The organism is Nostoc sp. MS1, assembly GCF_019976755.1.
In the GTDB taxonomy this organism is placed as follows: domain Bacteria; phylum Cyanobacteriota; class Cyanobacteriia; order Cyanobacteriales; family Nostocaceae; genus Trichormus.
In genome coordinates, this window is sequence record NZ_AP023441.1 from 4,914,091 (window position 1) to 5,029,433 (window position 115,343).

Annotated in this window: 102 protein-coding genes, 1 tRNA gene and 2 pseudogenes (2 of these 105 only partly in view); 59 read left to right on the forward strand and 46 right to left on the reverse strand. The window is 39.7% G+C overall.

The window, feature by feature from the left end:
• The 3 genes from NSMS1_RS21265 to NSMS1_RS21275 form a co-directional block, all read right to left on the reverse strand.
• Positions 1-125: the 5' portion of a glycoside hydrolase family 2 protein gene (locus NSMS1_RS21265; RefSeq protein WP_224086735.1), read on the reverse strand. It extends 1,738 nt beyond the left edge of the window; only the first 125 of its 1,863 coding nucleotides appear in the window; the start codon lies at positions 123-125; the stop codon falls past the left edge of the window.
• Between the two features lie 420 nt (positions 126-545).
• Positions 546-1,196, reverse strand: coding sequence for a DUF4276 family protein (locus NSMS1_RS21270; RefSeq protein ID WP_224086736.1), 651 nt, complete (start codon positions 1,194-1,196; stop codon positions 546-548).
• On the reverse strand, positions 1,193-2,350 hold the full coding sequence (locus tag NSMS1_RS21275) for an AAA family ATPase (RefSeq protein WP_224086737.1): 1,158 nt from the start codon (positions 2,348-2,350) through the stop codon (positions 1,193-1,195). The genes NSMS1_RS21270 and NSMS1_RS21275 overlap by 4 nt, the downstream gene beginning before the upstream one ends.
• Before the next feature lie 325 nt (positions 2,351-2,675).
• Here NSMS1_RS21275 and NSMS1_RS21280 point away from each other — a divergent pair, with 325 nt between their 5' ends.
• The 3 genes from NSMS1_RS21280 to NSMS1_RS21290 all read left to right on the forward strand — a co-directional run bounded on the left by NSMS1_RS21280 (position 2,676) and on the right by NSMS1_RS21290 (position 6,047).
• A complete protein-coding gene (locus NSMS1_RS21280; RefSeq protein ID WP_224086738.1) occupies positions 2,676-3,446 on the forward strand; it encodes a red chlorophyll catabolite reductase in 771 nt (256 codons plus the stop codon).
• Positions 3,447-3,486: 40 nt separating this feature from the next.
• Positions 3,487-4,527, forward strand: coding sequence for a nitrilase-related carbon-nitrogen hydrolase (locus NSMS1_RS21285; RefSeq protein ID WP_224086739.1), 1,041 nt, complete (start codon positions 3,487-3,489; stop codon positions 4,525-4,527).
• Positions 4,528-4,634: 107 nt separating this feature from the next.
• Positions 4,635-6,047 (forward strand): aldehyde dehydrogenase family protein, encoded by a 1,413-nt coding sequence (locus tag NSMS1_RS21290; RefSeq protein WP_224086740.1) that lies wholly within the window; start codon positions 4,635-4,637, stop codon positions 6,045-6,047.
• A 119-nt stretch (positions 6,048-6,166) separates the two neighbouring features.
• On the opposite strand, the gene NSMS1_RS21295 is transcribed toward NSMS1_RS21290, so the two are convergent.
• Complete coding sequence (locus NSMS1_RS21295) at positions 6,167-7,510, reverse strand: OmpP1/FadL family transporter (RefSeq protein WP_224086741.1); 1,344 nt, start codon at positions 7,508-7,510, stop codon at positions 6,167-6,169.
• Positions 7,511-7,873: 363 nt separating this feature from the next.
• On the opposite strand from NSMS1_RS21295, the gene NSMS1_RS21300 reads away from it, so the two are divergent.
• The gene (locus NSMS1_RS21300) at positions 7,874-8,740 is read left to right on the forward strand and encodes an oxaloacetate decarboxylase (RefSeq protein ID WP_224086742.1); all 867 of its coding nucleotides are present in this window, start codon (positions 7,874-7,876) and stop codon (positions 8,738-8,740) included.
• Positions 8,741-8,839: 99 nt separating this feature from the next.
• On the opposite strand, the gene NSMS1_RS21305 is transcribed toward NSMS1_RS21300, so the two are convergent.
• Complete coding sequence (locus tag NSMS1_RS21305) at positions 8,840-9,307, reverse strand: Hsp20/alpha crystallin family protein (RefSeq protein ID WP_224095298.1); 468 nt, start codon at positions 9,305-9,307, stop codon at positions 8,840-8,842.
• A 209-nt stretch (positions 9,308-9,516) separates the two neighbouring features.
• On the reverse strand, positions 9,517-10,482 hold the full coding sequence (locus NSMS1_RS21310) for a stage II sporulation protein M (RefSeq protein ID WP_224086743.1): 966 nt from the start codon (positions 10,480-10,482) through the stop codon (positions 9,517-9,519).
• A gap of 81 nt (positions 10,483-10,563) precedes the next feature.
• Here NSMS1_RS21310 and NSMS1_RS21315 point away from each other — a divergent pair, with 81 nt between their 5' ends.
• The gene (locus NSMS1_RS21315; protein ID WP_224086744.1) at positions 10,564-11,418 is read left to right on the forward strand and encodes a glycerophosphoryl diester phosphodiesterase membrane domain-containing protein; all 855 of its coding nucleotides are present in this window, start codon (positions 10,564-10,566) and stop codon (positions 11,416-11,418) included.
• A 124-nt stretch (positions 11,419-11,542) separates the two neighbouring features.
• Positions 11,543-12,334, forward strand: coding sequence for an RDD family protein (locus tag NSMS1_RS21320; RefSeq protein ID WP_224086745.1), 792 nt, complete (start codon positions 11,543-11,545; stop codon positions 12,332-12,334).
• Between the two features lie 215 nt (positions 12,335-12,549).
• Here the strand turns inward: NSMS1_RS21320 and NSMS1_RS21325 are convergent, their stop codons facing one another.
• From NSMS1_RS21325 to alaS, 4 genes are all read right to left on the reverse strand, one after another.
• A complete protein-coding gene (locus NSMS1_RS21325) occupies positions 12,550-13,290 on the reverse strand; it encodes a hypothetical protein (RefSeq protein ID WP_224086746.1) in 741 nt (246 codons plus the stop codon).
• A gap of 28 nt (positions 13,291-13,318) precedes the next feature.
• Positions 13,319-13,684 carry a hypothetical protein gene (locus tag NSMS1_RS21330; protein ID WP_224086747.1) on the reverse strand — a complete coding sequence of 122 codons (366 nt, stop codon included), beginning with the start codon at positions 13,682-13,684 and terminating at the stop codon, positions 13,319-13,321.
• 10 nt (positions 13,685-13,694) lie between these two features.
• Entirely contained in the window at positions 13,695-14,807 is a 1,113-nt protein-coding gene (locus NSMS1_RS21335; protein WP_224086748.1) for a hypothetical protein, read from the reverse strand.
• 129 nt (positions 14,808-14,936) lie between these two features.
• Positions 14,937-17,579, reverse strand: a complete 2,643-nt coding sequence (alaS, locus tag NSMS1_RS21340) for an alanine--tRNA ligase (protein WP_224086749.1) — start codon at positions 17,577-17,579, stop codon at positions 14,937-14,939.
• Positions 17,580-18,607: 1,028 nt separating this feature from the next.
• Here alaS and NSMS1_RS21345 point away from each other — a divergent pair.
• Positions 18,608-19,606 (forward strand): GGDEF domain-containing protein, encoded by a 999-nt coding sequence (locus NSMS1_RS21345; protein WP_224086750.1) that lies wholly within the window; start codon positions 18,608-18,610, stop codon positions 19,604-19,606.
• A gap of 74 nt (positions 19,607-19,680) precedes the next feature.
• On the opposite strand, the gene NSMS1_RS21350 is transcribed toward NSMS1_RS21345, so the two are convergent.
• Positions 19,681-19,753, reverse strand: a tRNA-Arg gene (locus NSMS1_RS21350).
• 40 nt (positions 19,754-19,793) lie between these two features.
• Positions 19,794-20,996, reverse strand: a complete 1,203-nt coding sequence (locus NSMS1_RS21355) for a murein hydrolase activator EnvC family protein (protein ID WP_224086751.1) — start codon at positions 20,994-20,996, stop codon at positions 19,794-19,796.
• Positions 20,997-21,262: 266 nt separating this feature from the next.
• Here NSMS1_RS21355 and NSMS1_RS21360 point away from each other — a divergent pair, with 266 nt between their 5' ends.
• The 3 genes from NSMS1_RS21360 (at position 21,263) to NSMS1_RS21370 (ending at position 25,782) form a co-directional block, all read left to right on the forward strand.
• Positions 21,263-22,699, forward strand: a complete 1,437-nt coding sequence (locus NSMS1_RS21360) for an MFS transporter (RefSeq protein ID WP_224086752.1) — start codon at positions 21,263-21,265, stop codon at positions 22,697-22,699.
• A 661-nt stretch (positions 22,700-23,360) separates the two neighbouring features.
• The gene (gene murA / locus NSMS1_RS21365) at positions 23,361-24,740 is read left to right on the forward strand and encodes a UDP-N-acetylglucosamine 1-carboxyvinyltransferase (RefSeq protein WP_224095299.1); all 1,380 of its coding nucleotides are present in this window, start codon (positions 23,361-23,363) and stop codon (positions 24,738-24,740) included.
• 166 nt (positions 24,741-24,906) lie between these two features.
• Positions 24,907-25,782, forward strand: coding sequence for a M48 family metallopeptidase (locus tag NSMS1_RS21370; protein ID WP_224086753.1), 876 nt, complete (start codon positions 24,907-24,909; stop codon positions 25,780-25,782).
• A gap of 118 nt (positions 25,783-25,900) precedes the next feature.
• Here NSMS1_RS21370 and NSMS1_RS21375 read toward each other — a convergent pair whose 3' ends face one another.
• Positions 25,901-26,620, reverse strand: coding sequence for a TVP38/TMEM64 family protein (locus NSMS1_RS21375; protein ID WP_411908641.1), 720 nt, complete (start codon positions 26,618-26,620; stop codon positions 25,901-25,903).
• Positions 26,617-27,345, reverse strand: coding sequence for a TVP38/TMEM64 family protein (locus NSMS1_RS21380; RefSeq protein WP_224086754.1), 729 nt, complete (start codon positions 27,343-27,345; stop codon positions 26,617-26,619). The genes NSMS1_RS21375 and NSMS1_RS21380 overlap by 4 nt, the downstream gene beginning before the upstream one ends.
• Before the next feature lie 345 nt (positions 27,346-27,690).
• Here NSMS1_RS21380 and NSMS1_RS21385 point away from each other — a divergent pair, with 345 nt between their 5' ends.
• On the forward strand, positions 27,691-28,077 hold the full coding sequence (locus NSMS1_RS21385; RefSeq protein ID WP_224086755.1) for a pentapeptide repeat-containing protein: 387 nt from the start codon (positions 27,691-27,693) through the stop codon (positions 28,075-28,077).
• 59 nt (positions 28,078-28,136) lie between these two features.
• On the opposite strand, the gene NSMS1_RS21390 is transcribed toward NSMS1_RS21385, so the two are convergent.
• From NSMS1_RS21390 to NSMS1_RS21400, 3 genes are all read right to left on the reverse strand, one after another.
• Positions 28,137-29,381: an S-layer homology domain-containing protein gene (locus NSMS1_RS21390; RefSeq protein WP_224086756.1), complete on the reverse strand. Its 1,245-nt coding sequence runs from the start codon at positions 29,379-29,381 to the stop codon at positions 28,137-28,139.
• A gap of 511 nt (positions 29,382-29,892) precedes the next feature.
• Positions 29,893-31,422: an energy transducer TonB gene (locus tag NSMS1_RS21395; RefSeq protein ID WP_224086757.1), complete on the reverse strand. Its 1,530-nt coding sequence runs from the start codon at positions 31,420-31,422 to the stop codon at positions 29,893-29,895.
• A gap of 219 nt (positions 31,423-31,641) precedes the next feature.
• Positions 31,642-31,779: a hypothetical protein gene (locus NSMS1_RS21400; RefSeq protein ID WP_224086758.1), complete on the reverse strand. Its 138-nt coding sequence runs from the start codon at positions 31,777-31,779 to the stop codon at positions 31,642-31,644.
• Positions 31,780-31,828: 49 nt separating this feature from the next.
• On the opposite strand from NSMS1_RS21400, the gene NSMS1_RS21405 reads away from it, so the two are divergent.
• Both NSMS1_RS21405 and NSMS1_RS21410 read left to right on the forward strand, forming a co-directional pair.
• Positions 31,829-32,575, forward strand: coding sequence for a transposase (locus NSMS1_RS21405; protein WP_224086759.1), 747 nt, complete (start codon positions 31,829-31,831; stop codon positions 32,573-32,575).
• Complete coding sequence (locus NSMS1_RS21410) at positions 32,532-33,194, forward strand: hypothetical protein (protein ID WP_224086760.1); 663 nt, start codon at positions 32,532-32,534, stop codon at positions 33,192-33,194. Before NSMS1_RS21405 ends, NSMS1_RS21410 begins: the two co-directional genes overlap by 44 nt.
• 61 nt (positions 33,195-33,255) lie before the next feature.
• On the opposite strand, the pseudogene NSMS1_RS21415 reads toward NSMS1_RS21410, so the two are convergent.
• Both NSMS1_RS21415 and NSMS1_RS21420 read right to left on the reverse strand, forming a co-directional pair.
• Positions 33,256-33,928: pseudogene (locus NSMS1_RS21415) on the reverse strand (transposase).
• A gap of 292 nt (positions 33,929-34,220) precedes the next feature.
• The gene (locus NSMS1_RS21420; RefSeq protein WP_224086761.1) at positions 34,221-34,571 is read right to left on the reverse strand and encodes a hypothetical protein; all 351 of its coding nucleotides are present in this window, start codon (positions 34,569-34,571) and stop codon (positions 34,221-34,223) included.
• Between the two features lie 227 nt (positions 34,572-34,798).
• Between NSMS1_RS21420 and NSMS1_RS21425 the strand changes: the two genes are divergently transcribed.
• Positions 34,799-35,455: a glutathione S-transferase family protein gene (locus NSMS1_RS21425; RefSeq protein ID WP_224086762.1), complete on the forward strand. Its 657-nt coding sequence runs from the start codon at positions 34,799-34,801 to the stop codon at positions 35,453-35,455.
• Positions 35,456-35,614: 159 nt separating this feature from the next.
• Here the strand turns inward: NSMS1_RS21425 and NSMS1_RS21430 are convergent, their stop codons facing one another.
• The 3 genes from NSMS1_RS21430 to NSMS1_RS21440 form a co-directional block, all read right to left on the reverse strand.
• Positions 35,615-36,805 carry a transposase gene (locus NSMS1_RS21430; RefSeq protein WP_224085836.1) on the reverse strand — a complete coding sequence of 397 codons (1,191 nt, stop codon included), beginning with the start codon at positions 36,803-36,805 and terminating at the stop codon, positions 35,615-35,617.
• A gap of 120 nt (positions 36,806-36,925) precedes the next feature.
• A complete protein-coding gene (locus NSMS1_RS21435; RefSeq protein WP_224095301.1) occupies positions 36,926-37,360 on the reverse strand; it encodes a type II toxin-antitoxin system VapC family toxin in 435 nt (144 codons plus the stop codon).
• Between the two features lie 7 nt (positions 37,361-37,367).
• Positions 37,368-37,586 (reverse strand): hypothetical protein, encoded by a 219-nt coding sequence (locus NSMS1_RS21440; protein WP_224086763.1) that lies wholly within the window; start codon positions 37,584-37,586, stop codon positions 37,368-37,370.
• A gap of 714 nt (positions 37,587-38,300) precedes the next feature.
• Between NSMS1_RS21440 and NSMS1_RS21445 the strand changes: the two genes are divergently transcribed.
• Positions 38,301-40,397: a TonB-dependent receptor plug domain-containing protein gene (locus NSMS1_RS21445; RefSeq protein ID WP_224086764.1), complete on the forward strand. Its 2,097-nt coding sequence runs from the start codon at positions 38,301-38,303 to the stop codon at positions 40,395-40,397.
• A 201-nt stretch (positions 40,398-40,598) separates the two neighbouring features.
• On the opposite strand, the gene NSMS1_RS21450 is transcribed toward NSMS1_RS21445, so the two are convergent.
• Positions 40,599-41,153 (reverse strand): SRPBCC family protein, encoded by a 555-nt coding sequence (locus NSMS1_RS21450; protein WP_224086765.1) that lies wholly within the window; start codon positions 41,151-41,153, stop codon positions 40,599-40,601.
• Positions 41,154-41,494: 341 nt separating this feature from the next.
• Here NSMS1_RS21450 and NSMS1_RS21455 point away from each other — a divergent pair, with 341 nt between their 5' ends.
• Together NSMS1_RS21455 and NSMS1_RS21460 are read left to right on the forward strand one after the other, a co-directional pair.
• Entirely contained in the window at positions 41,495-42,232 is a 738-nt protein-coding gene (locus NSMS1_RS21455) for a class I SAM-dependent DNA methyltransferase (RefSeq protein ID WP_224086766.1), read from the forward strand.
• A 102-nt stretch (positions 42,233-42,334) separates the two neighbouring features.
• On the forward strand, positions 42,335-42,529 hold the full coding sequence (locus NSMS1_RS21460; protein ID WP_224086767.1) for a hypothetical protein: 195 nt from the start codon (positions 42,335-42,337) through the stop codon (positions 42,527-42,529).
• Positions 42,530-42,620: 91 nt separating this feature from the next.
• On the opposite strand, the gene NSMS1_RS21465 is transcribed toward NSMS1_RS21460, so the two are convergent.
• Positions 42,621-43,475 carry a metallophosphoesterase gene (locus tag NSMS1_RS21465; protein WP_224086768.1) on the reverse strand — a complete coding sequence of 285 codons (855 nt, stop codon included), beginning with the start codon at positions 43,473-43,475 and terminating at the stop codon, positions 42,621-42,623.
• 166 nt (positions 43,476-43,641) lie between these two features.
• Between NSMS1_RS21465 and der the strand changes: the two genes are divergently transcribed.
• A complete protein-coding gene (der, locus tag NSMS1_RS21470) occupies positions 43,642-45,003 on the forward strand; it encodes a ribosome biogenesis GTPase Der (RefSeq protein ID WP_224086769.1) in 1,362 nt (453 codons plus the stop codon).
• A gap of 165 nt (positions 45,004-45,168) precedes the next feature.
• The gene (locus NSMS1_RS21475) at positions 45,169-46,098 is read left to right on the forward strand and encodes an energy-coupling factor transporter transmembrane component T family protein (RefSeq protein WP_224095302.1); all 930 of its coding nucleotides are present in this window, start codon (positions 45,169-45,171) and stop codon (positions 46,096-46,098) included.
• 121 nt (positions 46,099-46,219) lie between these two features.
• Here the strand turns inward: NSMS1_RS21475 and NSMS1_RS21480 are convergent, their stop codons facing one another.
• Positions 46,220-46,534: a hypothetical protein gene (locus NSMS1_RS21480; RefSeq protein WP_224086770.1), complete on the reverse strand. Its 315-nt coding sequence runs from the start codon at positions 46,532-46,534 to the stop codon at positions 46,220-46,222.
• A gap of 251 nt (positions 46,535-46,785) precedes the next feature.
• Between NSMS1_RS21480 and pipX the strand changes: the two genes are divergently transcribed.
• From pipX to proC, 4 genes are all read left to right on the forward strand, one after another.
• Positions 46,786-47,064, forward strand: a complete 279-nt coding sequence (gene pipX, locus NSMS1_RS21485) for a transcriptional coactivator PipX (RefSeq protein ID WP_067771481.1) — start codon at positions 46,786-46,788, stop codon at positions 47,062-47,064.
• Positions 47,064-47,732 (forward strand): YggS family pyridoxal phosphate-dependent enzyme, encoded by a 669-nt coding sequence (locus tag NSMS1_RS21490; protein ID WP_224095303.1) that lies wholly within the window; start codon positions 47,064-47,066, stop codon positions 47,730-47,732. The genes pipX and NSMS1_RS21490 overlap by 1 nt, the downstream gene beginning before the upstream one ends.
• A gap of 370 nt (positions 47,733-48,102) precedes the next feature.
• Positions 48,103-48,699 (forward strand): cell division protein SepF, encoded by a 597-nt coding sequence (locus NSMS1_RS21495; protein ID WP_224086771.1) that lies wholly within the window; start codon positions 48,103-48,105, stop codon positions 48,697-48,699.
• Between the two features lie 97 nt (positions 48,700-48,796).
• Positions 48,797-49,609, forward strand: coding sequence for a pyrroline-5-carboxylate reductase (gene proC / locus NSMS1_RS21500; protein ID WP_224095304.1), 813 nt, complete (start codon positions 48,797-48,799; stop codon positions 49,607-49,609).
• Between the two features lie 371 nt (positions 49,610-49,980).
• Here the strand turns inward: proC and NSMS1_RS21505 are convergent, their stop codons facing one another.
• A complete protein-coding gene (locus NSMS1_RS21505; RefSeq protein ID WP_067771477.1) occupies positions 49,981-50,199 on the reverse strand; it encodes a DUF4327 family protein in 219 nt (72 codons plus the stop codon).
• 712 nt (positions 50,200-50,911) lie between these two features.
• Here NSMS1_RS21505 and NSMS1_RS21510 point away from each other — a divergent pair.
• From NSMS1_RS21510 to NSMS1_RS21580, 15 genes are all read left to right on the forward strand, one after another.
• The gene (locus NSMS1_RS21510) at positions 50,912-51,334 is read left to right on the forward strand and encodes a tetratricopeptide repeat protein (protein WP_224086772.1); all 423 of its coding nucleotides are present in this window, start codon (positions 50,912-50,914) and stop codon (positions 51,332-51,334) included.
• Positions 51,335-51,378: 44 nt separating this feature from the next.
• Entirely contained in the window at positions 51,379-52,368 is a 990-nt protein-coding gene (gene pseB / locus NSMS1_RS21515; protein WP_224086773.1) for a UDP-N-acetylglucosamine 4,6-dehydratase (inverting), read from the forward strand.
• A complete protein-coding gene (gene pseC, locus NSMS1_RS21520) occupies positions 52,365-53,537 on the forward strand; it encodes a UDP-4-amino-4,6-dideoxy-N-acetyl-beta-L-altrosamine transaminase (RefSeq protein ID WP_224086774.1) in 1,173 nt (390 codons plus the stop codon). Before pseB ends, pseC begins: the two co-directional genes overlap by 4 nt.
• Positions 53,528-54,622, forward strand: coding sequence for a phytanoyl-CoA dioxygenase family protein (locus NSMS1_RS21525; RefSeq protein ID WP_224086775.1), 1,095 nt, complete (start codon positions 53,528-53,530; stop codon positions 54,620-54,622). Before pseC ends, NSMS1_RS21525 begins: the two co-directional genes overlap by 10 nt.
• Before the next feature lie 92 nt (positions 54,623-54,714).
• Positions 54,715-55,545, forward strand: a complete 831-nt coding sequence (locus NSMS1_RS21530) for a class I SAM-dependent methyltransferase (RefSeq protein WP_224086776.1) — start codon at positions 54,715-54,717, stop codon at positions 55,543-55,545.
• Positions 55,546-55,568: 23 nt separating this feature from the next.
• The gene (locus tag NSMS1_RS21535) at positions 55,569-56,453 is read left to right on the forward strand and encodes an aldo/keto reductase (RefSeq protein WP_224086777.1); all 885 of its coding nucleotides are present in this window, start codon (positions 55,569-55,571) and stop codon (positions 56,451-56,453) included.
• A gap of 43 nt (positions 56,454-56,496) precedes the next feature.
• Positions 56,497-57,693: an N-acetyl sugar amidotransferase gene (locus tag NSMS1_RS21540; protein ID WP_224086778.1), complete on the forward strand. Its 1,197-nt coding sequence runs from the start codon at positions 56,497-56,499 to the stop codon at positions 57,691-57,693.
• A 35-nt stretch (positions 57,694-57,728) separates the two neighbouring features.
• The gene (hisH, locus tag NSMS1_RS21545; RefSeq protein WP_224086779.1) at positions 57,729-58,346 is read left to right on the forward strand and encodes an imidazole glycerol phosphate synthase subunit HisH; all 618 of its coding nucleotides are present in this window, start codon (positions 57,729-57,731) and stop codon (positions 58,344-58,346) included.
• 4 nt (positions 58,347-58,350) lie between these two features.
• Positions 58,351-59,136 (forward strand): imidazole glycerol phosphate synthase subunit HisF, encoded by a 786-nt coding sequence (gene hisF / locus NSMS1_RS21550; protein ID WP_224086780.1) that lies wholly within the window; start codon positions 58,351-58,353, stop codon positions 59,134-59,136.
• A gap of 11 nt (positions 59,137-59,147) precedes the next feature.
• Entirely contained in the window at positions 59,148-59,717 is a 570-nt protein-coding gene (locus NSMS1_RS21555; protein WP_224086781.1) for a GNAT family N-acetyltransferase, read from the forward strand.
• Positions 59,714-60,490 carry a cytidylyltransferase domain-containing protein gene (locus tag NSMS1_RS21560; protein WP_224086782.1) on the forward strand — a complete coding sequence of 259 codons (777 nt, stop codon included), beginning with the start codon at positions 59,714-59,716 and terminating at the stop codon, positions 60,488-60,490. The genes NSMS1_RS21555 and NSMS1_RS21560 overlap by 4 nt, the downstream gene beginning before the upstream one ends.
• A 2-nt stretch (positions 60,491-60,492) precedes the next feature.
• On the forward strand, positions 60,493-61,782 hold the full coding sequence (locus tag NSMS1_RS21565) for an aminotransferase class III-fold pyridoxal phosphate-dependent enzyme (RefSeq protein WP_224086783.1): 1,290 nt from the start codon (positions 60,493-60,495) through the stop codon (positions 61,780-61,782).
• On the forward strand, positions 61,779-63,308 hold the full coding sequence (pseG, locus tag NSMS1_RS21570; protein WP_224086784.1) for a UDP-2,4-diacetamido-2,4,6-trideoxy-beta-L-altropyranose hydrolase: 1,530 nt from the start codon (positions 61,779-61,781) through the stop codon (positions 63,306-63,308). Before NSMS1_RS21565 ends, pseG begins: the two co-directional genes overlap by 4 nt.
• A complete protein-coding gene (gene pseI, locus NSMS1_RS21575; RefSeq protein WP_224086785.1) occupies positions 63,286-64,338 on the forward strand; it encodes a pseudaminic acid synthase in 1,053 nt (350 codons plus the stop codon). The genes pseG and pseI overlap by 23 nt, the downstream gene beginning before the upstream one ends.
• Before the next feature lie 33 nt (positions 64,339-64,371).
• On the forward strand, positions 64,372-67,041 hold the full coding sequence (locus NSMS1_RS21580; protein WP_224086786.1) for a hypothetical protein: 2,670 nt from the start codon (positions 64,372-64,374) through the stop codon (positions 67,039-67,041).
• A 76-nt stretch (positions 67,042-67,117) separates the two neighbouring features.
• Here the strand turns inward: NSMS1_RS21580 and NSMS1_RS21585 are convergent, their stop codons facing one another.
• From NSMS1_RS21585 to NSMS1_RS21595, 3 genes are all read right to left on the reverse strand, one after another.
• The gene (locus tag NSMS1_RS21585; RefSeq protein WP_224086787.1) at positions 67,118-69,337 is read right to left on the reverse strand and encodes an O-linked N-acetylglucosamine transferase, SPINDLY family protein; all 2,220 of its coding nucleotides are present in this window, start codon (positions 69,335-69,337) and stop codon (positions 67,118-67,120) included.
• 153 nt (positions 69,338-69,490) lie between these two features.
• A complete protein-coding gene (locus NSMS1_RS21590) occupies positions 69,491-70,030 on the reverse strand; it encodes a type IV pilin-like G/H family protein (RefSeq protein ID WP_224086788.1) in 540 nt (179 codons plus the stop codon).
• 337 nt (positions 70,031-70,367) lie between these two features.
• Positions 70,368-71,696, reverse strand: coding sequence for a class I SAM-dependent methyltransferase (locus NSMS1_RS21595; RefSeq protein WP_224086789.1), 1,329 nt, complete (start codon positions 71,694-71,696; stop codon positions 70,368-70,370).
• Between the two features lie 353 nt (positions 71,697-72,049).
• Here NSMS1_RS21595 and NSMS1_RS21600 point away from each other — a divergent pair, with 353 nt between their 5' ends.
• Positions 72,050-73,246: a murein transglycosylase A gene (locus tag NSMS1_RS21600; protein ID WP_224086790.1), complete on the forward strand. Its 1,197-nt coding sequence runs from the start codon at positions 72,050-72,052 to the stop codon at positions 73,244-73,246.
• 109 nt (positions 73,247-73,355) lie between these two features.
• Here the strand turns inward: NSMS1_RS21600 and NSMS1_RS21605 are convergent, their stop codons facing one another.
• Positions 73,356-73,796: a hypothetical protein gene (locus NSMS1_RS21605; RefSeq protein WP_224086791.1), complete on the reverse strand. Its 441-nt coding sequence runs from the start codon at positions 73,794-73,796 to the stop codon at positions 73,356-73,358.
• A gap of 285 nt (positions 73,797-74,081) precedes the next feature.
• Here NSMS1_RS21605 and NSMS1_RS21610 point away from each other — a divergent pair, with 285 nt between their 5' ends.
• The 4 genes from NSMS1_RS21610 (at position 74,082) to NSMS1_RS21625 (ending at position 81,480) form a co-directional block, all read left to right on the forward strand.
• Positions 74,082-74,237 (forward strand): hypothetical protein, encoded by a 156-nt coding sequence (locus NSMS1_RS21610; RefSeq protein WP_317986524.1) that lies wholly within the window; start codon positions 74,082-74,084, stop codon positions 74,235-74,237.
• A gap of 203 nt (positions 74,238-74,440) precedes the next feature.
• Positions 74,441-75,406 (forward strand): TauD/TfdA dioxygenase family protein, encoded by a 966-nt coding sequence (locus tag NSMS1_RS21615; RefSeq protein ID WP_224086792.1) that lies wholly within the window; start codon positions 74,441-74,443, stop codon positions 75,404-75,406.
• 206 nt (positions 75,407-75,612) lie between these two features.
• Positions 75,613-79,056, forward strand: coding sequence for an AAA-like domain-containing protein (locus NSMS1_RS21620; RefSeq protein WP_224086793.1), 3,444 nt, complete (start codon positions 75,613-75,615; stop codon positions 79,054-79,056).
• A gap of 69 nt (positions 79,057-79,125) precedes the next feature.
• Entirely contained in the window at positions 79,126-81,480 is a 2,355-nt protein-coding gene (locus NSMS1_RS21625) for a C1 family peptidase (protein ID WP_224086794.1), read from the forward strand.
• 87 nt (positions 81,481-81,567) lie between these two features.
• On the opposite strand, the gene NSMS1_RS21630 is transcribed toward NSMS1_RS21625, so the two are convergent.
• The gene (locus NSMS1_RS21630) at positions 81,568-82,236 is read right to left on the reverse strand and encodes a class I SAM-dependent methyltransferase (RefSeq protein WP_224086795.1); all 669 of its coding nucleotides are present in this window, start codon (positions 82,234-82,236) and stop codon (positions 81,568-81,570) included.
• A gap of 63 nt (positions 82,237-82,299) precedes the next feature.
• Here NSMS1_RS21630 and NSMS1_RS21635 point away from each other — a divergent pair, with 63 nt between their 5' ends.
• Both NSMS1_RS21635 and NSMS1_RS21640 read left to right on the forward strand, forming a co-directional pair.
• A complete protein-coding gene (locus NSMS1_RS21635) occupies positions 82,300-82,707 on the forward strand; it encodes a hypothetical protein (protein WP_224086796.1) in 408 nt (135 codons plus the stop codon).
• A gap of 95 nt (positions 82,708-82,802) precedes the next feature.
• A complete protein-coding gene (locus tag NSMS1_RS21640; RefSeq protein ID WP_224086797.1) occupies positions 82,803-83,576 on the forward strand; it encodes a hypothetical protein in 774 nt (257 codons plus the stop codon).
• Between the two features lie 85 nt (positions 83,577-83,661).
• On the opposite strand, the gene NSMS1_RS21645 is transcribed toward NSMS1_RS21640, so the two are convergent.
• From NSMS1_RS21645 to NSMS1_RS21675, 7 genes and pseudogenes are all read right to left on the reverse strand, one after another.
• Positions 83,662-84,501 carry a restriction endonuclease gene (locus NSMS1_RS21645; protein WP_224086798.1) on the reverse strand — a complete coding sequence of 280 codons (840 nt, stop codon included), beginning with the start codon at positions 84,499-84,501 and terminating at the stop codon, positions 83,662-83,664.
• A gap of 124 nt (positions 84,502-84,625) precedes the next feature.
• A pseudogene (locus NSMS1_RS21650) lies at positions 84,626-84,847 on the reverse strand (DUF433 domain-containing protein); the annotation flags it as partial.
• A gap of 51 nt (positions 84,848-84,898) precedes the next feature.
• Positions 84,899-86,263, reverse strand: coding sequence for a tRNA (N6-isopentenyl adenosine(37)-C2)-methylthiotransferase MiaB (gene miaB, locus NSMS1_RS21655; RefSeq protein WP_224086799.1), 1,365 nt, complete (start codon positions 86,261-86,263; stop codon positions 84,899-84,901).
• A 145-nt stretch (positions 86,264-86,408) separates the two neighbouring features.
• A complete protein-coding gene (locus tag NSMS1_RS21660; RefSeq protein WP_224086800.1) occupies positions 86,409-86,732 on the reverse strand; it encodes a XisI protein in 324 nt (107 codons plus the stop codon).
• Positions 86,702-87,166, reverse strand: a complete 465-nt coding sequence (locus NSMS1_RS21665; protein WP_224086801.1) for a XisH family protein — start codon at positions 87,164-87,166, stop codon at positions 86,702-86,704. The genes NSMS1_RS21660 and NSMS1_RS21665 overlap by 31 nt, the downstream gene beginning before the upstream one ends.
• A 52-nt stretch (positions 87,167-87,218) precedes the next feature.
• On the reverse strand, positions 87,219-88,631 hold the full coding sequence (locus tag NSMS1_RS21670; protein WP_224086802.1) for a carotenoid oxygenase family protein: 1,413 nt from the start codon (positions 88,629-88,631) through the stop codon (positions 87,219-87,221).
• A gap of 223 nt (positions 88,632-88,854) precedes the next feature.
• Entirely contained in the window at positions 88,855-89,499 is a 645-nt protein-coding gene (locus NSMS1_RS21675) for a Uma2 family endonuclease (protein ID WP_224086803.1), read from the reverse strand.
• An 896-nt stretch (positions 89,500-90,395) separates the two neighbouring features.
• Here NSMS1_RS21675 and NSMS1_RS21680 point away from each other — a divergent pair.
• Positions 90,396-90,845, forward strand: coding sequence for a Fur family transcriptional regulator (locus tag NSMS1_RS21680; protein WP_224086804.1), 450 nt, complete (start codon positions 90,396-90,398; stop codon positions 90,843-90,845).
• Positions 90,846-91,007: 162 nt separating this feature from the next.
• On the opposite strand, the gene NSMS1_RS21685 is transcribed toward NSMS1_RS21680, so the two are convergent.
• Positions 91,008-93,830, reverse strand: a complete 2,823-nt coding sequence (locus NSMS1_RS21685; RefSeq protein ID WP_224086805.1) for a pentapeptide repeat-containing protein — start codon at positions 93,828-93,830, stop codon at positions 91,008-91,010.
• A gap of 193 nt (positions 93,831-94,023) precedes the next feature.
• Between NSMS1_RS21685 and NSMS1_RS21690 the strand changes: the two genes are divergently transcribed.
• The gene (locus NSMS1_RS21690) at positions 94,024-95,793 is read left to right on the forward strand and encodes a DUF3685 domain-containing protein (RefSeq protein ID WP_224086806.1); all 1,770 of its coding nucleotides are present in this window, start codon (positions 94,024-94,026) and stop codon (positions 95,791-95,793) included.
• Between the two features lie 92 nt (positions 95,794-95,885).
• On the opposite strand, the gene NSMS1_RS21695 is transcribed toward NSMS1_RS21690, so the two are convergent.
• Both NSMS1_RS21695 and NSMS1_RS21700 read right to left on the reverse strand, forming a co-directional pair.
• Positions 95,886-96,968, reverse strand: coding sequence for a peptidoglycan-binding domain-containing protein (locus tag NSMS1_RS21695; protein WP_224086807.1), 1,083 nt, complete (start codon positions 96,966-96,968; stop codon positions 95,886-95,888).
• Between the two features lie 92 nt (positions 96,969-97,060).
• Positions 97,061-97,660 carry a molybdenum cofactor guanylyltransferase gene (locus NSMS1_RS21700; protein WP_224086808.1) on the reverse strand — a complete coding sequence of 200 codons (600 nt, stop codon included), beginning with the start codon at positions 97,658-97,660 and terminating at the stop codon, positions 97,061-97,063.
• A 129-nt stretch (positions 97,661-97,789) separates the two neighbouring features.
• Between NSMS1_RS21700 and NSMS1_RS21705 the strand changes: the two genes are divergently transcribed.
• The 5 genes from NSMS1_RS21705 to NSMS1_RS21725 all read left to right on the forward strand — a co-directional run bounded on the left by NSMS1_RS21705 (position 97,790) and on the right by NSMS1_RS21725 (position 103,087).
• On the forward strand, positions 97,790-98,122 hold the full coding sequence (locus NSMS1_RS21705; RefSeq protein WP_224086809.1) for a DUF433 domain-containing protein: 333 nt from the start codon (positions 97,790-97,792) through the stop codon (positions 98,120-98,122).
• A gap of 5 nt (positions 98,123-98,127) precedes the next feature.
• Positions 98,128-98,478, forward strand: coding sequence for a DUF5615 family PIN-like protein (locus NSMS1_RS21710; RefSeq protein ID WP_224086810.1), 351 nt, complete (start codon positions 98,128-98,130; stop codon positions 98,476-98,478).
• A 493-nt stretch (positions 98,479-98,971) separates the two neighbouring features.
• A complete protein-coding gene (locus NSMS1_RS21715) occupies positions 98,972-102,355 on the forward strand; it encodes a caspase family protein (RefSeq protein ID WP_224086811.1) in 3,384 nt (1,127 codons plus the stop codon).
• A gap of 115 nt (positions 102,356-102,470) precedes the next feature.
• Positions 102,471-102,761: a nucleotidyltransferase family protein gene (locus NSMS1_RS21720; protein ID WP_224086812.1), complete on the forward strand. Its 291-nt coding sequence runs from the start codon at positions 102,471-102,473 to the stop codon at positions 102,759-102,761.
• On the forward strand, positions 102,758-103,087 hold the full coding sequence (locus NSMS1_RS21725) for a DUF86 domain-containing protein (RefSeq protein ID WP_224086813.1): 330 nt from the start codon (positions 102,758-102,760) through the stop codon (positions 103,085-103,087). The genes NSMS1_RS21720 and NSMS1_RS21725 overlap by 4 nt, the downstream gene beginning before the upstream one ends.
• A gap of 390 nt (positions 103,088-103,477) precedes the next feature.
• Here NSMS1_RS21725 and NSMS1_RS21730 read toward each other — a convergent pair whose 3' ends face one another.
• The 3 genes from NSMS1_RS21730 to NSMS1_RS21740 form a co-directional block, all read right to left on the reverse strand.
• Complete coding sequence (locus tag NSMS1_RS21730) at positions 103,478-103,861, reverse strand: VOC family protein (protein ID WP_224086814.1); 384 nt, start codon at positions 103,859-103,861, stop codon at positions 103,478-103,480.
• 6 nt (positions 103,862-103,867) lie between these two features.
• Positions 103,868-105,925, reverse strand: a complete 2,058-nt coding sequence (locus tag NSMS1_RS21735) for a thioredoxin domain-containing protein (protein ID WP_224086815.1) — start codon at positions 105,923-105,925, stop codon at positions 103,868-103,870.
• Positions 105,926-106,052: 127 nt separating this feature from the next.
• Positions 106,053-106,208 (reverse strand): hypothetical protein, encoded by a 156-nt coding sequence (locus tag NSMS1_RS21740; protein WP_224086816.1) that lies wholly within the window; start codon positions 106,206-106,208, stop codon positions 106,053-106,055.
• Between NSMS1_RS21740 and NSMS1_RS21745 the strand changes: the two genes are divergently transcribed.
• Positions 106,207-106,431, forward strand: coding sequence for a hypothetical protein (locus NSMS1_RS21745; RefSeq protein WP_224086817.1), 225 nt, complete (start codon positions 106,207-106,209; stop codon positions 106,429-106,431). The two genes, NSMS1_RS21740 and NSMS1_RS21745, sit on opposite strands and share 2 nt — an antisense overlap.
• Positions 106,432-106,624: 193 nt before the next feature.
• Positions 106,625-107,239 carry an ATP-dependent Clp endopeptidase proteolytic subunit ClpP gene (gene clpP, locus NSMS1_RS21750; RefSeq protein ID WP_067772383.1) on the forward strand — a complete coding sequence of 205 codons (615 nt, stop codon included), beginning with the start codon at positions 106,625-106,627 and terminating at the stop codon, positions 107,237-107,239.
• 65 nt (positions 107,240-107,304) lie between these two features.
• Here the strand turns inward: clpP and NSMS1_RS21755 are convergent, their stop codons facing one another.
• Positions 107,305-108,177 (reverse strand): hypothetical protein, encoded by an 873-nt coding sequence (locus tag NSMS1_RS21755; protein WP_224086818.1) that lies wholly within the window; start codon positions 108,175-108,177, stop codon positions 107,305-107,307.
• Between the two features lie 978 nt (positions 108,178-109,155).
• Between NSMS1_RS21755 and NSMS1_RS21760 the strand changes: the two genes are divergently transcribed.
• Genes NSMS1_RS21760 through NSMS1_RS21770 form a run of 3 tightly spaced genes read left to right on the forward strand, consistent with a single transcriptional unit; the run spans position 109,156 to position 112,827 of the window.
• The gene (locus NSMS1_RS21760; RefSeq protein WP_224086819.1) at positions 109,156-111,510 is read left to right on the forward strand and encodes a ribonuclease R family protein; all 2,355 of its coding nucleotides are present in this window, start codon (positions 109,156-109,158) and stop codon (positions 111,508-111,510) included.
• Between the two features lie 17 nt (positions 111,511-111,527).
• Positions 111,528-112,157, forward strand: a complete 630-nt coding sequence (locus NSMS1_RS21765; RefSeq protein WP_224086820.1) for a flavin prenyltransferase UbiX — start codon at positions 111,528-111,530, stop codon at positions 112,155-112,157.
• 4 nt (positions 112,158-112,161) lie between these two features.
• Positions 112,162-112,827 carry a LapA family protein gene (locus tag NSMS1_RS21770; RefSeq protein ID WP_224086821.1) on the forward strand — a complete coding sequence of 222 codons (666 nt, stop codon included), beginning with the start codon at positions 112,162-112,164 and terminating at the stop codon, positions 112,825-112,827.
• A gap of 44 nt (positions 112,828-112,871) precedes the next feature.
• On the opposite strand, the gene NSMS1_RS21775 is transcribed toward NSMS1_RS21770, so the two are convergent.
• Positions 112,872-113,066 carry a hypothetical protein gene (locus NSMS1_RS21775; protein ID WP_067772396.1) on the reverse strand — a complete coding sequence of 65 codons (195 nt, stop codon included), beginning with the start codon at positions 113,064-113,066 and terminating at the stop codon, positions 112,872-112,874.
• 931 nt (positions 113,067-113,997) lie between these two features.
• On the opposite strand from NSMS1_RS21775, the gene NSMS1_RS21780 reads away from it, so the two are divergent.
• Together NSMS1_RS21780 and argB are read left to right on the forward strand one after the other, a co-directional pair.
• Positions 113,998-114,552 carry a shikimate kinase gene (locus tag NSMS1_RS21780; RefSeq protein WP_224086822.1) on the forward strand — a complete coding sequence of 185 codons (555 nt, stop codon included), beginning with the start codon at positions 113,998-114,000 and terminating at the stop codon, positions 114,550-114,552.
• A gap of 144 nt (positions 114,553-114,696) precedes the next feature.
• Positions 114,697-115,343, forward strand: partial view of an acetylglutamate kinase gene (gene argB, locus NSMS1_RS21785; protein WP_224086823.1) — the 5' portion only. 247 nt of this gene lie beyond the right edge of the window; 647 of the gene's 894 nt are visible here — the first part of the coding sequence; the start codon lies at positions 114,697-114,699; its stop codon lies off the right edge, out of view.

Below are 115,343 nucleotides of genomic sequence, written 5' to 3' on the forward strand. Positions count from 1 at the left end.
CTATGCCAAGGCGATCGCACCAATTGCGGGCGTGGATGTATGAATGTTTTCTGCTCAACAGCATCCTCGTCATTACTTTCTACTGATAATGCAACTTCATCATTATCAACCTTGAGTAATTTCATTCAAACCTCTTTCCTATTAAAATCGGCTATTCTTAATTCTTAAAATTAAGAACACATTTAACTAGAATATTTACGCTTATTACAAGCTAATTATTTACATAAATTAATGTAATTTCTGCTTTTTCATGTTTTATTCTTTCTTCATTCTAGCGTTGTTTACCTACGGAAATACAAACTCATCAGTGTGCAACCGTATTTATCCTCTCTATGAGTAGTTAATTGTTTATTGTTTTGAATAATTATAGAAATATATTGATTACTTTGACTTCTACTAAAGGAATATCATTATACAAGTTTCAAATGATAATTACAGTTGTATTGTAGTTTTTGAGTAATATATTAAAGACTAATAAATTAATTTTTGAGAGATAATTACAGTGAGTAATGCCCACTACAGATCCTTAGATACTTAAAAGCAAGTCAGATTGAAATTATGTTTTCCACACGCAACAACCAATGATGAAAATGTTGACATTCCTGGCGTATTTTATCCAACCCGATATCTAGTGCCAGTACTGAACCATGTAGTACTTTGTCGTAGCCATTGCAACAATTACGGATTCTTTTTGATGGCGCTGTTAGTGGATTGTCATTAATATATTCAGGAGAAGGAAAGGCGTTACGTTCGGATTGCAAAATATCAACGACACTTTCATCGAACCATTGAGCAAACGCTTGTGGCTGACTGTACAAAAGCCCTTCAAATTCATGCACCAACAAATTCGGGATAAAATTATTGTGACCAATATCCTTGCCCATCTCTCGTTCTAAATGTTCAGCCTTCTCGAATGGGTCGCTAGTGTTGGGTATGGAATCACTTCCTGGAAAATCATCAGGCAAGGCATACATATCAAACATGGTAGTAACAAACGCAGTTTTATCTTCCAAACACTTCTGATTTAATTGCCGTTTGATTTTGGCATAACTCACAACTCCACCCTTACCGGTGGAACTGGTTTTGACAAGAATCGGATTGAAGTAGATACTTTTGCTTAGAAAATAGTCGTAAAGCAGTTCCCTGACAAAAGTTTCCTCAGTTTGCCCTTCTACAAAAACATTGACCCGCATCATCTGGCAGGTCTCCCGCCCAGGATGTTCTTTTTCCAAAGCTCACCCAAGCTATAATCTTCTAGCCATGCTTCCAACTCGTGCTGATTCAGCCTGTGAAGGTAAGACTTGCCTTCATTGCGGTCTACAACAATTACATCACTGGCTGCAAATTCGTTGAGCAGTTCGACAGATTGAGTAGAAACAATTACCTGCTTAGAGGTAGTACGGATCAAAGAAGCCAGTACTGTGATAGCATAGGGATGAAGACCTAATTCTGGTTCATCAACTAGAATTGTTTCCGGCTGGAGGTCTTCAGGTTGTAGAAAAACCGTGACTAGACAGATAAAACGCAGTGTGCCATCTGAAAGCAAGTGTGCCTTGAAGGGAATATCCTGCCCACGCTCAAACCATTCTAACTCAATCACCTCCTGATTATTTGGAGAAGGACGCAGGTAAAAGTCTCCAAAAAAAGGCGCAACAAGTCGAATAGTTTTAACTATTTTTTGATATGAAGCTGGGTAGGTGTCGCGCAATAGATACAGGAAGGCTGCAAGGTTACGTGCATCAGGACGCAGGTAAGCATTGTCATTGATACCTTGCGGTTGTTTTATGTAAGCGCTGTCACTGGTGTCATGAAAATGATAAACTCGCCACTGCTGCATGGCTGACAAAATATACTCATCAATTTTGGTTCTTGTACCAGTGAAAAGCTTTGTCTCAAAATGACCCCTACCTATTACATCCTTACCACCTCCTTCAGCGTCATCTTTAGGGGGTAAAGACTGAGGAATCATGAAATTACCTACACCCTTCATAAAATTCCCTTTCCACCAGAAAGATTCCTTAGCAAACATCAGCCGATTATCTTGGGTTGGTTCTAGAGTAGCGGAGTAATCATTATTGCCGAAATATAGCTCAAACCGTAATTGTTCAGTTGTTTTTCGTCCAAAATGTAATAAGGCATCAGGGCCGCCTTGACGACTGACAAAAACTTGCAGGTTTTCCTCTAGTAATTGCCCAATCATGCGGAAGAAGCCGATAAAGTTGGATTTTCCCGCACCATTAGCACCAATTAAAATGTTCACTTTTGATAGTTCAAGGTCACAATTGGCTATAGATTTGAAGCCTTTTAAAACTATTCTCGACAGTTGTTTATCATGATTATTTTCTGTCATGAACAGTCTCCCAATATACAAGCTCTTTATCTGCTGGTTTCACTTTATTTGCTAATTGGAGTGAACTTAACGCCTTTTCTGCTAATAGGCTTTAAAAATGAGGTAGTAGCCAAATTATAACTTTAATCTGCATACACTTATACCTCATGCCTTGAGTCGATTTTTCAATCTTCACAACTGATTAAGCCGTAAAATAATTAACCAACAACTAATTCTCTACTTCCAGAGAATTAGATATGAACTCGAACATAAGCAAGATGTAACTGCTGTATATTCAAATTAGGTTTATTTGCATATAACACTATCAAAAGCGGTATTGCAAACGATGGTTCAACAGCAAATTCCTGTAGATAATACAGCCATATTTAAGCAATTATGGGGTATTACCAAAGAACTCCGCCAGAAAATAGACGCGCGTTTTGAACTACAGCCAGATCCTTCTACCAAAGATTTACAAAACTATCAGGCGCAAGTAGGTGCAGCCCACGGTTCACTGAATACTTTTTCTGGTACAGAAATTGATTGGTTAGTGCATTCATGGTTACGCGAACCAAACTCAGGGTTTTGTAATATGCACTTAACTATTTGGTTAGGGTCGCATATTCGCGTTCCCCATTTGGCTTTTGCTTTCGCTACCGTACCACACTTATTCTTCTATATAGATTATATCGCTCGGAGTGATTTATTTACTGACTTAGATTACCTAGACCGCTACTACGAACCAGCAAATGAAAGATATTTAGCATTTGCTAATGATGAACGCTTCCAGCAATATATTAGTAAAACTCTTTACATTCGTCAGGTACAATCTCAGACAAGCCTTTGTTACACCAGCGCAGTCACGGAAGAAACAATTGCCGCGCTAAGTTCAGTCGCTCATGAGATGATAGATCGGTGGTTAGTTTGGGTTGATAAAGCCGAAGCTGTCCCAGAATCAGAACGTGTTGCTTTAGCCGAACGTGATTTAATTATCCGCCGGGCGATCGCCGAACGCGACCCAGATAATAAAGTTGCAGTACGGCTATTTGGCGAACAAATGACAGATAAATTAGTGCGATCGCTTTGGGGAGGAGACAGAATAATTCGTAATTCGTAATTATTTTCTTCCCCACTCTCCACTCCCTACTCCCTCCTCTATGGCAAACCCTGATTATCTCAATTCATTTCGCGCTTTGGCGTTGCAAGTTACTTGTCATGCAGTCAATCATGCAAGCGATCGCCAAGAGGCTGGGTTGATGATGCAAAATACAATTAACCGCTTGGCACAACAAATTGCTGCGAGTATTGCTTTTATTGGGGTTGACTGTCGCTTAATTGTGCTGCCAGAGTATTTTCTGACTGGCTTTCCGATGGGGGAACCTTTGCCAGTTTGGGCTGAGAAAGCTTGTTTGGAAATTAACGGTGCTGAGTATGAGGCTTTGGGTAAAATTGCCCAGAAGCATCAAATTTTTTTAGCTGGGAATGCTTATGAACTCGACCCTAATTTTCCTAATTTGTACTTTCAAACTTGCTTTGTAATTGACCCTTCTGGCACAGTTGTTTTACGATATCGGCGGTTAAATTCTTTGTTTGCGCCTACACCTGGGGATGTTTGGGATAAATATCTTGATTGTTATGGATTGGAGGGGGTTTTTCCTGTAGCTAAAACTGCCATTGGCAACTTAGCAGCTTTGGCATCAGAAGAAATTTTATACCCAGAAGTGGCGCGATGTTTGGCAATGCGAGGGGCAGAAATCTTTCTACATTCGACATCAGAAATTTATAGTAAAAACCTCACCCCCAAAGATGCGGCCAAAATTAGTCGCGCAGTAGAAAATATGGCATACGTGGTTTCTGCTAATACCGCCGGAATCACTAATATTCCTATTCCTATTTCCTCGGCTGATGGCGGTTCTAAAATCATTGACCATCGGGGAATCGTTTTAGCAGAAACAACTACAGGCGAAAGTATGGCAGCCTTTGCCGAAATAGACCTAGCTGCATTAAGACGCGATCGCACTAGACCAGGGTTAAATAATTTACTCTCCCGCCAAAGATTTGAACTCTACGCCCAAAGCTACAGTCAGGCACAATTTTACCCAGCAAATACTATGCTGAATAAAGAAGTAGATCGCAAACACTTTATACAAACACAACAAGCAACTATTGAACGCCTAACGCAGTTAGGGATTATTTGATGGGAGTGGGGAGTCATCAATTCAAAATTCAAAATTCAAAATTAAGAAATACTGCCTTTTGACTGTTGACTATGGACTATGGACTAATGACTAATGACTAATGACTAATGACTAAAAAAATAGAAGTTCGCAATCCACGGACTGGAAAATTTGATTACGTGATTATACCGCCGCCGCCGAGGTTGTTGGCACAGCAATGTAACCGGGCGCGACGGGCGCAGACACGTTGGCTACAGTTGGGTGTGGAAGGGAGAATTGCTGCACTACAGCAATGGAAGCAAGTTATATTATCTCGACGTGAACAACTTACAGACGCTTTGGTTAATGATACAGGCAGATTATCTATATCAGTATTAGAAATTGACTCTTTTCTCAACAGTATTGATCGCTGGTGTGGTTTAGCACCAGAATTACTCCAAGATTCTGCCAAAAATACTGGTATTCCTTTTATCGCTTTACAACAAACATCTGTTCCTTATGCTTTAGTTGGGGTAATTAGTCCGTGGAACTTTCCCCTGCTACTGTCGATGATTGATACAATTCCGGCGTTGCTGGCGGGTTGTGCTGTGGTTGTTAAACCTAGTGAAATTGCACCCCGGTTCGTCGCGCCATTGTTGATTGCATTGAATGAGGTTCCTGACTTGCGCGATATCTTACTCTTTGTTGAGGGAGGCGGGAGAACTGGGGCTAGTTTGATTGATTATGTTGATTTGGTATGTTTTACAGGGAGTGTGGCTACAGGGAGGGAAGTAGCAGAAGCGGCAGCTAGACGGTTTATTCCTGCTTGTTTAGAATTGGGAGGGAAAGATCCGGCGATCGTTTTAGAATCAGCCAATTTAGAATTAGCCACCTCAGCTATTTTGTGGGGTGCGGTCGTCAATAGTGGACAATCGTGTTTATCTATTGAACGAATTTATGTTGCTGAATCAATATTTGAAGACTTCTATCATAAATTAGTAGCCAAAGCCCACCGTCTACAACTAGCTCACCCTACCGTAGAAAGTGGCGAAATCGGCCCCATCATTGCCGAAAGACAAGCTGGTATTATTAACGATCATCTTTTAGATGCAGTAGAAAAGGGAGCTGTTATTCATTGCGGTGGGAAAGTAGAAGATTTAGGCGGAGGTTGGTGGTGTCGTCCCACAGTGCTAACTAATGTGAACCATTCGATGAAAGTTATGAGTGAGGAGACTTTCGGCCCTATTATGCCAGTTATGCCTTTTTCTAGCGTTGAGGAAGCAATACATTTAGCTAATGATTCAATTTATGGCTTGAGTGGGGCTGTGTTTGCTGGTTCGGAAGCTGAAGCCCTAGCCGTTGCCCGGCAATTAAATGTAGGTGCTATTAGTATTAATGATGCGGCTCTGACTGCCATAATGCACGAAGGAGAGAAAAACGCTTTTAATTTCTCCGGGATGGGTGCTTCTCGCATGGGTGCAGCAGCTTTAAAACGGTTCACGCGCAAACAGGCATTTTTGATTAAAACTAGTTCAATCAATGACCCTTGGTGGTTTGAATAAAGGGAGTGGGGAGTAGGGAGTAGGGAGTAGGGAAGTGAACAGTGGACAATGGACAGTGAACAGTGAACAGTGGACGTAACCTGTCAACTGTCAACTGTCAACTGTCAACTGTCAACTGACTAAAACTGCCAATTCGCTTGTATACCGATGATGTCTACTGAACCATCAAACTCACCTCTGAGGGTGTCTCCTGTGGTGTTGGTTTGAATAATTGAACTATTGTCAACGAATATATGCGTGTAGCCAACGTCAATATTAAATGATTTAGAAGGTTTATAAGTTGCACCGATACCGACTAGAGTGCGATCGCCTCCTGGTAATCTTGCGGTGTTAAACTCTTCTTTGATGGGGCTTGGATCAAAAGTCACACCAGTTCGCAGCGTTAAGCGATCATTGAGTGCGTAGTTTACACCCACCCCTACACGGTAGGTATCCTGCCAATTCTCCGGCTGTACGGTATCTGGTTGACTTGGGTTGTCATATTCAACTCGCAGTTCTTTAAAACGACTCCAGTTTGTCCAGGTGACATCGCCAACAACGGAAAGGCGGGGATTAACTTGGTGGTAAACTGCGAGGGATAAGTTATCGGGAAGGTTGACAACAGCTTTGGCTCCTGTGTCTGTAAATGCTCCAGTAGCAGTTAAACGACTAGCGTAGGCGTAGCCCGCCGCAGGCATCGCTGGTACAGTGAAATCAGCGTTACCCCGAATATCTTGTCTAATGGGAGAACGGTAGCTTAAACCAATGCGTGTACTCTTGCTTGGTTCGTACATAATCCCTAAATTATAGCCGACACTCCAATCTGAGCCTGTGACTTTGACAAAACCGTCAGCCTGTTGTGGTCGTAAAGGCAAACCCCGGCTTCCGCCAATTGCACCAAAGTCAATGGCATTAGAGAGGGTAGCTTCAGCATATTGAATATTTAAACCCGCACCAACAGAGAAGTTATCACTCAACTTAGCGGCAATGGTAGGATTAAAATTAATTGTCGTCAGTTTCGATTCTACAGCTTGATAACGTCCCACCCAGTCCCGATCATAGCTTGTAGCTAACCCAAAAGGAACGTTAACTCCTATACCTAATTTTACGCGATCGGAAAGACTCCAAGCGGCGTAGAGATTGGGTACAGCAATATCTATACCTGCATCACCACTATTACCACCAGTCAAGGCTGCACCTGTAGCTACCGTTGAACCTTGGTTTTGAAAATTGATTGTCGGAAAAATGGCAAAAGTTGAGCCTACAAGAGAAGTATCTTCTATCAGAGTTAACCCAGCCGGATTATAAAAGATAGTACTGGCATCATAAGCCGCAGCCGCACTCCCAGCAAAAGCATTACCCATACTTTTAACACTCTGTTCATTCAGAGCAAATCCCCCGGCCTGTGCTACGTTGGCTGTATTGTTTACTCCTAACACCACCAGTATTGGCAATAAAGCCAAATTCACCCGCAACTGTATCATTTTATATTTGAACTTGAAAACGTTTTTAAATATGTTAAGTAAGTAGCGGCAATTAAACAATGTTCAAGAAATATAAAAATCATGAACATTGGTTTGTAGTAAGGGCTTTAGCCCTACAGTTAGAGTTAAAGTCCTTACTACAAACCTGTAATTACTTACGCTGACTTACCTATCAAATTATTAAACAATACGGTATCTTTGCAGTAATTATTTAACAACTCTTTGACTAATAATTTAGTGTTAAATTATTGACAAAAAATCCTAAATATGTTTAATACTAATAACATATATTATGAGAATTTAATTAATTACGAATTACCCCATTGTTGTATTCTCTAACTGTTGTGTAATTTGTATTTTTCTATGTCTTCTAGCCAAAAACTGCGGCAGTTACTTGCAAAACCTGAAATTATTGTGATTCCTGGTGTTTATGATTGCCTAAGTGCAAAATTAGCTGAAAATATAGGTTTTGATGTAGTGGCTACTAGCGGTTTTGGTATTGCTGCATCTACTTTAGGTTTGCCAGATTACGGTTTTCTCACAGCAACGGAAATGTTATATAGTGTGGGGCGTATCGCTCAATCTGTGAGTATGCCTTTAATTGCCGATTTAGATACAGGCTATGGCAATGCTTTAAATGTAACGCGGACTATTAAGGATGCTGTGCAGTTGGGTGTGGCGGGTATATTGCTGGAAGACCAAGAATGGCCGAAGAAATGCGGTCATTTTGAAGGGAAACGAGTTATATCCAAAGCTGAACATGTTCTCAAAATTCGCGCAGCCGTGGAGGCGCGTGGTGAGAGTTGTTTAGTCATTATCGCCCGTACAGATGCCCGTGGCCCACTAGGTTTAGAAGAAGCGATCGCCCGTGGTCATGCTTATATTGAGGCAGGTGCAGATATACTATTCGTAGAAGCGCCGCAATCTGTGGCAGAATTAGAAGCGATCACCGCAGCTTTTCCTAACACACCTCTAGTAGCCAATATTGTGGAAGGTGGCAAAACTCCCCAAATCTCTGCCACAGAGTTGCAAAATTTAGGTTTTAAAATTGTCTTTTTCCCACTTACAGGTTTATTAGCAGTTACCCAAACTCTCACAACTTGCTTAACTCATATCAAAGAACAGGGAACCACAGCTAATTTTACTGATATAGTTAACTTTCAAGATTTTCAAGCCCTTGTGGGTGTTCCCCAATTCCTGCAAATGGAACAAAAGTTTTTGGAGAAGTAGAGTTGATATTGTGGGATGGGCATCTTGCCCGTCCGTTGTATAATTTGGGGCAGGCAAGATGCCTACCCCACAATAATCATGCCTTAACTTGGTAATGCTTTAACCAATATTCACTTTCACCACTTTATTTCTTTCCGACTCTGCTTTGGGCAAAGTAAGACGAAGAATACCGTTTTTGTACTCAGCTTGTACCTTATCGTTTTGAATTAAAGTAGGTAATGGAATTACTCGTTGGAATTTACCATATCTAAACTCGGAACGAGTTATGCCATTTTCTTCAGTCTTGGTTTCAGATTTGCGTTCCCCGCTAATCGAAATTGATTCTGGACTAGCTTCTACATGAATATCATTTGCATCTAAGCCAGGTACTTCCAGACGTACATGAACGGCATCTTCAGATTCTTCGAGTTCAGCCGCCGGGACAAATGTAAATCCCGTTCTTTCACCGCCATCTGTAGGCATTAATCTATCAAATAGGCGGTTCATTTGCCGTTGCAAGGTATCAATTTCGCGGAATGGTTCTAAGCGTTCAATTTCCCGGAATGGTTCCCACCGCATAATTGCCATAATGTCACCTCGAAAATGCACTATTTGCTTATCAGAAGCCATTTAAGCTTTTTGAGGTATATTTTTGGATTGTTCTGAATTAACATTTAAAAAGCTTAATCTTTAGCTTCTTTACTATTAAGATTATATCAATAATAAACACTTGTAGGTTCGGTTTTATGAACAGGTGCGATCGCAATAACCGTACTCCTAAAATATTTACTCTAAATCTATCTTTTAACTGATGATTTTTGCCGATTACAATACATAAATAAAAGCATAAATAGACTAGTACCTAGTAAATACTTAAGAGGTTCAGGAATCCTGGGATTAGGTGAGATAAATCCTTCAATAATCCCTGCAATAACTAACATTGGCACGATACCGAAAACTAACTGTACAGCTTGAGAACCGTAGAGTTTCAAGGCATCACCGCGCCGATATTCACCAGGAAATAAAATGGCTCTTGCTAATAACAACCCAGCCCCACCTGCAAAAAAGATAGCGGGTAATTCTAAAGCACCGTGGGGAAAAACGAACGCCCAAAAAGGATAAGCTAAGTTATTCTGCCCTACTAATGTAGCGATCGCACCTATAAGCAAGCCGTTAAAGACCATGAGATAGACTGTAAATGCCCCGGCTGTGATTCCGCCAGCCACCGCACCAAAGGACACTTTGATATTGTTAATCATAATGCCGCTTGAAGCTAAAGGTTCAATCCCCACGATTGACCCCATCCACAATTGATGCTCATCTCGTACTTTAGTAATTAACCGTTCTGGTACAATTAACGACATAAATGTCGGGTCTTGCCAAGCATACCACCAAGCAATGACTAGCCCTAGAATAAACAAAGTTGTAGCTGTGGCAGTATACGCAAATGTTTGCTGTATCGCGGCTGGTAGCCCCCATCGGTAAAATTCAACTACTGCTTGCCATTCCTGCCTTCTGGAACCTTGGTAAATTTGCGTATAGGCACGACTTGTTAAGGATTGTAAATTATGTATCAAAATATTACCGACTTGCTGCGTCTGGGCGCGTGCTAAATCTGCCGCTACTGAACGATATAAACTCGCTAACTCTCTAATTTCGGAGGCTTTGAGAGACTTGAGCCTCTTGGTTTCTACCTTTCTTAATAAAGCATCTAAACGCTGCCAATTTGCTTCGCGCCGTGCTACCCAACGTTGAATATTCATAAATTTTGGGAATATTAGCAATTAACGTACTTTAAGATAGCCTCAAAATCACACCAGTAATTTCAAGGAAATTTTGCATCTATGGCTGGAAACTTTGGTTCGCCCAATCCTACACAACCTTTAAGTGTAGGCAATGTTGTCAGTGCAGGGCTACGCTTGTACCGTTCTCATCTTAAGGACTACTTTTTATTAGCCTTAAAAGCTTATGTCTGGGTACTTGTGCCGATTTATGGCTGGGCTAAGTTTTATGCCCTCAGTGCGCTAATTTCGCGCCTAGCCTTTGGTGATTTGGTCGATCAGCCTGAGAGCATCTCATCAGGGCAGCGTTTCGTTAACTCTCGATTATGGCAGTTTTTGTTGGTTTTGCTCTTATTATTTCTCATCGGTATTGGCATTGGCTTGGGTGTAATAATTTTTTCTGCCTTACTAGGAGCGTTATCTGCGGTACTTGTTGGGGGAGTAGGACAGCAAGGTAATCCTGCTACTTATCTTGTGTTTATTCTTATCGCTTTTGCACTTGGGATTGTAGCACTCTTAGGGATTTTATGGCTGGTGACACGTTTTTATCTGGTAGATTTACCCTTAGCTGTGGAGGAAGGTATAGAGGCTACTTCTGCTATTAGCCGTAGTTGGGAATTAACTCAAGGTCATGTTTGGCGAATACTGTTAATTACCTTCGTTGGTTTCTTGATTACACTTCCCATTCAAATCGTAGTGCAGATTATCACATCTATTTTACAAGCAATATTTTTACCTTTAATTCGGGATGGTAATACCATATTTGCTTTGCTTTACTTTGTCCTGGTTTTAGGTCTCAGTTTTGGCGCTGGAGCGTTGCTAATACCCTTCTGGCAAAGTATCAAAGCGGTAATTTATTATGATTTACGTAGTCGTCGTGAAGGTTTAGGCTTAAAGTTACGCGATCGCGAAGTTTAGTTATTAGTCATTAGTCATTAGTCAACAGTCAACAGTCAACAGTAATTAATTATTCTCCTCTGCTCCCTCATCTCCCTCATCTCCCCCACTCCCTACTCCCTACTCCCCACTCCCCATTTTGTCTATGCACCTGTTTAACCGAGTCAGATACCGTACACCTGAAAGTGTAGAGTTGGAATTTACCCTTGCGGGGATTGGAAATCGCGCCTGGGCTTTAATGATTGATTATCTGATTTTAGCTGTGACTTGGGTGGTGTTTTTTCTTGCCTGGGTATTTATTTCCGCACAGTTAGTAGATTGGTGGACGCAAACTTTTGGTTCGGCTGTAGGGCTTTGGCTAGTGGCGATCGCATTTATTATTAGCTTTGCGATGTACGCTGGTTACTTTGTCTTTTTTGAGACTTTATGGCAAGGACAAACCCCTGGTAAACGCTCAGTTAAAATTCGTGTAGTCCGAGATGATGGTAGACCAATTGGGATGCAGCAAGCGACTTTACGCGCTCTATTGCGCCCTTTCGATGAGTTTTTGTTCCTCGGCGCTTTTTTAATTATGTTTACTCGTCCAGAAAAGCGCCTTGGTGATTTTGTCGCTGGTACGATTGTGATTCAAGCTGAAACCCCAGCCTCATCTAATTTGAGTATTTCTGAGGCTGCTAAATCACTTCATCAAGAGTTACTGCGAATAACCGATTTATCAATATTATTGCCGGATGACTTTGCTGTGATTCGTGAGTATTTACAACGACGTAGCACAATGACAGCTAAAGCCAGAAGTGCTTTATCTATCAAATTAGCCGAACAAGTTCAAGAAATTCTTCATTTAGAAAAAGTACCAACCACTAGTTCTGATGTCTTTCTAGAGGCTGTTTATCTTGCATATACCCTAGATTCCACAGGTAAGTCAGGAGATGTATAGTATTTTTTATTTATGACAGGATCAGCCTCACAAATAATAGCAATTCAAAATAGCAATTTGTAGAGACGCTGCACGCAACGTCTCTACATCATTATTGGGTGCAATTTCATAGAGAATTGGTATTTGGTATTACTAAATCCAAAGTTTGCGTGACTTTTTTGGGTTGCTCTAGGCTTAACCCAACCTACTTTTATAGTTTGAAAACACGCCTTATTTTAAGTATCACTCTCATACAAAATTTTTAAATGAGCAGGTAAATCTATTTCTTGAAACTGTTCCGCAGGAGTAGTAGGAAGTCCGCTTAATTCCGATAAATCTCTAATTTTTCTAGCTAATATTTCAATTAAACTTCCATTCTGAGTTAATTGAAATAAATCTTCCTTTTCTAAAACAACTATAATTTTATTTGTTCTGGCATGAAAAATTATCTGGCGAAGTCTACAATCACTAACTGCTCTTTGTCTTGTACTATCTCGTTTAGGAAATCCTGATGCCCCATTTAATGTAATAAAAATACCAAGACCTGCACCTCTTAAATTATGCTCCATAATGCTGCATAATCGAGCAAATTGCTTATCTGGTAAAGGTGAATTTGTAGCCTTTGCTTCAATTACTATATCTCTCTTTTCCCGGTCAAGATATAAAGTTTTACACATTACATCCCAGGACAGATCATCTCCACTTACTAATAAATCATATTGAGGCCCTGCGGACTGGAAACTTTTGATAGTTTGGACACCTTTTAGTCCTTTAAATAATAAAAGTACAATCTGTTCCAAGAGTTTGCCTGCATCCTGGGTTTGTTTGCGTGTTGGCTTATCTAATTGTATATATATATTAAGTTCATCTAAATACTTGGAAAGTTGTGCATCTGCTTTATACAAATAAGAAGCTAATTTATTTAATGCTGGATTTCCTGACTCCAAGGACTTCATCGCATTAATAATGGATTCCACAAGATTGTCCTGGCTTTGCATGAATCAATCAAACAAATTCAATTGGTTGTTTAGATATAGCCATAAGATCAAACGATAACTCATCATAAGTTTCCACAACGTTCTCACAATTGGGACAAGTCCAAGGTAGATCAGGAAAGCCTGTACCATAAGGTATTGCATCTATAGGTACATCTGGTTCACAATTATGATATATTAGCAGCTTCATCTCACAGATTCCTTTAGATTCCAGGTCTGCTAAGAGTGCTAGAGCATCAGAGTATTCTATACCTAATTGCACAGCAAGTTGATGCGGCATTACGTTGGTCGATGCCTTCATAAAATACTTGCTCAGTTCCGCTTTTTGATTTTCAGATAAGAAGCCCAAATGACTCTTGTGGATGAAGCTAGTCATGACCTTAGCCTTAAAGTCCAAGTTCTCTCAGCAGAAATTCAAGAACGGACGTACTACCACCATAATACCCTGAATGGCACTTGAGATGCTGAAGAGAATCTTGTGTTGTAGAGTGAGGTTTTAGTCCAAAATAGCAGTGTGCTTTAATAAGACGCTTGAGTTTAACTTTTTTTAACTGGTCTATCTCCATTTCAGCCTGAGATAATTCCTGATCTAGTTGAAACTCATAAGATTTAGTACCCCATTCTTTAATCAAAGTTAATAAAATAGCGTCTTCAGCATCATGAATTTTTTCTGGATCACCTACTAAACCAAGTTTATCTAAAACCGAATTAGCTAATTTCTCTGAAAGAGCTTGTAATCCTTCAACATCAATTTCCTTAACTCCTGCGCTATGAGCATTGATAGCTAGTCCAGATGCTTCTGCTCTAATACGTAAATGTCGCCATTTATATGGGAAATGATTAAGATATTTATCCCACATCTCATGCAAAACAAGCTTATGAAGATTGGGAGAACTCCATTGTGCTTGGCAATGTTGAGCCAATTCGTCAAAAAAACCAGGAATATGATGCCAGAAAGGAAATTGAGAGGGTTCTATCCGTTCACTTGTTGTTGAACTAAAGGTAAATCCATTCCAAGATAAAGCTACATAATCTTGTGCTAACTCAGCAATAACAGACCAGCGAATATAACGCTCATCCGTTTGACCAGCATCTCCCGATCCTCGACGCACATAATCAACAATTCTTCGAGTTCTGATATACCATTTTTTATTAGGTTGAGTCGGTTCTTGAATTGGCCCATACCAACCTTCATTACCAAATTCTTGTAATAAAGATGCAGCAGAATTTAGTTTTGGTGTACCAGTGCAAGCACCTATTTTCAAGCTTAACCATGTTCTCGACTGTTTCACATATGCTAATAATATTTCATCTGAAGTAAGCTTACCTGCTTCAAGTGCATTGACTATATTTAATGCTAATTCACCTTTTTTAGCTCTACTTGCTCCAGATGAAATAAGTTGGAGGGTTTCAACAGTAAACTCATTACTAGATAAAAACTTATCACAAAATTCCCTACCCGGAGAAAACCCTTGATCAACAAAAGCGTTAATACTCATAAACTATTGCTTAAAATATTGTGTCTATGCACTTGAAAGGTCGTTAAAAGAAGAGCATAGCAAAAAGTATATACGCCTAAGCAATTAATAGTAGGGCAGGTAAAATACCCGCCCCTCAAAAAACAAAACTTAAGACAAAGCAGAGTTTAACTCGCTCTGTGCTTGTTCCAAAGCTTCTGATAACTTACTAGCATCGCGTCCCCCAGCTTGGGCGAGGTTTGGTCTACCGCCACCGCCACCGCCGCAGATTTTGGCGATCGCACCAATAAATTTACCCGCCTGTAAGCCTTTCTTGTTGACTTCTGGGCTAAAAGCTGCCACTAAGCTCACTTTGTCAGCTTCGGGAACGGAACCTAGCACCACCGCACCATTACCGATTTTCTGTAATAGGCGTTCGGCTGCACTTTTCAAGGATTCGGGGTCAACGCCTTCTAACTGGGCGACTATAATTTTATGGTCGCCTACAGTTGCGGCTGTTTGCAGTAAGCTGTCGGATTTAGCGATCGCCAGTTGTGATTTCAGATTCTCCAGTTGCTTCTCGGCTGTTCGCAGTTCGTTTTGCAGTGTGGTGATTCTTTCGGGTAGTTCTTCTGGTTTGACTTTAAAGCGATCGCTTAAATCTTTAACTACTTTATCCCTTACATTTAGGTAATCCAACACAGCCGGGCCGGAAACCGCTTCAATGCGTCGCACACCAGATGCAACGCCAGCCTCAGAAATAATCTTGAATACGCCAATTTCCGCCGTATTGCTAACGTGTGTACCACCGCACAGTTCCATCGACACACCAGGGAAATCGATTACCCGCACTTCATCACCATATTTCTCCCCAAACATGGCTACAGCGCCCCTAGCTTTAGCCTCAGCTAAGGGTAATATTTCGATTTTCGCAGAGTGGGCTTCCGCAATCCAGGTGTTAATTTGTTCTTCGACTTGTTGAATTTCCTCTGCTGTCAAAGCGCGGGGACAGTTAAAGTCAAAGCGCAATCTGTCGAAGGAAACCAAAGAACCAGCTTGAGATATTCCCTCATCAACGAATTTCTTCAACGCTGCTTGTAATAGGTGAGTGGCGGTGTGGTTAGCTTGGGCGCGACGACGACAAGAATGATCAATTTGGGCGGTGACATTATCGCCTACCCGCAGAGTTCCCCGTTCGATGCGTCCGAAGTGAACAAAGAAATCCGATTCCTTCTTCACATCTTCCACCCGCACGACAATACCATCGCCGGAGATATAACCGCGATCGCCTATTTGTCCGCCAGATTCAGCATAAAATGGCGTTTTGTCAAGGACAACTTGGACATCTGTTCCCGCTTCGGCTTCTTCTTGGGAAACACCACCTACTAACAAAACTTCCACCTTCGCCGTCGCCGCAGGTTGGCTATAACCTATAAACTCGGTGGCTTGGATGTGTTCGGCGAGTTTGTCGAGGGAACCTTGTACAGTTAAGTCAATGGTTTCGTGGGCTGCTTTGGCGCGTTCCACCTGCTTTTGCATCTCGACATTAAAGCCGTCTTCATCAACAGTTAGGTGATTTTCCTCAGCGATTTCTTGAGTGAGTTCTAGGGGAAAACCAAAAGTATCGTAAAGGGTGAAAGCACTCTCACCACTAATTACAGTTTGCCCTTGCTTCTTCACCTGTTCGATAATTTCCGCTAGGAGTTTTTCACCCCTATCAAGGGTTTTGAGGAAGTTGGCTTCTTCCCGTGCGAGTTCCGCCTTGATTGAGGCTTCCCGTTGGCGGACGTTGGGGTATGCTGACTCGGAAAGAGCGATCGCCGTTTCCGCAACCTGGGTGATAAACTCCCCAGTAATCCCAATCAAGCGTCCATGACGCACCACCCGCCGAATTAATCGCCGCAGCACGTAACCCCGTCCCACATTTGAGGCGCGGATTTCATCAGCAATCATGTGAACTACAGAACGCACATGATCACCGATAACCTTTAGGGAAACTTTGGTATTCTCGTCGCTGCTGTGGTAATCAATCCCAGCAATTTTTGCTGCTGTTTCGATAATCGGGAAAATTAGGTCTGTTTCGTAATTATTCGGCACTTTTTGGAGAATTTGGGTAATTCTCTCCAAGCCCATTCCTGTATCAATGTTTTTGTTTTGCAGTGGTGTCAAATTACCCGACGCATCGCGGTTGTACTGCATGAATACCAAGTTATAGAACTCGATAAACCGGGTATCGTCTTCTAAATCTATATTCTCATCACCCCGTTCTGGGTGAAAATCATAATAAATTTCCGAACAAGGGCCACAGGGGCCAGTGGGGCCAGATACCCAAAAGTTATCATCTGCACCCATGCGCTTGATTCTCGCTTCCGTGACACCAATTTGATCGCGCCAAATAGCGTAAGCTTCATCATCTTCCTCAAAGACGCTGACTACTAAGCGTTCCTTGGGTAAGCCAAAAACTTCGGTGGAGATTTCCCAACCCCAGGCGATCGCTTGTTCTTTAAAATAATCACCAAAGCTGAAGTTACCCAGCATTTCAAAGAACGTTTGGTGGCGTTTGGTGCGTCCGACATTTTCGATATCGTTGGTACGAATACACTTTTGTGAAGTTGTCGCCCGTTTAAATTCTGGTGTGCGCTGCCCCAGGAAGATTGGCTTAAATGGTAGCATCCCCGCGATCGTCAGCAGCACGGTTGGATCTTCTGGCACGAGGGACGCACTTGGTAAAATCTGGTGTCCCCTTTGAGCGTAGAAGTTGAGGAATCGAGAACGAATTTCGTTACCGCTTAGGTGCTGGGGGTTTGAAGACATGGGAGGAAAATAAAAAGTAGTTTAATTTAACCAGGGATTAGGTATTAGGGAGGGGTTTTAAGAACTGGAAATAGTTCGGTTTATATTTAATTCCTAGTTTCCTGTTCTCAGTCCCTAATATTCAATACTGACAAAATATGTCTCAAGAAAGAACTATGCCAAAAATTCAGCCACGTCAAGAGGGAAGTCTATTAAGTGGATTTTCATAAGCAGCTTTATATATTTTTGCATTTTGTTTGCTTTTGCTGCCAGCAGCCTTGGCAAATAAGTTATTTACCGTGTTTATACTAGGTTGCATGTAAAGAATATTTAATTACTGTCTGTATCCAGTTCGTCTTACTGTGCTTGAGGTTAAGTAGCAATTGGCGAGTGAGAAGTTGCTAAAAACGTCAACCAATTAATATTTTCAAATATTGAAAAAGTTTTAAACAATAGTAATTTTCACTTACTTAAATAACAATAATATTTACGTTTAATGTTCCTATCTTCTCCTCAAGTACAATCTAACAGCCAAATAATTTATCAAATTCTTAATAATTACCTATAACAATATTTTATTCATAATAAATACTGAGAAGATGAGTTGGCTTTATATAATTTTTAATCAAAAAAATAGTATTTCTACTAATTTTTTCATTTGTAAAACAATTATAACTATTTATTAAAAATGTATAACCATTATTTCGGCTGATATAAAAACGTAAAATTTATTGTGATTTTACGTGTTTTTTGGCTTGAATACCTTAAAAATACGGTTATTTTGGCAATTTTACCAAAAATTTTAAGTATTTTTACTGTTTGAAAAATACGCAATAAAAAGTGAAACTCAATAAATGTAAGGATTGTTATATATTTGACATCTATCATTGGGGGTATCTTAAGAGTAAATTAAAATTCGTAGGTATATTTATATTCAAAGTTAAGACTGTATCGGTATATATAAAAATCTCCTGTTTTCAGAGAAGATATGTTCACGAATCGGCGAAATATTAGTAATCCCTATTAAAGTAAAGGCGCAAAATAAAGCCATGAACATGAAGATTCTGGTCTTTGGAAGTTATGACTTTCTTACAAAACTTCCCGATCAGATCCATGAGAGAGCTACTGTTGATTTAGTAGCAATTATGGATTTTCACCAAGCAGTAATACAAATTCAAACTGCATCGCCTGATGTCATATTTGTACAGGCGAGTCTCAATGGTAGTGTAGAACTTTGTGGCTGGTTAAAAGAACAAACGCAGTTATCTTGTATACACTGTATTTTGGTGGAAGATCGTCTGCAACAATTAGTACAGCGAAATCAAAACGGCTGGAACTGGGAATTGGAGATGACAACCGCAGCGCTTAATCAAGGTGCAGATGCGTATATTTGGCAAGGGGAAGCAGAAGAGATAGCTACCCATCATCTGATGTTAGGACAATTAACGGTAGGTTTACGTAAAGCCCAAAAGTACCGGGATTTGCTTGAGAAAAACCATATCTTATCAGCGATCGCTCTAGCGGATTCGTTGACAGATTTGAATAATCGCCGTGCCTTAGATTGGGAGCTACCTAGACAAATTACCAAAGCTAGGAATCAACACACTCCCCTGAGCATGGTGATTTTGGATATAGATTATTTCAAAAGAGTCAATGATCAGTATGGACATTTAGTAGGCGATCGCTTGTTGCAATTGTTGTGTACACGTCTGCGTCATAACTTACGTTCTCAAGACACCGCGTTTCGTTACGGGGGTGAGGAGTTTATTGTCCTTTTGGCTCATACCACTGGTGAGGAGGCGCTGATAGTAGGAGAACGCCTCAAGCGGATAGTAGGTGAGCAGCCCTTTGGTATCAATAGTAAGCTGACAATAGATATCACAATCAGCTTAGGTGTTGCTAGTTTGGAAGATGATGATGACGAACAAGGTATGAGCCTGTTACATCGTGCCGATCAATGTTTACTCGCAGCTAAAAAGTCTGGACGGAACCGTGTCATGGGTTGGCATCATTTATCCCCACACTCAACTTTGGAAGCTGTCTCTTAATAGTTATTGGTCATTAGTCTATGGTACTTATGCCATACTAAAATATTAGGGCAACATACGTATATTATAAATAACGAGCGCGGAGGGATTTGAACCCCCGACCCACAGAACCGGAATCTGTTGCTCTATCCACTGAGCTACGCGCCCTCGTCTTGGAAAATTATATCATACCTTAGAACATTTTAGGCTACAGATAATCGGCTGGGTTGACTGGTGTACCGTTGCGTCGTACTTCAAAATGGAGGTGTGGCCCGGTAGATAAGCCAGTGGAACCGACAGCCGCGATCGCCTGTCCTTTTTGTACTGATTGCCCCTCGGATACATACAATTGACTAGTATGGCCGTAAAGTGTAGTGATGCCATTGCCGTGATCAATAATTACAGCTTTACCATAACCCCCATACCAGCCAGCCATAATTACTGTTCCTGAATCCGCAGCCCTAATTGTACTGCCATAACTAGCGGCAAAATCTAACCCAGCATGAAAGCGCCGATAACCCAGAATGGGATGTATCCGCCAACCGAAGGGACTACTTGTCGGTGCATCGCTAGGTAAGGCAAACAAGCCTGTTCCCTTCATGAGAACGTTAGTTCTAATGTTGGCTTTTGTTTGCGCTTCTTCTGTTGCTTTGGCTTCGGCTATCTTTTGCTGAATCAAAGTTTCTAAACTTTTGGAATCCCTTTCTAGCTGATTTTGTGCAGCTTCTAAGGCGAGGCGATCGCTATTTAAACGCTGTATCAATTCTGACTGAGTTTGTGCTTGAGTTTGGTAATCTGCTTTTTGTGCTAGTAGTTGTTCCCGAAGCAAAGCAATTTCGTTCTTTTGTTCTTCTACCTCTGTCTTTTGTTTATAGATTATGTCTGCTTGCGCACTGAGTTTCGCCAAAATCTTCTGATCAGCCTGATAAACTAACTTCAACTGATGACGACGGCTGATAAAATCACTAATATCTCGGCTTTGTAGCAAAACAGCCCATCCTTGACTAACAGGCGATCGCTGAAGATAACGCAACCTTGCTACAGTTGCTACTTGACGTTCTTCGTAAGCCCGTTGTGTAACAGCTAAGTTTGCCTCTAGCTGTTGCAGACGTTGGGAAGCTTGCTGTAAGCGTAATTCACTATCTTTGATTTGGCTATTAGTAGTTTGTAAGTTTTGAGCAATACCAGTAAGACGATTTTGTGCCGCTTTTTGGAGATTCGTCAGGCGATCGCTTTCTTGTACAATATTTTGGTGTTCTTGCTGAATCTGTTGCTTTTGCTGTTTTAGCGTGTCAATTGAAGGCGATATATTAGCGAAGACTGGCATGAGTGTTAGTAAAACACAAAAAACACAGCACAATCCAATACATAATTTTATAAGTCTTGTTTGTCGAAAAATTGGCGCTTTCATGCCGTTATCTTCAGCCAAGGAATTGCAAGCATAAACAGCATTGTTCCCTAAAGTTGGCAGAATCTAACATTGCAGTTGACAGTTGACAGTTGTTACTCTCCCCCATCTCCCTCTACTCCCTCATCTCCCCACCCATAATATATAGCTAGGGGATGCCTGTAATTATTTCCTTGGGGTCATGCTCAGACACCACAGTATAAGTAAAAATACGACTTATGCTTGGGAAAATATGGCTGCTTGTAATAGGCTGAGTCACTTATACAATTATGGATTATGTATCTATTGAGACTGCAACTCCTCTGACTTCGGAAATTCTCCCCATTACTCCACCAGAAGCAACACTTACCCTCACCACTAAACCAAGTCTTCGCATTCCCAAGGATGTAATACGCACAAGTTTAAAAGCATCAACTATAGATTCTGTATTCGCCACAGTCTATTCTTTGGGTACAAGTGGCATTTTGCTGAGTAATTTCTTAATAGAGTTAGATGCTAACCCAGTAGTATTTGGGATGTTATCTTCTATCCCTATGCTGGTGAATTTGATTCAGCCTTTGGGTGCTTACTTATCTGAGCGTACCACCAGCCGTTTTCAATATTCTATGTGGATTTTTGGCACTGCTCGGTTCTTGTGGCTGATTTTATTTATTGGAGTGATTTTATTCAACTGGGGGAGCTTCAGTTCTCAACAGTTAAAAATATTGACATTATCAATTTTATTACTCACCAATTTATTGGGAGGTTTAGGAAGCCCATCTTGGTTAAGCTGGTTAGCTATGATTGTACCTCGGCGTTTACGCGGTAGGTATTTCGGATTGCGTAATAGCGCAGCTAGTTTAACTAATTTGATTTGTGTACCCTTAGCTGGCTTGCTTGTCTCTCACTGGTACGGTGGAACTATCCAAGGTTTTGGAATTGTACTTTTAATCAGTATTTTATTTGGGTTTTTGAGTTTGGGGTGTCAATACTTCAAAGTGGATGTAAATCCTCAATTGCAAAATGCGATCAGCTACGCTGGGCGGAACGCCATCGCTCAACCCCCGCAAACAACTAAAGTTAGTCATATAGCCGAACCAACTACCACAAGCGAAATTACTCCACCACAAAATGAGTCACCCAGCATTTGGAAAAACTCTAACTTTTTAATGTTTCTGTTTTATTTCGGTTGCTGGATGTTAGCTGTCAACATTAGCTCCCCCTTCTTTAATCTTTACATGCTAGACACCCTCAACCTAGATGTAAGTTGGGTAACGCTTTACGGTAGCCTCCAAGCTGGAGCAAATTTGCTCATGTTAATTTTGTGGGGTAAGTTAGCAGATAAAATAGGCAATCAACGTATTTTAATTATTATCGGCATTTTAGTAGCACTAACACCATTACTCTGGTTAGGAATTGGTGCTGATACTTGGGGCGTTTGGATATGGTTTCCTTTACTACATCTTCTGCTCGGTGGACTATGGGCAGCAGTAGATTTATGTAATAACAATATCCAGTTAAGTATTGCCCCAATTAAAAACCAGTCAATTTATTTTGCGATCGCCTCTGCTGTAGCTGGAGCCAGTGGCGCTTTAGGCACAACCATAGGCAGTATTATTGCTCAATTTCCTCAATACGGAGGTTTATTCGCCGTCTTCATCCTATCTACAGGCTTACGCTTAGTTGCCCTAGTTCCGTTGTTCTTTGTCCAAGAACCAGGAAAATAGGGAGTAGCTTTCAAGGGTAGGGAATTAAAAATCAGGCAGTAGAGAGAGTGATTTGAGATACATAGAGTTGTGAAGTCAAGATGTGCCACGGCTCAGGGAAAAAACTATCGATTGCTAAAAATCCACAGCGAAAACAACTTAAGCAACAATCGAGGACACTGTTTTTAAAGTTGCGTCGTGTTGGCATTTTGCTTCCCACACCCTTTGAGTTCTTCGCCGTATCTGCCTTGCTTATTTTTGTGGGCTGACAACAGTAGTGTATTTTACCGCCTAAACTGTCCCTTGCTTAACCCCCTAACCTTGAACACACTCCCCACTCTCAATTTATTGAGTCATGATGAATTAGCGGTCAAAAATTGGGCATTATTCATGAGTGGATAAATTGCTGATGACTGAATTGCAAGTAGTGAGGAAACATAACGTGATTTTTCTTGAGTATTTATTCTTACATCAAAATAATACTTGGCGTTAAGTCATTGCTAATATTAGTTAAACCCTATAAACCTGACTATCATTAGATTTCAGTCATCGACACCAACCAGAAAAATGATTTAGCAGTACAAGATATAACTACAAAAAGGTAGACAAATGAAATCTTTACTGTAGAATCAAAACCAACTTCTAACCTAAAAAATTACGTGTTTATTTTGGAGGTAGGCTTATCAATCCTTCTAGCAGCTTACCAGATGCCAAACTGGTATCAGAAGCAGACTCCTCAGTCTTGCAAATTTGGGGCGGGCATTCTTTACGGGGTCATGTAAAAATTAGTGGGGCAAAAAATTCAGCATTGGTCATCATGGCTGGAGCCTTACTATGTTCAGGAGATTGTCGGATTCGCAACGTTCCCTTATTGGCGGACGTAGAACGCATGGCTGAGGTAATCTCGGCATTGGGTGTACGCCTGCAACGACAAGGCGATACTCTCGATATCAACGCCAGCGAAATTAAAACATCAAAAGCTCCCTACGAATTAGTAACTCAACTGCGAGCTAGTTTCTTCGCCATAGGCGCAATTTTGGCCCGTTTAGGCGTGGCACAAATGCCATTACCTGGGGGTTGTGCAATTGGAGCCAGACCTGTTGACTTGCATGTCAGAGGGCTGCAAGCAATGGGAGCAGAGGTACAAATTGAACATGGTATTTGTAATGCTTATGTTCCTGGCAGCAGTGGCAGGTTAAAAGGAGCCAAGATTTATCTAGATACCCCCAGTGTGGGGGCTACAGAAACTTTAATGATGGCTGCTACCCTTGCCGATGGGGAAACAGTACTTGAAAACGCGGCGCGGGAACCAGAAGTAGTTGATTTGGCTAACTTCTGTAAGGCAATGGGAGCGAACATTCAAGGTGCTGGCACTAGTACCATTACGATTGTTGGTGTTCCTAAACTACACTCGGTTGATTACAGTATTATCCCTGACCGCATTGAGGCAGGAACTTTCTTAGTTGCGGGAGCAGTTACCCGCTCAGAACTTATACTGTCGCCAGTAGTACCAGACCATCTAATTCCTGTAATTGCCAAACTGCGGGATATTGGTGTACCAATTATCGAAGAAGCGCCAGATTGCTTACGCATACTGCCAGCAGAAACCCTCAGAGCCACAGACATTGATACTTTGCCCCATCCTGGGTTTCCCACGGATATGCAAGCGCCATTTATGGCTTTGCTGACTTTGGCAGAAGGCGACAGCATTATCAATGAATCAGTCTTTGAAAACCGCTTACGTCACGCCTCCGAGCTAAATCGCTTAGGGGCAGATATTCGCGTTAAAGGCAACACTGCCTTTGTGCGTGGAGTCCCCATGTTATCCGGTGCGCCAGTTATTGGTACAGACTTACGCGCATCAGCCGCCTTAGTCATTGCCGGACTAGCAGCCACAGGCAAAACCACCATCAAAGGCTTACATCATCTTGATCGCGGCTACGATCAACTTGATGTAAAGCTACAGCAGTTGGGAGCTAAAATCTCCCGCGTAAGTGAAGTTGCAGCAGATGCTGAAGTAGCCGCAAGTAACAATACTGCGTCAGCATCAGTTTCTACTTAGAGGAGATGAGGGGGATGAGGGAGACGTTTCTTCTTAATGTCTCTCCCCCATCTCCCCCTACTTCCCCATCTCCCCCTACTTCTCCCACGCCCTCATCTCTCCCCTTGCCAATCGTTATACTAACTGTGGGAGGCTGTTGATATTTGTTTTTCCAGCTGGCTAGATCATGTCCTTGTTCCAATCTCCGCTCATCGGTTTAAAAGCTGACTCGTTTCGTCATCCATTAGACCTGGAAGCAACTACATCTCTAAAGCAAATACCAGGCTTGGATATGTTGGTGCGAAATTTACTAGGGCCAATGGCCGAGCAAGTTTTTTATGTGGAAAATATTGCTTCTAGTGTATTGGTAGGGGAAAACCAACTGCCTCATTTACACAAATTGTTGTTAGAAGCCTGCAATACTCTAGATATAGAGCCTCCTCAGTTATATGTCAGACAGCATCCCGCTCCTAATGCTTATACCTTTGCTATGCGGGGTAAGCAGCCTTTTGTTGTGATACACACTTCTTTAATCGATATTCTCACGCCAGAAGAAATCCAGGCAGTAATTGCCCACGAATTGGGACATCTCAAGTGTGACCATAGTGTTTATTTAACACCTGTAAATTTATTAGTATTGGCAGCATCAGCCGTGCCGAATATTGGAGCTGTCGTTGCCCAAGCTATTCAGGCACAACTTTTAGAATGGGTACGTTGTGCTGAGTTTACCTGCGATCGCGCTGCTTTGCTAGCTACCCAAAACCCAAAGGTGGTAATGTCTGTGTTGATGAAGTTGGCTGGCGGTTCACCCACCCTAGCACCACAACTCAATCTCGACGCTTTCATTGCCCAGGCTCGCGCCTACGATGATATTAGTAAAACAGAAATGGGCGAAATGGTCAAAGCTGCCCGTACAGCCCAATTAACCCACCCTGTACCTGTTTTACGTGCGCGGGAGATCGACCGTTGGGCAAGTAGTCAAGAATACCAATTATTACTACAAAATCATGGACAGAAATACACCAGCGAAACCACTAATACAGGTGGTTGGCGTAATTGGTAATTAAGGACTAGATATTAATATCACTTGGGGGCGTGTATCTATCTGTATGCCCCCACTTATAACAAGTTAAAAAGTGCAATTGTTCAAAATTCCCTCTTCATCTTAAAAACTGACGATTTTACAGCACTTCTTTTTCTAAAGCTTTCTGCGCAATTCGAGTTACATATACTGTTACAATCACCGTAGCGATAAAACCAAGAAGCCGAATTGCCCATTGCAGGGTGGGATTGCTTGGTTGTGAGTCTGTACCAATCATGGCTAGATTCCCGGCTAAGGAACCAATATAAACGTACATGATAGTTCCAGGAATCATGCCTACAGAGCCGATAACATAATCTTTAAGTGAAACTCCAGTAATTCCAAAGGCGTAATTTAATAAATTGAAAGGAAATACAGGAGATAGTCTGGTTAATAAGACTATTTTTAAGCCTTCTTTACTAACAGCTTGGTCTATAGCCGCAAATTTATTGTTGTCGGCAATTTTTTTCGCTACCCAACCTCTAGCTAAATACCGTCCTACCAAAAATGCAGCCGTAGCACCAATGGTTGCACCGACAAAAACGTAAATAGAACCCCAAACTACACCAAAGACAACACCAGATCCTAAAGTGAGGATTGACCCTGGTAAAAAAGCGACTGTAGCAATTATATATAGTGCTATAAAGGCGATCGCTCCTACGCTTCCTAATCCATCAATCCATTGCAACGCATCACGTAAAACACCTTGGGGACTAACAGAATTGGGACTAGCGAATGCTGATGCTTGATTAGTTAGGAAGGCGATCGCTAACACTAATGTTATAGTAAATAATCTCAAAAACTGATTTTGCCTCATCATCTTCTGCCCTCCACACTTTGACTTAAAGCCTTTTGAGCAATTTTAGTAATATATACAGTTACACCCACAGTTGCTATCAATCCCAACCCTTGCATTATCCATTGCCACATTTGCGTTTCTGGTGTAACTGGTTGATGATTTGTGTTAGTTAGGGCTAAATTTCCAACCAGAGAACCGATGTAAACATACATGATAGTTCCTGGCACAATTCCCAAGGAGCCTAACAGATAATCTTTTAAAGATATTTGGGTAATACCAAAAGCGTAATTTAATAAGTTAAAAGGAAAGACAGGAGAAAGCCGAGTCAATAAAACAATTTTCCATCCTTCCTTTGCCACAGCTTGATCAATCGCTTTAAATTTTGGATATTTTTCTATCTGCTGCACTACCCAATCGCGTGATAGATAGCGCCCAATGAGAAAGGCTAAGGTAGCGCCAACAGTAGCCGCTATCAACACATAAATTGAACCCCAAAATACACCAAATAAGCAACCTCCTTTGAGGGTGAGTAGAGAACCGGGAATAAATAACAAGGTTGCCAAGTTGTAGATAATCATGTAGGCAATCGGCCCTAAAATCCCAAGACTTTGTACCCACAAAATTAATGTTTGGAAAAGTGCCTGAATATTAAATTGTCGTGTCAAAATTATCAGGATAGTAATTATAAAACCAATAAATAATAGTTTGTGTTTGCTATTGAATCGAGGCTGATTTTTGGGAATCATGGTTTAGCTTCGTTTTTTAGCGTTACTTTTAAGAATACAGGCATAAGAAATTAAAGAAATATCTTTTTTCATTATTATGAGTTAATGCGTCCTCTAGCACCTGTTTTCAAGATTTAATTGTCATATTGATTACAACAGCCTAGAAGCAAAAAATTTCTAGATTTTATTTGTATTAATTTTTCATAAAAATCATATTATACCAGCAACAATACTTGCAAATAATTACCATTTTGCAAGACAATCAAAGCAAATGCTGCTTCTGGCAGGATTGAGCATCAGTTCTATGATGAACTTATGTGGCTTAACAAAACCGTATACCGACAAGAAAATTTGTGAGGCTGTTTTATGTCTGAAGTCAATTATCAACAGCCCATTAGTACAGTAGCTACACTTATCGATCTGTACACTACGGGAAGGCGTGATTTTAGCCGTGCCGAACTGGGTAACGCGAATTTACAAGATACGAATCTCAAAGGTTGTGATCTTAGCTATGCCGACTTAAGTACAGCTAACCTCAAAGGAGCTAACCTGCGAGGAACTGACTTAAGTTATGCCGATTTGAGTCAAGCAGATTTGCAAGATGCGGATTTGCGAGGTGCGCTGTTAATGTCTGCAAATCTCCGCCAAGCTAACCTACAAGGGGCGAAATTAGAAAAAGCGGATTGCGATCGCAATACTCATTTCCCTGAAAATTTTGATTTAGTAAAAGCTGGTTTGCAAATTAGAGAATAAAACCTCTCAGCCAGTAGGCGAGAGGTTTGAATAGGGGGGTATTGTTAACTGTTGAAAGACTATCTCAACGACACCAATAGATTTTCGTTGATGGTCATTTGTAAGTCGGTGTTGGGGTCGATAGCGATTAAGTCAACACTATTTTTGCCAAAGAACAAGCCAATTAATCCGCCTATAGCTGCGCCGCCTAAAACTTCTTCAGTCGCGATCGCGCGATCGCCTGTCACCGCAGAAACCGCCGCCGCCGCACCTGCACCTAAAACGGTGTTTCTAATAATCGCACCAGTGCTAGTACCCTTTTTGACTGTTTCTGTTTTATTGATAACTTCAGAAGTAGCATTCAGTTGATACTCTTGACCTGTAGTTAAAACCAGTTTTTGAGCTACAAATTGTGAACCACCTTGAGCTGGTTTGAGTTGACCAATTACCTGACTACCAGCCGGAATCACTACAGTACCCCCTTGGGTAACTACATTTTGATCTACTGTGAGTGTTAAAGGCGCTGTTTCATCCTTCGTTACTAGAATTTTCTTAGCATTTTCATACTTGACTGGAATTACAGTTCCTTGGGGGATAGTGATAGCTGTCGGTGTTCCAGGAGTGGTAGGTTGAGCTGCGACAATATAGGGTGAGGTAATAGCTGAGGCTTGATTAGAACTGACTAATGCTTGATAGATAAAAGCTGCTACTTGCGCTCTTGTGGCTGTTTGTGTCGGATTCAAAAAGTTGACGTTGGGATAATTCACCACAATTTTTTGCTCTGTGGCGGCGGCTATGGGACTACGCGCATAGCTAGCAATGTTATTCGCATCGTTAAAGTATTGTAGAGTGCTTTCAACATTACCATTAGGAGCATATTCCAGACCATTGGCGAGGGAAACTAAAACCTGCTGACGGGGAATAGCTTGATTAGGCTCAAAGCGGTTGCCTGGATATCCTGAGAGGAAACCAATCGTATAGGCTTGTTGAATAGCTGTGGATGCCCAATAGTTACCCGGTACATCAACGAATCTGATTGCTTGCCTTTGTGGTGCTTTCTGAAAAGCCTTATTGACCATTGCGGCAAATTGAGCGCGAGTTACTGGTTCTTCTGGACGGAATGAACCATCAGGGAAGCCTGCAATTACGCCTCGTTGTGACAATTGTTGAATAAATTGTGCAGCCCAATAGTTGGACGAAACATCGGAAAAAGTAGTCTGAGCAAAAGATGGAGAAGCTATTAAAAAAGGAGCTATAGTTCCGGTTGTAATGCTCAAAGCCATGAGTGCCGCAGCGCCAGATTGCCAACGATTTACATTAAACATATATTTTATTTGCCTACTCAATTCTTTGTTTTTCTTGTTACTTACCTAGACATTTTTTAGAATCTTTAGTTCCACTTTTATGCAAAAAAATGTTTTTTTAGTTTAAAAATAGTTCAAAAAATAATAGTATTCCATAAGTTATAGGCTATAAATAATAAGCCTATAACTTATGAAGTATAATAATGTTAGTTAATTTTTAATTATTAGGTCATAGACAATGTTCAATTCTTTCAATTCCTAGTGAACATTGTCTGCTTTACAAATTAGACCACTCAATAAAATAAAAGGTTCCTTGTTCATAGCAAGATATTTCGATAAAAATCAATCACTGCCGATATAGACGTTCGCGGTAGCATTTCGTAGAGACGTTTTGTCGTAAGGTACACCTCTACACTATGTCTCAACAGACAACCTTAGTGCGTAAATCCCGGCATTAAAAAATAAGGTGAGCATTGCTCACCCTATAGATATACATTGATATTTTTTCCAAAATCGAATTAGGTTCTTATATTTATTCTTGAGTTGTAGGCGCAGTATTTACTGGCGGCGTTGCGGATTCTGATTGGGTGGGTTGACGTAAATTCCGCAAAGTTGCTCTTAGCTTGTTTTGACTAGCAGATGTATTATTTTCTCTGCGTCTTCGTCGGTTTGTATTTTGTGATGTTTGCTGTGCAGAATTATCAGTTGTTGATTCCCGGCGAAGGCGACGCAAAGTTTCTCTAGTAGTGCTAGTTCTAGTTACTGATGAGGTTGTGTTTGTGTTTGTCGATGGTTGACGAGGTGTTTCTGCTGTAGATTCGCTTGTGCGTCTGACTCTGGTTTCACTGGAGGTTTGAGCGGGAATATTTCCATCAGTGGTAGTTATAGAACGCTTACGTCTGCGGGTTTCTTCGGGAGCATCTGTATTAGTGGCAGCTGTCTGCTGGGTTCTGGCTTCAGTTTCTCTCCGTTTTTTCTGTTCCTGGACTTGGCGATGTCTTCTTGAACCTTGTAAGGCAAATTCAGTGGCGATCGCAACACCTTGTCTACCACCCTCTGCTGGTTTTAATTTCCAATTACGTGCTTGTCTTAAGGTTTCTTCGTCTAGTTCCCTATTACCGCTAGAACGGGCAACCCTAACATTAGTAACATTACCTTCTGCGTCAGTATCAACAGCTACTTCTACCCTACCTTCAATACCTCGTTTTCTTGCAGCTTCTGGATATCTAGCATTACACTCACGACAAGCGGCACGACCATTTATTGATCTATTACTATTGTTCGGTTCAGTAGGGATTTTTGGTAGTGTCGGTGCTGTTGCTACTGTTGAAGAGTTGCCGTTGCCATTACCATTACCCGTTCCGTTACCATTACCATTACCTGTGCCATTACCCATTCCGTTACCGATGCCGTTACCCGTTCCATTGCCAATGCCATTACCCGTTCCGTTACCATTACCTATAGGTAAACTAGAACTATTTCCATTACCCACATTCGCTTGAGTGCTTTGAGAATTTCTTAGTCCACTTAATAATTCTCTTAAGTTGTTATTACTTTGATTGGTAGAGGGATTAACAATTGTTGACTTTGTAGGTGCTTGTGGTTCGGTAGCAATTTCCTGTGAAAGCTTATTAACTGGTTCTGCTTTCTCAATAGGGACTGTAGTTTTTTGCGGCTGTTGTTGAACTTGAGGCGTTTTGAAGTTTTCTACGACCTTTGGAACTGGACGTGACTGGTTGGTGATTTTTGGCTGTGGTGCAATGGAAATTTCACTACTAGAGCCACCGCCACCACCGCCACTACTTCCCGTGCTATTATCTGTTTTCAGTTCTTTCACAACCTCTTCGGGTGGTTTTTCTACTTCCGCAGTTACAGGATCAACGATCGCTATTTCTATCGGTTCTTCTTGCTCTTGCGGCACTCTTGCCAAAAAATTACCAATACCTAAAGCCAGCACACCAACGTGTAGAGCCATTGAGCCAATCAAACTGTAAGTCAAAACAGTTTTGAGAGCCTTAACTTCTTTAGAACGCTGCTCGACATTATAGCCGGAAAATGTCATAGCCTATTGCTACCTATTCTCACTAACCTAGTCATCTTAAAATGACACTTGATAAATATCAAGTCAAATAATTATCTTCCTCAGTAGAATTTTAGAGTGAACAGACCGGAAATATATTCAGCTTTTATCTGAAATGGGATACAGCAACAGACTAAATGTTTTTTAGATATCAATAAGAATTATTATCAATAGCTTATTCTATGGAATATCCCTAGCTATCTAATTGGTATACAAAGCAGGTAAGCTGAGGAAAGCACCTACCAGCAGTAAAAAATTAGTGATAGTAAAGTTGCCTCCCCATCGCCCAGAACGAAAATTCAGTAACGCCAAACGAATAATATTAGAATGTTTGCTCATGGAATGTGTCCATTGTGGAACAAAGTTGGTGCTACGCAGACCAAAGCATATGCGTAAAACAGTTCAAACAATGGATGGTGTAGTATTTGTGGCAGGCAAGAGTAAAGAATGTACCAATTCCAGTTGTACACATTTTGGTAAACATTACTATGCGACTGGCGTGCTAAAGTACAGCTTACCTTACAGTACCTACGGGCTAGACGTACTGGCATTTATTGGTTGGCAACATGAACATGAGCATCAACAGTTGGTAGAAATTCAACGAGAATTAAATCAGCGTGGTGTTGAAATTAACGAGAGTAATGTAGGTAAGTTATATCGTCAATTTCTGGCACTGTTGGGTGGGACGATGGCACATACCCAGGAAAAATTAGCTGCCACAGCGATTGAACATGGTGGTTTGATTTGGGCAATTGATGCCTTGCAACCAGAAGGACACGGGAGTTTGTTATACGTATTGTATGAAGTATTAAGTAGCACGCCAGTCAGCGCAATTCAATTACCACAGGCACAGACACAACAATTAATTGAGTGGCTGCAACCATATCAGGAGTTACCGTATAAAGTGCTGGCAACTTTGTCAGATGGGGAAAAATCAATCATCGCGGCAATGAATTCAACTTGGACAAATGCACCACATCAACGTTGTCAGGCACACTTTCTTAGTAACCTGAGTGAAGCGGTGTTGCCATTAGATACAAAGCTCCGACAACAATTAAAGGCAGACTTAGACGGACTGCCAAAAGTCCCAGATGGCTCTGAAAGACTCCAAAACCCAAGCTCCGAACAGCAATAGTTCAATTGCCTCAGACTTGGAGGTGGCGCACGAGTGGTTGCAACGAATTGCTGAATGTTTACGTTATCCTAGTCAGGATAATGTAACTGATATTACAGATACTAGCAACGTATCTTTAACAAGTTTTCAAGTTAGGCGTGAGATGGAAGAGTTATTACAGCAGTTTCAACCTGATCATCAACAAAATCCAGCACAGTTTGCTTTAAAGAAAAAGTTACAGAAACTGTGGACTAAATACGGAACTAACTTATTGCATTGCTATGATATTCCTGGCTTGCCAGCAGACAATCTCAAAATCGAGTCTTTGTTTAGTAATTTGCGCCGCCATCAACGCCGAATCAGTGGGCGCAAATCCACCGTCGAATTGCGCGATCTTGGACAATTTCAAGTTCTATTCGTTGCCGAAACCGAAAAACAATTACTTGAACAAATTCAGCAAGTACCTGTAAGTGAGTATAAAACTCAACGTCGTAAATTAGCAATGGCTGAAGCTCCTCGTCAACGCAAATATCGCCTTCACCATGATCCAATTACCGCAATACAAGGTTTGGTTAATCAACATACAGAAATTCTCTCTGTGCTTGAGTCTCAAGCCCTAAAATACCAATTAGATAGCTAGGGATGGAATATGGAAGTTGAAAGTTGAAAAAAGAGATTTCACCTTCAATACCTTAGCCAATTTACGAGGGTTCAACACCTGTGGAAAGGGGATGAATAAGTCCCAAAGAAGTGAGCTTGGCAAAAATTTGGGCTAATAAAATAGAGTCAGGCTTTTGAGGAAGTATTTTTAACATTTCATGAAAATATCGAAAACCCCGGTAATAAGCTTTCAGGTCAATAATGCCAGAACCAGGATTATGTTTACGGAAATCAGCCAGGAGATGATGGGATAAATTAACCATAAAGAAGGCGAGATTAGCAGCGTTAGTCACAGCAGTTTGACTCAGATTCATAAAATCTTCCAACCCCCAGAATTGTTTAGCATCCCGAAAATTAAACACGAGAGTGGAAACGTAGCTTGTAATAATCAATAATTTTCTCAAATGTCAAGTCTAGGTCGCTGGAAAATAAAATTACATGGCTAGCCGTATTGGTCTTAAGATTAGTTTTGACCAAAATAACTACATGTTTACGAAAAAACAGCCAAAACAATGTTGCCCAAGGTATGACTGTAGAGAAAAATCTCCCCATCGTCCGATAGCTACCACCTGTATCTGTCCAACGTGCAATTCCCAACATCGTGACTCGACCACTCATTGCTAACATTGCCAGGATAATTTGGTTCAACTGCCGCATCGTTGTCGCGTTTATCTGCGGTAGCAGGCATTGCAAGAGTGATAAGATGTCCGGCATGGGCTAAATCGTAGTTTTTGAGTTGTCGTTTGGCAAGACCATAACTCTACTACTACCGCCCTACCTCTTCATACTCTTTTTTTGGCAACGCTATTGACCTTTGATTGTCATAGTTTTCCGATCATTGGATAGGGGCGTATAGCTATCATTGGTGTCAACTTAAGGAAAAAGTAAAGAAGTAGAGTTAAAGTAGGGGAGTAGAGACAAAAACACCAGGAGTTGTCAAAATGGCTACTCCCTGCTCCCTACCTACAAAGTGATGGGATATTTTTTTAGTGGGAAGTCCCTAACCTTACCCAACCTGTTCCAAATACTGGTTAATATCCTCAATCACTCGCGTAAGTTCGGCTTCTGTTGTCAAGCGAATGCTAACATCACGGATTGTAAGTAGTACTTTGGCTGCAAAAGGGGTAGGCCAGATATTAGGATTACAGAAAATTTCTAAAAAAACCTCCCCAGTGTAACGATATTCTAATGGTGGCTGGGGAGTAACTTTAGTACCAGAAGTTGGTTTAGTGCTAACAACCTTCAAGCGTTCCATCAATTGATCAATCGCCGCCTTTAATTCCCGCGCCGCCTGGGGAGAAAAACTAAAAGAGACAGAACCTTCAACTAGGTTCAGTGTTAGAGGACTAGTAGACATAAGCTTTTACCAATTACCAACCGCCACAGATATTATCAGTGTTACATCTGATATGACATGAAGTCGTGAAAATTTTAACTTGCTCAAGATTAGGAGTATATTATAATACTATTTTACAAAAATATGATACGGATGCAAACGCCCAAACCTATGCTATGTGTCACTTTTTGAATTTTGAATTGGTATGAGCCTTATAGTTAAAAGCGTAATTTGTAATTCGGATTAAGATGCTAAAGTTTTACTACAATCCCATCTCTATTAACGCGCGTCGAGTTTGGGTAGCTTTACTAGAAAAACAAATTCCTTTTGAACCATTGTTATTAAATCTCAATGGTGATCAATTGCAAGACCAGTTCACTGCTATTAACCCCCTCCAGCGTGTACCAGTGATAGTAGATGATGGCTTACGTGTGGTGGAATCGTTAGCGATTTTGGATTATCTAGAAGCGAAATATCCTACGCCATCACTAATTCCTAATGAAGCAACTGCGATCGCTACCGTTCGCATGGTAACAACTACGACAGTAACCGAGCTTCAACCTGCTACTGTTATCTTAACTAGACCGTTAGTAGAATTAGACACTGATCCCAAAAAGCTAGAATCAGCCCAAGAAGCTGTAGCGAAGATTTTAAGTTTTTATGAAACTCTTTTAGGAAACCAGACTTATTTTGCAGGTGAAACATTTACCCTCGCAGAAGTAGTTGCTGGTACATTGATTCCTTCTCTACCTCTATTTGGCTTCTCCTTAGATGATTATCCACATTTGTTAGCGTGGGCAGAAAGATTAGAGGAAAGAGAAAGCTGGCAAAAGACTGCACCAGATTTCGCCGCTATTGCAGCCGCTATCCCCAACATTAAAGCAATCTTGGAACGGAGGTTTTAATTGGTCATTAGTCATTAGTCATTAGTCAAAGGAAAGGGGAAAGGGTTTTCATTGTTCCTTTTCACCTTTCACCTTTAAACTTTTCCTCTTTCTTCCTCATCTCCCTCATCTCCCTAGTCTCCTCCCACTCCCCACCTGACAGGTGTAGGTTTTTTACAATTAGGAGGAATTGAAGCAAAAGAAATCGTCAACAGGAGTATGAGGAAAAGCACTCCAACTGGGAAGATGAATAGGAAGATGGTTGAGTAAATCAGCAATCAGGGTCAACAGGCCTAACAAAAAACAAGAAATCTGACGCTGAGGATGAAGGTGGAAAGGCTGAGAAAAGACAACATGTCGAGGTGGAAGTTGTTCGAGAGTTGGGGGAGAAGATTGATTTTCCGCTTCGCCCCCCAGCATCACCATCCAAAGAGTGGCAACAGCGATGGCTAACCACAAACGTTCAGCACGTTGTGGTGAGAGCAAACGAGTATGATGCCAATCCCAACCATCTCCTTTGACATCCCGATAAACACATTCTGTAGAAGGACGTAAACCGTACCAGAGTGCAGAGGCGCTCGTGGGTTCAAGGTCAGTCAAAATCAACCAAGGGTCTTTGTAACCAAAATCCCAACGGGCAAGCAATGTACATTCAACGGGATTGGTGACAAAGCAAATAATTCGACCTGACCAAGATGTTCCAGGGGTACAAACCACATCTTTTAGTGGATGCCATGTATTCCCAGATGGCAGGCGATAAGTTCCTTGATGGTTAATACGTAAAAACGGATGCCAGCCAGCAGCCACAATCAATTCATACAACCAACAAGCATACAGTCCTCTGTCAGCAGTGACTATGACATCAAACTCAGTTGGGATGGCATCTTTGATTGCTGTGAGCAGATTGTGCCAATGCCCTTTCCAACTTCCTGGCTCATGTGCTTTGACCACACACCATGCTATCGGGATTCCACAACCCGCCAAGAGTATGTTTACTGATAAGACTACAAACTTATTGCCGATACTGGTTGCGTCTAGTGCTAGCGCAATACGCTTGATATTGGTAGGTAGCAAACTGATCACCCATAACAGCAATGGCGCAAAACAACTACTTACATCTAGAGTCCGACGATGAAGCCCTTTTTTGGCAGAGGCTTCCTCATACCATTCTTTTAATCTTTGACGTACTGTATTTGCCTTTTCTGAGTTGACTTGAGCTATGAATTTTGACACTTTGCTCAAGCTACTTGATCTTGTCATCACTATGCCAAAACTCCATGTTGCCAGCCCTACCACTTGTGGTAACGTCAGATGTGGCATTTTCTGTGACACTATATTTGTCCATTGTTTGAGGTACTCATTTTTCAGCATTTGAGCCTCTGTTTCACTTTGTCAGTCTGCTTTTATTTTCTGTCAAGCGTGAATGAATGCTCACACTCTTGTAAAAAACCTACACCTGTCAGCCACTCCCCACTCCCTACTCCCCACTCCCTACTCCCCACTCCCTACTTGCTCACGCAGTAAAGCACGGAATCCGGCTTGTTGAAAATGTTCATTAGCAGTTAAAGCTTCCGTGATTCCGCTATATTGCATTACAATAAAAGATACACAATCAATAAATCCCCATTCTTTGTCAGGGCTTTCACAGTATAACTGGAAAGCCCTTTTGTATAATTCTTGTGATAGGGGGACTATTTCTACTTTGGGATCTACCGCTAGAGAATTTAATAGCACGATCGCCTCATGACGATGTGGCTGTTGGCTTAAAACATTGCCAATTTCCAACATAACTGTTTGTGTGGTAACTAGACGTGTACCAGCTTCCTCTAATAAATGCGCTAAATATACGGCTTGGTGATGTAAGCGATCGCTAGGTGCTGCTAAGGCAATAGCAAATGAGGTATCAAGAAATACTTCAGACTTCATGGCAAATTTACTGGCCATATAAATACTTGTCAATATTAGCAGACCAATCAGCAGGGCCTTGGATTTGGAGCGATCGCGCTGTCGCTAGAAATGATACTGTAGCTTGGGCTTGTGATGGTAACACTTCTACACTCAACCTTACACGAGCGTTAACTGGCAGAGCGATCGTTTCTAGAGGATAGAAAGCCTTGCCATCAAACATCGCCGTAATTACTTTCTCTGCCATATTTTTAACCATAGTGCGTCACATCTATACTATGCGCTACGTGGGGGAAATAGGGAATGGGGAGTGGGAGGAGATGGGGGAGAGTGGGAAGTAGGGGGAGATGTAGCTTTAGCTTCTCTTTCCCTTCGGGACGCTGCGCGAACAGAGACGCTACCGCGAACCCGCAGGGTGGCTACGGTGTACACACATCTCTATGTTGAGCTAAAAAGCTCATTTGATCCCCCTAAATCCCCCTTAAAAAGGGGGACTTTGATTCTTGTTCCCCCCTTTTTTTAAGCTACGGTGTATACACAAGTCCTAAAATCCTTGCTTAGTAAGATACAAGCCTTAGTAGGCAAGGTTTTGAGTTGAGCGAGTGATTATCAATAGTGTCAGCTTATTGATAGAGCTTTAACGGAAAATCAAGGATTTAAAAAATAATTTCCCGTTCTTTTCTGCCCATTTGACTTCCAATTCGACTTGTGTATACACGGTAGCTTTTTTTAAGGGGGGTTAGGGGGGATCAAAACATTGTGGGACTAGGTTATCAGACTTGTGTGTACACCGTAGGCAAGGTGGGAGAGAGGAGAAAAATAATAACTATGGACTATGGACTAATGACTAATGACTAATGACCAATGACTTTTCAAATACGACAACATGTCTTTTGACGCAATTTACCCAAGTATAGTAACAGTAACACTTGGTGATTGTTACTACTGAGTGTGAGAGCAAGTGAAAAAGAGCTTATTTTGGCTGTCTGTTTCGTTTCCGAGTTTATTTTTAACATTTCCTGCCTTGGCAAGTGATGCGGAAATTACTCAACAAGAAGATAATTCGGATATTCCGTATTTAAGTGAAATTAACTTACCTACAACTAGTGCTGAATTATTAACTCAAGCTCCGCCAAGTGAATCAACTCCACAGAGTGAACCAAACAAAGAGCCAGAAAATGAGGAAAATACTAGTGATGATGTAGATATTACGATAGAAGCGATCGCCGAGCCAGATACCGCACCACAATCTACACCTACTTACGTTATTGATCAAGAAGAAATTAAAAAACAAGGTGCTACCAGTGTCGCTGATATATTAAAAAGGATGCCTGGTTTTGCTGTTAATGATGTTGGACACGGTGCAGATATTCATACAGGTACTTATTACCGAGGAGCATCTATTAATCAATCTGTATTCCTCATTAATGGTAGACCAATTAACAACGATGTCAACACATATCACGGTGCAACCGACCTCAATAGCATCCCTGTAGAAGCAATTGAACGAGTCGAATTATCTAGCGGTGTTACTTCTGCTTTATATGGTGCTTCTGCCTTTGGTGGAGTAGTGAATATCATCACTAAAGAAGGTTATGGTCAACCTAAATTATCTAGTAGTTTAGGATTTGGCTCCTTAAACTTAAATAATCAACAGTTTAGTTATAGCGGTTCAGTTGGTGCAGCTAGGTATAACTTTAGCTTTGAAAGATTGTTTATAGATAATCGTTATCGTGTGCCTGTAGGTGCAGCAAATCGAGATTCTCAAGGCTTTTTATCTAATGCAGATACAGCAACTAGCACTTACTTTGGTAATATTGGCATAGATTTAAACCAGAGAAACTCATTAAATTTAGATATCACTAAACTCAGCAGCCGTAGAGGCTTAGTTTATTTTGGTTTTCCTCTACAACAAGACCGCCTAGACCATGATGGTTTAAATATTGGTTTATCTTGGAAAACGCGCCTTGGTAATGGTGATACTTCAAATATCACAACTACATTTGGCTATAACCAGAATTATTTTAGTACCTATGGCCCAACGTTTTTCGCAGGTAGACAATTCTATCGGACAGGTGCTTTAGATACACAACAATTCACTACTAGAATTGATCATGATTGGAGTATTACTGCAAATAATAGATTGCGTTGGGGATTGGATTTAAAAAATACTAACTTAAACGGAGATGTTTTAAGCTCTAGCCCTAATAGAATCGCTTTTAACGAAACTGAGAATAGAGACGTATTAAATACAGCCTTATTTGCCGTCAATACATGGGATATTACTAATAGTTTTCAGTTAGATTTAGGACTCAGACAAAGCTTTGATACTCAGTTTGGCAATTATCTCAACCCCAGTGTTGGTTTACGTTACGCTATCAACTCATTAATTGCTGTGCGTGGTAGTTGGGCGGGAGGACAACGTAATCCTGGGTTAGATCAATTATATATTTATGACACTGTTCATGGTTGGGAACCAAACCCAGATTTAGAACCAGAAACAGGTTCTTCTTGGACTGCGGGAGTAGATATTAAGTTAACTGAGAATTTAACAGGACAGTTTACTTATTTTGGCAGCAGTTTAGATAATCGCTTAGGGGTTGTTAATGGAAGATGGGCAAATATTGGCTTAGTAGATACCAATGGTTTAGAAGCTGCATTAAGGCTAAGATTTGCTGATAATTGGTCAACTTTTCTTAACTACACTTATACTGATGCCCAAATTAAAACAGGTGCAGAAAGAGGTTTACAGTTGGGGATGATTCCTTATTCTGTATTACAAACTGGGATAGGTTATCAAAATTCAGGATGGCAAGCGAACCTATATCTTACCTACAATAGCGGCGCACGTAGAGCCTTTTTCACCAGACCGGGTGAAAACATTACAGATTTCGTTCCTTCTTATGTGAATCTAGATTTAAGCGGTCGTATTCCGTTAACTGGTACTTTAGGGTTGACAGTCTACTTAGAAAACTTACTAGGTGAACAATACGAGCGAGTTAATCGAATTTATAGTCCTGGGTTTACTTTCCGTTTAGGTTTAAGTTCAAGTATTTAATCAAACAAGGTCTGGTAATTGGTAATTGGTAATTGGTTGGTTTAGTCATTTTGGCTGCTTTCTCCCTTATTAGGAACTAGCTTTCGCCCTTGGCGTGCCGTTAGCGCAGCTTCTCTTAGAGAAGGTATAGCCAGAGGGTAATGGAAAAACAATTCAATTACCAATTCACCATTACCTATTACCGACTAAATTCTTTTTTGATTAACTTTGGCAAATAACTTGCCGCATTTTACGCATATTGGCTGGTAATTCAAAATTCATAGCTTGTTGAATGAAAATTGATGGTATGGGAATATGTGGAGTAGCTTGGACACCGTAAATTAATAAAGTGCCGTTACCATAATCTTGCAGTTCTAAATTGGCAGTGAAGTCAATAAAAGTGCCTTTTTCCATGCGGAATTGAATTTTTTGACCAAGCACTTCAACAACGTTGAGATAAATTTCCACTTGTGCTGTGAAAAAGAAAAACGCTTTTTGTGCTGCCTGATACAGACGTTTAACTTCACCACGCTGTAATACTTCACTTCTAGTAATGTCTGGAAAGTATTGTACCCAACGAGGGTAATCAGTGATTTGTTGCCATACCTGCGATCGCACCACGGGTAAGTACATACAAGCAGACACCGCACCACCCCAAGCAGTATGCGATCGCGTTTCTACTATAATTTCACCCTGCATCAATAACCTTTGATTTTCTTGACTCCAAGTCATATTAGTACCTGCAATAACTGGGTCGGAAATATAGGATGCAGACATAATCTCTTATCACCACTCCTCAGATTTTCCACCTATAGGTTAAATCACAAATCCTAATTTGGACATAAAATTTAACCTGATCAATTTTAGTCCCAGTTCAACGCCCAGGTTTTCTAGAACTAAACAGTTCTACGGTATTTCTTAGAAAATTTACGTAAAAAAGCGGATATATTACCGCAATATAAATTTTAGTTAAAGTTATAGCAGATAATGCTGATAGAAAATGGAGCGAGGAAGCACAAGAGAAAAATATGAAAGATACAAGTGAAAGCTGAAAATCCTTTACCCCTTACCCTATCTCACCCTTTGAGTTGACTGTTGACTAATGACTACTAAAACTTATGGCACAGTCTGTCCCCGATTTCTATAATAATGAGGCAGTTTTTGCCAAATACATGAGTCATCGCCAACGTGTAGATACGGCAAATGACACGTTAGAAAAACCCGTGATAATGGATCTCATTTTACCCGTAACTGGTAAACGGGTTCTCGATTTAGGCTGTGGTGATGCAGCTATAGGCCCAGAACTTCTACAGTATGGTGCAGCAAGTTACCTTGGTGTTGAAGGGTCACATAAAATGGCTGCTACAGCAAAACAGACACTAGCAGAGATGCCTGAAAAAATTATTCTCCACAATATAGAGGATTGGACTTATCCCCATGCAGCCTTTGATTTGGTCATCGCCAGACTCTCTCTGCACTATATCGCCAATCTCGCGCCAATTTTCACCAATGTCTTTCAAGCACTCACACCTACAGGAAAGTTTGTCTTTTCAGTCGAGCATCCTGTGATTACATCATCCGACAAGGGCTGGATATCTGAGACAAACCGTCAAGATTGGTTAGTCGATGATTATTTTACGACCGGATTGCGAGTTACAAATTGGCTGGGTGGTACAGTACAGAAATATCACCGCACAGTGGAAGACTATTTTCGTCTCTTGCAAGCAGCAGGATTTATGATTGAGGGTTTGCGGGAAGCTTGTCCAAAACGCGAGAATTTTCAGGATGTCAAAACTTATGAAAGGCGATCGCGTATTCCTCTATTTTTAATTCTCGCAGCCAGTAAACCATTATAAGAGGAACAGGTAACAGGTAACAGGTTTGATACTCAGCACTTTGCTATAAATTCCTGCTACCTTGGCAGTATAGAGAAAACTTGAACATCAAAGAGAAAAGTCGTGAGTCAATCTTCCTTAAACCGCAGATTAATCCAACTTCTAGGCATAGTTTTAGGCATTGGTATAGCTGTTTGGCTGCTGAGAGGCTTTGGTATTCTCACCTTTATTCCCGGTGGTGTGATTTTACTATTTTTTGTAGCAGCGATCACGATCGGTCTTATTGCCTATGCTCAAAAAACTTGGTGGCGGTTTTAGAATTAGTCATTAGTCATTAGTCTATAGTCCATAGTCCATAGCTATTCTCCCCTATCTCCCTCATCTTCCCCCACTCCCCACTCCCTACTCCCTACTCCCCACTCAAAGTAATCACCGTAATCTCTGGACGGGCGAAAAGGCGCAGGTGCAAGCCTGTCATTCCCAAGCCTCGGTTAGTGTGTAATAGCATATTGTCTACTTGATATTGCCCTGAGTAATACTTTTGCGCCCAAGGCGGTAGGATCATTGGCTTGAAAAAAGGTAGGCGTATTTGTCCACCGTGTGAATGTCCTGATAGTTGTAGATCAAATCTTCCACTTGCTGCGCTGGTATGGGCAAAGTCCGGTTCATGGGCTAATAAAATTGCCGATCCTTCATTTGGTAATTGTTGCAATACCAAATCCAACTTGCTTTTACCCATTTGTACATCATCAACCCCAGCTATGTGTAACGCAGCGTTGCCTTTTTGAATCGTATAAACGCTATTACAAAGATGAAATATCCCACTTTGTTCAAGAACTTTGATTAGGGCGTTGGTGTCGTTCTCGTGGTCATGATTACCTAAAACGACAAAAGTTTGTGCTTTGGCTGTAATTTGTTCTAAAGCTGGCTGAAGAGATGGAATTAAGGATGAGGAATTACGAGTAACTAAATCACCTGTAATAGCTACTAAGTCCGGTTGTTGTTGGTTGACTAAGCGAACAATGCGCTTGAGGCGCTGTGTCGTCATCCAATAATCACGGTGAATATCGCTGATTTGGACAATGCGATAGCCATAAAATTCTGATGCTAGACGGGGTAGTGTTAGTTGTAAAGAATTGATTTCAATCCAATTTGGTTCAATTAATTTGGCGTACAGTAAGGTACAAAGTCCTAGCCAAAATAACCAGCGAATATACGGCCAAGCGAATCTCCTGGCTTTGATCAGCCATTTATGATTTTTCAAGGCTCATTCTCCTAATGATGTGACTGCCAGTTATCCTGTGATGTGACTTCTTGAAACTTGGCTGTGAAACTTGTTTCATAGGGAGTGCTTCATGCTCCCTGTCAACTGTCTCCTACGATAAAATGTAGAGATGTGATATACTATCTCTCTTAATTACCCTTGGTTTATGGGACTGCCAATTGTTGCTATTATCGGTCGCCCAAATGTGGGCAAATCTACCCTGGTTAATCGTCTCGCCGGGGAACAAACGGCGATTGTCCATGATGAACCGGGTGTGACACGCGATCGCACTTACTTACAAGCTTACTGGAGCGATCGGGAATTTCAAGTTGTAGATACAGGCGGTTTGGTCTTTAACGATGATACAGAGTTCTTACCCCTGATTCGCCAACAAGCACTAGCTGCGCTTAGTGAAGCCTGTGCTGCTATATTTGTTGTCAACGGTCAAACAGGCCCCAATTCCGCAGATGAAGAAATAGCTGAGTGGTTACGCCAGCAACCAGTACCCGTTTTCCTTGCAGTCAATAAATGCGAATCCCCTGAACAGGGATCGATTCAAGCTGCTGAATTTTGGGAACTGGGCTTAGGAGAACCATATCCGATCTCTGCAATTCATGGCAACGGTACAGGTGAGTTACTCGATGAACTCATTAAACACATTCCATCTGTGACGGAATTAGAAGAAACCAACGAAATTAAAATTGCCATTGTTGGACGACCAAATGTTGGTAAATCAAGTTTATTAAACTCTTTTGTTGGTGAAGAACGGGTAATTGTCAGCCCCATTTCGGGAACAACCCGCGATGCAATTGACACTTTTATCGAACGCGAAGGACAAAAATATCGTCTAATTGACACAGCCGGGATTCGCAAAAAGAAAAGCATTGATTATGGTACAGAGTTTTTTAGTATCAACCGTGCTTTTAAAGCAATTCGCCGCGCTGATGTGGTTTTATTGGTACTAGATGCCCTTGATGGTGTTACCGAACAAGACCAAAAGTTAGCTGGCAGAATTATCGAAGAAGGTAGGGCTTGCGTCATCGTCGTCAATAAATGGGATGCGGTCGAGAAAGACTCATATACTATCTACGACTACGAAAAAAATCTGGAAGCAAGGCTACATTTTACAGAATGGGCTGATACTATCTATGTCAGTGCGCTGACAGGACAACGGGTAGAAAAGATTTTAGAGTTGGTGGTTAAAGCCAATGAAGAACACAAGCGCCGCGTTAGTACATCAGTAATTAACGAAGTTCTCGAAGACGCTGTAAGTTGGCACTCGCCCCCAACCTCTCGCGGCGGTCGCCAGGGTAGGATTTACTATGGTACGCAAGTCAGCACCCAACCCCCTACTATCGCCCTATTTGTCAATGAAGCTAAACGCTTTAATGACAATTACCGCCGTTACATCGAAAGACAGTTCCGTCAACAATTAGGTTTTAAAGGTACACCCATTCGTCTACTTTGGCGCAGCAAAAAAGTTAGAGATGCAGAACTTGGTAGTGCCAACCGGGCAACTCGCGTTTAAGATTGGTCAATAGTCAACAGTCAACAGTCAACCCTCCGGGTTCGGCAGTTCGGACTCGACGGGAACCGCCAAGACTCCGACTGCCTCACAGTCAACAGTCAACAGAGTTTCGTACTATTGACTATGGACTATTGACTATTAACTATGGACTATTGACTATTGACTATGGACTTACTAAAATCGCTACCTTTAGGGCTGTACTTAGAACAGCCGCAAACTTGGTTACATAAACTTGACCCACGAGTCAAGTTTATCTGGTTGATGAGTTTTCTTACTAGTTACAGTTTTGCCAATAACTTCTGGCGGATACTACTGGTAGCATTATTAATAATTTTTACTGTTGTTGCCAAAATTCCCCGGCGAGTGTGGCAACAGCAAATGGGTTGGTTATTAACATTATCATTTTTTGTGTTGGCGATCGGAGCTATTAGTCCTGATGCTTTGGGTGTAGAGTACCAGCCGCGCCTCCCAGCTAACCCCCAAGTTTTAACCCAGCCAGCCAATGCTAATAATTTGTCCAAAGCCCCAAAAGAACTAAAAAGTAGTAAAGGCTATAGTTACGTCTTATTTAATAAAGGCCCAGTTAAAGTTACTCGCCGTTCTCTAGATTTGGCTGTGCGCCTAAGTACAATTTTATTTACTGTTATTTACAGCACTAACTTATATTTACTGACAACCGCCCCAGAAGAAATCACGGCTGGTATAGAAAGCCTAATGCAGCCCTTGAGACGATTTAAGATACCTGTAACAGAAATTACCTTAACTTTAACCTTATCCTTGCGTTTCATTCCTTTAGTTTTAGAAGAAGTGCAGAATTTAATCCGTTCTGTGATGACTAGAGCGATTAATTGGAAGAAACTAGGCTTAAAAGGCGGAGTGAAAGTTTGGATGATTGTGGCTGAGAGATTGTTAGAAAACTTATTGTTACGGGCATCACAAATGGCTAGCGCCATGACAGTACGTGGTTTTACTAGCCCTAACGAACATCGCGTCCCGTGGCACGATTTACGGTTAAAATCATGGGATTGGTTAGCGATCGCTACTCTCACCCTATTCTGGGGGATTAGGGTAGTCTTTGGCAATGAAATTTCGTAGAGTCAGGGACTAGGGACTGGGGGGATGAGGGAGATGAGGGGGAAGGGGGAAAAGGTGAAAGGTGAAAGGGAAAAATTAAATCCTTTACCCCTTACCCTTTTCCCTTTATCCTGACTGTTGACTAATGACTAATGACAACTGACAATTTCCGCAAACTGTAGCAATACCGACTGTTATCACAAACAGTTCTTAGGAAAATGCGCCTGTTGGCTATTTTGCTCCAACAAGCGATAATTATGGCAACATGGAGAGAAGTTAGAGTAAACAGCAGTATGAAAGTCTGTGCCAACAACTTCAAAGGGCGCATCTCAACGTCACTGGAAGCTGCAAACAAACGCATCAGGGATTTTCCATGCTGCCAATGACGATTTTGAGAGTGACGAGTCATGTTAGCGCAAGCGGGGCGTTCAGCCCGTGCTGTTAGCGGTAGCGGCACGTTTAGCGCGTGCTGGGTGAGGAGTAAGTGTTACTAACCTCCTGCCTCCTGCCTTCTGCCTCCTGCCTCCCTACTGCTGGCTTCGTCTACCAATGAAGAATGAGATCCAGGTCTTCATAAGCACCATTTAAGGGTAAAATTTGCTGATTCTCACCTGACTTTATCCAAATATTCTGGCGCAAGAGATATATCGTCCGAATGTTGGAAATTCACTGCGAAAAAAATTATAGATTCTGCTACTTGAGTGATAGATGAATCCAGAAACCTCGGAAACTTACATAAACCACCCTACCTGGGGTTTGCTATATCGGATCTGTATGGTTGATGAAAACCAGGATCTGTTTACCACCCTCTACGCCCAACGCTTGTTTTTTCTAGTAGTGAATGACATTAAAGCCATTAAGTTCCAACCTATAGGACGCACTGAAGCGAGAATGTTGTTGGAAAATCGTTTACGAAATTTACGTCGCAATGGTCAATCACAGGAGTACGATCAGCTTCAGAGTGTTTTCCAACGCACCTTCCAATGATTACTAGTTCGATTAGCGAACGTATTACTCAAATTCGGGCTTCCCTACCACCTTCAGTCAGGCTAATTGCTGTCACTAAGCAAATGCCGACTGAAGTTATTCGTGCTGCCTATGCGGCTGGTATTCGTGATTTTGGCGAAAATCGTATCCAAGAGGCTGCTAACAAACAAGCTGAGTTATTTGACTTACCTGATATTACTTGGCACTTTATCGGACATTTGCAAACGAACAAAGCCAAGAAGGCACTAGAACAATTCAACTGGATTCACTCTGTAGATAATTTGAAATTAGCACAACGCTTAGATCAATTAGCGCAACAGCTAGGAGTTAAACCTCAAGTTTGCCTACAGGTGAAGATTCTCCCAGATCCAAATAAGTCTGGTTGGAGTGTTCCCGAACTATTGGCAGACTTACCCGCGCTTGATCTTTGCAAAAATTTACAAATTCAGGGTTTGATGACAATCCCGCCTTTTGGTCTAGATGATGCGGAAATCAATTATGTATTTAACAGCACTAGTAAATTAGCCAAAGAAATTGCTGCACAACCTTGGACGCACCTTCAAATGAATGAGTTATCGATGGGTATGTCAGGCGATTACCAACTTGCAGTGCAAGCAGGGGCAACGATGGTAAGATTGGGAACTATTTTGTTCGGCAAGCGTACTTAAGCAAAAGTACTTGTGTTTTTTCGATGGTATCAATCAGCGCTGGCTATGGGATACAGAAAATTTCGCCCATACCAGTGCAATAAAATACTAAAAATCAATGTAAATAAAAGTAAATAATTAAGAAAATGCACTAAATACAACATTCGTCAACTTTCCATCGGGGAATTGTTGGGATATAATCTTGACTCAATTATTGTATCTAGGTTAATGTACAGGCGTTACTAGTAGCGCCTGTCATTGCCAACAGCAGTAGTAGATGCTACAAATAGCGATAAAATTAATAGGCCATTTGCCCTTTGTAGCGATTTAATAGGCTACATCAAGAATGAACCGAGTTATCAAAGGCAATTTGCAGAAGGAGTGCAACTAAATGAACAATATATTCTCTAAGCTAAGAGACTTTGTTGGTCTCAATGAGCAAGTAGAGTACGAATACTACGAAGAAGATCCAGATACAGATAACTACCAAAATCTGTACCAACAGGAAAATCCTCAACCCGCTCCAGCAGAAGCAGCGCCAAACAATCGACGTTGGCGTGAACCAATGACTACAATGGGTGATGACGTTGCGACAGGAACAAAATCAACTATGGGGAATGTGATCGGTATGCCAGGAGCAATTAACGGAATTTCTGAAGTGTTGGTGCTTGAACCACGTACATTTGAAGAAATGCCCCAGGCAATTCAAGCATTACGTGAGCGTAAATCAGTAGTGCTGAACTTGACAATCATGGACCCAGATCAAGCACAACGGGCTGTTGATTTTGTTGCTGGTGGCACTTACGCATTAGATGGACATCAAGAACGCATTGGCGAAAGTATCTTTTTGTTTACGCCCAGCTGTGTGCAAGTTAGCACCCAAGGTGGAGTTATCCATGAAGTACCCCAACCCCCCGCTCGTCCTGTACGCACCGCACCAGCCAATCCCACTTCTTGGGGAAACGAGACCAACCGGATGGCACAATAAGGTTAAATTAGTCATTAGTCCATAGTCAAGAGTTCAAAGTTACAGTTTTTGACTATTGACTATTGACTATTGACCAATGACTAACAATTCACGACTAATGACTATAAAATTTGGTTTAATTGGTGGCGGGGTAATGGGAGAAGCGTTGTTATCCCGCCTTATTGCACGAGAAATTTATCAACCATCACAAGTCATAGTCAGCGAACCGCAAGCAGCGCGACAAGCTTTTTTACAAGAAAAATATCATGTGGCTGTTACTACAGATAACAGCTTGGTATTTACACAAGCGCAAGAAGTTGTATTCTTGGCTGTGAAACCACAAGTATTTAGTGCGATCGCTCAAGAATTAGCAGAGATCGTTTTAACAGAACACTCACCCCTAGTTATCTCCATCTTGGCGGGAGTATCCTTAAGCCAGTTAGAGGCGGCGTTCCCTAATTCACCAGTAATTAGGGCGATGCCTAATACCCCAGCTACCGTAGGCGCAGGGATAACAGCAATAACATCTGGTGCATATACCCACGCCGAACATCACCAATTGGCACAGCAAATTTTCTCCGCCGTTGGGGAAGTGGTGGAAGTGCCGGAAGGTTTGATGGATGCAGTTACAGGGCTTTCTGGGAGTGGCCCGGCTTATGTTGCAATATTAGTAGAAGCCCTCGCCGATGGGGGCGTTGCTGCTGGTTTACCCAGAGGAGTTGCCAATCAACTAGCACTACAAACTGTGCTAGGAACAGCCCAGTTGCTGCATGAAAGTAAGATTCATCCAGCCGAACTCAAGGACAGAGTTACCAGTCCTGGGGGTACTACCATCGCTGGTATTGCCCAACTAGAAAAAGCTGGGTTCCGTTCCGCCTTAATTGAAGCAGTCAAAGCTGCCGCAGGGCGATCGCAAGAATTAGGCAAATGAATATCTTGCACCTAGTCTTGGCGATGAGCAATTGTGGCTATACACACTAAGCCCGCCTGCGGGCGTTGCGGAATCAAGGGATGATTCTTGTGGGGTAGACATCATGAGCGCCCTAGAATACAAGGGACGGGCAAGATGCCCATCCCACAAAACTAGTAAATCATCCATCCCGCAAATATGCAGCGCCACGCCTGCGCGAACTAAGGCATAATTAGGGTTTTGGAACCTGTACAGGCAGATTTTATCTGTATAGTTGCAACTCCCAATTGCAACAAGCAATTGGGTAAATCAGTGATTAGGTACTACATGAAAAACTGGCTGTTAGTTTACAGCCATAATCTTGTAATTGGACAGGCACTAGTACCTAATTTCTAATCCTCATCCCAAGCTTCCACTGCGAGTAAATCGCCAATTGGGTCTTGCATAGTAAAACCAAAATCTAGTAGCTCCTGTTTCCAGTGCTGCCAGTCGTTACCATAAAGCAGCGCAATCTTCCAAATGCTATCAGTCGGCTTGATAATATTTGATTCAACGAGTGATTGCACGTTACGCTGCAATTTCACCATTGGGTGAAGAACTTGCTGAGTCATAACTCGATTCAATTCAAATTTTGTTGGATAAATACTTAATCAAAACTGCTTTCCGTTTTGCAATGGGTACCAATTCGTAGAGTTCAGTAATTGGCAAAGCTAGTCTTAACTTCTTTACTATACCATAACAAACTCTATCAAGTTGTGACAAACTTCGGCTTTGTACGGTAATTACACCACAATGCCTAAATATCTCTCTACAGATGTAGGCAAATTCTAGGCGATAGGTCTAGAAGTTTTTAAAATGCACAAACAAGTAGGAACTGTATATCAGCTAGAATCTGTGCAATTGTGAAATAGCTCATGTAATGCTGGCTGATAGGGGGTGTTAGTTGCGATCGCTTTTTAGGATAACGCAAACATCCAGGTGTGAATCAGTTCCCGGAAAAATTTAATAAAGCTTTAATCCTTGGCGAAAGATTAAGCATATTTACTATATGCGTATAATTCTACACATATAGTAAAAAATTATTTTTATAACCAACATATTTACATAACCATATCAATAATAGTTATCGTTTTTGCATCTATTAAATTAGCAGCAATTTTCTTTGTTTGTATCAGCAACATCAATTTATATTTACATATCTTAACATTAAGCTAAATCTAAGCATAAAAAATTATTAGCTTAGGTGTTAGTTTCTGTGAAGTAATGGGTAATCTCATATTTAGCACCTTAAATTAACTAAGTATTTACCACATTGAAAATATCATGGCTAGTTCAAGCGAAGACTATATAATTGTCCGCAAAAAGCAAATAGAAAGAAAAAAAAGACTTTTAACTATAGTTTCAGTTGTTTCCTTCTTTGGCTCAATGGTGTTTTCAGGTATTAGAGTAATTCAAACAGCAGTACAGAATCAAAGTACCCCAAGTAAGACAGTAACAGTGTCTAATGAATCTTCATTAAAAGAACAGGAGCGGGGTTATGAGTTAGTTTTACAAAGAGAGCCAAACAACCAAACTGTAATGGAAAAATTGTCTTTAACAAAGTTACAATTACAAGATTTTAAAGGTGCTAATGAAATTTTAGAAAAGTTAGTTAAATCACATCCAAATAGGCAAGACTACAAAATTGTTTTAGAAGATATAAAAAGGCGAAACAATCATACAAATAATAACTTTAAATCTAAATAGTTAATATAAGATATTGCAAATACTATACCGTCTTGGAGACGAAAATGTTTAATGAAAAAGCTATTTTAATAACAGGTGGAACAGGCTCATTTGGGAAGCAATTCGTTAAAACTCTTCTCAGCCAATATCAGCCTCGGAGGGTAATTGTTTATTCACGAGATGAACTTAAACAGTATGAGATGGCACAGGAATTTAATTCGCCTGTGATGCGCTATTTTATTGGAGATGTACGCGATCGCGATCGCCTTCATCTAGCTATGCGTGATGTAGATTATGTAGTTCATGCTGCGGCTCTGAAACAGATACCGGCTGCTGAATATAACCCAATGGAATGTATTAAAACTAATATTCATGGAGGTAATAACGTTATTGATGTAGCTCTAGAACAAGGAGTAGAAAAAGTTATAGCTCTTTCCACAGATAAAGCAGTAAATCCAATAAATCTTTACGGCGCAACCAAACTAGCTGCGGATAAACTCTTCGTTGCAGCTAATAATATTGTTGGTACGATGAAAACTCGCTTTGCTGTTGTTCGCTATGGTAATGTAGTTGGTTCTAGAGGGTCAGTTGTTCCATTTTTCCAGAAGCTAATTCAAGAAAAAGCTCCCGAAATACCAATTACAGATCCACGTATGACACGTTTTTGGATCACTCTACAACAAGCTGTAGATTTAGTTTTCGACAGCTTTGCCAGAATGCAAGGAGGAGAGATTTTTATACCCAAAATTCCTTCAATGAGAATTACAGATTTAGCAGAAACACTAGCGCCAGGTGTGCCAACTAAAATTGTGGGTATGAGGCCAGGAGAAAAGCTACACGAAGCCATGTTTTCTAGTGAATCATCTCATTTAGCAGTAGAATTTTGCGACCATTATGTAATTAAACCTACTATTGAATATTCCTATTCTCTTGATTACACTCGTAATGCTTTGGGTGAAGTAGGTAAATCAGTTCCCGAAGGGTTTGAGTATAGTTCAGCGACAAATACAGAATGGCTTAAAGGTTTTCAACTATTAGATATGCTCAAGCAATGAGTCACTATATTCCTTACGGACGGCAAGATATAATTCAAGCAGATATTGATGCTGTAGTTGAAGTTTTACGCTCAGAGTGGATTACTCAAGGCCCTAGTATAGAAAGATTTGAGCAAGCAGTTGCCCAATATTGTGGAACTAAATATGCTGTTGCTGTTTCCAGTGCCACAGCAGCATTACACATAGCTTGTTTAGCACTTAATTTAGGGCAAGGGGATATTCTTTGGACATCTCCTAACACCTTTGTCGCCTCAGCAAATTGTAGTCTTTATTGTGGTGCAAAGATTGATTTTGTTGACATTGATCCAAATACATACAATTTGAGTGTAGATGAATTAGAGCGTAAGTTAGCTAAAGCTCAACGAGATGGATGTTTACCTAAAGTTTTAGTACCTGTACATTTTGCCGGACAATCTTGTGAGATGGAGCGAATAGCCGCTTTATCACATCAGTATGGTTTCCGAATTATTGAAGATGGTTCTCACGCAATAGGCGGAAAATACAAGGGTCTACCCATTGGCAACTGTAAATTTTCGGATATAACAGTATTTAGCTTTCATCCAGTAAAAATCATTACGACTGGTGAAGGTGGCATGGTGTTAACAAATCAGGAGGAATTGTATCAAAAATTGATTAGATTGCGGAGTCATGGAATTACGCGCGATGCCAATTTAATACAGGGGCAATCTCATGGTTCTTGGTACTATCAACAAATCGAATTAGGGTTTAATTATCGAGTAACTGATATTCAAGCTGCATTAGGTGCTAGTCAACTACAACGACTAGATGAGTTTGTAGAACGCAGATGTTTTATAGCTCAAAGATATAATCAACTATTGCATGATTTACCTATTATTTTACCCTGGCAACATCTAGATACTGAATCTAGTTGGCATTTATATGTAATTAGGCTCAAGCTGGAAGATATTAATAAAAATCACCGTCAAGTATTTGAAGAATTGCGTCAGGCTGGTATTGGGGTGAATTTGCATTATATTCCCGTTCACACACAGCCTTACTATCAACAACTAGGGTTTCAATGGGGGGACTTTCCAGAGGCAGAAAAATACTATCAAGCAGCTATAAGCATACCGATATATTACGGTTTAACGAATAAAGAACAAGAACAAGTAGTAACCTTACTCAAACACATAATATTATGCAGGTAGATGATAAAACTTTAAACGAAATTCAAGAAGCGATAGAACCAGATGCTATGACATTAGCTTTAATGTTATCTACATCTGAATTAGCTAATTATAGTGATGAAACAGACTTGAACAAAGCAATAGAAATATTTATAGATGGCTATAATATTTTTACAGAAACAGGGGTTACTCCCGGCGAAGCTCACATGGCTTTTAGATGGTTATTTTATGCAACAGATGGCTATTTTAATGATTTTGTATCCGAAATAATTAATCAATTTAATCCTCCGCATAAATTAGCAAAAATTGATGGAGTATTAGGCGAATTACAGCAGCATAAAATAAATTATATAGTTGAGCAAATACATAATGATGGATTCTATGTATTTAAAAATAAATTATCGAATGCAGTGTGTGATAGATTAATAAATTTTGCGTTAACAACACAAAGCATACCATATAATCCGCCATTTACTCATCAAAAAACAGTTTATAATCGCCAAAATTTGTTAGCCCCTACTTATCATTTTGATGAGTTGGATTTAATTAACGATCCTGAGATTCAAAACTTACTAACAGATACTTCTATATTAGCGATCGCTCAATCATATCTTGGATGTAAACCAATTCAGGATTTAGTAGCAATGTGGTGGAGTACAACCTTTGAAAAGCAAGCTAATTCTGCGGCGGCTCAACTCTATCACTGTGATATGGATAGAATTAAATTTATTAAGTTTTTTGTTTATTTAACTGATGTTACTCCAGAAAATGGGCCTCATTGTTATGTTAAAGGTTCATGTCAAAGTAAACCACCTGAGCTACTCAAAGATGGGCGAATAGCAGATGCAGAAATTTATCAATATTATCGTCAAGAAGATATTGTAGAAATTACAGGCTCATGTGGGACAATCATTGCAGCTGATACGCGAGGCTTCCATAAAGGTAAACCATTAAACTCAGGTGAAAGACTGGTTTTACAACTTGAGTTTTCTAATAGTTTATTTGGTGGTGCTTATAATTCAGTTACTTTAGAAAAGGTTAAGGAAAATACCAGTTTCACTAATTATATAGATCAATTTAAACATACATATTCAAGATTTATTTAATGTTTTAAATAAAAACTTTTGAATATTTTTTGAATATATTTAGTATAAGTTTTTAGCCATGCTGTCAGTTATATACTTTATTGGAGGTGTATATGCACTTGTTGAAATTAACTTTTAAATACATCATCTTTCTTTTAAAAGAACCTAATTACTTTGAACAGTATAGGACTTTTTTATTATCAATAACTGAGAATTTTAATCAAATTTTTGATGAGCGTTTCACAAGAGAGCTATTAAGAATTTATCCTATAAGATTGTTAGTAAATATTGGACGTAGCATTTATTTTGTGAATATTCAGGAAAATCTGTCAGTTCTTGATCATCATACCGCAGATGTAGGTAAGAATGCAATTACACATAACTTGAGTGCGTTTGATAATTTCCAGACCTTCAGCATCCCTAGAGTTGATAGATTAATTAAGCCTTTTTCTAGTATTGAGTTATTAACCTCAAACTCTAGCATACTGGTCATCGGCCCTCGTAGTGAAGATGATTTACTGTGCTTACTTGGCTATGGTTTTAAATCAGAAAAAATTAAGGGTCTGGATCTCATATCCTACTCTCCTTGGGTCGATTTAGGAGATATGCACAAAATGCCATATGAAGATAATTCCTGGGATGCGGTTATTGTAGGTTGGGTATTTAACTATAGTAAAGCACCTGCAAATGCGGCTCAAGAGATTATTAGGGTAGCAAAGAATGGGGCTATTATTGCTGTAGGTATTGAGTATAATCCCCTGACAAACGAAGAAATTGAGAAAGTATATGGTTATTCAATAGATGGTACACGCACTCAATCAGTAGCAGAAATACTGAGTTTCTTTGGTGAATATGTAGATGATGTTTTCTTTAGCCATGATATAGTGGCGAAGCAAAAAGATAAACAAAGTGAATTAATGGTAATTTTCTCTTTAAAAAAGTAGTTAGTATTTAGGAGTAATTTACCATGAAACTAGCTATTGGTACTGCACAATTTGGTTTAGATTATGGTATTTCTAACCAAGAAGGAAAAATACCGGAAGCAGAGGTAGGTAGGATTTTAAATTTAGCTCTAGAAAATGGTATTCGATTCTTAGATACAGCACCAGCTTACGGAACTAGCGAAGAGGTATTAGGAAAAAATCTGCCATTACAACATGAATTTGCAATTGTTACCAAGACACCTCACTTCTCTAAATCTTGTATAACTCATGATGACGTTCAAACGTTAGAGAACAGCTTCTATAAGTCACTTCGCACATTAAAACAGCAATCGATCTATGGATTGTTAATACATAATGCTCATGATGTACTTGTAGAAGATGGTTATTTATTAGTCAACAAGATGATGGACTTGCAAGACAAAGGGTTTGTAAGTAAAATTGGTGTTTCTGTCTATAAAGGAGAAGAGATAGATAAGATTTTAGCAAGATATAAAATTGATGTAATTCAATTACCTATAAATATATTAGACCAACGTTTGATTAGAAGTGGTCATTTATTTAAGCTGAAAGACCAAGGTATAGAAATTCATGCTCGTTCAATATTTCTTCAGGGTTTACTACTGATGAATCCTGAACAAATACCCTCTTATTTTCATAGGATTAAGGAACATATAATATGTCTTCATGATTTGATTATTTCACATGGAATGTCTATTGTTCAGGCTGCGATCACCTTTATCAATCACTTACCAGAAATCGATAAAATTTTGGTTGGCTTAAATAATTATCAACACTTGCAGGAAATGATTGAGGCAATAAAAAAGCCAACTTTATTGACTAATCAAGATTTTTATCGGTTTGCAATTACCGACCCAAATATACTAAATCCGGCAAAATGGAAAATTTAATCCGGGTTTACGTATTTAATATTAATTGGAGAATTAATTTACTATGTCTAAGCTAAAACGTTGTGCTAGATGTTTACTCCCTGAAACTCATGAAACCATCATGTTTGATGAACAAGGGGTTTGTAATATTTGCCGTCAACATGAAATTAAACAAGGCAAAATAGATTGGGATGCTAAGAAGAAGGAACTAGACTCACTCATAGAAAATTATCGTGGCAAGTATGAATATGATTGTATCATTCCTTTTAGTGGTGGTAAAGATAGTACATGGACACTATATTATCTTGTGGAAACCTATGGTATTAAACCTCTAGTTGTCAGGTTTGATCATGGTTTTTTGCGTCCCAATTTGCTAGAAAATACAACTCGTGTCCTTCGCAAATTGGGAGTAGATTTTCACACATTTACTCCTAACTGGAAAGTTGTCCAAAAACTCATGCTTCAGAGTTTTTTAGAAAAGGGAGATTTTTGTTGGCACTGCCACACAGGGATATTTTCTTATCCCATGTGGGTGGCAATTCGTTATCAAACTCCTCTGATTATGTGGGGCGAACCTTCTGCTGAATACACTGCTTACTATAGTTATGACCAGCCAGAAGAAGTAGATGAAAAACGCTTTAATCGCTATGTAAATTTAGGGATTAGTGCAGAGGATATGCTAGTACGCTTGCAAGGTACTGTGGATGAAAGAGATGTTAAACCTTTCACATATCCCCCATTAAAAGAACTGAGAAAAATTAATTATCGTTCAGTTTGTTTGGGTTCTTACATACCTTGGGATGTGAAGCGACAGTATAAAATCATTGAGGAAGAACTGGGATGGCAAGGCGATCGCGTCGAGAATGTGCCACCTGGGTATGAGTATGAAAAAATCGAATGCTATATGCAGGGTGTACGCGATTACATTAAGTATATTAAGCGTGGTTATACTCGTCCTTCACATTTGGCAGCACTTGATATTAGAAATAATCGTTTAACAACTGAAGATGCTTTGGAATTAATTACTCAATATGAAGGGAAGCGTCCCCCCAGTTTGGATTTGTTTTTAGAATATACGGGTTTAACGGAAACAGAATTTTTAGAAATTGCCATGAGTCATGGAGTTTCACCTTATCAACATGAACCAGCCAAGGTAACTCCAGGTGATAAACTTCATGATTTTGAGCAATGGTCAAGAGATGGGGCAATGCCCAGAGAACAAACAGAAATTCAACTACAACGATGGCAAGGTCGTAGTTAATAAACTTATTTATTTAAGCTATCTTTGAGGTAATTATGATTGGCATCGTAGATTATGGCATGGGCAATCTTCTGTCTGTTTACAATGCTTTAGAAATGGTTGGTGCAGATGTAAAAATCTGTCAGCAAGCTTCAGAACTCAAAGATGTAGAACGAATTGTTTTACCAGGTGTAGGCGCATTTCGAGATTGTATATTAAACCTCAAAAATAGAGGTTTTATAGAAGTATTGGAAGAAATGGTTTTGGATAAATATCAGCCATTTTTGGGTATTTGTCTCGGTATGCAGGTGATCGCCCGGCGGAGTTTTGAAGGTGGAGAACATGAGGGATTAGCTTGGCTAGATGCTGATGTTGTCAGACTCAACCCACAAGATTCTTCCTTTCGTGTACCGCAGGTAGGCTGGAATGATGTGCAGTATAGCCAAGATAGTCCCCTGTTTGTAGATTTACCGCCTGCACCGGATTTTTACTTTGTTCACTCTTACCATATGAGTTGCGATCGCCAAGCTGATATTGATGCAACTTGTGACTATGGAGGTGTTGTTACTGTAGCTGTTCGTAAAAATAATATTTTTGCCACTCAGTTTCATCCTGAAAAAAGTCAAAATTACGGTTTGCAAGTTTTACAAAACTTCTTGAGATGGAACCCCTAAACCTATGCTCAAGCATCGTCTTATTCCTAAATTACAAATGAAACCTAGCCGTTTTGGTGCTACCGCCAGAATGGTTTTAGTTACTACTAAAGACTTCGGAGAAGTTATTGAAATTGGCGATCCTGTATCGCAAGCAAAAATTTACGAAGCACAAGCCGCAGATGAACTAATTTTTCTTGATTTAGATGCTTCTACTGACAATCGCAGCATTATTTTAGATGTAGTGAAAAAAGCCGCCGAACAAATATTTATGCCGTTTTGTGTTGGTGGTGGGGTTCGTTCCCTAGAAGATTTTCGTAAACTCCTCTCCAATGGTGCAGATAAAGTCAGCATCAATACATCTGCCCTGGAAAACCCCGATTTGATTAATCAAGCTGCTGAGATGTTCGGTTCTCAATGTGTCGTCGTCAGTATTGATTATCGTCAAGAAAATGGGAACTATATTGTATATAAAAAAAGCGGTAAAGTGAACACAAACTGGCATCCTTTGGCGTGGGCGATAGAAGCTCAAAGAAGAGGAGCAGGAGAAATTCTTTTAACATCTATCGAGCGTGATGGTAGCCGTCGCGGTTTGGATGTAGAACTAACTCGTCAGGTTGTGGATAGCCTATCAATTCCTGTAATTACTTCTGGTGGTTGTGGGTTAGCTGCTCACTTTGTCGAAGGTTTTCTGGCTGGGAAAGCAGCAGCAGTTGCCGCAGGTACTTATTTCTGTTTTAAAGATGAAAACCCTATGCAAACTAGAGCGCAAATTAAAAATGCAGGTATTTCCATTCGTTTAAATAATTAGAGTAAACAAAATTGGACAAAACTTATAACTTTTATCCATTTATTCAAAGCACAAGAATTTTTTTACGTGAAGTTAGACAGAGTGACGTGAATGAAACATATTATCAATGGCTCAATGACCCAGAAATTAATAGTTATTTAGAAACTAGGTTTATTTGCAGGTCTATAGATAATATTGCGGAATATGTGAAAAAAATGGACGCTAAAGAAGATGAACCGTTTTTTGCGATTTGTTTAAATGATAATCAAGAGCATATTGGCAATATTAAGCTAGGGCCAATAAACTGGCATCATCGCAATGCGGATGTCAGTTTATTTATCGGCAAAAAAGAACTGTGGGGAAAGGGTTACGCTACGGAAGCGATCGCCTTAATAACTGAATTTGCTTTCCGCAAGCTGCATCTCAACAAACTGAAAGCTGGTTGTTATGCCGCAAATTTCGGAAGTGCTAAAGCTTTTCTCAAATGTGGCTATCAGCAAGAAGGTTTACTGCGAGGGCAAGTCATCTTTGATGGTCAAGATATGGATGTAATTTTATTAGGCATGAGATCTGTAGATTATTGGCATAGTAAACAGACATGATTATTGCAATTCTTCAGGCTAGGGTTAGTTCTTCACGTTTACCAGGAAAGGTGTTAAAACCCATTCTTGGCGTACCGATGTTGTTTCATCAAATTGAACGTATCAAACGGTCAAAAATGATTGATCGGTTGTTAGTAGCCACAAGCACCGATTCAACAGATGACCTCATTGAAAAATACTGCCAACAAAGAGATGTAGAATGCTTTCGGGGCAAATTAGATGATGTTCTCGATCGCTTCTATCAAGCCGCTAATTCAATTTCTCCAGCACATATAGTCCGCCTGACTGGTGATTGTCCTTTGTGCGATCCAGAGTTAATAGATAAAATTATTATTCATCATCTATCAGGGGATTTTGATTACACCAGCAACACAATTACACCAACCTTTCCTGATGGGTTAGATACTGAAGTATTTCGTTTTAGTTGTTTAAAACAGGCTTGGCAAGAAGCCAAACTTCCTTCCCAAAGGGAACACGTTACACCATTTATTCATTCACAAACACATCGTTTTTGTCTAGGTTTGTATAAACATAATACAGATTTATCCTATTTACGTTGGACTGTAGACGAACCATTAGATTTTGATTTAGTCGTCAAGATATACACAGCTTTATACCCATCTAATCCCAGGTTCTCAACTCAAGATATTTTAAATCTTTTAGAACAAAATCCAGATTTAAAAACTTTCAATACTTGCTATCCGAGAAACGAAGGCTGGCACAAATCTTTATTAGCAGATGAAGTATTTATAAGTCAAAATGCAGGTGCTTAACTATGTCACAACCTTATTTAGAATCAGAAAAATTATTAGCAAGGGCGCTGCAATCTATTCCTTTAGGTACTCAAACTTTCAGTAAGAGTAAAACTCAATATCCTTTTGGTGTTTCTCCTTACTTTTTAACTAAAGGGTTTGGTAGCCATGTTTGGGATGTAGACGGAAATGAGTACATAGATTTTATTAATGGGTTAGCAGCAATCACTTTGGGATATAATGACCCTGACGTTACAGCCGCAGTACATTCACAGTTAGAAGCTGGGGTAATTTTTTCTCTACCTCATCCGCTAGAAATTCAAGTTGCGGAGAAATTAATCGAGATGGTTCCCTGTGCAGAAATGGTGCGCTTTGGTAAAAACGGTTCTGATGCTACAACAGGGGCTATACGTTTAGCAAGAGCTTATACTGGACGAGATCACATTGCTGTTTGTGGTTATCACGGCTGGCATGATTGGTATATCGGTTCAACCACTCGGAATTTAGGCATACCCAAATCTGTACAGGCATTAACTCATACTTTTATCTACAATAAATTAGATTCTTTACATCAAATATTTCAAGAATATTCAGGTGAAATAGCAGCAGTGATAATGGAACCAGTAAATGTTGCTACACCAGAAGCAGGCTTTTTAGAAAGTGTTAAAGAATTAGCTCATCAAAATGGAGCATTACTAATTTTTGATGAAACAATTACAGGATTTCGGTTTGCTAATGGTGGCGCTCAAGAATATTTTGGTGTTACCCCAGATTTAGCTACCTTTGGTAAAGGATTAGCAAACGGTTTTCCTCTATCTGCTGTAGTAGGTAGAGCAGATATCATGCAAATGATGGATGAGATATTTTTCTCTTTTACCTTTGGTGGAGAAACCCTCTCATTAGCGGCTGCATTAGCAACTATGACTAAGTTGGAAAAGCTGCCAGTTATCGATACGTTAAGGCAACAAGGTCAAAAGATTATCACCGGGTTACAAAAACTAATTGAGCAGCTATCAATGAGCCATATTGTCTCTCTCGCTGGTTATCCTTGCTGGTCATTTATATTATTTAAAGATGTTCATCCTTATAGCCAATGGCAGATTAAGACTTTATTTCTACAAGAAATGTTTGCTAAGGGTATTTTGACTCTGGGAACGCATAATATCAGTTATTCTCATAGTGATATTGATGTGGAAAGATTATTATCAGTTTATAGTGAAGTATTTTCTCTATTGCGAGAAGTAGTTACAGATCAAAGTCTCGATAAATATCTCAAATGTCAACCCTTAGAGCCATTATTTAAAATCAGATGAATTTGCTGTTTCGTGTTGATGTATCTCCTCAAATCGGTACTGGTCATTTGATGCGTTGTTTAGCATTAGCTCAAGCTTGGCAACAGGCTGGAGGTAAGGCAGTTTTTATCATGGCTGAAACAGCACTTATATTTGAGGAGAAGCTAAGAACGGAAAACATAGAAGTTATTAAGATTTCGCCAAAATTAGGAAGTTCAGAAGATGCACAAGCAAGCGCGATTTTAGCGCATCAATTAAATAGTAATTGGTTAGTTATAGATGGGTATAATTTTGGAGATATATATCAAAAAAACATCAAGAATGCAGGGTTAAAAATTCTCTTTCTTGATGATTATGGACACGCAGGTTATTACTGTGCTGACTTAGTATTAAATCAAAATATTTCTGCTGATCCAGCTTTATATACTCATAAAGAACCTGACACGCAATTATTACTTGGGACAAGCTATACACTTTTACGGCGTGAGTTTTGGCAATGGGGAGGATGGCAGAGAGTTAACCCACCTATAGCCAAAAAAATACTGATAACAATGGGTGGTGCTGACTATGATAACGTGACTTTAAAAGTGATTCAAGCGTTACAGTTATTATCCGGTCATGCTTTAGAAATAGTAGTTGTGATTGGAGGAAGTAACCCACATTATGAGGAAATAAAGCTTGTAGCACAAACATCTGGGTTAACAATTCGTATAGAACGAAATGTCAACAATATGCGTGAGTTAATGGCTTGGGCTGATATGGCTGTTACTGCTGGTGGGAGCACTTGTTGGGAATTAGCTTTTATGGGTTTACCCAGCTTGATCATAATTTTGGCTGAAAACCAACAGGCGATCGCTCAAAAATTACATTCCCTACAAGTATTCATTAATTTAGGTTGGCATAGCAATATTTCTCCTAGTGAAATAGCTACCGCAGTTCAGGAATTATCACTAGCAATTAATACTAGATTAGCCATGACTAAATCTAGCCAAGAATTAATAGATGGCTGGGGTAGTCAACGTGTAGTTCGATATATAAAAAACTATTTCTTAAAATTACGTCCAGTATCTATAGAAGATAGTAGATTATTATGGCGATGGGCAAATGAGCCACAAGTGCGTGCTGTTTCTTTTTCCTCAAAACTTATTGCTTGGCAAGAACATCAAACCTGGTTTAAATCTAAATTCAATGCTAACTGTATTTTCTATATAGCTATGAATGAAGATAATATACCTGTCGGGCAAATTCGTTATGAAATAGAAGGGGAAGAAGCTGTTATTTCTATCAGTATTGCTCAGGAATATCGTCAACAAAGCTACGGTACTTATTTAATTGAAATAGCCCAGAAACAAATTTTTCAAAACACCGGTATTCATCTAGTGCACGCCTATATCAAACCATCCAATCAAGCATCAATTAAAGCCTTTACTCAGGCAGGCTTTCACATAAAAGATACAGTAATCAAACAGGGACAACAGGCAATTCATTTAGTCAGTACCGCTAACAATTTACCAGAAAAAATATATGCAGGAAATTTATATTGCTGATAATAAAATAGGCGTTAATAACCCGCCATTTATAATTGCCGAAATGTCTGGCAATCATAATCAATCCTTAGAAACAGCCTTAAAAATTGTAGAAGCTGCTGCTAAATCTGGAGTTCAGGCGCTGAAAATCCAGACTTATACAGCTGACACTATGACATTGGATATCAATGCAGGTGAATTTTACATTGATCATCCTCAAAGTTTATGGCATGGTAAATCTTTACATAACTTATACCAGCAAGCTTACACGCCTTGGGAATGGCATCAACCAATTTTTCAACGTTGTCGAGAATTAGGAATTATTGGTTTTAGTACACCCTTTGATACTACGGCTGTAGATTTTCTGGAATCATTAGATGTTCCTTGTTATAAGATAGCTTCATTTGAAAATACAGATTTACCCCTCATTCGCCAAGTCGCCAGCACTGGTAAACCCATGATTATTTCTACGGGAATGGCGACAGTGGCAGAATTAGATGAAACTGTACGCACCGCCAGAGAAAATGGTTGTCAAGATTTAATATTACTCAAATGTACTAGTACATATCCTGCATCTCCAGAAAATAGTAATTTGTTGACAATTCCTCATTTGCGCGACTTGTTTAATGTGGAAGTGGGGTTGTCAGATCACACCTTGGGAATTGGTGTTGCTGTAGCCAGTGTGGCTTTAGGCGCAAGAGTTATCGAGAAACACTTTACTCTCAGTCGTGCTGATGGTGGCGTTGATGCGGCTTTTTCAATGGAACCTGAAGAAATGCGTCAGTTGGTAATAGAAAGTGAGAGATCCTGGCAAGCAATGGGTACTATACAATACGGGGCGACTCCAGCCGAGAAAGATTCATTGACTTTTAGGCGATCGCTATATATTTCTCAAGACATGAAAGCTGGGGATATCTTTACACAAGATAACCTCAAAATTATACGTCCAGGTTATGGTTTAGCACCGAAATATTATGATGTTTTGCTGGGCAAGCAAATCAAGCAAGATATTAAAAAAGGAACACCTATAACGTGGAATATACTGCATTAAGGCTCAAATATACTAGATTTTTTAAATAAAATTATGACTCAACCAAAAAAAGTTTTATTTTTCTCCCTATATTCCATTCCTCCAGCTTGGATATTTCATCATCAAGTTGATGCAACTGTTGCTACTGCATTAACCATGCGAGGCTGTGAAGTTTTAACAATTGGATGTAATGGGCTTTTTAAATCTTGTTATATCCTTAGAGGAGCAGGAGAAAGACAAGAGGAATTATGTAATTATTGCTCTCATACAAGCCAAGAATATTTTCATGATTTATTTGAGCTTCCCCATAAACAACTTAGAGATTTTGTGCTTCAAGAAGATGATCATTTAGCACAAGCGTGGATAGAAACTGTTGACCCAGAAAAATATGCTGAGGCTTACTATCAAGATTTACAGATAGGTGCATGGGTTACGTCATCTATATATACTTATTTCAGAATTACATCAACAGGGCTATCTCATCCAGATGTGAGAAAAGTTCATAAAGATTATTTGATTGATGGTTTCATAACTTATCAAGCAGTATCTAGATTAATAGACTTTTATCAACCGACTCATCTATTTTTATTAGGTGCTAGATTAGCACCTTCTAGAATTGCTTTTGAGGTAGCACGTCAACGTAATATTGATGTTATTGTCCAAGAAAGAGGATATATTGATGACACCTATACTTTAGTCAGTAATCATACTTGTTATCATTCTACACCAGCCCTAAATTTAATTAAAGCCTGGGAAAATGTTCCTCTAACAACTTCTGAGTTAACGCAGGTCAAGCAATACTGGTTAGAACGGGAAGCCGGACGAAACTTAAATTTCTCTTCATTCTATGATTATCAGACAGATTATAGTTTGGTTCGTCGTCAGCTAAATATTCCCGAAGATGCCAAAATTTTTGCAGTATTTACTTCTAGTGAAGACGAATTAGCTATGGCGGAAGACTTCGCCGGGATTACATCTCAGCTTGAAATCATTGATAAATTAATAGAAATATTTGCAGATAGAGATGAATATTTAGTAATTCGCCATCATCCTTATATAGCAGGCGAAAAATATGTTAATGCTGAGATGGATTTCATTAAAAGGGCGCATCAGCAAGCTTTATCTATTCCCAAAAATGTGCGAATTATCATGCCATCAGAGCAGCTAACATCTTATGCTTTGTTATGGCATACTGACGCTGCGATCGCTTTCTTCAGTACAATGGCGATTGAGTGTGCAGCTAAAGGAATACCTACAGCAGTTTCAGAGCAATCTTTGTATTACTCTGCCTTGCGCCATGTTATTCATCAGTCTGATATACCATCCTTAACAGTTTTAGTAGATAACCTGTTATCGGACTCAGCACAGCTAACTATAGAAGATTATAGAAAGTTATACCGCTTTACTAATACTTTATTTTTTAGATTTTGCAATAAGTTTAATTCTTTTAATTCTAAAGGATTATTATACGAAGATTTTAGGCAATTAGAACCAGGAATTGATCCCACATTAGATAAAGTTTGTAATAGTATTTTATATGGTACTTCAATATACAATTTACCTAAAATTGAGCAAAAACAGCCCTCTATTCTTGAGGAGAATGACTTTTTAGAAAAGTATTTAATAGAAATTAATGAATTTCGACGAAAGATTAGATACGAATCATCTATTAAAAATCAAATAGAATTAACTTATCCAACCGTTGGTGTTGTAAAAATAAAGTATAATAGCGAATCAGAAAAGGAAGATTTTTTATCTCAAAGCTTGAAAAGTTCTCTATATAAGCAAATTAATGAATATTCTATAAAGTTTGATTTAACAAATTACTCTCAGGCTTTAGAAAATGTTTTAACTTTATTAAGAAAAATTCCTGATGAATATATTTTGTTAAGTCATAGTAATATTCAATATTGTGAATCTGCAATCTCCTCAGCAATGGAAGCATTACTAGCTTATGGACATGATAAAATTCCTGGGGTTTGGTTTGGGGGATGGTTGCCTAGTCAGGGTAAGTTAATCGAAAAAGGTGTATTTTTACCCCAAGGGATTTTTACTAAACGAGACCCTAATTTTATTTATGAAGAGGCTGTAGCTACTTTACCCTGGCTGCAATATCCACTTAGTTTATTGGCATTTTGTCTCATCCGCAAACAAGCATTAATCAAAATTATCGATATTTTACAATATCTTCCCAGTGGGCAACAGGCAGCAGAAGCTTTATTTATATTTTTCAAGGGTATAGAAGTTGAGAAATTAGAAAAAGCTATGTTGCTCATCCACAGTATCCCTACCGAAATTCAAAAGCTTTGGCAACAAGATAAATCAATTGAAATTCAAAAATCTCTGAATTTAAAACAAACTAATTTCATTATTTTTCCAGATTGGCATCAACCAGAAGATTTAATCACTGCTGACTTAGAAGAAGTGATCAAAGCAATTGCATATCATCCTGATTATGAGAAAATTACGCTACTGATTAATGCCAATAATATTCCTACCGAGGAAGCAGAGTTATTATTATCTGGCGTGGCGATGAATCTTTTGATGGAAGAAGACTTAGATATTAGTGAAGGATTAGAAATTGCTCTGTTAGGCAATGAGTCTGAAATTCAGTGGGAAACTTTAATACCTCACATCTCTGCCAAAATCACTTTACGACACGAAGATCAAGAAGGTTTAACACAAGTACCAGTAGAAAATATTCCTATTCTACAGGTTAGGTAGTTAGCATAATTATACGTTTTATTGAGAGACGCGATTTATTTTATCGCGTCTCTCATTTTATGAAGATATCAGGCTACTAATCTTGAATATATCTTTGCCACATTTGGGTGTAAGCATTTTCCATTTCACGAGTGAACTGCTTACCATTCCACAAAGGTGATGTTTTTCTGGATTGTTTCAACTTCCAAGCAATTTCTTTTCTTAAAGCTTCATCCTTACCTAAACGTACACCCCACTCTACATATTCTTCATCAGTCCAAGCGATACCTTCTGTAATACCAGCATTCATCATCATAGTATAGCTATTGCGGGCAGCGAATTGTTCACCTACCTTTGTCACCATAGGAATACACATCCACAAAGTTTCTAAAGTAGTTGTAGCACCATTATAAGGATAGGTATCTAAAACTACATCTGCGATGCCTAAATTAGCTCGATGAATCGATTCGGAAAATACGATAGGTAGAAATCGTAATCTTGAAGTATCTACCCTTTCCTCGTCTGCTAGTTCGTCAAAAAATATTTTCAGAGATTCTTCATCAGATATTCCTTTAATTAAGAGGTAGCTATTAGGAACTTCCTTGAGAATCTGCAATTGCAATCTAGTAATATCTGGATGTCGTTTAAAGCCTCTTTGCCCACAAAGATAGACTATTGCATCATCAGGAATATTTAATTGATCACGACGAACTGTAGGCACACTTACTTCAAACCCATCTACTGCAACATAAGTTTGAGGTAAACGCCAGATTTTTTCTTTGTAGTATTCTTGGGCTGAATCTGGTAAAACGTAGGGGTCAGCAATAAAATAATCTACGGCTGGAATTCCTGACGCATCCCAACCAAGCCAAGTAACTTGAATAGGTGCAGGTTTTATAGCTATGATGTCACAAGTAGTATCTAAAGTAATGCTATCTAAATCAATTAAAATATCAATTTCATCTTGATAAATTTCTTCAGCAATTTGCAAATATTCATTTGATTTATAACCTTTATCAATCTTACCAAGATACCATTCATGTAAGGGGTCTAAAGCTGGACTAGTGTTTATAAAATAGGCATTAACTTGAAATTTGTCTCTGTCGTGGTACTGAAATAACCATCGTGCTAACCAACCTACTGAGTGGCTTCTTAAACAATGGGATAAGTAGCCTATATTTAATTTTTTCTTCTGGCAATTTTGTTTTTTTCTAGCAAAATTGCCTTGAGAATATTTGTCTATTTCTGCTCGATTACAATTAACTATATTTGCCTGGCAGATACCCATTAATTGATTTTGAATATTTCTATTTTCTCTAGGATTATCTTCTATATAAGGTGTAAAAAAATTAGCATTAAATAATCGAGATATTCTCGCATTGTCAAGTTGTGTAGGATTATCTTCTATTAGCAATTTTACTAATGATTCTTGATGGTGATGGGCAGAATAAGATTCTTGCCAATGACCACCTGCGGTCATTAGCCCTCTCAAAATTTGGCGATTAGCAAAAACCTTATTGGCTGGTTCTTCTACTAGAGAATAGAATAATTTAGAAACTTCTATACCTTTTTCATATTGACCCGCATTTTGATAAATGCTAGCCAGATGACCGATGACTTCTTGGTTATGAGGATTTACTTTTAAGTAGAGTTCACATAATTGGGCTGCTACACTATATTGTCTATGAGAATAACCAATATCTATGGCAGCAGGTAACAAAGTTACTAGTAAGGCTTGGGGATTATTTTTGCAATGTGGTAAACAAGCTTTGACGAAATCTATGGTTAAAGGATGAGCAGGTGCATAATCTAAAACACTCTTTAAAGCTGCCATTAATAATTCTAAATTAACTTCAATACTAGGTTCAGATTCTAGAATTTGGATAATTCCTAGCTCTTGTAACTCTTCACCTGTATAAGTTTCTAATTTAATAGATAGTTTGAGTAGATGTAATAAGTTGTGAATCTCTAGAGGAGAAAATTCTTTAATATTTTGACGTATTTTTTCGCAAATTGTATAATTTTCTAGTTCTTCTTGCCGTTGAGCTTCTGTTTCTAAAATTTTTACCAATTCACAATTCCCAGCTTCAAGTTCTTCTGGTTCTCCTTCCATCATTGCCATGAACCAAGTTGTTTGTGCTTCTACATCTTGACCTTGTAAAAGCAACATTAAACCCAAATTCCAATAATAAGATTTAATTTCAGGCTCTTTACTAATTGCTTCTTCATAAAGACTAGCAGCCTGAAAATAATTTCCTGCTAGTAGATGTTTTTCTGCAAGCTGTTGCCATTGGTTTGGAGAAGTTAAGGAAAGCATAATTAAACTGAAAATATTAGAGAATATGAAAATACATGTGGAATCAGCAATCTGAGAAAATTGCAAAAATTGGGTAATGTGTAAAAACATTACCCAACCTAATAAAACTTCGATGTGACACAGCTTAGATGCTTGGTCAGTAAAATCTGTTATTTATCTAGACAAAGAAACGAAGTTAGCCGCACATGCTGTATCGAAAGCGTTAATAGCAGCTACTGTTGTACCGGGAGCAGCTGTCTCACAAGCTATTGCTACGGTTAAGGCTTCAGAAGTAGCACCACTTCCTAATTGTGTGCCTACTAAGCCATAGTATGATTTAAGCGCAGGTTTAATAGCTCGTCCTCTAAATTGAGCAACGTTAGAAGCTGTACCGTTGTTAGTTTGGATATCATACTGATAGTTATCTGATGGTGTTCTAATCCCTACTTGTAATTCAGAGAGGTCAGTGGCAAATCTTTGATATTCTAAGAAGAAAGCTTGTTGAGAACGGTTAGCTGTACCTACGTAGTTTCTTGCTTCTGACTGTTTAGCTTTGTTGACCTGACCAAGTAGCGAAGGTAACGCGATCGCAGCAAGTACACCGATGATAATTACAACTACTAGCAGTTCAATTAAGGTAAAACCTTCTTCTTCTCTGTTCTTACGATTGCTGAGGTGGCTGAGGAATTTAGCTTGCAATTCTGGCTTGAGCATTGGTTTCTCCTGAAGTTTGGGATATGTAGAAGGCGATCGCTCTTTTCTACAAACAACTTACCCACTGGTTATTGTTGATCTATCACCTGAGTAAAAATTTTTTTGCTAAATATCTAAAATAAGTAGATTTACGAATAGATATATTATTGCTAATAGAAAAGCAGAGTTATCTCCTGTTTTCTACTGAGAACCTGAATCAGAATCACATTAACAACCAGAAAAAGAAATTATGCTTATATATAAAGAATGACCCGTATAAGCGAGTTTTATCTGGGGTTAATAAGTGATTGGTTTTCGTTAAGCAAGGAATTAAACAATCATCAGTATTGAGTTAAACTCAAGTGGATGTTTCCAGCATTAAGTAACCACAGCCTGCCAATATCAATACAGTTTTCTGAACAAAACTAAAAGCTTGGTCTACTTCGGTTGGTTTTAAGGTTAACGGATTTAAAGGTCTAAATTGCAGCCAATTTTGTACTAAATCCTTGATTAACTGAGGTTGATTTAACAAAGGTAGTAAGCAGATTGCCATTGAACTATCAATGTAAAATGATTCTTCAACTATAGGTAAGTATTCCCTTGTAGAAAATACTTTCCCCTGTGTTATACAACTTGCTAATTCTTGCTCAAATTTTTTAGTTTTTAATTGAGGATGTAAATGTACCTTGGCGATTTGCCAATCTGCATCAGTCCAGTCAGCAACGGATAAATAATTATGTGTTTGTTCAGGATTTCCACACCAAAAGTCTAATAAACGATGAATAGGATTTATTAATTCAAATAGCTGTAACTGCTCTTGCAATGAAGTTTCTGGTAAGCCTATTGCCAAAAAAGCAGGTAAATTTTCTGGCTCTTTAAACAAACTCATCAAGTCCCATTGTTGCCAGTTTACCATACTAATAAACTCTAAGCCTGCTGCTTCTAACATGGTGAATGTATCAGAAACTGTATAACCTTTATCTCCTTGTAATAAATAATTCATTAAAATGTTTTCTTTACCATCTTCTCCTTCAAATAGCTGAGAGTAAGCCTCTGTTTTTAGTAGAGTATTCTCTTTTAATGAAGTCATTATTGCCCGAATCATTTCTATTTCAAAATCTTCAGTATTATTATTACTGAACCCCATAATTTGAAACAATTTTTGAGCACGATAAAATGGCGTTCTCTGGTAGACACTATGTAGATTAGTACGAATAATCCCATCGGGTTGGAGAACAGATTTCATTGCTTTTAGTGCTAAAGCAGGTTCCGGTAAAGTATATAAAACTTCGTCACAGTTAATATAATCAAATTGGCAATTTAATTTTTCTAAATCTAAAATTGATAAATTATAAAATTCCGCTTGATCATAACCATGATACTTTAAACGTTGTTCAGCCAATTCTATAGATTTTTCAGATATATCAATACCAACAATTTTTGCGCCCGGATTCGCTGCTGCTAAAATTAAGGCTTTAAATCCACTCCCACATCCTGCATCTAAAATGATTTTATCACTAGTATCTATGACCTTTTGATTTCTTAAATAGTAAGAAGTGATTAAATTATGTTTATAAATTTCATAAGGACGATTTTCAGGAAAAAAATCGATGGGCATATTAGGATATGGTAAGCGATCAAATTGCTGGCGGATTCTCTCAAATATTTCAGTCGGTAAATTATTCATTTGAATTAACCATAATACTATTTTCGTTGCATACAGCTTATAAAGGTTTAAGCTATGAGTACAACTGAGTGATAGTATTCCCGAATAGTTGATGTTAGTAACAAACTTTCTCGAAAATTGCCGATCGCAATTCCACACATCCAGTACAAAACTTCTTACCCAATCTATAATTTACGTGTATTTACTAGTAAACTGCTCTTGGGAATAAAAAAACAGGATTTATCTCCTGATATATACTGAACAGTCTCATCAAACCAAGTAGCGCAGGGTGCGATCGCTACAGTGTATTGCGGAAACTAAAGCTGTGGGTTACTGTCCTAATGTTTGATATATAAAAAGCTTGAGATATGAGTATGAGAAACAAGCTGGCTTTATTTTCCCTTAGTTTAGGAATCACCTTTTTTAACCCAGTACAAATTGCTGTGAGTCAGGTATCACCCACAGTCGCGCCTTTAAAACTTGTTGATATTGGTACTAACTGCACTCCTTCCCGTGCTTGTTTAGGTTGGGATGAACAACTATTTATAGGTCATGGAAGCCTTAAAAGCGATCGCGCCGGTCTGTTACGCTCAATAGATAATAGTTTGCGTTACCTAGAAACCCCAAAAGCAGCAGCAGCATATAGTAACTACCCCATCAAAGGAATTACCCTTGATAGAGTGCGGCGGAGTTTGCAGCGTTTTCGTCAGTTGGTAGCTACAGCAAAATCACCAGCACAGTTACAAGCTGCGGTGCGGCGGGAGTTTGCCTTTTACAAGTCAGTTGGTAATGATGGACAAGGTACGGTCAAGTTTACTGGCTACTATGCGCCGATTTACTCAGCCAGTCGTGTACGCACTGCACAATATAAATACCCTATCTATCGAGTACCACCAGATTTTGACCAATGGAGTAAACCTCACCCCAAGCGCATTGATTTAGAAGGGGTAGATGGTTTGTTGGGAGATAAAAGCCGATTACATGGCTTAGAGATGTTTTGGTTACGCGATCGCTTTCAAGCATACATGATCCATATCCAAGGTTCTGCTAAACTCAAGTTAACTGATGGGACTCAAACCAGTGTGGGTTTTACAGGCGGAACAGATTACCCTTGGACGAGTATTGGAAAGCTACTATTTCAAGATGGCAAACTAACCAAAGAAGAATTAAATATGCCTGGGATTATTCGATACTTCCGCAAAAATCCCCAGTCGATGAATAATTATCTCCCACGCTGGGAGCGATTTATTTTCTTCAAAGAAACCAAAGGCGAACCAGCTACAGGTAGTATCGGCGTACCTCTTGTACCAGAACGTTCCATTGCCACCGATAAATCTATTATGCCACCAGGGGCTTTAGCTGTAATTAATGCTATATTCCCTTATCCTGGTCAACGTAACCAATTGATTCAGCGCCATGTCAGCCGTTTTGTCTTGGATCAAGATACAGGTAGCGCCATCAAAGGCCCTGGCAGAGTCGATTATTTCCTCGGCTATGGCGACTTAGCAGGCGATCGCGCAGGTGTTACTGTGACTGCTGGTTCTATATATTACTTGCTATTGAAAAAGTGAATTAGAGGTTGGGGAGTGGAGAGTAGGGAGTGCTGAGTAACTATTTCTCCCCCCTCTCCCTCATCTCCCACCCTTCGGGAAGCAAGCTACATCTTCCCCATCTCCAATCCTACCTCGCCTGTTGTCGCAGATATCGCCCATCCAGCCCTTGCTTAATCCAACTGAGACATTCGTACTCAGATTTGAATAATTTGGGTGCAGCAATGTTATTCAATAAATCTGGTGGGTAGTGGTCATAAAAGTATCTATCATTTTCATGAAAGACAACAATTAAATTATTGCGATAAATGTAGCGTGATTGAAAGCTATCTTTATCACTAACAAAATCAGCGTTTTGGTCAATATGCTCTTTTGCTATTTCAATGATATTGCTAATGCTATTACCGTAAATTTTGGCTGGGTTTTCAGCTTTATGTAGTTTACTTTCTCGACCAAATTCTGACAATAGTTTATAGGAATAGATTTCATACCTATCTGCTTTGCCAAAAACAAATGGAATGATGAGATATCCTTGATATGAAACTGAATTTTCATAAAGAAGACGACTCATCTGAACCTCCTTTGATATAACGGCTTAAACAAAAAGCACCTCAGCAAATACGCACTAATAATTAACGCCTTTTTGCTAATTAATGCTTGGCGTTATTGGCATCATGCGTGTAATTTTGCCAAGAGGGGTGTAACCCCCTATTTGGTTGATGATGGCTTTTTATGTCTTATCAGACAAGGATTACAAAATTCATTATTACTCTTTTTTTAATTACTCAGGACGAAATAGGCGAGGAAAATTAAAAAATAATGTATCTATCAACAAGATGCGATCGCCTCCGGTGGGGTGCAGCTCATCGTACCCATAATTCTGATAGAAAATGAACGGCGTTGGGATGAAGCTTTTGCGCGTTCTTCAGATTTACTTGCTAAATTAGCATCTGAGGCGATCGCTGAATATTATGCAGGCAAAACTCAAGATTTAGCTCAAAATAAATTGTGAAATTACCTTATAAAATAAGGGCTTTATGCTGCGAGTCTTTCCAATCTTATAGTATTGTAACAACAAAATACGGTAAATCGGTAAACTTGCAGTAGAATAATTTTCAGCTAAGAACGTTTCTTTGTTGCTTACGCCTGATGGCAACACACCAAAGGAAACTGGCTTTGCAAATAGCCTCTATAAATCAAACTCAGGAGAACTAAATGGGTTACAAGCACATTGAAGTTAAACCTACATCTGGTTTTACTGGTGCGGAAATCAGTGGTGTAAACCTTTCCACTCATCTAGAAGATGAAGTCATCGCAGAAATTCGCAAAGCATTATTGAAGTGGAAAGTCGTATTCTTCCGCAATCAAAATATTGACCATGCTGCCCAAGTGGCGTTTACATCTCGTTTTGGCGAAGTAACCTACGCTCACCCCCACGAGGACGAACCCATCGCAGAACATCCTCAAATTCTACCAATTGACCGCAGCCGCTACGAACGCAAGAATGGTTTGCGTCGTTCCAGCTACGAAAGCCGTTGGCACACTGATGTCACAGCAGCCGTTAACCCACCTGCGGCTTCAATTCTCCGCGCAGTTAACGTTCCTAGCATTGGTGGTGATACACAGTGGACTAACTTAGTTGCAGCTTATGAAGGTTTGTCTGCACCCTTGCGTGAGTTAGCTGACAAATTGAAAGCCGAACATCGTTTCAATGCACGTTTACGCATACCCAGCAACAGCAAACTGGCTCAACGTATTGCGGCTAATCCTATAGTTTCCGTCCATCCTGTAGTGCGTGTCCATCCAGAGACAGGCGAACGTGCATTATTTGTTAACCCTGGTTTCACTTCTCACATTCTGGATGTGTCACCACAAGAAAGCGAATTGCTGCTTGAGTTGTTCTTCAACCAAATTACCAAGCCAGCATACACCACCCGCTTCCGTTGGCATAACGGTGACATTGCCTTCTGGGACAACCGCGCCACTGCACACTTAGCTCCTCAAGATTTAGATCATATAGAGGTTGAGCGTGTGCTGTATCGCACTACCATCACTGGTGATATTCCTGTGGGAGTTGACGGTTTCCGCTCACAAATAGTTGAAGGCGAGATATTTAGCAGCGAATTACCAACCGTCTTAAAGAACAAAACAGAGAAAGTTGCAGAACCAGCGCTTGCTTAGAATTGTCAGTGCAGAGTAATGAGTCAAGATTATACTTAATACTCTGCACTCAGTATTAAATGAATCCTGTTTTTTAATGGCAAACTGTGTTGCTACAACATCCAGTAGAAAAGTAAGACGAAGTTTATTAAAAATATCTGGCTTTATTGGGTAATACAGCATACAATTATCCATCAGTATTTTATAGAATCTAAAAGAGTTAACTGATGGGTGTAACACCTCGTCCCAGCTACGGATATCAAGTAGGGGGCAGTTTAGTAGTTGATGCGCCAACCTACGTTAGACGACAAGCTGACCAAGACTTATACGAAAGCTTGAAACGAGGAGATTTCTGTTACATCCTTAACTCCCGACAGATGGGCAAATCTAGCTTGCGGGTACAAACCATGCAACGCTTGCAACTGGAAGGGGTTGCCTGTGCTGCCATTGACATCACTGAGATTGGTACGGAAGATATCACCCCAGAACAATGGTATGCGGGAATAATTGACAGTTTAGTAAATAGTTTTGATCTTTACACTACCTTTGATTTGAATGATTGGTGGGTAGAGAATGAATTACTTTCACCTATACAAAAATTAAGCAAGTTTATTGATACAGTACTTTTAAAAGAAATTATTAGTAATATCGTTATATTTATCGATGAAATTGATAGTATTCTCAATTTGAAATTTCCTTTAGATGACTTTTTTGCAGTTATTCGCAACTTTTATAACCGACGCGCAGACCAAAAAGAATATAATCGCCTCACCTTTGCCTTAATTGGTGTTTCCACTCCCTCAGATTTAATTAAAGATAAAAGACGCACACCTTTTAATATTGGTCATGCAATAGACTTGACGGGATTTCAGCTTGCAGAAGCGCAACCATTAGCTGAGGGATTAGCAGCTGTTGGCGATCGCCAAGAATTACTCAAAGTTATTTTAGACTGGACAGGAGGACAACCGTTTCTGACCCAAAAGCTATGTAAATTAGTGGTGGAATGCGGTAAAGAAAAAGAGGAAGAATGTTCCATTGCACATTGGGTAGAAGAGGTAGTGCGATCGCGTATTATTGATAACTGGGAAGTACATGACGAGCCAGAACATTTAAAAACTATCCGCGATCGCATTTTACGTAGAAACAGACAAAGTAGTGGACGATTGTTAGGGTTATGTCAGCAAATTTTGCAGCAGGGAGAGGTTGTAGCTGATAACAGTGCTGAACAGGAAGAACTAAGTCTAACTGGGTTAGTAGTCAGGCGGGATGGGAAACTGCGAATTTATAACCGCCTATATGCAGAGGTATTTAACCTGCGATGGTGCGAAGGAGAATTAGCAAAACTGCGTCCCTATGCTGGGCTTTTAAATGATTGGGTAGATAGTCAGCGTCTAGATGAGTCACGTTTATTACGAGGAAAAGCACTAGAAGATGCTCAAGCTTGGGCAGCAGATAAAAGTTTAACTGATTTAGACTACCAATTTTTAGATGCTAGTCAACAGCTTAAAACGCGGGAGATTGAGAGGAAATTTGAATTAGAAATCGCAAAACAAAAAGTCGCAGCACAAAAGCAAATAACTAGAAATGTAATTGCGATCGCATCTATATCTATAACTCTTATCTCTATCACTACTATTATTGCTTTAATCCAATGGAAACAAGCAGATAAGCAACAAATCCAAGCATTAACCACCTCTGCTAATGCAAAATACATCAGTAATCGAAATACTTTTGATGCCTTAATAGATGCTCTCAGAGCAGCAAGAAGGCTTAAAGAGTCTATTTGGTATGGAAACGATACTGTACTGCAAAAACAAATTACGGATGTGCTTGGTAATGCAGTTTATGGAGTCAGAGAAAGCAATATCTTAGAAGGGCATCAAGGCTATGTGATGCAGGCTCGGTTTAGCCCTGATGGCAAGCTAATAGCTACTGCCAGCTACGATAATACTGTTAAACTTTGGAACTCAGATGGCAAAGAAATTTTAACTATACCCCACACTTCGCAACTTATAGATGTCAGCTTCAGCCCTGATGGTCAAATCATAGCAACTGCCAGTAGAGATGGAGTAACAAGACTGTGGAATTTGCAAGGAAAGTTGCTTGTACCTCTTAAAGGACATAAAAATGACGTTTTAAGCGTGCGTTTTAGTCGGGACGGAAAGATAATTGCTACCGCTAGTACAGACAAGACTGTTAAATTGTGGTCGTTAAATGGCAGACTGCTAAAAACTTTAAATGGACATAGCGCATCTGTCTTTGATATTAGTTTCAGTCGTGATGGCAAAATTGCTACAGCTAGTGCCGACAAAAAAGTAAATCTTTGGGATGCTCAAGGTAAGTTAATTAAAACTATGAACGAGCATCAAGCTTCTGTGTTGAATGTAAATTTTAGCCCAGATGACAAAACTTTAGTCTCTGTTGACAAAGATGGAACATTTATTTCCTGGAACTTAGAAAAAACTCAACTACTCACCCAACGCTTAATACATCCAGCAAAATTAAGTACTGTTGCTTTTAGTCCTGATGGTGAAATCATTGCCACTGCAACTCAAGACGGAACTATCAGACTTTGGAGTAGTCGAGATTCGACCTTACTAGAAACTTTAAATGGACATAAAGGTGGAGTCACTAGTTTAACTTTTAATCCCCAAGGTAATATCCTTGCCTCTACAAGTTATGACAAAACAGTGAAACTCTGGCAGCTAAATGACTGGCTGACTAACTTGAGTGGGCATAAGGAAGCAATCTTGGCTGTTGACATTAACCCCAAAGGCTACATAATAGCAACTGCCAGTAGAGATAAGACAGTAAAATTATGGAACTTCCAGGGAAAACAACTGAAAACACTGGTGGGGCATACTCAAGCCATTAATAGTATAGTTTTCAGCCCGGATGGGCAAATGATTGTTAGTGGTAGTGATGACTATACTGTTAGGCGATGGAATTTACAAGGACAGGAACTCACTCCACCCCTGATAGGACATAAAAAATATGTTATTGGTGTTGCTGTGAGCAAAGATAATAATACAATTGCCTCTACCAGCCTTGATGGTACTGTAAAACTGTGGACTCGCCAAGGAAAACTGTTAAAGACTCTGACAGGCAAGATTACAAAAGGCTCAAGTGTTAGTTTCAGCCCCAATGGCAAGATTATCGCTGCTGCTAGTCGAGGTACTGGCACGGTACAACTCTGGAACGGGGACGGAAGTAGCTTACGTGACTGGAAAGGCCACAACGCCTCGATTTACAACGTCCGCTTCAGTCCTGATGGTAGAGTTATTGCTACTGCCAGCGAAGATAATACAGTGAAGTTGTGGAATCTGGATGGCCGTGAAATCAAGCCTTTAACAGGGCATACTGCGGCAATTTGGGGTTTAGATTTCAGCCCCAACGGAAAAATGATTGCTACAGGCAGTGATGATGGTACAGTTAAAATATGGTCAGATGGAGGTGTTCCCCTTTTAACCATTACTGGCGATCGCGCTCCTTTTAACGCAGTAAAATTTAGCCCTGATAGCAAAATCCTAGCTATTGCTAGTTCAAACAGAACGGCAACGCTTTTAAATATAGACAACTTAAGCCTAGAAACATTTACTTTGCGTGGATGTAGCTGGTTAAGGAACTATTTAAAAAACAACCCAAAAGCTCCTATTGATATTTGTAAGTAAATCAAACTGTAGCTCATATTTTAATGGATAAAATTAACACTTAATTATAAATAAATTTAAAATAAAATTATGGAAAGTAACAAAAATCAGCAAAAAAAACGGTTATCGACAAAGAAAAGTTTGGGCTGGATTCCAGATTATCCAGACCTACGAGATTATCATTTAGAGGAAGAGGGTGTCAAAAACCAACTTACATTCAAAATAGAAGAAAGAACTCGTGGTCTGGAAAAAATGATAGAAGCTATGGTAAGCTTCATTGCTGATACCTCAAGTTGTACGCAAGAAGAAAAAATAAATGAATTTAAAAGAAGGATACTTGGAAATATAGGATTTGCCAAAATTAGAGTACATAAGTTATTAATCAATGAGCATGAGAATACAGAACTAGATAAGAAATATCCTCCTAAAAGAATTGATTATCAAAGTATACTTTCAAAACAAACGACTGAATTAAAAACATACCTTGCTATTCTAAAAATGCAAGAAAGAATGCAAGAAAGCGCAAGTAATCCAGAAAATCCAAGTCGCATAAATTTTTGTTCTGTGTCAGAGGTTGTGAAATGGATAAGAGATGAAAAATATGATGAAGATACTAAGTCGCTTGTTAAGGACTTCCAAAAGAGTTCAGGGATTCTTGATGATGGCATAGTTGGATTAGAAACTTACATAACTTTAAATGAATACTTTTCAAAAAATCAGACATTAACACAATCTGAAGCTCCAAATAATAAAGTTAAAGGTTTATCGAAAATAAAATTTTTCTCTGTTACTTCATTAATTTCTCGAAAACAGTTTGTAACAATACTAAGTATTTTTCAATCGAAAGTAATAGAACAAATTGAGAACGAATATAGTAAATGTACTAATAATAAAAAGATTTTTGAATATGTTTTTTTAAAAAAAATAGATGTAGAACCATCTCTATTTAAAAAAATATTTGAAGGAAAAGAAAGTTTAGCAGGAATTAAGGAATGTATTAGTGAAAAATGTATTTGCGATAAAAATAGCGACATACCTCAATCCGAGGATATAGTAACATTATTACAAAATTCATCTGTAACTGAACCAATATTCTCAGTTATATTAAAAATAATTTCTCCTTTATCTCAATGGAATAATCTAACTTGGGAAGAAGTGATACAACAAGGTTTTGACAAGTTTGAAGAAATCGTTAATGATAGTCAACAGCATCGTAGCTCTAATAATTCAAACATAGAACCTGGGTATTCTGAAACAGAACTAATAGAAAATGCAATTTCTCAAACACTATCTCTTATTAAATTAGAACTTTCTTCTATAGAAGATACAAAAAACAATACGGTTATATTCTTATACTTTTTGCTCAAGAAGTATCTAAATAGATTTAAAAAATATATTTCCAAAGCGGAAGCAGAAATTAACCAAGAAGAGAAAAATAACATTTTTAATAAAAAAGAAGTATTTGAAATAAAACTTTTATCTAATGATGAGTTCATACCTTCAAATTCAGACGAAAAGGAACCAGACAAAGGAGAAGAGTTATTTTCTAGTTTAGATTTACATATACCAGTAGTCATGAGTGACGTTTATCTAAGAGAGTTGTCACGATTGCAAAAAGAAAAGAACTCATCGAAAAAACTCTATTTTCTTCTTCCTACAGTAATTGATTTGAGTTTTTGGTGTTCTCCAGTTCGCGACCAAGGATCGCTGAATTCTTGTACTGCTTTTGCCGCGATCGCCCTATTAGAGTATTTTGAAAATAGAAACTTTGGTCAGATAATAGATGCTTCTCCTTTATTTCTCTATAAAGCTGCACTTAAAAAAATGAAGGCTCAAGGAGATGCGGGAGCATCTATCCGGGAAACAATGAAGGTTTTAGCTTTATTTGGCGTGCCACCTGAAGAATCTTGGCCGTATGAAGAAGATAGATTTGATCAAGAACCAGAGCCTTATTGTTATGCCTATGCCCAAAATTATAAAAGCCTCAAATATTTTCTTCTAGATTATGCTGGTATTACGACAGAAAGTCTTTTGTTTCAAGTTAAAGCGGTTTTAGCTGCTGGCTTTCCTTGTATTTTTGGCTTGACACTTTACACCTCAGTGTATGAACAAACCAACTATGAAAAAGGTTATATCCCATACCCAGATGCGAATAAAGATAAGGTAGTGGGTGGACATACTGCCGTTGTAGTTGGATATGATGATTTTAAATTTATCCGGTGTGCTAATCGTGAATCCTACTCAAGAGGTGCTTTCTTAGTTAGAAACTCCTGGGGTACTGAATGGGGAGTAAATGGTTATGGATGGCTTCCTTATGACTACGTTCTCGCCGGGCTTACATCTGCTTGGTGGTCATTACTAAAAGCAGAGTGGTTTGATGAAAGTAATTTTGGCCCGGCTAGACAAGGAGGAGAGGGCCAACCTGATAACCCAAAAGGCGGTTAAAATTCTTAAACTCATTTCTCAAGTCCTACAAAAATATTGAGTAGTCAGTGGTGTAGAAGTTTCATTAACAACTGACTACTAAACTAACTAAGAATTACGCTTCAATGCCAAGGTTAACCCATCGCCAATAGGAACTAGAGAAAGTGTAACCCTCTCATCATCGTGCAGTTTTTGATTTAAAGCGCGGATGGCTTGGGTACTTTCATCTTGAATTTGATCATCTGCAACCCGTCCAGACCATAAGACATTATCAATAGCAATTAAGCCACCAGGACGAACTAATTGCAAGGCTCGTTCGTAGTAGTTATCATAATTTTCCTTATCTGCATCGATGAAGGCAAAATCAAATGTTCCAGCTTGCCCATCGGCTAGGAGTGCATCTAATGTCACAACGCCAGGGGCTAACCGTAAATCGATTTTATCAGCTACGCCTGCTTGCTGCCAATAACGCCGCGCGATCGCAGTAAATTCTTCACTCACATCACAAGCGATAATTTTGCCATCCGCAGGTAGCGCCAAAGCTACAGAGAGTGAACTATAACCAGTAAATACCCCAACTTCTAGAGTTTTCTTAGCTCCTAATAACTGTACCAAAAGCCTCATAAACTGCCCTTGTTCTGGAGATATCTGCATTCTGGCGTTGGGATGGTTAGCAGTCTCTTGACGCAATTTCCAGAGGATTTCCGGTTCTCGTACAGAGGTATTTAAAAGGTAATCGTAGAGTTGTTTATCAAGTCCGATAGTCTGCGCTGACATACTTTGATGAGAAAATTGTAGGTATGTAGGGCTATACTATCGCTGAACTTGATAAAAAATGACATGATGCGATTATTTTTTACAGCAGTATTACTGATATTATTAGTAGGGTGTAACAACATTGGCTTATTACCCACTAGCGAGTTAGTGCAGAAAGCGATCGCTCTTCAGCTAGAACAAACTCAACAACAACTAAACCAACAGCTTGACTTAAATTTTCAAGGCTTTAAAATTCAACACCTGAAAATTCGCCAAGAACAACCCCTGACAATCCAGAATTTACCCACTTTCCGAGTCTTGGGAACCTACGACTTAACATTTCAACTACCCAAGAGACAGTTAACCAAACTGCAACAACCCTTTGATGTTTACCTGCAAATTCAACAAGAAGGTAAAACTTGGCGATTATTGCTTCCAGATAAGGGTAGTAAAGATACTGAAAAAGTTTGGCGTAGCTATCTTATTCCATAGAAATTATGTGCAAATAGAAAAAGCATCACAGATTTCTTTGTATAAAAGCTTAAGTATAGCCATGATGAGATTAATTCTATTTGAGGTATGGCTATATGTATGCGTACTTTTTTATAAGTTCTATCACCGGAATTGCAGTTACCGTACTGGTAGCTTTTGGCTTACTACAATGGTTACATATACCTGCGGGTAGCTTTCTTGATTGGATAATTGGTGGTGCGAGTTTTTGGTGGTTATTGGTAATTGTCACTGTACCTTGGAATATTCATTTTCAAGCTAAACAAGTTTTAGCAGAAGCTGCACAGTCAAGAGAAAGAGATATTGCTGTAGACGAAAGACAAGTGCGATATGTCCAAAGTTTAGCCAAGCGATCGCTATGGGTGGCTTTGGGTTTACACTTGTTCTCAACCATTGGTCTTTATACTCTCGCCGCTATGGGAATTAGTCCTGTAGGTTATATCAGTTCCGGTGCAGCTTTATTATTAACAATTCTCAGACCAGCAATTCGTGCTTATGAGTATATTTATGCACGATTGACAATGATTAGCCAAGATTGGAAATATCCACGGGAAGATATTGTGGAACTCCGCAATCGCTTTGTTGAATTAGAAGAAAAAGTTAGAGTTTTGGAAGACCAATTTAACTTAGAACAACCCTATTCTTTAGCCGCAACCCAACAACGTTTTGCTGATGAAACTCGTAAAGATTTAGCAAAAATTGGGGCTAATTTGGAAGAATTACGAGCGACAAATAATAATGAACATGAGCGATTATCTAGAGAAGCACGAAATGCGATCGCTCAACTTTCTACTGATGGGCAATTCCTTGATCATGTGCGGGAAATCATTCGCTTTTTTAAAACAGCTTGAGATGAACCAGTGATGGCTTCTTGGTTAACAATTGTGTAAATAACGCTCCATATCTTCCATATTTAATATTGCTTTGAATTGAATCTCAAATTTTTGCAAACCAATCAGTGTCAACTTCAACAGACTCAATCATTGTTATCTTCACACCAAGTCCCAACTCTTTCAAACGTTGAACTAGTTGCTCACCATCTATTAAGTCAATTGGGGGTGCGCCGTCTCGTGTAGCTTCTTTAATGGCATCTCTAGTGAAGGTTCCAGTCGTAATGAACAAACCTTTATCAGTACGCCCTTGCATTGCTCCTCGAAAATCTCTAATTTGACTCGCTGTAACTGAACCTTGATAACGTTTGCATTGGAAGAGAACATGAAAGCTCAAAAAACCACTCAGACGAGCAATACCTACACCATCAATACCGCCATCACCGGATTTACCAGTAACTTGTACCTGTATAAATCCTGATTCTCGCAGTAATCGCTGTACTAAACGCTCAAACGCATTAGGCTGTAAAGATGACAGTGTTTTATGAAGTTGTTCATGCCATGTTACTTCTTCTAATGCTGCTGTAGTCACAATTGATTCATTAGAAGATTCTGTTGGTGTCGGCTTAATTTTTTCGGCTTCACGAACAGTCTTGACGATTTCTTTAGTATCCAATTTGTCCAGATTTATGGAAGTTGATATCAATGACCATATCCCTCGCGCAGAGTTTTCTATCAGTCCATACTTTTTTAAATAAGTACGACTCCAAGCTAGTCTATATTCAACTTCACTTTGTGACGTAGTGCCATGAGGTATTTCAAGTACCTTGTCAGGCAAATTCAAAATCTGCACAACCTTGTCATATATTTCTTCGGTCGTACCAGAACCGCCTAGAATTTGTAAAGCTTGTACAGTAGGCAATAGCATTACATCAAACGTAGGCATTGACGAGGAAGAACGCTTCATTTAGGGGATGTTGAGTAACCTGAAATTTTGTTTTGTTGAATAGAATAAAGATTCTACTCAAGACCTTGAAGTATAACCTCAAAAAGATACAAAATAAAAGAGATGCCGGCAGAATGAGATGATTCAATTTACAAGCAGCATATGTGAGTACGGCTTTTAGGTCATCCATTTCTAAATCAGGCATTTCTGCTAAGATTTCCTCGGCACTAAGACCCACCGCCAATAAATCAAGCACATCTGATACCCTAATTCTCATACTCCGAATGCAGGGACGGCCACCACACTGTCTAGGGTTGACTGTGATTCTTTGCAATAAGTCTGACATTAAATTAAGACTCCACAAACTATTACTTCCAGTGTGGTGGTGTACATCCTTTTAAACTGGCAACGCCTGACGCAATTCTATCGGTTCACCTGTCAAACTAAAAGCGCGAACTTCGTTAATTTTCACCTTAACTAATTGCCCTTTGAGTTGGTTAATATCTCCGGTAAAGAAGGTGAGACGGTTTCCGCGTGTACGTCCCATGACTTGGGTTTTATCTTTGAGGTTTTGGTCTTCTACTAAGACTTCTTCAATGCGTCCCATGTAACGCTGCGATCGCTCGGCTGCTTTTACATTAACTAAATGGTTTAATCTTTGTAGGCGATCGCTTTTTACTTCTTCACTCAGTTGATTTTCCCACAATGCGGCGGGTGTGCCTGGACGGGGTGAATAGGCGGCTGTGTTTAATTGGTCAAACCCGATATCATCCACCAGTTTCAAGGTATTTTCAAACTGTTCTTCTGTTTCTCCAGGGAAACCGACAATGGCATCAGCGCTAATCGAGGCATCTGGCATATACCGACGAATGGTATCAATAATCCGGCGATATTTTTCGTGGGTATAACCCCGCGCCATTGCTTTTAATAATTGGTTATCCCCAGATTGAAACGGTATATGGAAGTGTTCGCAAACCTTGGGTAACTCTGCACAAGCCTTAATTAACCTCTCCGTAAAATAACGAGGGTGGCTTGTAGCAAATCTTATTCTCTCTACTCCTGATACATCATGGACGTAATATAGTAAGTCTGTAAAAGTGTGTAGGTGTCTTCCTTCGGGTGTTACTCCTGGTAAATCTCTACCATAAGCGTCAATATTTTGACCAAGCAAGGTAATTTCTTTATAACCTTGCCGTCCCAATTCTTCCATTTCCGCGCGAACAGCTTCTGGTGTGCGGGACTGTTCCACGCCGCGCACGTTGGGAACTACGCAATATGTACAACGTTCGTTACAACCGTAAATCACATTTACCCAAGCTGTGACGGTGCTATCTCGCCGTGCCTGGGTGATATCTTCCATAATATGCACGGCTTCAGTCGCCACAACTTGATTCCCAGCAAACACCGACTCTAGTAAATCTTTGAGGCGGTTGGCGTGTTGTGGCCCCATGACTAAATCTAATTCTGGCACACGCCGTAATAGTGCTTCGCCTTCTTGTTGGGCAACACAACCAGCTACAACTAAGGTTAAGTCTGGTTGTTCGTGTTTGCGCTTGGCTTGTCTACCAAGGTAAGAATAGACTTTCTGCTCGGCATTATCGCGGATAGTGCAGGTATTGTAGAGAATTACCTCTGCATTGTTGGGATCTTCACAAAACTCAAAGCCCATGTCTTCTAAGATGCCAGCCATGCGCTCTGAGTCGGCTTTATTCATTTGGCAACCGAAGGTAGTAATGTGGTAGCGGCGTTTAGAAGTGGTCATGGGCAATTATGCTTGGTTAGCTGGATGTTAAATATGCTTTGTCTTCTTCTCTATTCTATTAAAGTATAAATAGAGTAACTGTAGTGAAAAACCATCTCTTTGCTTTCTGTTGTACCTTAGTTGTTATTGATGGCTAGAAAATCCTTTACGCCGTCAATAGAACATCTTCCTCAGCCATAAAACCTAAAATAATTTTTTCTTCTAGAATACCTTTGGCTATTAAATCGGCAGTAATTCCCGCTTCCATGCCATCGTATTCTATCCAAACCTTGCCGTCATGTAGGGTAACATAAATTAAGTTACCTCTCACCCGTCGCCCTCTATCCCAACCAACCTGCATTAAGGCATAACGGTCTTGGGTTTCATCAAATACGGTATCTAATCTGATATTTCCATGCGATGGTCGCAACTGGGCGTATTGTGTAATAACTTCTTTCACTATTTGGCGATGATAAGCGGTGGTATCCATTGTTTTATCTCTGCTTTATTAATATCTACAATAATCAATTTTAAGGGTAAGTTATTAATCACAAGTTGTCCTATCTCTTCTCTAAAAATTTCTTCATAGATGATATTGGTTGTAGCCAAATATACTTCACGTCCAGGGTCAACTTGATTGAGTAATAAACTATAAAGAACATACTGACCAATCGCTTGTTCTAAATCCCCAATCACTGATTTATTTTTAAAGTCTTTTATTTCTATTGCAATTCGACTATTGTCTCTTTCTGCACCAATAAAGCCACCCTGAAGATTATTAATTTTATTGTGTTTACTAGCTCCAAGGTCTACAAATAAAAACCTTTCCCCGTAGGAAATCACATAAGGATCAGCAGTAATATTCCAACCATCTTTTATGATTGCTTGTTTAACAATGTCATGAATTGCATCTCTTGGCGGCACTAGTTTAATGCTCCATAAATCCTGTCATGACATTATTAAAGCAAATTAGTATTCATGCACTGTGCCAAGTGCCGTGGAAACTGTGGGGAATGACGCTGGGTAATTGTAATTTACAAACTGGTTCTTCGTCTAGGCGATCGCTATCATATACCCAAACTTCGCTACTATGAGAATTGCCATCATATACCACCGTTAACACCCAATTATCTACAGGGATAGGTTCGGAAGGATAACGATTTTCTCCAGGGTAGGCTTCTGTAAAAGTGTCGGTTTTGTGGTCGAAACGGGCAATTGTATTTAAAATTTCTTGACTGATATTTGTCCCTTGGCGGAAACTGGACATATATGTGTATCGAGAAGCTTGTCCGACATATTGTGCTGGAACGTTAGGAAATTCACAATGTCGGTCTAAGATTTGCTCAATTGCTGTAACTTTAGCTGTTTGAGGATTGAAAATAACTCGTGAAAGGCTACTCTTGGCTGGAGTTTGCGTTTTGCCTGTGGCGACTTCTTTAAGATATTGGTTAGTTTGGAAATCTTCATAACGGGCAATATCTACAATGGCTGCACCGCTACTATTTACATAACCATTAGCAAAATGCCACTGATACCAAGGTTCTGTTTCCCCTCGACTTACTAAAGATAAAGTATCACGGTCTACTACCAAAATTTGCGTTCCTAATTCTGGTTGCCATTTCATAGAATCACTATAGTTACCTGTTCCCAATAAAACAGGAAACATATTTAACCGTACTGGGGAAATAAAAAATATCAGATACTGTCCGGCTAAGACAAAATCATGTAATAAAGGCAACCCATCTATCGGGAATGCAGCTTTACGAACAATTTTTCCTGTAGAGTCGCTTTTATAAACATTCAATTTGCTATTTAACCCTGTACTTACACCAAAGTTAAAAATTTCTTTTGTTTGTGGGTCTTGCTTACAGTGCGCCGAATAGGGTAAGCCATCAGTTAAACCACTTAAATCATCTTCGCCGCAAGTTTCTAAAGTTTGTAAATCCAAGGCGTAGGGTTTACCACCTTCCCACAAAGCTAAGAGTTTATCAGGTAGTGCCAGCACTGAAGTATTCGCAGCATTTTTAACTGGTTTACGCCATTGATTCCAGACTGGGCCGGGTGCAGTCATGCCATAATTGCCATACAAATATTTCCCGGCTGTGCTTTCTTCTTGATAGCCAGTGGTTTGTACGTAGCGATAAACTGCACTAGCGCCTGCATCAGTAAAATTAACCGCCAGAATTGCGCCATCTCCATCAAACCAGTGTCCGGCGCGTATACCACCACGTTCTAACCTTGCAGGGCCGTTGCGATATAGTGTACCGCGTAGTCCTTGGGGAATTTGACCGGAAATCACTGGTAATTGGGTAAGCCCAAATTCATTTGCAGGTTCTATTACTCCGCCTGCCCAAGCTTTTTGGTTTAAATCTTTATCAAGTATTTGCATATAAATTTGTTGATTTTAAATTATGAGGACTTACTTAAGTAATTACCACTAATAATAGTAACCTTTCCACAGAAACATGATGAGTAGTAAATAGCATTATTTAGCAACAGAATCAGCATTCTACTCAATCGTCAATTTGATAATAATATTTTTAATTTAACAGTTACTATACTTAAAGTATTATTTATCAGATTTATTTCCACCATTAAATGTTCATTAAGCTCTAACAAACTATTTGCTGCCTTATCCAATTTCTAAATGCCCTCATAGTGGCATTTCTCCCATCAGTTTTACTACGCACTAAATATTCAGGGATTACTTGAGTAATAGGTAAATTTGGCAAGCTGCGGCTTTGGCTAGTTTGTACATATACACCATCCACAAGTACATTGATTTCTAGCCTGCTTCCATTCCAACGCCACAGTTCAGGAACTTTTAAAGCTTGATAATTATTAAAACGAGTCCGAGAGGTAATATCAATCTCAATAGCTAAATCAGGAGGTGGGTCTATTTCCAGGTTAATTCTATCTTTACCTCTAACTTTAGCTTCATTTTCTATATAAAAACAATCATCAGGTTCTACACCTGCATCCATAATTTCTTTATCAAAAGTTGTAGAGCCTAAACTCCAAAACTCAATATCGAGTTCTTCGAGTAGAATCTCCACTAAATTTCCAATTATCTTCTTGCCTACTTCATGCTCTGGGAATGGAGCCATTATTTCCAGCACCCCTTGACTATAAGATACTTTGTAATTACGATTTTCTCCTAATTCTGCCAGAATATTTTTGTATGTTGCCCAGGAAATATCTTTCATCAATAACTGATGACCAGCAGGTACAATTAGTTGATTGAGTTCTAGTAACATAAATTTTTTTGATCGTAATGCTTAATACTAATTCAAGATGCAAAATTAAGAAAGTCAAATCTTGCCAGGGTTTCTGAGTTTAGCTTTGTTAATATATGCAGAAGATTGGTATAACTTAATTTTAATACGTTTACTAGAAAGTAAGGCTCATTTAATTGCTTAAGAGGTTGCCAGGAAGAGTAAGCTTCACTCAATTGTTTCACCCATTTGGGTGAATTAGGGAGAGTACATAGAGAAGGAAACTTTTCTCATTTGTAATTTCATAGGTGTAAATTAGGTTAACTTAATCATAAAGAAAATATTAATTTATATTAATTAGTATCAATGCTAGCTCAAATAATCTTATGTAACATTTCTACACAAATTGACTTCCTGCCTAAGTTGGGTTTTTGTCCGACTAAGTTAAACTTTGATAACAGTTGCGATCGCTTTTTTAGCAAAATTTCTTGCACAATTAATATATTCCATTGTCATCAGTCTAGAAGCTTAGGTTGTGACAACACAAGGATATAACTTTGTAGTGCTATGCCTAGCACCAGGGATATAAACTAATCCTGCAACACCTACAGTCAGAGCCTTTCTGTAACGTTCCCTGTTCTTTGTCACCTATTCCCTCATCTAGCTAGTCTTACCTGATGGTGCTTTCACCCGCCGTGAGGTGGACATCTACCGCAATTTTAAGTTAAAGTTGTAATGAGTTTGTTTTAGATTAAGGTGTGACGAAGCAACCTCTCAAAGAGCAAAAAAATTATTATCTCCAACTGTGATTACCGCACCAGACAAAAGCAACAACACAGTTAGAGGTAAGGAATTTTCATGTAATATCCTCACATATATAAAACAGCCATAACCATCAAACAGGGCAAATACCCCCATAGTGAATAAACTTATTAAATATGCAGCAACAGGCAATATCTACAAAACCAATTCGTTCTCTAGAAGATGCACTTGAGCGGTGTCAGACGTTAGGAATGCGCGTCAGTCGCCAGCGCCGCTTTATTCTAGAATTGCTATGGCAAGCAAATGAGCATCTTTCTGCTAGAGAAATTTACGATCGCCTCAATCAACAAGGTAAAGATATCGGACATACATCTGTATATCAAAACCTAGAGGCATTATCCAGCCAAGGTATTATCGAGAGTATTGAACGTTGTGATGGGCGTTTATACGGTAATATCAGTGACTCTCATAGCCATGTCAACTGTCTGGATACTAACCAAATTTTAGATGTACACATTCAGCTACCAGAAGATTTTATCCAAGAAGTGGAACAAAGAACAGGAGTCAAGATTACAGATTACAGCATCAACTTTTATGGATATCGCCATCCTCAAGTTGAGGAGTAGAGTGAGGGAGGTGAGGGAGATGTAGCTTTAGCTTCCCGCAGGGTGGGAGTGGGGGAAGAGGGGGGAGACAAGGAAGATTTATGACTCATCACGCGCTAAACGCGCCGCTACCGCTAACACAACTCATCACTCACAACTCATCACTCACAACTCAGCCCTTAACTAGCACTCATAACTCAACGTAGGCATCATTGGCTCACCTTCTAAGCTTTCAATTAAGCCTGTATCGATAATGTTTTGATTCCAAAACTGCGTTTCGTCTGTGGTATCGAAATCACTAATATGTGATTGTTTAAACAATAAACTTTTCATTACTTGAAATTGTTCTACAGAGAATAACGCACCGTTGAGTTTGGCTATTTCTCTATCAGCTTCGGTAAGGATAGCATCACATAAACAAGCGTTGGTGAGATTGACGCTTTCTAAATTCACCCCAGTTAAGTTAGCACCAGTTAAGTTAGCACCAGTTAAGTTAGCATCTGTTAAGTTGGCATTTACTAAAACTGCGTTAGACAAATTTGCCTGTTCAAGATTCGCCCCAGTTAAGACGATTTGCGATAAAAATGCGCCTGAGAGATTAATTTTAGCTAAAGATTGTGAGCAAATACGCTTAGTTAAATTATTTGACAAAACTGATGCTTTAGCTAATAACATCAGCATTGTTTCAGGGTAAAACTCATGAAGATTTTCTCGATTACCACAAGGGCAAAAACTAACCTGTATATCTCGATAAATAGCAGCAAGCAATAAAAATGTATTCACACCCACATTTGTATTTACTTGCTCAACATTCACTAGGTTTTGTAAGTTGTGAAAATAGGGTAGTATCTTGTGAGCCACTCCTGCATCTAACCAACGTCCCTGACACCAAGCACGCCAAAAAGACTCTAACCGTTGTAATAGGTTTGACTTTTGCTGAGTTTGTAAAGTGGCAATGACTAATTCTTCTATTTCTTGTGTGATAATGCCGTAACCTAGTAAATAGTAGAGATGTTCGGCAACACTGCTAGGATTTTCTAAGATAAATGTTTCTGTTCCATACACATCAGTTTGATATTGAATTAATTTTTGTAATTGATTAGCTAAAGCTTCAGCACAGAGATATTCCCCTAATTTGGGGTGAGAAAATTGTATTTTAATCGTCAGTTGTTTGTCAGTATTTCTTGCTGAGTGACAACTGACAGAATAACGGAAATACAAAGAGGGTAAGGTATTTGTATCTACTGTCTCATTCAAACTAATTTGATGACGATCGCTATGTAAAATTTTGAGAGCGATCGCCTGAATTTGTTCGAGCAATTCTTGGGGATGATAATGTGATAGTAAATTGGCGATCGCTTCTGGTGTACGGTGAATATGAGCCATTCCTGGGCGTGTTAGCAATGCGTTCATTTCTCCAGACAAAGGATAGCCTAGCAACCATCGCCTCAAGCGGGAATAAATTTCCCAAAGCAGGGTAGGGCGATAGTTTTTTTGTAATATTTCATCATCTAATAATCCATCACGGTGCAGAACAGCCAATAAATACAACATTAATGGTTGATGCACTAGATAAGTAAGCTCTGATAAGTGTGATTTAGGAGTAAATAATCCTGCCTGTTTTAAGAATGTAAAAAAGTTTTGGGCAGTAGGTAGAGACTGAACTAAAGCCCATTTTTGAAACCATTGCTTTAGTTCATTAACTTCTAGTGGTTGAATTGTTATTCGTTGCCATTGTAGAGGTGTTTCGGCAATAATTTCCTGCACCGTTGTCGTGCGACTAGTCAATACAATTTTATGTTGTCCTTGAGCTTGGAATTGCATCAACTGTTGGAGAAAAATTGCTTTTGCCCTATTTCCACCAGGAGAGGGGGGAAGTTCATCTAATCCATCTAGTAATAAAACACATTGAGGATGTGCTTGCTCTAACCATTTAGCTAAATTGATATGACTATTAAATGTAAAACCAGAATTGAGAGTTTCTAGTAAAGTTTTTCCATACTGAATATCCCGTAAGCAAATCACCACTGGTAGCCAAGTCGGGTAAAGCTTTAACGCTACTTCCGCCGCCCAAATTTGACAGATGCTGGTTTTACCATAGCCTGGTTCTGATTCAATTACAGTAATAGTTTCTAAATCAATTAATTGTTGTTCTACCCATGTTTTTAAATCAACTGGCTTGCCATAGTTAAGTTCTTGAGGTATGCCAACCAGAGGAATATAGACATCCTTGAGGGAAAAATACTCCATCAGTAACGGTGTACTGAGAGTTTGCAGTAAGCAGGCTCGATAATTTTCTCTGTATAAGTCGATGGTGGAAATATCGCCTAAAGTGCCTAAGCTGAAAAATTTTTGTAGTTGGGCTAGAGGTGTAGGATTCTGAGCAATGATTTTTAATAGATAGCCTGGAAGTGCGTTGTTTAAACGCTGCGTTATGAGTTTGGCTACAAATTCCTCCGCACCATTAGCAACAAACCAAGCTTCAGTAGCATTATTCATTTGTTGCACCAATAAGGAATCTGCAACAGAAGAAAGTGCTTGTTCAGCTTGAGTATCGCTTAATTTGCCAGAAGAGAGAGTTTTTAAGAAACCTTGGAGTTGAGGATTTAAAGTAATTATTTTTGTTTGGGCAGGTATTCTGGCAAAATTAAGCCAAGTTCTTTGTAGTTGTTCTTCTTGGAGTAAAACTTGTTCTAATGCCAACAGGTAAGCAATTTGGAATGCTAACCAAGTACCTTCATTACGTTTGAGTGCTTTTTTCTGGCTGAGGCTACGCAGAAGATTTTCAGTTAATGAAGCCAGCACAGCAATTTCTTGCTCAACTGTGCCTAATGGTAATTGTAATACTTCTGCTAAGGTACAAATATCTAACGGCATCAGGCTTTTAAATTCCATATCCTGAACCATACGATGAGCAATACCTGCTAATTGCCCTGATGTACATGTTTTTATATGGTTTATATCAATTTGACGTTCTGTCAACCAATGCCGGATACTGAGGTTCATTTAATCACATGGATAACTGACATTTATGGTCATTATCTTTCATTTCTTAGTGTACGGAAACAGGTAAAAATGGCTATTGGTCATTAGTCATTAGTCCATAGTCCACAGTCTATAGTCTATATTTATTTTCCCCCTGCACCCCTGCTTCTTTCTCTCCCCCCTCTCCCGACATCCAAGTGTACTTGAGACGAGTATGAGCGATCGCCCCTTACAATTATTATTAGTAGATCAAGATCCTATCTTTCGTCTTGGACTACGGGTAGCGTTGGAAGCGATACCTCATTTACAAGTGGTATCAGAGTTAGAAACAGATACAGCCGCCTTACAAATACTTGCCCAGCTTGCCCAAATTGATCCCAATCAAGTGGACTTGGTAGTTTTAGAATTAGGCAATAGTCGCTCAATTGATAGTCAGCAGCAAGGTTTACAACTCTGTCAGCAATTAAAAGCTACATACCCCTCATTACCAATTTTGCTCCTCAGTTCAATTTCCGAAGCGGGAATACTTATGGCAGCAAAGGCTGCTGGTGTTCAAGGTTATTGTCCTAAAGGTACTCCCATTACTGAATTAGTCACAGCTATAGAAGCCGTCGCATCTGGTAATTCCTACTGGTTGACTGAAAGGGTGAGTAGAGAAAATCCTTCGGTTGTTGCACCCGCGCCTCGTTTTCCTTTGGTTTTATGGCGGCAAAATTTACGTTTATCGGGGATGAGTTATATTGATGCTGCGCTGCAAGAAGTCACAGCACAATTACAAACTCCTGGCTTACCAATATTAGAAAGAGCAATTCTCGCAGGGAGACGGCGAGAACTTTTAGCAAGTCGTTGGTTAGTGAATCAATTGCTAACTTTACCGCAAGAACAACAGCAGCTACCAACCTCCAATGTAGGGGAAGTTAAAGCTACAGTTTCAATAGTACCTCCACCAACGCCTACCATTACTACTTCCAACTCACAACAGACATCAACATCGCCACCACTTCTCAGTCCTAGAGCTTTACAAGCTAATTTATTTGCCTCTTGTATTAACAAGCTGCAATTTCCTTTGCATAATGTTTCACCTTCCGTTTTAGAAATTGATATCTTGCGTGAAGATAAAAAACGAGAACTACTATATTTAATTCTGCAAAAACTAGCTCAACAATTAGATGCTTTACGTAATGCCCAAATTACAATCAATCAATTGCCGGATTTACCACCTGTAATCCTATATGATTTATGGCAAGCAGTAGTTACAGATTTCTTTGGTAAATTTTCCAGAGTACAAGTAGGCAACCGCAATCTAGAAATTGTCACAGTGTTATTACAGAACCCCGGAGTTGTACAAACAGCGATTCTTAATAAAATTCCTTTAGTATCAGACTTATTATCTTATTTACTATTTCAAACAGATTTAATAGTCGAGCATACCTCTTACCCAGCAGGCAGTTCGGAAGCTAATTTCCATGCAGAAATATTATTAGAAAATTTATTAATTCAAGTAGCCAATAGTGTAATGCAACCACTATTAAATTACTTGGCAGATATAGAAGAAATTAAACAAGATTTCTACATCAAGACATTAATGTCAACACGGGAACTGGAACGTTTTAGAAATGATTTATCGTGGAAATACCGCTTAAATAATTACGTCAACGAAGCCAAGGCAATTTTTGAAAGCCGCTATGAACTTTTAGTGTTTGCATCCCGTGGTATTGCTCAAGTTTCGATTTACGCTCCCCGTAACGCAGAACTAGCACAACTATCTGGACTACCTTTAGCAGTAACATTAGGACTAGAATTTCGAGATGCGATCGCTCCTCGTTTACAATCCCTATTATCTATTATTGGCAGTGGTATTGTCTTTGTGCTGACACAAATAGTTGGACGAGGTTTAGGTCTAGTCGGTCGTGGTATCCTCCAAGGTATTGGTAGCGTATCTTTTGATAAGAATTTTAAGCGGAATAAGGAGAGAGGGGAGTAGGGAGTAGGGAGTGGGGAGTGGGGGGAGATAGGGGGAGAAAGACTGTGGACTGTGGACTAATGACTAATGACTAATGACTAATGACTAAATAACTAATGCCCATCGCTAGACCAATGAGGGCGATCGCTTGCTAGTTTAATTACACCATAGGAGCGTCCCACTTGCCAGAGTGTGGAATTTTCGTAACTTGTGCAAGGTTCACCAACATTAACTATATTGCCACTGGCGTTTTTTACTTTTAAAGTTCCTGTCCAGGTAATTTCCCAGTCAATGGCTAAACCTCTGGTGTGGCGCGAAGTTAGCACTGGACGATAAGCAATATTATAAGCATACACCATATCTTTTGCTGCTTGAATAGAAATGGCGTTGTTGTAATGTACCCAATTAATATTTACATTAGGCATCGGTGGTACATCTTGAGCAGCGATTTCATTTGTGCTAATTCTAAAAGCGTAGTGCATTAAATAAGCTCGTTCTGCGGGACGCAATACTGACGCGACGCTGATAGTAGCACCAGCTTCTTTTAAAGCCCGCTCAAATGCTTGTACTTTTTGGCGGAAGGGAGAAACTAAATCCTCAATTGAATTTCTATCTGGAAAAGAATCAACCCAATTTCTGCCACTGAGACGTTCTCTAAGCCGTTTAGCGTAGGCGGTAATATTGTCTAATGCTGGTGCAAAATCATCACCGAGTTTTGCTTTCGTTGCATTAGAAAGCTGCTCGGCTAAATCATTTGATAAATTAACATCTCTTTTTTTATAAGCTTCCGCTAATCCTCTAATACTATTATTGCCAAAATCACCATCAACTACCAACGGTGGATTTAAAGTAGCGATCGCAGTTAAACTTTTTTGCAAATCTTTAACTTCATTATCGCCAAAATTGAGATAAGTTAAGAATCTTGTAACTCCATTGCCATAGAAAGCAATATATACTGCAAAACCTTGTTCTAATGCTTTTTGATAAGTAGCAATGTCAACAACTCCCGTCACCTTCAAACCATTTTTAGTTTGATACTCACGGGTAGCTTTATCGGTAACATTGCCAAAATCGCCATCTACCGCACCAATGGAGAAATCATTCTCTAATAGAAATCTCTGCCAAATGGTGACATTTCGTCCTTCAGCACCTTTTTGTAGCGTAGGAAGTTGCAAAGCCTCAATTTTAAAACTCATGTTCAACTAATTACTTAGTGGGTAATGGGTCATGGCTAATAAGTTATGGTGTTTTATTATGACCGATTACCAATTACCAATCCCCAGAGATATTATAAATGTTCAAAAGGAGATGATTCTTGCAAAAAAAACAAATCTTCTGGCGTATTACAGTTAAATAATACTTCTGGTGTAGGTAAAGATAACAGTTGTACAGAATGGTGGTGTAACCATTGCTGAAAAGAACGCCCGCCTTGATTAATAAACTCTAATAATTGAGGTAAACAACGACGGCGATAGAAACCACATAAGGGTTCCCAACCTTTGGCGTGATGAGCTAAAGCTGCGATCGCATCTTCTGGTACACTATCAAGACTAGCCGCCCAATCTTGCAAAACCTCAACACGTAATTTAGGTAAATCGCAAGCTAACAGCAATACCCATTCAGATTTTACCTCAGCTAACCCTTGAGCAAAACCAACTAAAGGGCCTTGTGTTGCCGCTTCTTGAATGAATTGACAATGCGGTAAAACTAAATGCTGATAGCGTTCCGGCCAAGGGGTGACAATATATACTCTATCAGCACAACTAGCCGCAATATTACAGACAAATTGTAATAACGGCACACCTTCAACTGATATTAAAGCTTTATCCTGTCCCATCCGGGAACTTTGTCCACCTGCAAGTACAATAGCGTTTAAGTTATTAGTCATTAGTATTTGTAGGTTGGGCAATGCCCACCAAAAGCGTAATACGGAATAAGAACATTAGCTGATCAAAAAGGCAAATCATCTCTACGTTAAGTTAGGATTATTCTGTACCAGATTTAGGAAAGTTAATTCATGAGCCTAGTTTTGAAATCTGAGACACCGCCTCTGCGAGAAGATGAAACCGGAGCCATTCGAGTTGGCAATTCAAGGGTTTTATTAGAGACTGTGATTCGAGCGTTTCAAGATGGTGCTTCCCCTGAGTCTATTGTTCATCGGTACTCTACCCTATCATTGTCTGATGTCTACAATGCAATTGGTTACTATCTTCGACATCAAGATGCTGTAGAAACATACTTAAATCAGAGAGAGCAGTTAGCTCAATCAGTGCAACAACGTTTGTTTAGTATTCAACCTGATCTCAGCTTAATACGTAATCGCTTACTATCTCAGCAGAATCAAGATTAATGGTTATGTTGAGTTTGTTAAGTGATGAGAATTTCAACGGTGATATTATTCGAGGGCTGTTGTTGCGTCAACCAAATATTGATCTACTTCGGGTTCAAGATGTTGGTTTGCGGAAAGTAGAAAATCCAGCTATTTTAGCTTGGGCAGCAATTAATGAGCGTATCTTGCTTACTCATGATCGTGCCACAATGCCAGATTTTGCTTACAACCGCTTGGTACAAGGAGAATTGATGGCAGGGATGTTTGTAGTTAATGATAGAATGCCAATTCGGCAGGCAATTGATGAGCTATTGTTACTGATAAATTCTAGCGAACAAGCAGAATGGCAGGGAGTTGTACTGTATTTACCTTTGTGAAAGCCAAAGCCTCTGACAGTTAAACGGCTGGTTTCTGGTTTTGCTTTTATACAATAATCTATGCGACAACTGCTATGTAACGAAACGATATGCGATGCGATCGCCATTTCACGATTCAGTTACGTGACAAATTATTTATATTAATTATCAAAAAAGCGATATTGGTAACGAAACGCATTTTTTTACTTATCAAAAACTTAGTTTCGTAACGAAACGATTCGCGTTCGTTACCACAAGATTCAGCTTTGTAACGAAACGATATGCGTTCGTTACCACAAGATTCAGCTTTGTAACGAAACGATATGCGATCGCTACCACACGATTCAGTTTTGTAACCAAACTGAACTTATAAATTCTCCAGTAGAGCAAATATATTGCAACAAGATTGATATATACCTTTAGAAACTTCCTCGATAACGCATAACTGATAACCGAATAATCTATTACGCTATAGTATTCTTTAAACCCTTCTTGTTGTGTTTAAGAGGTAGTAGTGTTTGACTGGAACCCTTATCTAGAATCGATTAGGGACAAATACGCTCAATGGTGGGAAAGTTACACCATAACGGATGTTGTGGGTAAAAACCCTAACAAACTAGTGGGAAAGCCCAATTTGTTGAACTTGCAGGCAAGCATAATTACAGCAGATCCAGTTCAAACAGACAGACAACTATTACCAGAAGCAAAGGAAGAAAAGGAAGTTTTAAATGTTCTGGAAGGTTTGCAGAAATATGCAGCAGAACACATACTTTTAATTGGTCGTCCAGGTTCAGGAAAATCAACAGCTTTGGTACGGTTGTTATTGGAATTTGCCAGATTTGGCGAAGCTAACTCCACACAGCATCCTCAAGGGAAACAGAACGAAGTCATTCCCACAACTACAAACAACTTCCAAATTCCCGTGCTTGTGGAACTTCGTTATTATGAAACCTCCATCCTTGACTTGATTACAGCCTTTCTCAATCGCCATTACCCCAGTTTAAGCATTGACACCGAAACCGTAAAAACATTATTGCGACAAGGGCAATTTTTACTCCTTATAGATGGTGTGAACGAATTACCATCACCAGAAGCACAGCGAAATTTACAAAAGTTTCGTCTAGATTATGAGAAAACCACCCCAATGGTTTTTACAACAAGAGATTTAGGGGTGGGTGGTGATTTGGCAATTACTAAAAAGCTGGAGATGCAACCCCTAACAGAAGCACAGATGGCGGATTTTGTGCGAAAGTATCTTCCTGAAACTGGGGAACAAATGCTGCAACAGTTGGGGGGGAGGTTAAAGGAGTTTGGCGAAACGCCGTTGCTGTTATTGATGCTGTGTTCGGTATTTGCCAGCAATAACAATCAAATACCGCCAAATTTGGGTTCGATGTTTCGTCTGTTTACAGAAACTTATGACAATAAACTCAAGCAGGATATTCCTGTTTCCCAGGAGTCACGACGTTGGTGGAAGCGGTTATTGCAGCATTTAGCCTGGGTGATGATGAACTCTCCTCAAACTAAAAGTAAGGGATTTAGGGAGTTAAATCAGAATGAGAAAACCGAATTTCTCGTAGCCATACCCCGACAGCAAGCCGAGGAAATATTCACCGAATTTCTTGCAGGTAAAGTTAATTGTGCCGCAGATTGTGCTATTGCTTGGTTGAATGATTTGCTTAAACATCATTTAATTCAAATTGGTGCAGATAATAAAATTGAGTTTCGTCATCAATTAATTCAAGAATATTATGCAGCAGAAAGCTTGTTGCAGAAAGTAGAAAAGCTCACTGATGACGAATTGCAGTGGGATTACTTGAATTACTTAAAATGGACAGAACCAGCAGCTTTAATGATGGGATTAATAGATGTCTCTGCGCTTGCCTTGCGTGTAGTCAAGTTAGCATTAAAGGTTGATTGGCAGTTAGGAGCTAGATTAGCAGGTAAAGTTAAATTAAAGTGGCAGAAAAAAACTGTTGGTTTGATTATTGATTTGAATCTACCGCAATTATTGCAAATTCGTCTGTTAGGAATTAGTCAGTCTGACGCAGCAGTATCTTCATTAATAGATATATTAAATAATGAAGATACTGCTTTTTTTGAAGATACGATATTAGCTTTAGTTGCAATTGGTTCAAAAAAAGCAATGGAGTCATTAGTTGAATTTATAAAAGATGAATACGACTATGAAGATATATTTATTTGGGATGATAATACAATTTCTTTGGAAGATATAGATTCTTGGGACAAAATATTAAATATATTTCAAATCTCAAAATATGATCTAACTTATAGAAACAAATATATTTTTAAGACAAGCCTTGGAGATAGCAATGAAACTATCGGAGAACAGGCGATTACATCTAGAAATATTCAATATTTATTAAATCCAAACAATCAAAGGGAATATTTTTATATAAGTAACGAAGAAAATATTAATTATGAGGTATTAATATCTGAAATACTGGACGAAGTAAAAAACGACAATCGTGAAATTAGAAACCACACTTACTTAAGATTAAGCAAGATTAGTTCTAGAAAAGCAATAAATATACTAGTCCAAGCTCTAAAAAACGAAGATGATAACTTGATTCTTCATCGGCTTTCTGCAACTTTGAGAAATTTAGTTTCTGAACCAGATATACCTGTATTGATTCAACTGCTCCAACATCATCATTTTATAGTTCGTTTAAATGCTGTCTGTGCTTTAGGGAAAATAGGTTGTGATTCTGTAATACCAGGTTTAATGATAGCTCTACAAGATAAATCAGAGGATGTTCGTTCTGATTCAGCCTTGGCTATTGGTGATATTGGCTCTGATGTTGCAAGTCCTGGATTAATTGCACTAATGAAAAAGCAATATGCGCCTAATTTAATCAGGGCGCTTGAAAGAATTCAACAGCGCCGAAAATACTACAAACCTAGACCTAAATTTACTATGTCCAACATCCTCTCTCATAACTACGCCTTACTCATCGGTGTAGGCGAATGCGAAGAAGCTAAATTATCCTTACCCGTCACAGTTAAAGACATTCAAGCCCTAAAAACTCTCCTCACTGACCAGAATGTATGCGGCTATATTGATAATGATCAACATCTATGTTTACTGCACGATGCAACAGCAACCAGCGAAAATATTTTAAATGGTTTAAACTGGCTCAAACAACAAGCCGAAAATGACCCAGAAGCCACTATATTTATTTATTATTCCGGTCATGGTTTTTTAGATGAATCGGGAGATTACTATCTTATTCCCCACGAAACAGACCGTGTAGATATTCCCAATACAGCTTTATCTGCAAAACAGTTTAACACTGCATTACAACAAATCCCAGCAAAAAGATTATTAGTCACTATTGATAGCTGTCACGCTCAAGGTATGGCATCGTCCAAGGAAGGAGCAAACAAGCGTTCTATCCTACCAAAAGGTTTTACGCAAACCGCTTTACCCAAAAATATAATTGACGAACTCAAACAAGGTACAGGAAAGGTAGTGTTCACCTCCTCCACAGGAAATCAATTATCGTGGATACGTCCAGATAAAGAAATGAGTGTCTACACCTACCATCTCCTCGAAGCATTACAAGGTGCTGCTAATCAACTAGGGGATGAAGTAGTACGAGTTTCCCATTTAATGAATTATTTAGGCAAAACCGTTGCCGAAAGCGCCAGAGATTTATGCAAAGCCGAACAAACACCATTTTTTGACTTTGCAACCGAGGATTTCCCTGTAGCTTTGTTGCGTGGCGGTAAGGGTTTAGCACCCGCAGGATGGGATAAACAGGAAGCAAAGGAAAAGATAGAGGGAATTTATAATAATTTTAATATTAGTAATAACAAGGTTGATAAGATGTTCAACATAGGAAAAATAGAGGGTGGTACAATCCACGTAAATTAATGTGAGTTGGATGACCTCTCTGATGCAGAGAGGAACTTAATCATTATTTGAAGTCGAATGAAAATTAAAGCTTTTCAAGCTTAACTGATATTATTCACCTATTTAGGATCAATAGATGGGTATTGAAGAATTACTATTACCATTCAAAGAAGAAATCTTGAGAATAACAACTAAGTACGGAGCGTATAATGTCCGGGTGTTTGGTTCTGTGGCTAGAGGACAGGCCAGGCTAGACAGTGATATAGATTTTTTGGTAGAACTGGAACCACAACGAACGCTTTTAGACCAAATTGCTTTGATACAATCACTAGAACAATTACTCGGACGCAAAGTAGATGTAACTGAACCAGAAACTCTACATGATTTAATTAGAGATAAAGTATTGCGCGAAGCTGTGATGTTATGAGAGATGATCGTCTTTACTTGAGTAACATCTTAGAATGTATCGAGCGCATTGAATCTTATACCCAGGATGGCAAACAAGCATTTTTGCAAACCACGATAATTCAAGATGCAGTAATCAGAAATTTTGAGATTATAGGGGAAGCAACCAAGCGGTTATCTCCAGAAATTAGAGCAGCTTATCCTGATGTACCTTGGCAACAAGTAGCTGGTTTTAGAGATATACTAATTCATGATTATTTAAAGGTAAACTTAAATCGAGTTTGGGGCGTGATTGAACAAAATTTACCTCAACTTAAGACAACTGTTGAGTCTATTTTGCAGAATTGAGAAATTTGTGAGAACTGAATAAGAAAGTTAGCTGATCAAAAAAGCCAATCCGCTCTACGTCAAGTTACGATTATTCTGTACCAGATTTAGTAAAGCGAAAAGTAGAAACGTACAGATGTACGTTCCTACCCAGGTATCTATCGCATTCTTTTTTCAAATTGATACAGTGAAACGATTTGCGATCGCCACTTCACCATTCAGTTTCGTTATAAGTTATTAGTATTAATTATTAGAAAAATGAGCTTGGTAATGAAACGCATTTTTTTACTTATAAAAAAATCAGGTTCGTAACGAAACGATATGCGATCGCTACCATACAACTTAGTTTCGTAACCAAACGATTAAAATAGCGCTAATTATCAGTGTTTAATCAGAAACAATATACACATTTCAAATGTTCACTGGCTCATAAAATGTAATACATACACCAGCAACATCGAGAATTACAAACTCTTTCATACTCCAAGGTTTTGTTTCTAAGTGACCATTTGGATGAATCATTTGCCCACCCTTGGCTTGAAACTCCGCATAAAGTTGTTCAATACCATCGACTTGGATGCGGAAAGTTGTCTGTTGTGCCAAGTGTCGGTCATCATTTTTTTGTAAAATAATTTGTGCCGAGTCACGTTGGATAATTGCCATCCTAACCGGATTACCTTCTTTATATAAAGTGGTAAAACCTAACTGTTCCTTGTAAAAAGTAATTGATTTTTCTATATCCCCACCAGCCGGAATAATAGGGGTGATATTTCCCAATACAGGCGGTTTATTCATAATCATTTAGGCTCTATTCTGACTCTGCTGCACTTGCTGTAATAACTGTTCCACAGTAGCAGCCGATGGTAAACACTTCAAACCTTGGCAAACTAACCCCACACTATTGTCAGGTAAATTAGCCACAACAGAAAATGCAACAGTGGGTAAATATTGAGGAACCAGAGAATTAATCTGCTCAGTTGTACTACGAATTAAAGTAGAGTTACGATACCAATCTAAAGCCGTGAACAAACTCGGACAAGCTTGCGGCGCACTAGACATGATACTTTTGAAAGCTTTCAACCCAGCCTCAGCTAAATCGAGATAATGTAAATCATCGGTGAGGAGACAGAGACGGACAAGATTTGCGATCGCCACACCGTTAGCTGATGGTGTAGCATTATCTGCATAGCTACGTTCCCGCACAATTAAGTCTTGACTAGCATCACTAGCTGTATTAAAGTAACCACCAAGTTCCACACTCCACAGGAACTCATCGAATTGTTGTTGAAGTGCGATCGCTTTCTCTAACCAATATTTATTTTCAGGTTGCGCCGCGTGTAAATCTAACAGTGCTTTAATAAACAAAGCATAATCTTCCGACTGAGCTAACACCGTCGCTTCGCCTTGATAGTTGAGTCGCTGGAAACGCCCATCAATAAACTGATGCTCTAAAATAAAATTCGCTGCTTTCGCTGCAATATCCAAATACAAAGACTCTTGGAACACCGCCGCCGCTCTCGCCAAGCCGGAAATCATCAAACTATTCCAAGCCACTATCATCTTTGTATCTGTCACCGATGGGATACGTCCTGGCCAGTTAACAGATTTCGCCTCTTGGTTATCCCTTGCTGGTGGAAAAGTTGCTAGTGCATCAGCCGTACTACCATAACGAGCTACAAACAACTTTCCTAATGCAGCTTCTACCGTTGCGCTTAATTCCCCAGGTTGTCGGCGTTGCAGTACATTCTTACCTTCAAAGTTACCCTTGGGACTAACTGTAAACTGTTGTTGTAATTCTGTTAACTCTGCTGGCGTTAAAAGTTGTTCTAATTCGGCGTAACTCCAGACGTAAAAAGCGCCTTCCTCTGGTTCATGTTCTTCAGCAGTCGTAAAACTATCAGCATCTTGAGCCGCGTAAAAATAACCCTCTGGCGCAGTCATTTCTCGTTGCAACCAAGCAATAGTCCCAGCCACAGCCCTTTTGAATGCTGGCTCTTGTACACCCGCACTCCATAAATTAGCTAAATACTCGACAATTTGCCCATTGTCATAAAGCATCTTCTCAAAGTGGGGAACTGTCCAAGTGGGATCAACAGTGTAGCGGTGAAAACCTCCCGCCACATGGTCATAAATTCCCCCCAACGCCAAATCTAAACCCCGTTGCGTAGTAACTTGTTTGCCATCATACCTAGATGCAAAATTAAATCTAGTCCCCCGCAATGCCAATTCAGCATAGGGGATCATCGGAAAACTATTACCGAATTGGTTGGGAGTAATTACACCTGTGTTAGTTTCCCAACCTTTTTGTAATAATTCACTTTCTTGAGTTTCTTGGTTAGCATCCCCTTTCAACACCGCAGAAGTAAGCAGTGACTCAACAATTACAGCCTTGCGTTCCCGTAAATCATCTTTTTCTGTATCGTAGTAATTGCGTAGTGCTTGCAGAAGTTGCAAAAACCCTGGACGATTATATTTAGGTTCTAAAGGAAAGTAAGTACCAGCGTAAAATGGCACTAAATCTTCAGGTGACACAAAGGCATTCAAAGGCCAGCCACCTTGCCCACTCATCATCTGCAACGCCTGCATATAAATACTATCGATGTCTGGTCTTTCTTCCCTATCTACTTTAATAGGTAAGAAATTAGCATTCATATACTCAGCGATCGCTTGATCAGAAAAAGCCTCACCTTCCATCACCGTACACCAGTGACAACTGGAATAACCAATCGACAAAAAAATTGGTTTATCCTGTGCTTTAGCAGTAGCCAAAGCTTCATCACACCAAGGCCACCAATCAATAGGATTTTCGGCGTGTTTGCGAAGATAAAGACTCTTAGTCTGGGCAAGACGATTAGTCATAATGCAGATTGTGGTAGTGCCTTCTTTGCCCAGTCTAGCTTGAAATAGGAGAGCGGGGAGTGGGGAGTTGGGAGTTGGGAGTGGGGGAAAAATTATTCACTCCTGTCAACTGTCAACTGTCAACTCTCTATTGTAGTGAACGCAAAAAACTAACGAGTGATGCTGGTGTTTGTTCTGGTGCGGGTGTAACCACTCTTGATTGGATTTTAGTATTGGGATTCATTCCTGCTATCAGGTGGAGCAAGAAAGTAATGATGGCGGCTTGCACAAGTTTTTCTAGCATGGCAGGTCTCCCTCAGTTGATAGCATTGCCAGTGAAATTGCTTAGTTTAACTACACCCCGTTATATTGGTTTACCGGATTTCACGGAAATATCCAGTATTCTGGTTTATAAAAAATCTAAAGAAATGTTGAAGCTTAAACCAGAGGTAGGATGTTTGGGCGATCGCCAAGCACTTCATTTCTCTAGACGCATCCCACTATCAAAAGTGCCTGATGAGTTATGAACATCTGCCAAAGTAGGTAGGCTTAATCAGTTGACAGTTATCAGTTATCAGTTGTCAGATTGTTTCTACTGTCCACTGATAACTGTTCACTGATAACTGACACACCCAGGTTAGGATTTCCGCCCTATTGCAAATCCCCAATACCCAGTCGCCTGTTGATAAAATAATCGTAAATTAGGTACAAGCACGCTGCATGACTATTCCTATCGTCATTGAACAATCGGGTCGAGGCGAACGCGCCTTTGATATTTACTCACGGCTGTTACGTGAGCGGATTATCTTTTTGGGTCAACAAGTTGATAGCAATTTGGCTAACTTGATTGTGGCTCAACTACTGTTTTTAGATGCTGAAGACCCAGAGAAAGACATTTATTTGTATATAAATTCTCCAGGTGGTTCTGTGACTGCCGGTATGGGGATTTTTAATACTATGAAACAGATTCGCCCTGATGTTTGTACTATCTGTACAGGATTAGCAGCAAGTATGGGTGCTTTTCTTCTCAGTGCTGGTACTAAAGGTAAGCGGATGAGTTTACCCCATTCGCGAATTATGATTCACCAACCTTTAGGCGGCGCACAAGGTCAAGCAACTGATATTGAAATTCAGGCGCGAGAAATTCTCTACCACAAGCGACGTTTAAATGAATATTTAGCCGAACACACTGGTCAACCCCTCGACCGCATCGCGGAAGATACTGAGCGTGATTTCTTCATGTCTCCCCATGAAGCCCAAGAATACGGCTTAATTGACCAAGTGATTGACCGTCATGCTGCTGGTAGTCGTCCAGTGGCGATGGTTGGGCAGTAGTTAAGGTTTGTAGTAAGCACTTTAGTGCTGAATCATTTAGGACTAAAGTCCTTACTACGGACTAATTAAAACCCCGCAATTGGATCTGGTTGAGATTCTAGGTATTTAAGGAAGCTGTGTAATTCGTCTTCTGTTAATAAAGTACGTCCGCGTTTACCGTAGGTTTTAATTAAATATTCTCTCCCTTGTTCTGGTGTCCAACCTAAGCGCTGCAATTCGACATCAGTTTTCGCAATTACATCCGATAAATCTACAGGCTCGGATTTTTTCTTTTTCTTCCCTGTACCACCTGATATGCTGGTTACATTTTCTTGTGGTGTGTAACTACGGGGGGTAAATGGGGTGACATTACTACTCGCTACTTCTGGGATGCTAGGTAGTTCTGGTGGTTGTGAAGATAACAAGGGTAGGTCTTCTATTGGTGGTTCAAATTCTGGTTCTTGGTAGGTAGTGGTGGGTAAGCTGGGGCTGAAATCAGGGGTTGGGGTAGTGGTTTTACTAGCCTTGGGTACTTCAGATTTTGCTGGCAAACTATTTAATACATCTTTGCTTTCGTCATGGGTGCTGTTAATTGACCAACTTTTACTGGCAAAATCTTCATTTTTAACTGGGGTATAAGTCGGTTCGCTAGGGGTAGAATTAATCTGTACTGGAGATGCGATCGCCTCCGGTGGAGCGTAGCTCATCGCCGTAGCAGAAACAGCAGGAGTCGATGATACTGATGCCTGTGGTGCATCTGTAATCCCCAAAACGGTCAGCGCTCTAATTCTTGCTTGGTCTTCGGCAGCTTCCACCGTTTCTGCTGCTGCCATACCAGTTGCACGAGTTACACCTTCAATTTGAATGCTTGCCCGAACGATATATTTTCCTTGAAAAATCTCTACTAATTCAGAAATTAGACTGCCGTTGGGATACAAGCTCTGGAATTGAGCCAACATAATACTGCCACCAAATCTAAATCTACGGAACAATGGGGTTGATGCTACCTGTGTACCCCAGCAACTTGTTATACCAATTCGTAATGGGCTACGCCCCGCTTCTCTACGTTCTCGGAGCGTGTCGTAGACAGACGCTACGCGAACGCTAACATAATTCGTAAAAGTTAGACGGAATTTAGCTGAATAACTTTGAATCCCGTTGCCGAATTTTCAAGAATTGGGGGTTACTCACTTTAGCGAAAGTTGCTATTGTTGATTTATTTTAACTTGACATCCACTGGTAACAATTCAAAATTCAAAATTAATAATTTCAACCTGCTGCCTTCTGCTTCCGACCTAACTCTAGGTGGCTTGACTAACTAATGCTATACTATTTACCCAATTCAACATCTAGAAGTATTTTCTGGAAGTACGCTCTAAATCTACAATAATGAAGATACGGTTCGCCCTCACTGCTTATTCAACTGCTACCTAATTGTGGCCAATTCTACATAAGGACAAATTGGGTAATTCAGCAGTTTCTCCTAGTAAAATTCAGAGTATCATGGCGTAAAAGTACCTTCAAGCTAGACAATCAAACACCTGTATTTTCCCCTACATAACGCTTTTGGTGAGCGTGGAGAGTAAATCTTAGACCAGCCTCTCAGAACCAGTTGCGTATTTACCAGATGGGGCAGAATATCAATCAGGTTGACTCTCTCAGTTTTGTTAGATGAAGGAACCCCAATGCTAGCTAACTCTGTTGTCGTGCAGTGAGAAGTTCTTCAACGTTGTACTCTTGCGGAGAAATAACCTACGCGGAGGGTCTTGTGAAGAAACAGCTTACTTTATAGGTTGGGTTAGCTTCCTTTGGGAGAATTTCGGGAACTCAATCTGAGAGTAATTCGTTTCCAGCTAGTATCTTTAAGCCGTGAGGGTATACGGCACAGAACCAAATTCAAGCAAACATGATGTTTTGACCAAAGGTCGGTTCACTGCATGGAATTTTCAATCGCTACACTCCTTGCCAATTTCACCGATGATAAATTGGTAGCTCGCAAAGTTTTAGAAAAGAAACTCGGTTGCGAGGATGAAGACAGTTTAGAAAAACTCCACATCGCCCTGGAAGTATTGGAGAAAATCGGGATTTTGGCGAAAGAACGCGGGAAATATCGCCGCATTTCCGAGGAAGGTCTCATCGAAGCCAAGTTACGTTGTTCTAGTAAGGGCTTTTGTTTCGCTATTCAAGATGTCGAAGGGGCTGAGGATATTTACATCCGAGAAAGTCATCTGAGTAATGCGTGGAATGGCGATCGCGTTTTGGTACGTGTTCTCAAAGAAGGTAGTCGTCGCCGTTCCCCAGAGGGCGAGGTAAAGCTGATTTTAGAACGTTCCAATCACACTCTACTAGCAAGAATTAAGCAAGTGGAAGGTGGTTTTCGCGCTGTTCCCTTGGATGACAGATTGCTGTTTGAACTGAAAATTCAAGCTAACAAATTGAAACTGGAAGAAGCAATTGATCACCTCGCCCATGTCGAAGTTCTACGTTATCCTTTAGCTCAATACCCGCCTGTAGGTCGCGTAGTCCAAATCCTGGGTAGTGATGCAGAAGCGGCGGCGGACATAGATTTAGTTACCTGTAAACATGACTTAGCTCGTAATTTCCCTGAATCAATTTTAGAAGCAGCCGCTAAGTTACCCAAAAGGTTACTCAAGGCAGACCTCAAAAATAAACTAGATTTACGTAATCTCTTTACCTTTACGATTACAGGTATTAATGGCGACACAAAGGTCATAGAACATGCCTTTAGTTTAGAAAAAACAATTTCTGGTAATTGGCAATTAGGTTTTCACATTGCCGATGTTTCTCACTATGTCCAACCAGATGAACCCCTAGATAGAGAAGCTATTAAACGGGGTAGGTCGGTATATTTGGGAGATTTAGTATTGCCAATGTTACCAGATACGGTGGCCGATCGCGCTTCACTGGTAACGGGAAGCGATCGCTTGGCGCTATCTTTCTTAATTGCCATTTCCTCCCAATCAGGCGAAGTTTTGGAATGGGAAATTCAACCCAGTGTAATTAACGTAGACACCAGCATCACCAAGCAACAAGCCCAAGCTATTCTACAAGGTGAAGTTGGCAAAAAAGACCCAACCCAAGTAGTAGAAATACTGCAAAATTTAGTTACCATTGCTCAAGGTATTAAAGATTCACGCCTGACTCGTGGGAGTTTGCAGTTAAATCTGCCTTCAAATCAAAACCCCTACTACGACGAAGGCATTTTAGGCGCTGTGTTGGTGAGCGATTCCCCAGTGCGATCGCTACTAACGGAATTGGTGTTATTAGTCAATGAATTAATCGCCACCCATCTGAGTGCTTTAGGTGTTCCCGCTATTTGGCGAGTTCAAGGTACACCAGACTCGGAAGATGTCCAAGAAATGCTGAAACTGGCAATTAATTTAGGGGTAGAACTGGCACTAGAACCAGATGTAGAAATTGAACCCCTCGATTATCAACAGTTAACTAGGGCATTTGCTGAGTCTCCCTCAGAACAGGTGTTAACTTATCTTCTACAAGATACCCTCAAGCCTGCGTCCTACAGCACCACCAAAACATCTCACTTTGGGTTAGCGCTACCACAATACACTCACTTCACATCGCCGATGCGCCGTTACCCAGATTTGCTGATGCAGAGAGTATACTATCAGCTACTAGAACACGGACGCGATCGCCGCAACACCAGAGTCAAGGAACGGGTGAACCTCCGCCACTCCTCTAGCCATGCGGAAATTAACTGGAACGTGTTAGCGCCAGAGTTGCAGCAGGAAATGCAAAGCGACTTAACTAGGGTAATCATCCAAATCAACGACAGGGAGAAAGAAGTTCAAGAAGCCGAAGCCGATTTAGCTGGGTTGCAAAAAGCCCAACTGATGAAACAGCGTATTGGGCAAGTCTTTCAAGGCGTGATTACTGGCGTACAGTCCTACGGCTTCTTTGTAGAAATTGAAGTCCCAGCCGCCGAAGTTACCACGAGTACTGGCGGGCCTTTGCGTGTTGAAGGGTTGGTACACGTTAGTTCTCTCAAAGATGACTGGTATGAGTACCGCGCTAGACAACAAGCACTGTTTGGCAGAAAAAATCGCGCTTCTTATAGATTAGGCGATCGCGTTTCTGTCCAAGTTAAGAGTGTCGATTACTATCGCCAGCAAATTGATTTAGTCACTGTCGGTAGTGATGGCGTACCCAAAAATTTAGGTCTTGGTGATGTTAATGGTGATATGGGCGATATTTATTTACCCAATGACCTTGATTCTGACGATTTAGATCCTTATGCTGATGATGAAGACTAACTTTTGTTAAGCATCTGGTGTCACAACATAACAAACCCCTAATCATCGGCGTATCAGGAGCTTCTGGACTGATTTACGCCGTTCGCGCCTTAAAATTTCTGCTTGCAGCCGACTATGAAATTGAATTAGTCGCCTCTAAATCAACATACATGGTTTGGCAAGCAGAACAGGAAATTCGGATGCCAGCAGAACCACTTCAACAAGAGCAATTCTGGCGAGAACAGGCTGGGGTTGCTCATTCTGGTAAACTGCGTTGCCATTCTTGGAGCGATGTCGGAGCCAATATTGCCAGTGGTTCCTTTCGCACCGTGGGGATGATTGTGATTCCTTGTAGTATGAGTACAGTAGCCAAGCTAGCAGGCGGCTTAAGTTCCGATCTACTAGAACGGGCGGCTGACGTTCAACTCAAAGAAGGACGTAAGTTAGTTATCGTTCCTAGAGAAACCCCCTTCAGCCTAATTCACCTGCGAAACTTAACCACCTTAGCCGAAACTGGAGTCCGCATAGTCCCTGCTATTCCAGCTTGGTATCACAACCCGCAAACAATCGAGGACTTAGTTGATTTTGTCGTCGCCCGTACCTTAGACCAACTCGACATTGATTGTGTACCCTTGAGAAGATGGGAAGGAGGGAAGCGTAATTCGTAATACTATGGCTGTAATTCGCTTAACTTTATTAGTAGCGGTACTAGGTGGACTAACACTGTTGTTAGTACAGAATTTGTCGCCAGCATTACCTCTGGTATTTTTAGGTATGCGAAGCCAACCATTACCCTTGGCAGTTTGGATACTATTTAGCACTGCTGCTGGTGCTGGCACATCTTTATTAATAACGAGCTTATTTAGATTATCTAGTTACTTTGGTGGACAACCACGCCAAAAACCGCCCAAATCAACTACAACCTCCAGGCGTAGTACAGCTAACCGCAAAGAAGAATTTACACCACCCCCATCAAGTAAAGAACCAGCAAGTAAAACTAACTACGCTGCTAGTGATGAGATTGATGATTGGGAAACTAATAGTGCAGATGATGACTGGGATATTGAAGAGAAGCCACAGGAAGCAACCACAAGTAAATCTCAGTCCGACTCATTTTCAAATTCTTCCACTTACGAACGTCCACAAAATCCTAAGAGCGGTACTCAGTCTGGTTCTACATATTCTTACAGTTACAGAGAACCAAAAAACACCGCAGCCGGGAAAACCGAATCAGTATACGATGCTGATTACCGAGTCATCATTCCCCCATATCAGCCACCCACTAAAGATACAACTGATGATGATGATGATTGGGGCTTTGATGATGATGATGAATAAAGTTTTCAGTTGTCAGCTTGTTTCCACTGTCAACTGTTCACTGTTCACTTCACTCCACACCGTTCACGAGACTCCTGCTTGACCTTACCGCTCATAGCAGCTTCTTGCAAACTCATGAACGCATTTAAATCTTCTAAATCATAGTGAGTAGTTAGTAGATAGCGTAGTTTATTTTCTGCCTCAACTGTAAGATAGCCTGTAGCTAAAGCTTGTTGCACAACATCACGGATTCGAGTCATGGTTGATGCCTCATTACACACCACATTAATTAAATTGGGCTAACGACTGTAGGATATGCAGTAATTGTTATGCTTCAACCGTTAATTTTGTTAAAGCTATCTAGTGTTTTTTTACACCTAAATTTGCAATACTGGTTTATTAAAGCCAATTACTGCTAAATCTAAAATCTTGGTTGTGTGTTGAATAAAACACCGGATCATCTTCAAACAAAAGCGCCTTGAGAAATATAGAGTCAGTCTTATTTATAGTGACTGGAATTTGTTGATTAAAGTTTCAAAGAAGTTTTAATAAATTTCTTTTGAACTCAACCATACACAACACATTACTACGAAGTCAATTAAAAAAAGTGATTAAATCGGTGATAAATTTGTCTAAACTTTGTATGAACTGAATGGAAAGATAGTTAATAGATTGTCTAAGTTACATTCAATACACAAAAACCTGTAATAGCAACAATCCATTCTCAGCAGACAGATGAGTTAATAGCGCCTACAAATAGTTAAAACCTAACAAAATATACATTAATTTAGCTTCAAATCAAGGAAAACTAACTTTGAAGCTAAAGTAACTGACAAGACACAATAACAGCAAAATTAGTGTATTTGATAATTGTTATTTTCTGCACCTACCCTAAAGTAGATATTAACTCGACTAAATTGTACTTCCTGTTTTAATTCAGAAATTGTCATCACAGATACAGTAAAAAATATATTTTTCAATTAATAAACTATTTTTCGCCCGGCACTTTATTTTTTAATTGAAAGGTAAGTATCAAAGTTTGTCTTAACTACGGACTTGAGAGAGTGTACGATTGAGCGCTTAATAGAGGAGAATTTTAAATTGAGTGCGCAGTAAGCAAATACCATTTTGATAGCGCATCTCAACAACTATAAAAAAGCCAGTCGTTGCACAACGGAGAATTAAACCAGAGTGAGTAGTTTATTGCAGGGAGTTAATCTCTACTTAATCGGCATGATGGGTGCTGGTAAGACTACAGTAGGACATATACTCGCCAAGCAATTGGGTTATATGTTTGTAGATACGGATGATATTATTACCCAAGCTGCCAAAAAATCCATCAGTGAAATATTTGCCGCAGAAGGGGAAGAGGGATTTCGCCAGATAGAAAGTGATGTGCTGGCTCAGGTTTGCGCCCATACTAAGTTAACTGTAGCCACAGGTGGCGGTATTGTCTTACGGCGAGAAAACTGGAGTTATCTGCACCACGGTTTAATTGTGTGGTTAGATGTGCCAGTTGATTTACTATACGCACGTTTAGCAGAGGATACCACAAGACCATTGTTGCAAGACCCTGATCCCCAAGGAAAATTGCGATCGCTCCTTGAGGCGCGAACACCTCTCTACTCCCAAGCAGACTTGCGTATTCCAGTCACCGCCGAAGAAACACCAGCACAAATTGCTGATAAAGTCATACAGGCAATTCCTAGCGTGTTGAAAAAGCAACAGACAGAGGAAAATAACTAATGGCTGTTGACTGTTGACTAATGACTAATGACTAATGACTAATGACTAATGACAACTAACAAGATATGTAATAAGAGATTGTGACTCGTAGCAAAGTCTTTTACACTGACTGGATAAATATTAATAAATTTCCACGGCTTCTCGATGATGGTCAACGATATTGAGTATATCAGGCAAGCTGAAGCTACTCGTGTACAGGTACTAAGCGAAGCACTACCTTATATTCAACAATTTGCTGGGCGCACCGTTGTTGTTAAATATGGTGGTGCAGCAATGAAAGATAGCAAGCTCAAAGACCAAGTGATCCGCGATATTGTGTTTTTGTCTTGCGTTGGGTTGCGACCAATTTTAGTACACGGCGGCGGCCCAGAAATTAACAGTTGGTTGGATAAGTTAGGCATCGAACCGCAATTTAAAAATGGTCTGCGAGTTACTGATGCGCCCACAATGGATGTAGTAGAGATGGTGTTAGTGGGTCGAGTTAATAAAGAAATTGTTTCTTTAATTAACCAAGCTGGCGGTTTAGCCGTTGGTCTTTGTGGTAAGGATGGTAACTTAATTACTGCTCGTCCTCAAGGTCAAGAGGGTATCGGCTTCGTTGGGGAAGTAAGTAACGTTAATATCAAAATTTTGGAAACCTTGGCGAGTAACGGCTATATTCCCGTTGTCTCTAGCGTTGCGGCCGATGATTCGGGACAAGCTTACAATATTAACGCCGATACTGTAGCGGGTGAAATCGCTGCTGCCTTGGGTGCAGAAAAATTAATTTTATTAACGGATACCAGAGGTAT

Coding starts and splice junctions, on each gene's coding strand:
- NSMS1_RS21335 (WP_224086748.1), bottom strand. CDS start 14,807: ATGAGTATTAACGCTTTTGTTGATCAAGGGTTTTCTCCGGGTAGGGAA.
- NSMS1_RS21745 (WP_224086817.1), top strand. CDS start 106,207: ATGGCAGGTCTCCCTCAGTTGATAGCATTGCCAGTGAAATTGCTTAGT.
- NSMS1_RS21395 (WP_224086757.1), bottom strand. CDS start 31,422: ATGACATTTTCCGGCTATAATGTCGAGCAGCGTTCTAAAGAAGTTAAG.
- NSMS1_RS21390 (WP_224086756.1), bottom strand. CDS start 29,381: ATGTTTAATGTAAATCGTTGGCAATCTGGCGCTGCGGCACTCATGGCT.
- NSMS1_RS21595 (WP_224086789.1), bottom strand. CDS start 71,696: ATGAATAATTTACCGACTGAAATATTTGAGAGAATCCGCCAGCAATTT.
- NSMS1_RS21625 (WP_224086794.1), top strand. CDS start 79,126: ATGGAAAGTAACAAAAATCAGCAAAAAAAACGGTTATCGACAAAGAAA.
- clpP (WP_067772383.1), top strand. CDS start 106,625: ATGACTATTCCTATCGTCATTGAACAATCGGGTCGAGGCGAACGCGCC.
- NSMS1_RS21685 (WP_224086805.1), bottom strand. CDS start 93,830: ATGAACCTCAGTATCCGGCATTGGTTGACAGAACGTCAAATTGATATA.
- NSMS1_RS21285 (WP_224086739.1), top strand. CDS start 3,487: ATGGCAAACCCTGATTATCTCAATTCATTTCGCGCTTTGGCGTTGCAA.
- NSMS1_RS21420 (WP_224086761.1), bottom strand. CDS start 34,571: ATGTCTACTAGTCCTCTAACACTGAACCTAGTTGAAGGTTCTGTCTCT.
- NSMS1_RS21775 (WP_067772396.1), bottom strand. CDS start 113,066: ATGACTCGAATCCGTGATGTTGTGCAACAAGCTTTAGCTACAGGCTAT.
- NSMS1_RS21695 (WP_224086807.1), bottom strand. CDS start 96,968: ATGAGTTTTAAAATTGAGGCTTTGCAACTTCCTACGCTACAAAAAGGT.
- proC (WP_224095304.1), top strand. CDS start 48,797: ATGACTATAAAATTTGGTTTAATTGGTGGCGGGGTAATGGGAGAAGCG.
- NSMS1_RS21320 (WP_224086745.1), top strand. CDS start 11,543: ATGCACCTGTTTAACCGAGTCAGATACCGTACACCTGAAAGTGTAGAG.
- NSMS1_RS21740 (WP_224086816.1), bottom strand. CDS start 106,208: ATGCTAGAAAAACTTGTGCAAGCCGCCATCATTACTTTCTTGCTCCAC.
- NSMS1_RS21505 (WP_067771477.1), bottom strand. CDS start 50,199: ATGACTCAGCAAGTTCTTCACCCAATGGTGAAATTGCAGCGTAACGTG.
- NSMS1_RS21405 (WP_224086759.1), top strand. CDS start 31,829: ATGCGTAAAACAGTTCAAACAATGGATGGTGTAGTATTTGTGGCAGGC.
- hisF (WP_224086780.1), top strand. CDS start 58,351: ATGCTCAAGCATCGTCTTATTCCTAAATTACAAATGAAACCTAGCCGT.
- miaB (WP_224086799.1), bottom strand. CDS start 86,263: ATGACCACTTCTAAACGCCGCTACCACATTACTACCTTCGGTTGCCAA.
- NSMS1_RS21675 (WP_224086803.1), bottom strand. CDS start 89,499: ATGTTACTAGAACTCAATCAACTAATTGTACCTGCTGGTCATCAGTTA.
- pseB (WP_224086773.1), top strand. CDS start 51,379: ATGTTTAATGAAAAAGCTATTTTAATAACAGGTGGAACAGGCTCATTT.
- NSMS1_RS21315 (WP_224086744.1), top strand. CDS start 10,564: ATGGCTGGAAACTTTGGTTCGCCCAATCCTACACAACCTTTAAGTGTA.
- NSMS1_RS21425 (WP_224086762.1), top strand. CDS start 34,799: ATGCTAAAGTTTTACTACAATCCCATCTCTATTAACGCGCGTCGAGTT.
- NSMS1_RS21615 (WP_224086792.1), top strand. CDS start 74,441: ATGGGTTACAAGCACATTGAAGTTAAACCTACATCTGGTTTTACTGGT.
- NSMS1_RS21380 (WP_224086754.1), bottom strand. CDS start 27,345: ATGATTCCCAAAAATCAGCCTCGATTCAATAGCAAACACAAACTATTA.
- pseC (WP_224086774.1), top strand. CDS start 52,365: ATGAGTCACTATATTCCTTACGGACGGCAAGATATAATTCAAGCAGAT.
- NSMS1_RS21705 (WP_224086809.1), top strand. CDS start 97,790: ATGAGCCTAGTTTTGAAATCTGAGACACCGCCTCTGCGAGAAGATGAA.
- NSMS1_RS21605 (WP_224086791.1), bottom strand. CDS start 73,796: ATGAGTCGTCTTCTTTATGAAAATTCAGTTTCATATCAAGGATATCTC.
- pseI (WP_224086785.1), top strand. CDS start 63,286: ATGCAGGAAATTTATATTGCTGATAATAAAATAGGCGTTAATAACCCG.
- NSMS1_RS21385 (WP_224086755.1), top strand. CDS start 27,691: ATGTCTGAAGTCAATTATCAACAGCCCATTAGTACAGTAGCTACACTT.
- NSMS1_RS21355 (WP_224086751.1), bottom strand. CDS start 20,996: ATGAAAGCGCCAATTTTTCGACAAACAAGACTTATAAAATTATGTATT.
- der (WP_224086769.1), top strand. CDS start 43,642: ATGGGACTGCCAATTGTTGCTATTATCGGTCGCCCAAATGTGGGCAAA.
- NSMS1_RS21680 (WP_224086804.1), top strand. CDS start 90,396: ATGCAGCAACAGGCAATATCTACAAAACCAATTCGTTCTCTAGAAGAT.
- NSMS1_RS21430 (WP_224085836.1), bottom strand. CDS start 36,805: ATGCTGAAAAATGAGTACCTCAAACAATGGACAAATATAGTGTCACAG.
- NSMS1_RS21435 (WP_224095301.1), bottom strand. CDS start 37,360: ATGAAGTCTGAAGTATTTCTTGATACCTCATTTGCTATTGCCTTAGCA.
- NSMS1_RS21735 (WP_224086815.1), bottom strand. CDS start 105,925: ATGACTAATCGTCTTGCCCAGACTAAGAGTCTTTATCTTCGCAAACAC.
- NSMS1_RS21620 (WP_224086793.1), top strand. CDS start 75,613: ATGGGTGTAACACCTCGTCCCAGCTACGGATATCAAGTAGGGGGCAGT.
- NSMS1_RS21645 (WP_224086798.1), bottom strand. CDS start 84,501: ATGCCTACGTTTGATGTAATGCTATTGCCTACTGTACAAGCTTTACAA.
- NSMS1_RS21345 (WP_224086750.1), top strand. CDS start 18,608: ATGAACATGAAGATTCTGGTCTTTGGAAGTTATGACTTTCTTACAAAA.
- NSMS1_RS21455 (WP_224086766.1), top strand. CDS start 41,495: ATGGCACAGTCTGTCCCCGATTTCTATAATAATGAGGCAGTTTTTGCC.
- NSMS1_RS21760 (WP_224086819.1), top strand. CDS start 109,156: ATGGAATTTTCAATCGCTACACTCCTTGCCAATTTCACCGATGATAAA.
- NSMS1_RS21370 (WP_224086753.1), top strand. CDS start 24,907: ATGTCCTTGTTCCAATCTCCGCTCATCGGTTTAAAAGCTGACTCGTTT.
- NSMS1_RS21290 (WP_224086740.1), top strand. CDS start 4,635: ATGACTAAAAAAATAGAAGTTCGCAATCCACGGACTGGAAAATTTGAT.
- NSMS1_RS21330 (WP_224086747.1), bottom strand. CDS start 13,684: ATGACTAGCTTCATCCACAAGAGTCATTTGGGCTTCTTATCTGAAAAT.
- NSMS1_RS21270 (WP_224086736.1), bottom strand. CDS start 1,196: ATGATGCGGGTCAATGTTTTTGTAGAAGGGCAAACTGAGGAAACTTTT.
- NSMS1_RS21660 (WP_224086800.1), bottom strand. CDS start 86,732: ATGGATACCACCGCTTATCATCGCCAAATAGTGAAAGAAGTTATTACA.
- NSMS1_RS21635 (WP_224086796.1), top strand. CDS start 82,300: ATGATGCGATTATTTTTTACAGCAGTATTACTGATATTATTAGTAGGG.
- NSMS1_RS21295 (WP_224086741.1), bottom strand. CDS start 7,510: ATGATACAGTTGCGGGTGAATTTGGCTTTATTGCCAATACTGGTGGTG.
- NSMS1_RS21565 (WP_224086783.1), top strand. CDS start 60,493: ATGTCACAACCTTATTTAGAATCAGAAAAATTATTAGCAAGGGCGCTG.
- NSMS1_RS21585 (WP_224086787.1), bottom strand. CDS start 69,337: ATGCTTTCCTTAACTTCTCCAAACCAATGGCAACAGCTTGCAGAAAAA.
- NSMS1_RS21495 (WP_224086771.1), top strand. CDS start 48,103: ATGAACAATATATTCTCTAAGCTAAGAGACTTTGTTGGTCTCAATGAG.
- NSMS1_RS21640 (WP_224086797.1), top strand. CDS start 82,803: ATGTATGCGTACTTTTTTATAAGTTCTATCACCGGAATTGCAGTTACC.
- alaS (WP_224086749.1), bottom strand. CDS start 17,579: ATGTCTTCAAACCCCCAGCACCTAAGCGGTAACGAAATTCGTTCTCGA.
- NSMS1_RS21725 (WP_224086813.1), top strand. CDS start 102,758: ATGAGAGATGATCGTCTTTACTTGAGTAACATCTTAGAATGTATCGAG.
- NSMS1_RS21535 (WP_224086777.1), top strand. CDS start 55,569: ATGAAACTAGCTATTGGTACTGCACAATTTGGTTTAGATTATGGTATT.
- NSMS1_RS21410 (WP_224086760.1), top strand. CDS start 32,532: ATGGCTCTGAAAGACTCCAAAACCCAAGCTCCGAACAGCAATAGTTCA.
- NSMS1_RS21310 (WP_224086743.1), bottom strand. CDS start 10,482: ATGAATATTCAACGTTGGGTAGCACGGCGCGAAGCAAATTGGCAGCGT.
- NSMS1_RS21730 (WP_224086814.1), bottom strand. CDS start 103,861: ATGAATAAACCGCCTGTATTGGGAAATATCACCCCTATTATTCCGGCT.
- NSMS1_RS21400 (WP_224086758.1), bottom strand. CDS start 31,779: ATGAGCAAACATTCTAATATTATTCGTTTGGCGTTACTGAATTTTCGT.
- pipX (WP_067771481.1), top strand. CDS start 46,786: ATGAATCCAGAAACCTCGGAAACTTACATAAACCACCCTACCTGGGGT.
- NSMS1_RS21590 (WP_224086788.1), bottom strand. CDS start 70,030: ATGCTCAAGCCAGAATTGCAAGCTAAATTCCTCAGCCACCTCAGCAAT.
- NSMS1_RS21720 (WP_224086812.1), top strand. CDS start 102,471: ATGGGTATTGAAGAATTACTATTACCATTCAAAGAAGAAATCTTGAGA.
- NSMS1_RS21375 (WP_411908641.1), bottom strand. CDS start 26,620: ATGATGAGGCAAAATCAGTTTTTGAGATTATTTACTATAACATTAGTG.
- NSMS1_RS21440 (WP_224086763.1), bottom strand. CDS start 37,586: ATGGCAGAGAAAGTAATTACGGCGATGTTTGATGGCAAGGCTTTCTAT.
- NSMS1_RS21670 (WP_224086802.1), bottom strand. CDS start 88,631: ATGCAAATACTTGATAAAGATTTAAACCAAAAAGCTTGGGCAGGCGGA.
- NSMS1_RS21525 (WP_224086775.1), top strand. CDS start 53,528: ATGCAGGTAGATGATAAAACTTTAAACGAAATTCAAGAAGCGATAGAA.
- NSMS1_RS21360 (WP_224086752.1), top strand. CDS start 21,263: ATGGATTATGTATCTATTGAGACTGCAACTCCTCTGACTTCGGAAATT.
- NSMS1_RS21300 (WP_224086742.1), top strand. CDS start 7,874: ATGTCTTCTAGCCAAAAACTGCGGCAGTTACTTGCAAAACCTGAAATT.
- NSMS1_RS21530 (WP_224086776.1), top strand. CDS start 54,715: ATGCACTTGTTGAAATTAACTTTTAAATACATCATCTTTCTTTTAAAA.
- NSMS1_RS21700 (WP_224086808.1), bottom strand. CDS start 97,660: ATGACTAATAACTTAAACGCTATTGTACTTGCAGGTGGACAAAGTTCC.
- NSMS1_RS21475 (WP_224095302.1), top strand. CDS start 45,169: ATGGACTTACTAAAATCGCTACCTTTAGGGCTGTACTTAGAACAGCCG.
- NSMS1_RS21580 (WP_224086786.1), top strand. CDS start 64,372: ATGACTCAACCAAAAAAAGTTTTATTTTTCTCCCTATATTCCATTCCT.
- NSMS1_RS21510 (WP_224086772.1), top strand. CDS start 50,912: ATGGCTAGTTCAAGCGAAGACTATATAATTGTCCGCAAAAAGCAAATA.
- hisH (WP_224086779.1), top strand. CDS start 57,729: ATGATTGGCATCGTAGATTATGGCATGGGCAATCTTCTGTCTGTTTAC.
- NSMS1_RS21630 (WP_224086795.1), bottom strand. CDS start 82,236: ATGTCAGCGCAGACTATCGGACTTGATAAACAACTCTACGATTACCTT.
- NSMS1_RS21280 (WP_224086738.1), top strand. CDS start 2,676: ATGGTTCAACAGCAAATTCCTGTAGATAATACAGCCATATTTAAGCAA.
- NSMS1_RS21690 (WP_224086806.1), top strand. CDS start 94,024: ATGAGCGATCGCCCCTTACAATTATTATTAGTAGATCAAGATCCTATC.
- pseG (WP_224086784.1), top strand. CDS start 61,779: ATGAATTTGCTGTTTCGTGTTGATGTATCTCCTCAAATCGGTACTGGT.
- NSMS1_RS21755 (WP_224086818.1), bottom strand. CDS start 108,177: ATGTTGGCTCAATTCCAGAGCTTGTATCCCAACGGCAGTCTAATTTCT.
- NSMS1_RS21600 (WP_224086790.1), top strand. CDS start 72,050: ATGAGAAACAAGCTGGCTTTATTTTCCCTTAGTTTAGGAATCACCTTT.
- NSMS1_RS21710 (WP_224086810.1), top strand. CDS start 98,128: ATGTTGAGTTTGTTAAGTGATGAGAATTTCAACGGTGATATTATTCGA.
- NSMS1_RS21275 (WP_224086737.1), bottom strand. CDS start 2,350: ATGACAGAAAATAATCATGATAAACAACTGTCGAGAATAGTTTTAAAA.
- NSMS1_RS21305 (WP_224095298.1), bottom strand. CDS start 9,307: ATGGCAATTATGCGGTGGGAACCATTCCGGGAAATTGAACGCTTAGAA.
- NSMS1_RS21450 (WP_224086765.1), bottom strand. CDS start 41,153: ATGTCTGCATCCTATATTTCCGACCCAGTTATTGCAGGTACTAATATG.
- NSMS1_RS21770 (WP_224086821.1), top strand. CDS start 112,162: ATGGCTGTAATTCGCTTAACTTTATTAGTAGCGGTACTAGGTGGACTA.
- NSMS1_RS21560 (WP_224086782.1), top strand. CDS start 59,714: ATGATTATTGCAATTCTTCAGGCTAGGGTTAGTTCTTCACGTTTACCA.
- NSMS1_RS21540 (WP_224086778.1), top strand. CDS start 56,497: ATGTCTAAGCTAAAACGTTGTGCTAGATGTTTACTCCCTGAAACTCAT.